The sequence below is a fragment of the Methylobacterium iners genome (assembly GCF_022179305.1).
GTDB lineage: Bacteria > Pseudomonadota > Alphaproteobacteria > Rhizobiales > Beijerinckiaceae > Methylobacterium > Methylobacterium iners.
The window spans coordinates 1-114,372 of the sequence record NZ_BPQP01000009.1 but is presented as its reverse complement, the minus strand read 5'-3'; the positions used below and the strand labels follow the sequence as shown (position 1 = coordinate 114,372).

100 protein-coding genes and 2 pseudogenes (1 of these 102 only partly in view) are annotated in these 114,372 nt (G+C 69.9%); 40 read left to right on the top strand and 62 right to left on the bottom strand.

Going from position 1 to position 114,372, the window contains the following annotated elements:
* Both MFF55_RS03795 and MFF55_RS03790 read left to right on the top strand, forming a co-directional pair.
* Window positions 1-449, top strand: the 3' portion of a protein-coding gene (locus tag MFF55_RS03795) for a tripartite tricarboxylate transporter TctB family protein (protein WP_238242749.1). The gene continues 73 nt to the left of window position 1, outside the view; 449 of the gene's 522 nt are visible here — the last part of the coding sequence; its start codon lies off the left edge, out of view; the stop codon is at window positions 447-449.
* A gap of 131 nt (window positions 450-580) precedes the next feature.
* The gene (locus MFF55_RS03790; protein WP_238242748.1) at window positions 581-2,095 is read left to right on the top strand and encodes a tripartite tricarboxylate transporter permease; all 1,515 of its coding nucleotides are present in this window, start codon (window positions 581-583) and stop codon (window positions 2,093-2,095) included.
* A 355-nt stretch (window positions 2,096-2,450) separates the two neighbouring features.
* On the opposite strand, the gene ilvA is transcribed toward MFF55_RS03790, so the two are convergent.
* The 4 genes from ilvA to MFF55_RS03770 all read right to left on the bottom strand — a co-directional run bounded on the left by ilvA (window position 2,451) and on the right by MFF55_RS03770 (window position 6,628).
* On the bottom strand, window positions 2,451-3,992 hold the full coding sequence (ilvA, locus tag MFF55_RS03785; protein WP_238242760.1) for a threonine ammonia-lyase, biosynthetic: 1,542 nt from the start codon (window positions 3,990-3,992) through the stop codon (window positions 2,451-2,453).
* 160 nt (window positions 3,993-4,152) lie between these two features.
* Complete coding sequence (locus MFF55_RS03780; RefSeq protein ID WP_238242747.1) at window positions 4,153-4,506, bottom strand: diacylglycerol kinase; 354 nt, start codon at window positions 4,504-4,506, stop codon at window positions 4,153-4,155.
* Complete coding sequence (locus MFF55_RS03775; protein WP_238242746.1) at window positions 4,503-5,570, bottom strand: AbrB family transcriptional regulator; 1,068 nt, start codon at window positions 5,568-5,570, stop codon at window positions 4,503-4,505. The genes MFF55_RS03780 and MFF55_RS03775 overlap by 4 nt, the downstream gene beginning before the upstream one ends.
* An 83-nt stretch (window positions 5,571-5,653) precedes the next feature.
* Window positions 5,654-6,628 (bottom strand): LysR substrate-binding domain-containing protein, encoded by a 975-nt coding sequence (locus tag MFF55_RS03770; protein WP_238242745.1) that lies wholly within the window; start codon window positions 6,626-6,628, stop codon window positions 5,654-5,656.
* 135 nt (window positions 6,629-6,763) lie between these two features.
* Here MFF55_RS03770 and MFF55_RS03765 point away from each other — a divergent pair, with 135 nt between their 5' ends.
* On the top strand, window positions 6,764-8,353 hold the full coding sequence (locus tag MFF55_RS03765) for a catalase (protein ID WP_238242744.1): 1,590 nt from the start codon (window positions 6,764-6,766) through the stop codon (window positions 8,351-8,353).
* Window positions 8,354-8,500: 147 nt separating this feature from the next.
* Here MFF55_RS03765 and MFF55_RS03760 read toward each other — a convergent pair whose 3' ends face one another.
* The 11 genes from MFF55_RS03760 to MFF55_RS03710 all read right to left on the bottom strand — a co-directional run bounded on the left by MFF55_RS03760 (window position 8,501) and on the right by MFF55_RS03710 (window position 19,570).
* Window positions 8,501-9,694, bottom strand: a complete 1,194-nt coding sequence (locus MFF55_RS03760; RefSeq protein WP_238242743.1) for an MFS transporter — start codon at window positions 9,692-9,694, stop codon at window positions 8,501-8,503.
* Window positions 9,695-9,734: 40 nt separating this feature from the next.
* Window positions 9,735-11,372 (bottom strand): apolipoprotein N-acyltransferase, encoded by a 1,638-nt coding sequence (gene lnt, locus MFF55_RS03755; RefSeq protein ID WP_238242759.1) that lies wholly within the window; start codon window positions 11,370-11,372, stop codon window positions 9,735-9,737.
* 53 nt (window positions 11,373-11,425) lie between these two features.
* A complete protein-coding gene (locus MFF55_RS03750; RefSeq protein WP_238242742.1) occupies window positions 11,426-12,553 on the bottom strand; it encodes a hemolysin family protein in 1,128 nt (375 codons plus the stop codon).
* Between the two features lie 45 nt (window positions 12,554-12,598).
* Window positions 12,599-13,111: an rRNA maturation RNase YbeY gene (gene ybeY, locus MFF55_RS03745; protein ID WP_238242741.1), complete on the bottom strand. Its 513-nt coding sequence runs from the start codon at window positions 13,109-13,111 to the stop codon at window positions 12,599-12,601.
* Window position 13,112: 1 nt separating this feature from the next.
* A complete protein-coding gene (locus MFF55_RS03740) occupies window positions 13,113-14,102 on the bottom strand; it encodes an alpha/beta hydrolase (RefSeq protein ID WP_238242740.1) in 990 nt (329 codons plus the stop codon).
* Window positions 14,103-14,109: 7 nt separating this feature from the next.
* Window positions 14,110-15,219, bottom strand: coding sequence for a PhoH family protein (locus MFF55_RS03735; RefSeq protein WP_373874711.1), 1,110 nt, complete (start codon window positions 15,217-15,219; stop codon window positions 14,110-14,112).
* Between the two features lie 117 nt (window positions 15,220-15,336).
* Window positions 15,337-16,677 carry a tRNA (N6-isopentenyl adenosine(37)-C2)-methylthiotransferase MiaB gene (gene miaB / locus MFF55_RS03730; protein WP_238242739.1) on the bottom strand — a complete coding sequence of 447 codons (1,341 nt, stop codon included), beginning with the start codon at window positions 16,675-16,677 and terminating at the stop codon, window positions 15,337-15,339.
* Between the two features lie 77 nt (window positions 16,678-16,754).
* On the bottom strand, window positions 16,755-17,624 hold the full coding sequence (locus tag MFF55_RS03725; RefSeq protein ID WP_238242738.1) for a lysophospholipid acyltransferase family protein: 870 nt from the start codon (window positions 17,622-17,624) through the stop codon (window positions 16,755-16,757).
* Between the two features lie 31 nt (window positions 17,625-17,655).
* Window positions 17,656-18,177 carry a GNAT family N-acetyltransferase gene (locus MFF55_RS03720; protein WP_238242737.1) on the bottom strand — a complete coding sequence of 174 codons (522 nt, stop codon included), beginning with the start codon at window positions 18,175-18,177 and terminating at the stop codon, window positions 17,656-17,658.
* Complete coding sequence (tsaB, locus tag MFF55_RS03715; RefSeq protein WP_238242757.1) at window positions 18,174-18,854, bottom strand: tRNA (adenosine(37)-N6)-threonylcarbamoyltransferase complex dimerization subunit type 1 TsaB; 681 nt, start codon at window positions 18,852-18,854, stop codon at window positions 18,174-18,176. The genes MFF55_RS03720 and tsaB overlap by 4 nt, the downstream gene beginning before the upstream one ends.
* 149 nt (window positions 18,855-19,003) lie before the next feature.
* Window positions 19,004-19,570 carry a NifU family protein gene (locus MFF55_RS03710; RefSeq protein WP_238242736.1) on the bottom strand — a complete coding sequence of 189 codons (567 nt, stop codon included), beginning with the start codon at window positions 19,568-19,570 and terminating at the stop codon, window positions 19,004-19,006.
* A gap of 277 nt (window positions 19,571-19,847) precedes the next feature.
* Between MFF55_RS03710 and rplS the strand changes: the two genes are divergently transcribed.
* Window positions 19,848-20,306: a 50S ribosomal protein L19 gene (gene rplS, locus MFF55_RS03705; protein ID WP_238242735.1), complete on the top strand. Its 459-nt coding sequence runs from the start codon at window positions 19,848-19,850 to the stop codon at window positions 20,304-20,306.
* A 65-nt stretch (window positions 20,307-20,371) separates the two neighbouring features.
* On the opposite strand, the gene MFF55_RS03700 is transcribed toward rplS, so the two are convergent.
* From MFF55_RS03700 to MFF55_RS03685, 4 genes are all read right to left on the bottom strand, one after another.
* On the bottom strand, window positions 20,372-20,569 hold the full coding sequence (locus tag MFF55_RS03700; RefSeq protein ID WP_238242734.1) for a hypothetical protein: 198 nt from the start codon (window positions 20,567-20,569) through the stop codon (window positions 20,372-20,374).
* Window positions 20,570-20,678: 109 nt separating this feature from the next.
* Entirely contained in the window at window positions 20,679-21,041 is a 363-nt protein-coding gene (locus MFF55_RS03695) for a DUF6481 family protein (RefSeq protein ID WP_283206695.1), read from the bottom strand.
* A gap of 124 nt (window positions 21,042-21,165) precedes the next feature.
* Complete coding sequence (locus tag MFF55_RS03690; protein WP_238242732.1) at window positions 21,166-21,375, bottom strand: cold-shock protein; 210 nt, start codon at window positions 21,373-21,375, stop codon at window positions 21,166-21,168.
* Between the two features lie 202 nt (window positions 21,376-21,577).
* Window positions 21,578-24,214, bottom strand: a complete 2,637-nt coding sequence (locus MFF55_RS03685; protein ID WP_238242731.1) for a bifunctional acetate--CoA ligase family protein/GNAT family N-acetyltransferase — start codon at window positions 24,212-24,214, stop codon at window positions 21,578-21,580.
* A 180-nt stretch (window positions 24,215-24,394) separates the two neighbouring features.
* On the opposite strand from MFF55_RS03685, the gene MFF55_RS03680 reads away from it, so the two are divergent.
* The 3 genes from MFF55_RS03680 (at window position 24,395) to MFF55_RS03670 (ending at window position 27,108) form a co-directional block, all read left to right on the top strand.
* On the top strand, window positions 24,395-25,060 hold the full coding sequence (locus MFF55_RS03680; RefSeq protein WP_238242730.1) for a class II aldolase/adducin family protein: 666 nt from the start codon (window positions 24,395-24,397) through the stop codon (window positions 25,058-25,060).
* 523 nt (window positions 25,061-25,583) lie between these two features.
* Entirely contained in the window at window positions 25,584-26,075 is a 492-nt protein-coding gene (locus MFF55_RS03675) for a Ros/MucR family transcriptional regulator (protein ID WP_238242729.1), read from the top strand.
* Between the two features lie 247 nt (window positions 26,076-26,322).
* Entirely contained in the window at window positions 26,323-27,108 is a 786-nt protein-coding gene (locus MFF55_RS03670) for a restriction endonuclease (RefSeq protein ID WP_238242728.1), read from the top strand.
* Window positions 27,109-27,118: 10 nt separating this feature from the next.
* Here MFF55_RS03670 and MFF55_RS03665 read toward each other — a convergent pair whose 3' ends face one another.
* From MFF55_RS03665 to MFF55_RS03645, 5 genes are all read right to left on the bottom strand, one after another.
* Window positions 27,119-28,615, bottom strand: a complete 1,497-nt coding sequence (locus MFF55_RS03665) for an efflux transporter outer membrane subunit (protein WP_238242727.1) — start codon at window positions 28,613-28,615, stop codon at window positions 27,119-27,121.
* Between the two features lie 2 nt (window positions 28,616-28,617).
* Window positions 28,618-31,908, bottom strand: coding sequence for an efflux RND transporter permease subunit (locus MFF55_RS03660; RefSeq protein WP_238242726.1), 3,291 nt, complete (start codon window positions 31,906-31,908; stop codon window positions 28,618-28,620).
* Window positions 31,909-32,116: 208 nt separating this feature from the next.
* On the bottom strand, window positions 32,117-35,233 hold the full coding sequence (locus tag MFF55_RS03655; RefSeq protein ID WP_238242725.1) for an MdtB/MuxB family multidrug efflux RND transporter permease subunit: 3,117 nt from the start codon (window positions 35,231-35,233) through the stop codon (window positions 32,117-32,119).
* A gap of 79 nt (window positions 35,234-35,312) precedes the next feature.
* Window positions 35,313-36,731 carry an MdtA/MuxA family multidrug efflux RND transporter periplasmic adaptor subunit gene (locus MFF55_RS03650; RefSeq protein WP_238242724.1) on the bottom strand — a complete coding sequence of 473 codons (1,419 nt, stop codon included), beginning with the start codon at window positions 36,729-36,731 and terminating at the stop codon, window positions 35,313-35,315.
* Between the two features lie 315 nt (window positions 36,732-37,046).
* A complete protein-coding gene (locus tag MFF55_RS03645) occupies window positions 37,047-37,187 on the bottom strand; it encodes a hypothetical protein (protein WP_238242723.1) in 141 nt (46 codons plus the stop codon).
* A gap of 360 nt (window positions 37,188-37,547) precedes the next feature.
* Between MFF55_RS03645 and MFF55_RS03640 the strand changes: the two genes are divergently transcribed.
* From MFF55_RS03640 to MFF55_RS03625, 4 genes are all read left to right on the top strand, one after another.
* Window positions 37,548-38,702 (top strand): aminotransferase, encoded by a 1,155-nt coding sequence (locus tag MFF55_RS03640; protein WP_238242722.1) that lies wholly within the window; start codon window positions 37,548-37,550, stop codon window positions 38,700-38,702.
* Window positions 38,703-38,795: 93 nt separating this feature from the next.
* A complete protein-coding gene (locus tag MFF55_RS03635; RefSeq protein ID WP_238242721.1) occupies window positions 38,796-39,230 on the top strand; it encodes a DUF4112 domain-containing protein in 435 nt (144 codons plus the stop codon).
* A gap of 31 nt (window positions 39,231-39,261) precedes the next feature.
* Window positions 39,262-40,422, top strand: a complete 1,161-nt coding sequence (locus MFF55_RS03630) for an ABC transporter permease (RefSeq protein ID WP_373874710.1) — start codon at window positions 39,262-39,264, stop codon at window positions 40,420-40,422.
* A 353-nt stretch (window positions 40,423-40,775) separates the two neighbouring features.
* Entirely contained in the window at window positions 40,776-42,752 is a 1,977-nt protein-coding gene (locus tag MFF55_RS03625) for an acyl CoA:acetate/3-ketoacid CoA transferase (RefSeq protein WP_238242720.1), read from the top strand.
* Between the two features lie 313 nt (window positions 42,753-43,065).
* Here the strand turns inward: MFF55_RS03625 and MFF55_RS03620 are convergent, their stop codons facing one another.
* The 4 genes from MFF55_RS03620 to MFF55_RS03605 all read right to left on the bottom strand — a co-directional run bounded on the left by MFF55_RS03620 (window position 43,066) and on the right by MFF55_RS03605 (window position 47,733).
* A complete protein-coding gene (locus MFF55_RS03620; protein WP_238242719.1) occupies window positions 43,066-43,263 on the bottom strand; it encodes a hypothetical protein in 198 nt (65 codons plus the stop codon).
* Window positions 43,264-43,415: 152 nt separating this feature from the next.
* Complete coding sequence (locus MFF55_RS03615; protein WP_238242718.1) at window positions 43,416-45,212, bottom strand: NADPH-dependent assimilatory sulfite reductase hemoprotein subunit; 1,797 nt, start codon at window positions 45,210-45,212, stop codon at window positions 43,416-43,418.
* A 137-nt stretch (window positions 45,213-45,349) separates the two neighbouring features.
* A complete protein-coding gene (locus MFF55_RS03610) occupies window positions 45,350-47,116 on the bottom strand; it encodes a diflavin oxidoreductase (RefSeq protein WP_238242717.1) in 1,767 nt (588 codons plus the stop codon).
* Window positions 47,117-47,226: 110 nt separating this feature from the next.
* Window positions 47,227-47,733, bottom strand: a complete 507-nt coding sequence (locus MFF55_RS03605; protein ID WP_238242716.1) for an Lrp/AsnC family transcriptional regulator — start codon at window positions 47,731-47,733, stop codon at window positions 47,227-47,229.
* Window positions 47,734-47,948: 215 nt separating this feature from the next.
* Between MFF55_RS03605 and MFF55_RS03600 the strand changes: the two genes are divergently transcribed.
* The 8 genes from MFF55_RS03600 to MFF55_RS03565 all read left to right on the top strand — a co-directional run bounded on the left by MFF55_RS03600 (window position 47,949) and on the right by MFF55_RS03565 (window position 55,262).
* Entirely contained in the window at window positions 47,949-48,755 is an 807-nt protein-coding gene (locus MFF55_RS03600) for a phosphoadenylyl-sulfate reductase (protein WP_238242715.1), read from the top strand.
* Window positions 48,752-49,681 carry a sulfate adenylyltransferase subunit CysD gene (gene cysD / locus MFF55_RS03595; protein ID WP_238242714.1) on the top strand — a complete coding sequence of 310 codons (930 nt, stop codon included), beginning with the start codon at window positions 48,752-48,754 and terminating at the stop codon, window positions 49,679-49,681. Before MFF55_RS03600 ends, cysD begins: the two co-directional genes overlap by 4 nt.
* Window positions 49,681-51,075, top strand: a complete 1,395-nt coding sequence (gene cysN, locus MFF55_RS03590; protein WP_238242713.1) for a sulfate adenylyltransferase subunit CysN — start codon at window positions 49,681-49,683, stop codon at window positions 51,073-51,075. Before cysD ends, cysN begins: the two co-directional genes overlap by 1 nt.
* A gap of 174 nt (window positions 51,076-51,249) precedes the next feature.
* On the top strand, window positions 51,250-51,705 hold the full coding sequence (fabZ, locus tag MFF55_RS03585) for a 3-hydroxyacyl-ACP dehydratase FabZ (protein ID WP_373874712.1): 456 nt from the start codon (window positions 51,250-51,252) through the stop codon (window positions 51,703-51,705).
* Window positions 51,702-52,514, top strand: coding sequence for an acyl-ACP--UDP-N-acetylglucosamine O-acyltransferase (gene lpxA, locus MFF55_RS03580; protein WP_238242711.1), 813 nt, complete (start codon window positions 51,702-51,704; stop codon window positions 52,512-52,514). The genes fabZ and lpxA overlap by 4 nt, the downstream gene beginning before the upstream one ends.
* A gap of 187 nt (window positions 52,515-52,701) precedes the next feature.
* Window positions 52,702-53,550, top strand: a complete 849-nt coding sequence (locus MFF55_RS03575) for an LpxI family protein (protein ID WP_238242710.1) — start codon at window positions 52,702-52,704, stop codon at window positions 53,548-53,550.
* On the top strand, window positions 53,547-54,731 hold the full coding sequence (gene lpxB, locus MFF55_RS03570) for a lipid-A-disaccharide synthase (protein WP_283206694.1): 1,185 nt from the start codon (window positions 53,547-53,549) through the stop codon (window positions 54,729-54,731). Before MFF55_RS03575 ends, lpxB begins: the two co-directional genes overlap by 4 nt.
* Before the next feature lie 78 nt (window positions 54,732-54,809).
* Window positions 54,810-55,262, top strand: coding sequence for a hypothetical protein (locus tag MFF55_RS03565; protein WP_238242709.1), 453 nt, complete (start codon window positions 54,810-54,812; stop codon window positions 55,260-55,262).
* Window positions 55,263-55,304: 42 nt separating this feature from the next.
* Here the strand turns inward: MFF55_RS03565 and gltA are convergent, their stop codons facing one another.
* Together gltA and gltX are read right to left on the bottom strand one after the other, a co-directional pair.
* A complete protein-coding gene (gltA, locus tag MFF55_RS03560; RefSeq protein WP_238242708.1) occupies window positions 55,305-56,594 on the bottom strand; it encodes a citrate synthase in 1,290 nt (429 codons plus the stop codon).
* A gap of 267 nt (window positions 56,595-56,861) precedes the next feature.
* Window positions 56,862-58,289: a glutamate--tRNA ligase gene (gene gltX / locus MFF55_RS03555; RefSeq protein ID WP_238242707.1), complete on the bottom strand. Its 1,428-nt coding sequence runs from the start codon at window positions 58,287-58,289 to the stop codon at window positions 56,862-56,864.
* Between the two features lie 135 nt (window positions 58,290-58,424).
* On the opposite strand from gltX, the gene MFF55_RS03550 reads away from it, so the two are divergent.
* The gene (locus MFF55_RS03550; RefSeq protein WP_238242706.1) at window positions 58,425-60,686 is read left to right on the top strand and encodes a ComEC/Rec2 family competence protein; all 2,262 of its coding nucleotides are present in this window, start codon (window positions 58,425-58,427) and stop codon (window positions 60,684-60,686) included.
* Here MFF55_RS03550 and lexA read toward each other — a convergent pair.
* The 8 genes from lexA to egtB all read right to left on the bottom strand — a co-directional run bounded on the left by lexA (window position 60,680) and on the right by egtB (window position 68,157).
* Window positions 60,680-61,414, bottom strand: a complete 735-nt coding sequence (lexA, locus tag MFF55_RS03545) for a transcriptional repressor LexA (RefSeq protein ID WP_238242705.1) — start codon at window positions 61,412-61,414, stop codon at window positions 60,680-60,682. The genes MFF55_RS03550 and lexA overlap by 7 nt on opposite strands.
* Before the next feature lie 121 nt (window positions 61,415-61,535).
* A complete protein-coding gene (locus MFF55_RS03540; protein WP_238242704.1) occupies window positions 61,536-62,765 on the bottom strand; it encodes a molybdopterin molybdotransferase MoeA in 1,230 nt (409 codons plus the stop codon).
* Window positions 62,762-63,250, bottom strand: coding sequence for a cyclic pyranopterin monophosphate synthase MoaC (gene moaC, locus MFF55_RS03535; protein WP_238242703.1), 489 nt, complete (start codon window positions 63,248-63,250; stop codon window positions 62,762-62,764). Before moaC ends, MFF55_RS03540 begins: the two co-directional genes overlap by 4 nt.
* Window positions 63,251-63,252: 2 nt before the next feature.
* The gene (trpC, locus tag MFF55_RS03530; RefSeq protein WP_238242702.1) at window positions 63,253-64,080 is read right to left on the bottom strand and encodes an indole-3-glycerol phosphate synthase TrpC; all 828 of its coding nucleotides are present in this window, start codon (window positions 64,078-64,080) and stop codon (window positions 63,253-63,255) included.
* Window positions 64,081-64,092: 12 nt separating this feature from the next.
* Complete coding sequence (gene trpD / locus MFF55_RS03525) at window positions 64,093-65,121, bottom strand: anthranilate phosphoribosyltransferase (protein WP_238242701.1); 1,029 nt, start codon at window positions 65,119-65,121, stop codon at window positions 64,093-64,095.
* Window positions 65,122-65,155: 34 nt separating this feature from the next.
* Window positions 65,156-65,773, bottom strand: a complete 618-nt coding sequence (locus MFF55_RS03520) for an anthranilate synthase component II (protein WP_238242700.1) — start codon at window positions 65,771-65,773, stop codon at window positions 65,156-65,158.
* Window positions 65,774-65,885: 112 nt separating this feature from the next.
* A complete protein-coding gene (egtD, locus tag MFF55_RS03515) occupies window positions 65,886-66,860 on the bottom strand; it encodes an L-histidine N(alpha)-methyltransferase (protein WP_238242699.1) in 975 nt (324 codons plus the stop codon).
* A 25-nt stretch (window positions 66,861-66,885) separates the two neighbouring features.
* The gene (egtB, locus tag MFF55_RS03510; protein WP_238242698.1) at window positions 66,886-68,157 is read right to left on the bottom strand and encodes an ergothioneine biosynthesis protein EgtB; all 1,272 of its coding nucleotides are present in this window, start codon (window positions 68,155-68,157) and stop codon (window positions 66,886-66,888) included.
* Between the two features lie 179 nt (window positions 68,158-68,336).
* On the opposite strand from egtB, the gene murI reads away from it, so the two are divergent.
* Window positions 68,337-69,218 carry a glutamate racemase gene (gene murI / locus MFF55_RS03505; RefSeq protein WP_238242697.1) on the top strand — a complete coding sequence of 294 codons (882 nt, stop codon included), beginning with the start codon at window positions 68,337-68,339 and terminating at the stop codon, window positions 69,216-69,218.
* A gap of 167 nt (window positions 69,219-69,385) precedes the next feature.
* Complete coding sequence (gene rpsD, locus MFF55_RS03500; RefSeq protein WP_238242696.1) at window positions 69,386-70,003, top strand: 30S ribosomal protein S4; 618 nt, start codon at window positions 69,386-69,388, stop codon at window positions 70,001-70,003.
* Between the two features lie 69 nt (window positions 70,004-70,072).
* On the opposite strand, the gene MFF55_RS03495 is transcribed toward rpsD, so the two are convergent.
* The gene (locus MFF55_RS03495) at window positions 70,073-71,236 is read right to left on the bottom strand and encodes a complex I NDUFA9 subunit family protein (protein WP_238242695.1); all 1,164 of its coding nucleotides are present in this window, start codon (window positions 71,234-71,236) and stop codon (window positions 70,073-70,075) included.
* A gap of 283 nt (window positions 71,237-71,519) precedes the next feature.
* Between MFF55_RS03495 and MFF55_RS03490 the strand changes: the two genes are divergently transcribed.
* Window positions 71,520-71,729, top strand: a complete 210-nt coding sequence (locus MFF55_RS03490) for a hypothetical protein (RefSeq protein ID WP_238242694.1) — start codon at window positions 71,520-71,522, stop codon at window positions 71,727-71,729.
* A gap of 57 nt (window positions 71,730-71,786) precedes the next feature.
* Here the strand turns inward: MFF55_RS03490 and MFF55_RS03485 are convergent, their stop codons facing one another.
* Window positions 71,787-72,107: a hypothetical protein gene (locus MFF55_RS03485; protein ID WP_238242693.1), complete on the bottom strand. Its 321-nt coding sequence runs from the start codon at window positions 72,105-72,107 to the stop codon at window positions 71,787-71,789.
* 175 nt (window positions 72,108-72,282) lie between these two features.
* Between MFF55_RS03485 and MFF55_RS03480 the strand changes: the two genes are divergently transcribed.
* Window positions 72,283-73,641 carry a glutamate--tRNA ligase gene (locus tag MFF55_RS03480; protein ID WP_238242692.1) on the top strand — a complete coding sequence of 453 codons (1,359 nt, stop codon included), beginning with the start codon at window positions 72,283-72,285 and terminating at the stop codon, window positions 73,639-73,641.
* On the opposite strand, the gene MFF55_RS03475 is transcribed toward MFF55_RS03480, so the two are convergent.
* The 11 genes and pseudogenes from MFF55_RS03475 to MFF55_RS03435 all read right to left on the bottom strand — a co-directional run bounded on the left by MFF55_RS03475 (window position 73,642) and on the right by MFF55_RS03435 (window position 83,393).
* Window positions 73,642-74,916 carry a hemolysin family protein gene (locus tag MFF55_RS03475; protein WP_238242691.1) on the bottom strand — a complete coding sequence of 425 codons (1,275 nt, stop codon included), beginning with the start codon at window positions 74,914-74,916 and terminating at the stop codon, window positions 73,642-73,644.
* A gap of 110 nt (window positions 74,917-75,026) precedes the next feature.
* Complete coding sequence (locus MFF55_RS03470) at window positions 75,027-76,238, bottom strand: MFS transporter (RefSeq protein ID WP_283206696.1); 1,212 nt, start codon at window positions 76,236-76,238, stop codon at window positions 75,027-75,029.
* A 56-nt stretch (window positions 76,239-76,294) separates the two neighbouring features.
* Window positions 76,295-76,930 (bottom strand): pyroglutamyl-peptidase I family protein, encoded by a 636-nt coding sequence (locus MFF55_RS03465; protein WP_238242689.1) that lies wholly within the window; start codon window positions 76,928-76,930, stop codon window positions 76,295-76,297.
* A gap of 70 nt (window positions 76,931-77,000) precedes the next feature.
* On the bottom strand, window positions 77,001-77,990 hold the full coding sequence (gene meaB / locus MFF55_RS03460; protein ID WP_238242688.1) for a methylmalonyl Co-A mutase-associated GTPase MeaB: 990 nt from the start codon (window positions 77,988-77,990) through the stop codon (window positions 77,001-77,003).
* Between the two features lie 80 nt (window positions 77,991-78,070).
* Window positions 78,071-78,586, bottom strand: a complete 516-nt coding sequence (locus MFF55_RS26730) for an EAL domain-containing protein (RefSeq protein WP_283206693.1) — start codon at window positions 78,584-78,586, stop codon at window positions 78,071-78,073.
* Complete coding sequence (locus MFF55_RS26725) at window positions 78,568-79,362, bottom strand: putative bifunctional diguanylate cyclase/phosphodiesterase (protein WP_283206692.1); 795 nt, start codon at window positions 79,360-79,362, stop codon at window positions 78,568-78,570. Before MFF55_RS26725 ends, MFF55_RS26730 begins: the two co-directional genes overlap by 19 nt.
* A gap of 45 nt (window positions 79,363-79,407) precedes the next feature.
* Window positions 79,408-79,677, bottom strand: a pseudogene (locus MFF55_RS27075) (GAF domain-containing protein); the annotation flags it as partial.
* A gap of 293 nt (window positions 79,678-79,970) precedes the next feature.
* Window positions 79,971-80,867, bottom strand: a pseudogene (locus tag MFF55_RS27070) (GAF domain-containing protein); the annotation flags it as partial.
* Entirely contained in the window at window positions 80,864-81,460 is a 597-nt protein-coding gene (locus MFF55_RS03445; RefSeq protein ID WP_238242686.1) for a biliverdin-producing heme oxygenase, read from the bottom strand. The gene MFF55_RS03445 and the pseudogene MFF55_RS27070, both read right to left, overlap by 4 nt.
* 350 nt (window positions 81,461-81,810) lie before the next feature.
* A complete protein-coding gene (locus tag MFF55_RS03440; RefSeq protein ID WP_238242685.1) occupies window positions 81,811-82,674 on the bottom strand; it encodes an EAL domain-containing protein in 864 nt (287 codons plus the stop codon).
* 533 nt (window positions 82,675-83,207) lie between these two features.
* A complete protein-coding gene (locus MFF55_RS03435; RefSeq protein ID WP_238242684.1) occupies window positions 83,208-83,393 on the bottom strand; it encodes a hypothetical protein in 186 nt (61 codons plus the stop codon).
* A 145-nt stretch (window positions 83,394-83,538) separates the two neighbouring features.
* Here MFF55_RS03435 and MFF55_RS03430 point away from each other — a divergent pair, with 145 nt between their 5' ends.
* The 5 genes from MFF55_RS03430 to MFF55_RS03410 all read left to right on the top strand — a co-directional run bounded on the left by MFF55_RS03430 (window position 83,539) and on the right by MFF55_RS03410 (window position 88,834).
* A complete protein-coding gene (locus MFF55_RS03430; RefSeq protein ID WP_238242683.1) occupies window positions 83,539-84,675 on the top strand; it encodes a TRAP transporter substrate-binding protein in 1,137 nt (378 codons plus the stop codon).
* 126 nt (window positions 84,676-84,801) lie between these two features.
* Window positions 84,802-85,470: a TRAP transporter small permease subunit gene (locus MFF55_RS03425; RefSeq protein ID WP_238242682.1), complete on the top strand. Its 669-nt coding sequence runs from the start codon at window positions 84,802-84,804 to the stop codon at window positions 85,468-85,470.
* Window positions 85,467-87,209 carry a TRAP transporter large permease gene (locus MFF55_RS03420; RefSeq protein WP_238242681.1) on the top strand — a complete coding sequence of 581 codons (1,743 nt, stop codon included), beginning with the start codon at window positions 85,467-85,469 and terminating at the stop codon, window positions 87,207-87,209. The genes MFF55_RS03425 and MFF55_RS03420 overlap by 4 nt, the downstream gene beginning before the upstream one ends.
* 161 nt (window positions 87,210-87,370) lie before the next feature.
* Window positions 87,371-88,408, top strand: a complete 1,038-nt coding sequence (locus MFF55_RS03415; protein ID WP_238242680.1) for an alpha/beta hydrolase — start codon at window positions 87,371-87,373, stop codon at window positions 88,406-88,408.
* 69 nt (window positions 88,409-88,477) lie between these two features.
* Complete coding sequence (locus MFF55_RS03410) at window positions 88,478-88,834, top strand: hypothetical protein (RefSeq protein WP_238242679.1); 357 nt, start codon at window positions 88,478-88,480, stop codon at window positions 88,832-88,834.
* Window positions 88,835-88,915: 81 nt separating this feature from the next.
* Here the strand turns inward: MFF55_RS03410 and MFF55_RS03405 are convergent, their stop codons facing one another.
* Complete coding sequence (locus tag MFF55_RS03405; protein WP_238242754.1) at window positions 88,916-90,673, bottom strand: SUMF1/EgtB/PvdO family nonheme iron enzyme; 1,758 nt, start codon at window positions 90,671-90,673, stop codon at window positions 88,916-88,918.
* Window positions 90,674-90,778: 105 nt separating this feature from the next.
* The gene (locus MFF55_RS03400) at window positions 90,779-92,197 is read right to left on the bottom strand and encodes a L,D-transpeptidase family protein (RefSeq protein WP_238242678.1); all 1,419 of its coding nucleotides are present in this window, start codon (window positions 92,195-92,197) and stop codon (window positions 90,779-90,781) included.
* Window positions 92,198-92,329: 132 nt separating this feature from the next.
* On the opposite strand from MFF55_RS03400, the gene MFF55_RS03395 reads away from it, so the two are divergent.
* The 4 genes from MFF55_RS03395 to MFF55_RS03380 all read left to right on the top strand — a co-directional run bounded on the left by MFF55_RS03395 (window position 92,330) and on the right by MFF55_RS03380 (window position 97,661).
* Entirely contained in the window at window positions 92,330-93,166 is an 837-nt protein-coding gene (locus MFF55_RS03395) for an SDR family NAD(P)-dependent oxidoreductase (protein WP_238242677.1), read from the top strand.
* 847 nt (window positions 93,167-94,013) lie between these two features.
* Window positions 94,014-94,868 (top strand): cobalamin B12-binding domain-containing protein, encoded by an 855-nt coding sequence (locus MFF55_RS03390; protein WP_238242676.1) that lies wholly within the window; start codon window positions 94,014-94,016, stop codon window positions 94,866-94,868.
* A 495-nt stretch (window positions 94,869-95,363) separates the two neighbouring features.
* Window positions 95,364-96,842: a glucose-6-phosphate dehydrogenase gene (gene zwf / locus MFF55_RS03385; RefSeq protein WP_238242675.1), complete on the top strand. Its 1,479-nt coding sequence runs from the start codon at window positions 95,364-95,366 to the stop codon at window positions 96,840-96,842.
* A gap of 144 nt (window positions 96,843-96,986) precedes the next feature.
* Window positions 96,987-97,661 (top strand): GntR family transcriptional regulator, encoded by a 675-nt coding sequence (locus MFF55_RS03380; RefSeq protein ID WP_238242674.1) that lies wholly within the window; start codon window positions 96,987-96,989, stop codon window positions 97,659-97,661.
* A 7-nt stretch (window positions 97,662-97,668) separates the two neighbouring features.
* On the opposite strand, the gene MFF55_RS03375 is transcribed toward MFF55_RS03380, so the two are convergent.
* On the bottom strand, window positions 97,669-98,466 hold the full coding sequence (locus MFF55_RS03375) for an enoyl-CoA hydratase/isomerase family protein (protein ID WP_238242673.1): 798 nt from the start codon (window positions 98,464-98,466) through the stop codon (window positions 97,669-97,671).
* Window positions 98,467-98,603: 137 nt separating this feature from the next.
* On the bottom strand, window positions 98,604-99,530 hold the full coding sequence (ppk2, locus tag MFF55_RS03370) for a polyphosphate kinase 2 (protein ID WP_238242672.1): 927 nt from the start codon (window positions 99,528-99,530) through the stop codon (window positions 98,604-98,606).
* A 159-nt stretch (window positions 99,531-99,689) separates the two neighbouring features.
* On the opposite strand from ppk2, the gene MFF55_RS03365 reads away from it, so the two are divergent.
* The 3 genes from MFF55_RS03365 (at window position 99,690) to MFF55_RS03355 (ending at window position 103,749) form a co-directional block, all read left to right on the top strand.
* On the top strand, window positions 99,690-100,715 hold the full coding sequence (locus MFF55_RS03365; RefSeq protein WP_238242671.1) for a CorA family divalent cation transporter: 1,026 nt from the start codon (window positions 99,690-99,692) through the stop codon (window positions 100,713-100,715).
* An 89-nt stretch (window positions 100,716-100,804) separates the two neighbouring features.
* The gene (locus MFF55_RS03360) at window positions 100,805-103,144 is read left to right on the top strand and encodes an Orn/Lys/Arg family decarboxylase (protein WP_238242670.1); all 2,340 of its coding nucleotides are present in this window, start codon (window positions 100,805-100,807) and stop codon (window positions 103,142-103,144) included.
* Window positions 103,144-103,749: a GNAT family N-acetyltransferase gene (locus tag MFF55_RS03355; RefSeq protein ID WP_238242669.1), complete on the top strand. Its 606-nt coding sequence runs from the start codon at window positions 103,144-103,146 to the stop codon at window positions 103,747-103,749. Before MFF55_RS03360 ends, MFF55_RS03355 begins: the two co-directional genes overlap by 1 nt.
* Before the next feature lie 74 nt (window positions 103,750-103,823).
* On the opposite strand, the gene MFF55_RS03350 is transcribed toward MFF55_RS03355, so the two are convergent.
* From MFF55_RS03350 to MFF55_RS03340, 3 genes are all read right to left on the bottom strand, one after another.
* Window positions 103,824-104,639: a metallophosphoesterase family protein gene (locus MFF55_RS03350; RefSeq protein ID WP_238242668.1), complete on the bottom strand. Its 816-nt coding sequence runs from the start codon at window positions 104,637-104,639 to the stop codon at window positions 103,824-103,826.
* Window positions 104,636-105,547 carry a diacylglycerol/lipid kinase family protein gene (locus MFF55_RS03345; protein WP_238242667.1) on the bottom strand — a complete coding sequence of 304 codons (912 nt, stop codon included), beginning with the start codon at window positions 105,545-105,547 and terminating at the stop codon, window positions 104,636-104,638. Before MFF55_RS03345 ends, MFF55_RS03350 begins: the two co-directional genes overlap by 4 nt.
* A gap of 67 nt (window positions 105,548-105,614) precedes the next feature.
* Window positions 105,615-105,830 carry a hypothetical protein gene (locus tag MFF55_RS03340; protein WP_238242666.1) on the bottom strand — a complete coding sequence of 72 codons (216 nt, stop codon included), beginning with the start codon at window positions 105,828-105,830 and terminating at the stop codon, window positions 105,615-105,617.
* On the opposite strand from MFF55_RS03340, the gene MFF55_RS03335 reads away from it, so the two are divergent.
* Entirely contained in the window at window positions 105,829-106,686 is an 858-nt protein-coding gene (locus tag MFF55_RS03335) for a class I SAM-dependent methyltransferase (protein WP_238242665.1), read from the top strand. The genes MFF55_RS03340 and MFF55_RS03335 overlap by 2 nt on opposite strands.
* 7 nt (window positions 106,687-106,693) lie before the next feature.
* Here MFF55_RS03335 and MFF55_RS03330 read toward each other — a convergent pair whose 3' ends face one another.
* Entirely contained in the window at window positions 106,694-107,221 is a 528-nt protein-coding gene (locus tag MFF55_RS03330) for a ComEA family DNA-binding protein (protein WP_238242664.1), read from the bottom strand.
* Window positions 107,222-107,361: 140 nt separating this feature from the next.
* Between MFF55_RS03330 and MFF55_RS03325 the strand changes: the two genes are divergently transcribed.
* Window positions 107,362-109,227, top strand: coding sequence for an ABC transporter ATP-binding protein (locus MFF55_RS03325; RefSeq protein ID WP_238242753.1), 1,866 nt, complete (start codon window positions 107,362-107,364; stop codon window positions 109,225-109,227).
* Window positions 109,228-109,296: 69 nt separating this feature from the next.
* Entirely contained in the window at window positions 109,297-109,659 is a 363-nt protein-coding gene (locus MFF55_RS03320; protein WP_238242663.1) for a YMGG-like glycine zipper-containing protein, read from the top strand.
* 13 nt (window positions 109,660-109,672) lie between these two features.
* On the opposite strand, the gene MFF55_RS03315 is transcribed toward MFF55_RS03320, so the two are convergent.
* Genes MFF55_RS03315 through MFF55_RS03305 form a run of 3 tightly spaced genes read right to left on the bottom strand, consistent with a single transcriptional unit; the run spans window position 109,673 to window position 112,547 of the window.
* Window positions 109,673-110,446: an ABC transporter ATP-binding protein gene (locus tag MFF55_RS03315; protein ID WP_238242662.1), complete on the bottom strand. Its 774-nt coding sequence runs from the start codon at window positions 110,444-110,446 to the stop codon at window positions 109,673-109,675.
* Entirely contained in the window at window positions 110,443-111,501 is a 1,059-nt protein-coding gene (locus MFF55_RS03310; protein WP_238242661.1) for a FecCD family ABC transporter permease, read from the bottom strand. Before MFF55_RS03310 ends, MFF55_RS03315 begins: the two co-directional genes overlap by 4 nt.
* Entirely contained in the window at window positions 111,498-112,547 is a 1,050-nt protein-coding gene (locus MFF55_RS03305; RefSeq protein WP_238242660.1) for an iron ABC transporter substrate-binding protein, read from the bottom strand. Before MFF55_RS03305 ends, MFF55_RS03310 begins: the two co-directional genes overlap by 4 nt.
* 311 nt (window positions 112,548-112,858) lie before the next feature.
* Between MFF55_RS03305 and MFF55_RS03300 the strand changes: the two genes are divergently transcribed.
* Window positions 112,859-114,046 carry a patatin-like phospholipase family protein gene (locus MFF55_RS03300; RefSeq protein WP_238242659.1) on the top strand — a complete coding sequence of 396 codons (1,188 nt, stop codon included), beginning with the start codon at window positions 112,859-112,861 and terminating at the stop codon, window positions 114,044-114,046.
* Window positions 114,047-114,372: the final 326 nt, after the last annotated feature.

The window sequence follows — 114,372 nt, the reverse complement described above, 5'->3', positions numbered from 1 at the left end:
TCGTCGCCGGCCTCTTCATGGCGCTCGCGACCCTGATCATGGTCGACAACTGGCGGCTCGGGGCGAGCTGGCAGGAGGACGGGCCGGGCGCCGGCTATTTCCCATTCAGGATCGGCGTCATCATGTTCGCGGTCAGCGCGGCCACCTTCGCGATTCATCTGCGCAGGCTGAACGCGGCCGACCCGACCTTCGTGGATCGCACGCAGCTTCGCCAAGTCCTGCAGGTGCTCGTTCCGACAATCGTGTTCGTGATCTCGATCGGCTTCCTCGGGATCTACCTGGCATCCGGGCTCTTCATTCTGTTCTTCATGCGCTGGCTCGGCAAGTATCCCTTCTACAAGATCTTGCCGATCGCGGTGCTGACGCCGCTGTTCCTCTTCATGATGTTCGAGATCTGGTTCCTCGTGCCGCTACCGAAGGGTCCGATCGAAGCGGCGCTGGGCTATTGAGAGAATCACCGGGCGACGTTCTCGCTCGGTGGGGAATGACGGCACGGTACGCATGAGCGTCCTTCGTCGATGATCGCGGATGGTGCCGGAAACGCTCGGCACGCCGCACGAGAATGGTTGGAGCCCCTGCCTTGGACGCGCTTCTCTCTCTGATCCACGGCTTCGGAATTCTCGCCGATCCGATGAACATCCTCTACATGTTCGTCGGGATCTTCCTCGGCGTCCTGATCGGCGTGCTGCCCGGATTGGGCGGCGCGAACGGCGTCGCGATCCTCCTGCCCCTGACCTTCAGCATGTCGCCGGTGTCGGGCATCATCATGCTGTCGTCGATCTACTGGGGCGCGCTGTTCGGCGGGGCGATCACCTCGATCCTGTTCAACATCCCGGGCGAGCCGTGGTCGGTGGCCACGACCTTCGACGGCTATCCGATGGCCCAGCAGGGCCGGGCGGGCGAGGCGCTCGCCACCGCCTTCACGGGCTCGTTCCTCGGCGCCTTCGTCGCCACGCTGCTCCTCACCTTCCTGGCGCCGTTGATCGCGCGCTTCGCGCTGCAGTTCGGGCCGGCCGAGTTCTTCGCAGTCTACCTGCTGACCTTCTGCAGCTTCGTGGGGATGGGCAAGGAATCGCCGCTCAAGGTCATCGCCGCCATGATGCTGGGCTTCGCGCTGGCCGCGGTCGGGATCGACACCGTGACGGGGCAGCTGCGCATGACCTTCGGCTCGACCGAGCTCCTGCGCGGGTTCGACTTCCTCGTCGCCGTGATCGGGCTGTTCGGCGTCGGCGAGATCCTGCTCACCATGGAGGAGGGGCTGGCCTTCAAGGGCAAGACCGCCAAGATCAACTCGCGGGTCGTGCTCCAGGTCTGGAAGGAACTTCCGAAGTACTGGGCAACGGCGATCCGCTCGTCGATCGTCGGATGCTGGATGGGCATCACGCCAGGCGGCGCGACGCCGGCCTCCTTCATGAGCTACGGGCTCGCCAAGCGCTTCTCCCGCACGGGGTCGAAATTCGGCACTGGCGAGGCGGAGGGTGTGCTGGCCCCCGAGACGGCGGCGCACGCCGCCGGCACCAGCGCGCTCCTGCCGATGCTGACGCTGGGGATCCCGGGCTCCCCGACGGCGGCCGTGCTGCTGGGCGGCCTCCTGATCTGGGGCCTGCAGCCGGGCCCGCTCCTGTTCGTGGAGCAGAAGGATTTCGTCTGGGGCCTGATCGCCAGCATCTATCTCAGCAACGTCGCCGGGCTCATCGTCGTGCTGACGACGGTGCCCTTCTTCGCCGCGATCCTGCGGGTGCCCTTCAGCATCATCGCGCCGATCATCCTCGTGATCTGTGCGGTCGGCGCCTACACGGTGCACAACGCGCTGCTCGACATCGCCGTCATGCTGGTCTTCGGCGTGATCGGCTACCTGTTCAAGAAGCTCGACTATCCCCTGGCGCCGCTGGTGCTCGCCCTCGTGCTCGGCGACATGGCCGAGAGCGCCTTCCGCCAGGCGATGCTGCTCTCGCAGGGCAGCGTGTCGATCTTCTGGGCCAATCCCCTGGTCGGCTCGATCGTGACGCTGGCCCTGACCATGCTGTTCTGGCCGCTCATCTCGGCCGGTCTCGCCAGGCTCCGGCCACGGGCTCCCGCGCCGCTGTCTCCGTGACGGCGGTGCCTGATCGCCGCCGCGCTCTCCTCCCCCTTGCGGAGAGGAGTTGGAGGTGGGTGGGTGACCCTGGACTCAGGCAGTCGGAACCACCCCCGCCTGTGCCCCCTCCACGAGGGCGGGGCGATGGCAGATGGGGTTCTTCAACCCCCCTTTGTCATTCCGGGGCGCCGCAGGCGAGCCCGGAACCCAGAACCGCAGGTCGCGATCCAGCCTGCTTCGTCGGCGGCTCTGGGTTCCGGGCTCTGCTGCACAGCCCCGGAATGACAACGAGGAGAGTTATAGAGGCCGCCGGCCAACGAGCCATCTCATCTGCGATCGCCCTTCCAGAGGGGGACGCGCTAGGCCGGGCTGATCAAACCGCCAGACGCTCAGTCTCCGCCCCATCGTGCGCGAGGAACAGCTGGTAGGCCGGGTTGTCGGTCTCGTCGACGAAAGGATAGCCCAACGCGTCCATCGCCGCGTCGAAGCGCGCGCGTTCGTTCTGGGGCACGCCGATCCCGGCGAGCACCCGGCCGTAATCGGCCCCGTGATTGCGGTAGTGGAACAGGGTGATGTCGAACCCGTCGCCGAGCCCGTCGAGGAAGCGCATGAGAGCGCCTGGCCGCTCCGGGAACTGGAAGCGGTAGATGCGCTCGTCCGACAGTCCCGCGGTGCGCCCGCCCACCATGTAGCGGATATGGACCTTGGCCATCTCGTTGTCGCTCATGTCGAGGACGCGGTAGCCCTGGTCGCGAAGGGAGGCGATCAGGTCGCGCTTCTCGGCCGCGCCGCCGGAAAGGTTCACGCCCACGAAGATCTGCGCGTCGGCCTCGCGGGCGTAGCGGTAGTTGAACTCGGTGATGGCGCGGGGTCCCAGCGTCCGGATGAAGGCGCGGTAGGCACCCGGCCGCTCGGGGATGGTGACGCCGAGCAGGACCTCGCGGCCCTCGCCAACCTCGGCGCGCTCGGCGATGTGGCGCAGGCGGTCGAAGTTGAGGTTGGCCCCCGAGGAGATCGCCACGAGGGTGCCCGACCCGGGCTGGCGCTCCGCGTAGAGCTTGGCGCCGGCGAGCGCCAGGGCGCCGGAGGGCTCCGAGATGGCGCGGGTGTCGTCGAAGACGTCCTTCACGGCCGCGCACATGGCGTCGGTGTCAACGGTGATTACCCCGTCGAGATGCTCGCGGCAGAGCCGGAACGTCTCGGCGCCCGCTTGGCGCACGGCGACGCCGTCGGCGAAGAGGCCGACCGTGGGGAGGATGACCCGCTCGTCGGCGGCGAGTGCGGCGGCCATGCAGGCGGCGTCGTCCGGCTCGACGCCGATCACCTTGGTCTCGGGGCGCAGATACTTCACGAAGGTGGCGACCCCGGCGGCGAGGCCGCCGCCGCCGACGGGCACGAAGATCGCCTCGATCGGCCCGGAATGCTGGGTCAGGATCTCCATGCCGATCGTGCCCTGGCCGGCGATCACGTCGGGGTCGTCGAAGGGATGCAGGAAGGTCAATACCTGCGCCGCCTCGAGCTCGCGGGCGTGGCCCAGCGCCTCGTCGAAGGTGTCACCGTGCAGCACGACCTCGGCGCCGCGCGCCCGGCAGGCATCGACCTTGATGGCCGGCGTGGTGCGCGGCATCACGATGACGGCGCGCACGCCGAGCTTGGCCGCGGCGAGCGCCACGCCCTGGGCGTGATTGCCGGCGGAAGCGCAGACGACGCCGCGCGCCAGCACCTCGGGGGGCAGCCCCGACATCTTGTTGTAGGCTCCGCGCAGCTTGAACGAGAACACGGGCTGCAGATCCTCGCGCTTGAGCAGCACCGGGCGGTCGAGGCGCGCCGACATGCGCGGCATCGGGTCGAGCGGGCTCTCGATGGCGACGTCGTAGACGCGGGAGGTGAGAATCTTGCGGATGTAGTCGGTCACGAAAATCACGGGTTCGAGCGAGGGACGGCTCGTGGGGCGCGCGCCCACCGTTAAACCGTCCGTGGTCGGGATGCGAATGTGCCCCTTTAGCACGCCGCGGCCCGCGCCGCGCGAAGCCCAGCCCTGCAACGCGCCGCGGCGCTCGGGCCCGCGGCATCGGTCACCCCCAGCCCAGGCGCTCGATGAGAGCCGCGAGCCAGACGAGGGCGGCCAGCGCCTGGGCCAGGAAGGCGCCCGCCGAGGCCATGTCCTTGACGGTGCCGACCGCCGGGTGCCGGGCCGGATGGAGATGGTCGCACAGCTTCTCGATCGCCGTGTTCAGGAACTCGGCCGAGAGCATCAGGAGCAGGCTTCCCGCGAGCGCGACCCGCACCCAGAGGCCCGATCCGATGATCATCGCCAGCGGCACGCCGAGAAGCAGCAGGACGAGCTCCTGGCGCACCGCGCGCTCGGTGCGGGCGCCGTAGCGCAGGCCGCGCCAGGAATTGAGGAAGGCGAGACGCAGCGCGTTCATGGTTCGAGGGTCCCGGATCGCGGCGCGGCTCGGGCGATCCATTTCGCCAGCAGCGGACCGGTGAGGAGGACGGTGAAGAGCCGCAGGGTCTGGACCGCGAGGACGAAGGACACGTCCGCCTTCGCCCCGACCGCGATGATCGCCACCGAATCGAGCCCGCCCGGGCTCGTGGCGAGGAAGGCCGTGAGGAAATCGATGGGGAGGAGTCGGGTGAGCCCGAAGGCGAAGCCGCCGCAGAGCGCGACGACGAGGAGGGTGGCGGCGAGGATTCCGGGCAGGGCGTGGACCATCTCCCGCAGCGTCTCCCTGGTGAAGCGCAGGCCCACATACCAGCCGATCAGCGCGTAGGCCGCATCGAGCAGGGGCGCCGGCAGCGCCATCGTGGCGTAACCGGTGGCGTGGAGGAGGGCGCCGAGCAGCATCGGTCCGACGAGCGCGCCGGCCGGCAGCCGCAGGGCCAGGGCCAGGCCCGCGCCGACGGCCGCAATCCCTAGGGTCGCGGCGACCGTGAGCGCGCCCGGCGCCTTGGGGACCACGCTCTTCGCGCCGGTCTCGCCGCCGAGATCGGCGAGCAGCCGCGCCATCGCCGAGGCGCAGAGCACCACCACGACGACGCGCACATATTGCATGAAGGCGACGAGGCGCGGATCGGAGCCGTATTCCTCCGCCATCGCGACCATCGCCGCGGCGCCACCGGGGGAGGAGCCCCAGGCGGCGGTGGTGCCGGGCAGGACCTGCAGCCGCGTCAGGCCCCAGCCGACGGCGGCGCCCGCCGCCACGGTCACGAGAACGACGGCGAGGATCAGGAAGCCGTCGCCGAGCAGGGTGCCGACGATCTCGGGGTTCACCGAATGAGCCACGAGGCAGCCGATGATCGCCTGTGCCCCGAGGAAGCCGGGCTTGGGCACCTTGAGCCTGGCGCCGGACACGCCGAAGCCGATGGCGGCCAGCATCGGGCCGAGCAGGAGAGCGGCCGGAAATCTCGCCAGGGTCAGGCCGTAGGCGAGCACCGCCGACACGGCAAGGAGCGCCGCCCAGGAGCCGAGGGAACGGATGTCGGTCAAGGAAGGCCGAGGCTCTCGGGGGACGTTGGTGGGACGGGTGCGGGCTCACGTGCCGGAGCAGCGGAGGCGATTTCCAGGTTCCGCTATACCGGATTGCCCACACCGTCACGGCGTGGCGCTCTGGGGCGCAGGCCGGCATCGTCGGCGCAGGCCATGGTGTTGGACGGCGCGTGGGCCCGGAAGAAGGCCGCGAGGTGGGCGAGACCGGGCGCGCGCGGGTCGCTGGAGCGCCAGGCGAGCGCGATGGTGCGGCCGGGCCCGTCGACGTCGAAGCTCCGCGTCACGGTGAGGCCGCTCGGGTCCGGCCCGCTCGGCACGGCCAGCGCCGGCAGCAGGGTATAGCCCGCGCCCGCGGCGACCATGGAGCGCAGCGTCTCGAGGCTTGTCGCGTGTCGGCCGGCGGCGTTGCCGGCGCCGCAGGCCGCCACGGTCTGGTCGCGCAGGCAATTGCCCTCGTCGAGGAGGAGCAGGTCCGGTCCGGCGACGTCGGTCGCGCGCAGGGCTCCGCCGCGAGCGAGCGCGTGGTCGGCCGGGCAGGCGAGGAGAAAGGGCTCGATGAAGAGCGGCGAGACGGTCAGCCCGGAGACGGGCACCGGCAGGGAGACCAGGGCGGCATCGATCCGGCCATCGCGCAAGCCCTCGAGGATCTCGGCGGTGCGCGCCTCGCTGAGTGCCAGGGCCAGGAGCGGAAATTCCTGCCGCAGGCTGCGCAGCACCAGGGGGAAGAAGTAGGGTCCCAGCGTCTGAATCGCCGCGAGGACGAGGCGGCCGGTGAGCGGTGCGCCGCGGCCCTCGCTCGCCAGCACGAGCAGGCGCTGCGCCTCGGCCAGGACGGCGCGAGCCTGCCGGACGATGCCCTGGCCGGCCGGGGTCAGCATCACCCTGCGGTTGCCGCGCTCGAACAGGACGAGGCCGAGCGCCGCCTCGAGCTTGCGCACCTGCACGCTCAGCGTCGGCTGGCTGACATTGCAGCGTTCCGCCGCCCGCCCGAAATGGTGTTCGTCCGCGATGGCGACGACATATTCGAGATCGCGCAGGGAGAGGCCCGACAGGTTCATAGACTGTGTCTATCAGAGTCTTTGCAACGATGCATTTGTCTTAGGGCTTCGCTGCGGCGATAAGGTCTGACCGGAATCGTTCCAGGGTCCGCCCCGCTTCCCCGGGCGCGAGCCGCAACGAGGAGACCATCACGCATGAGCGATCAACGTCCGATCCTGACCACCCGCCAGGGCCACCCGGTCCGCGACAACCAGAGCACCCGCACGGTGGGCGAGCGCGGGCCCGCGACGCTCGAGAACTATCAGTTCATCGAGAAGATCACCCACTTCGACCGCGAGCGCATCCCCGAGCGCGTGGTCCATGCCCGGGGTGCGGGCGCCCACGGCTACTTCGAGGCCTACGGAAAGATCGGCGACGAGCCCGCCTCCAAGTATACCCGCGCCCGCGTCCTCACCGAGGCCGGCGTGCGGACCCCGACCTTCGTGCGCTTCTCCACCGTGGCCGGCGCCAAGGAGAGCCCCGAGACCGAGCGCGACCCGCGCGGCTTCGCGGTCAAGTTCAAGACCGTCGACGGCAACTGGGATCTGGTGGGCAACAACCTCAAGGTCTTCTTCATCCGCGACGCGATCAAGTTCCCCGACATGATCCACGCCTTCAAGCCCGATCCGGTGACGAACCGGCAGGAGCCCTGGCGCTTCTTCGACTTCGTGGCGCAGCACCCCGAGTCGATCCACATGGTCACGCACCTGAAGTCGCCCTGGGGCATCCCCGCGAACTACCGCGAGATGGAGGGCTCGGGCGTCAACACCTACAAGCTTGTCAACGACAAGGGCGAGGCGGTGCTCTGCAAGTTCCACTTCGAGCCCAAGCTCGGCGTGCGCAACCTGACCTCGGCGCAGGCCTCCGAGATCCAGGCCAAGGATGTCGGGCACGCCACGCGCGACCTCTACGACAACATCACGGCGGGCAACTTCCCCGAGTGGGAATTCTGCGTCCAGATCATGCCGGACGGCCCGAACGACCACCTCTCGTTCGATCCGCTGGACGACACCAAGCTCTGGCCGGTCGAGGACTTCCCGCTCCTGCCGGTGGGCCGCCTCGTGCTCGACCGGGTGCCGGACAACTTCTTCGCGGAAGTCGAGCAGTCGGCCTTCGGCACGGGCGTGCTCGTCGACGGCATCGACTTCTCGGACGACAAGATGCTCCAGGGCCGGACGCTGTCCTACTCGGACACCCAGCGCTACCGCGTCGGCGCCAACTACCTGCAGCTGCCGATCAACGCGCCGCAGCCCGGCGTGAAGGTCTATTCGAACCAGCGCGACGGCCAGATGACCTATTCGGTCGACGGCACCGGGCCGAACCGGCACATCAACTACGAGCCGAGCACCCTGGCCCAGGGCCTTCGCGAGGCGGACAAGCCGGCCCACGAGTACCACCAGCCGGTGGAGGGCAAGCTCGGCCGCTACCAGACCTCGCGCACCGAGGACGACTACACCCAGGCCGGCGTTCGCTACCGCTCGTTCCAGGATTGGGAGCGCGACGAGCTCATCAGCAACCTCGTCGGCGACATGAAGCAGTGCCCGGAGCCCATCCAGCTTCGGATGGTCTGGCACTTCTGGCACGCGGACGAGGATTACGGTCGTCGGGTCGCCGAGGGCGCGGGCATCGACCTGCAGAAGGCGCTCGCCCTGCCGCCGCTTCCCGGCCGCGCCGCCCCGGGCAAGCGCCTGCACGCCGAAACCTACACCGACGGCACCCAGGCGCATCGGGTCGCCGCCGAGTAGGGCGGCATCAAGGACGGAAGGCTTCAGCCCCGCACGGTCACTTGGCCGTGCGGGGCTTTTCCATGATCCAAGGCCCCCGGACGGCGAGATCGGCCGCGCATCGTCGATCGCTTGAGGCGCAAGCCGTAACGCTCGCGCTTGTCAGGGCTACGACCTTTGCGACGAGGGCTCGCCCACGTAGCCCGCCCGCCCGGCACCGAGCCCGCAGACGAGGCTGCCGAGTGCGATCCCGGTGAACAGCAGGGTCGGCCAGAACCAGCCGCCGCTGAGATCGTGGGCGAGGCCGAAGCCCAATGGCCCGAGCGAGGCGAGGCTGTAGCCCACGCCCTGCGCCAGGGTGGAGAGGCCGGCGGCGGCCGCAGCGTCGGGTGCGCGCAGCACGATGATCGTCAGCCCGAGACCGAACAGGCCGCCCACGCTGAGACCGAGCAGGATGCCGATCGGCATCACCGCCCAGACCGGCCCGAGGACGAGGGCAGCGAAGCTCGCGATGCAGAGCAGAATCAGGCCAACGACGAGGCCGCGTTGGTCGCGCAGCCGCGCCGCCAGTGCCGGCACGAGGAGCGCGCTCGGCATCTGTCCGATGCTGAGGATCGAGGCGACGAGGCCGGCCTCCAATGCGCTCAGACCCCGGTCCTGCAGCACGGCCGGCAGCCAGCCGAAGATGACGTAGGCCAGCGAGGATTGCAGGCCCATGAAGCCCGTCACCTGCCAGGCGAGAGGGTCGCGCCATAGCGGTCGTCGCGCGGGGCCGGCGCTGAGGCCGGACGGCGCGGCCCGTACGAAGGGGAGCCAGGCCAGGGCCGCCGCGAGCGCCGGCAGGCTCCAGGCCGCGAGCGCCAGGGGCCAGCCGCCACCGGCCTCGGCGAGCGGCACCGTGAGTCCGGCCCCGGCCGCCGCGCCGAGGCAGAGCACCATCGTGTAGAGGCCGGTCATGATCCCGGCCCGGCCGGCGAAGTCGCGCTTGACGAGGCCGGGCAGAAGCACGCCGGCAAGGCCGATCCCCACCCCCGCGAGGCAGACGCCGAGGTAGAGCAGCGCGAGGCCGCCGAGCCCGCGCAGGCCGTTGCCCAGGGCGACGACGAGGATCGCCAGGAGCACGCCCGCATCCGCGCCGATGCGGCGCACGACCATCGGCCCCAGAGCGCAGGCCAAGCCGAGGCAGAGCACGGGCAGGGTGGTGAGGAGTGCCGCGCCGGACGCGCTCAGGCCCGTAGCGGCCCGAATCTCGATGAGGAGCGGCCCGACGCTGGTCAGCGCCGGGCGCAGGTTGAACGCGACCAGCATCATCCCGAGCCCGACGAGCGCGGGATGGATGGGTCGGCCCTCTCGCCGGCTCAAGCGGACACTTCTCGTGGAGCCGCGGGACGCGCGCCGCCCCTCACGCCCGGCGCCGCCTGGCCGCCAGGGCGAAGGTCAGGGCGGTGGCCAGCATCAGGGCGAAGGGGATGTCGCCGAGCCGGGCGTACAGCGTGCGCCCGGGCAGGCGCTCCGGCAGGGCGGTATCAAGGATGCCCTCGACGCCGAGCGGCAGGCTCGCCGTGACCCGGCCGTGGGGGTCGACGACGCCGGAGATGCCGGTATTGGCATCGCGCACGAGGGGCAGGCCCTCCTCGACGGCGCGCAGCCGGGCCTGGGCGAAGTGCTGGCGCGGCCCCGGCGTGTCGCCGAACCAAGCGTCGTTCGTCAGGTTCAGGATCAGTCCCGGCACGGGCGGTGGCGCGCCCGCGGCGGCAGCCGGCACGATCTCGGAGGGGAAGATCGCCTCGTAGCAGATGGTGGCTGCGACCGGCGGCAGGCCGGGTACCTTCAGGATCTGCTGGCCGGCGCGGCTGCCCGCGGTGAACCCGCCAGGGATCGACACGAACTGACGCAGGCCGAGTGCCCGCAGGATCGCGTCGAGCGGGCCCGGCAGATACTCGCCGAAGGGGACGAGGTGGACCTTGTCGTAGATGTCCCCCAGCGTCGGCCCGGAAGCGATGGTCAGGATCGAGTTGAAGTAGCGTGGGCGCTCCCCCGGCAGCGGCTCCTCGGCCCGGGCCGCCCCGGTGATGAGCTGCTTGCCCGGCGGCAGGGCGTTGGCGATCTTCGCCAGCGCCTTCGGGTCGCGCTGGATCAGGAAGGGAAACGCGGATTCCGGCCAGATCACGTGGGTGACGTCGGCGAGCCCGGTACGGTCGGGCGAGGCAGCGCGGTCGCTGAGCTCGATGTAGCGGTCGAGAATGTCCTCGCGGTTCTCGGGACGGAACTTGGCATCCTGCTCGAGGTTCGGCTGGACCAGCCGCAGGCGCACGCCGGCCACCACCGGGTCCGGGCCGGCGGGCAGGCGGGCGGCGCCGAAGCCGGCGAGCAGCGCCAGCGCGAGGGCGGCGGCAAGCGTCGGGGCGAAGCGCCCGCGCGCGGTGCCGGCCGTGGCGAGGGTGGCGGGGGCGGCCGCGACCAGGATCGCGACGAGGGTGAGCCCGTAGAGGCCGAACAGGGCGGCGCCCTGCATCAGCCAGAGGTTCTGGCCCAGTGCCATGCCCAGCGTGTTCCAGGGAAAGCCCGTGAAGAGGTGCCCACGCAGCCATTCGCTGCCTGCGAGCCCGAGGGCGAGGGCCGCGATCCGGCCCGCGCCCTGGGACCAGACGAGGCGGGCCAGGGCGAAGCCCGCGCCGTAGAACAGGCCGAGCACAGCCGGCAAGCCGATCACGCCGAGCGGCAGGGCCCAGGCGAACTCCTCGGCCTCGACGAGGAAAGCGGCGCCGAGCCACCACAGGCCGGCGGTGAGATAGCCGAAGCCCCAGGCCCAGCCGATCACGACCGAGGCCGTCAGCGTGCGCCGAAGGCGGCCGGCGCTCGCTCCGTCGAGGAGCCAGACGGCGACGCAGAGCGATACGACGAGGGCCGGAAACAGCCCGAAGGGCGGCATCGCCAGCGCCCCGAGCGCCCCGGCCAGAAGGGCGATCGCCAGCCGGCCGATTCCCGACGACAGCATGATCCACTGCGCGATGCCCGCGAGGGGGCCGCTCGCGGGCATCGAGGGCCGCGCGTCGACGCGCAATCCGGGCTCCGCGGCCCGAGCCTGATGGGTCACGGGCCGGGCGCGTCGCTGACGGCGGGCAGAGCCTTGGGAGGCGGCAGGGCGAGGGGCACCACGGCCGTGATCCGGGCCTGGCCGCGCTGCAGGCGCAGGCGCTTGACCCGGCGCGGATCGGCGTCGAGCACCTCGAATTCAAGGTCGCCCGGGCCGGTGATCAATTCACCGCGCGAGGGCACCCGGCCGGCCAGCGTCACGATGAGACCGCCGATCGTGTCGATCTCCTCGGCCATCTCGCCGACGGCCGCGACGAGATCGACCCCACTCGCCTCCGAGACTTCGGCGAGCCCGGCGCGAGCGTCGGCCACGAAGACCTCGGCCTCGCCCTCGACGCGCTGAACGAGGCGACCCTCCGCGACGTCGTGCTCGTCCTCGATGTCGCCGACCACCATCTCGATGAGGTCTTCGATCGAGATCAGGCCGTCGGTGCCGCCATACTCGTCGATGACGAGGGCCATGTGCGTGCGGGTCGCCTGCATCCGCACGAGCAGGTCGATGGCCGGCATCGAGGGCGGCACGAACAGGACCGGCCGCAGGATGCGGGTGGAGGCCAGGGTCACGGACAGGTCGACATTGCCGAGGTTGAGCGCGCGCAGCGCCCGGGTGCCTCGCCGCGGGCGGGTGACCGCCGGGGTCGCCACATCCTCGGTCAGCGGCGTGGTGGCCGTGCCGTTCGCCGCCCGACGGGTGACGGCCTCGGCACGCGCGGCGATGTGATCGACGAAGTCGCGGATGTGGACCATGCCGCGGGGATCGTCGAGAGTCTCGCCGTAGACCGGCAGCCGCGAATGGCCGGCCGTGCGGAAGAGCTTGAGCAGGTCGCCAAGACCGGTGTCGATCGAGACGGCGACGATATCGGCCCGGGGGATCATCACGTCGTCGACGCGCACCTTGTGCAGGCCGAGCACGTTCTTGAGCATGGCCCGCTCAAGGGGCGAAAATCCGTTTTCGGCCGAGGCCGGCTCGGCCAAGGCACCCTCGATGTCGTCGCGCAGCGAATCACGCGGGCGCAGATGCAGGGCGTGCAGCAGGCGGTCGTACCAGGGCTCGCGGGCCTGGGGCTCGCCGTCGGCGCCGTTGAACGCGGCCTGGGCCGCGCCGCGACTTCGATCGTTCGTCATGTCTCTCTGATCTGAAATTCAGGGCAGGATCGCCCGCTAAAGCCCTTAGTCGGCATCGCAATAAGGATCGGGAATGCCGAGGCTGCGAAGGGCGGCCGTCTCGAGGGCTTCCATGGCCTCGGCCTCCGATTCGCCGGTCTCGTGGTCCTGGCCGAGAAGGTGGAGAATGCCATGGACGAGGAGATGGGCAAGATGGTGGTGGAGCGGCTTCGACTGCTCCTCACTCTCGCGCAGCATCGTGCCATACGCAAGAACCACGTCGCCCAGCGGCTGCGCGGCGCCCGCATGGAGGGGTTGCAGCGGAGCGGGGAAGGACAGGACGTTGGTAGGCTTGTCCTTGCCTCGCCAAGTCCGGTTGAGGTCCTGCACGGTGGCGTCGTCGGTGAGCAGGATGCTGACCTCGACGGGGTGCGCCGGAACCTCCGGCGCGACCGCCAGGGCGGCCTCGACCGCGCGGACGACGAAGCGTTCGAGATCCGGCGCGGCGCCCGCCCAGCGCTCGTCCTCGACGGCGATATCGATCTCGTGGTCAGGGGTCTGTGGCTGCGGCACGGTCACCTCAACGCGCTCGTGGCGCCGTGACGAAGGTCGCAATCCTCTCGACGATCCCGATCGCCAGCGGCAACCGAGGATCGCGGTAGGTCGCGATATTGGCCGCCCGGTCGGGCGAGACGACCGTCTTCAGGACGTAGTTCGCGTCGGGAACGAGGAAGAGCTCGGAACGCAGCGCTGCTTGATGCAGGCCCCGGGCGTCCGCAGCGGAGACCTGAAGGTCTCGCTCGCCCTGCACGATCAGCGTCGGACCCTGCCATGCCGCGAGGAGTTTGGACGGGTCCAGGACGAACGCGTCGATCAGGAAGCCCTGCACCGCCGGCCTGAACAGAGATGCCAGCGCCGGGTGCAACGCGCCGTCATCGACGCGCCGCCCGCCTTCGAGCGACGCGATCGTGCCGAATGCCTGCGCCAGAAGCGGTGCATTGGCCGGATTGGCGGTGAGCTGGTCGCGGAGAACCTGGCCCAGGGGCCGTCCCGGGGTCGCAACGAGGATCAGGCCACAGATCCCCTCAGCCTTCTGGGCCGTGGAAAGTGCGACCAAACCACCCTCGCTGTGCCCGACGAGCCAGACGCAGGCAGCCCCTGTCTTCGCGCGCAGGAGGTCAGCCCAGTGCTGCACGTCGCCGGCATAATCCGAGACGGTCACGGCATCCGGATCGGCGACGGCCGCCGCACTCCCGATCATGCCGCGCTTGTCGATGCGCAAGGTCGCGACGCCCTTCGCCGCAAGCCCCTCCGCCAGGAGGCGATAGGTGGAGGCCGCAACGCCCAGCGGATTGTTGCCGTCCCGGTCGGTCGGACCCGACCCCGGAATGATCAGGACGGCGGCGGAGGCGACACCCGGCCTCGTCAGGGTGCCTCGCAAGGCGGCCAGGGGCCCCGGCACCTCCACAGCCTCTTCGGTCGCGGCGACCGGAAGGGCGGCGCAGACCGTCATGGTGAAACCGAACGCGATTGCTGCGCCGGCACGGGCAGGTCGTCCGACGAGAGGCATTTGGCCTTCACGCCAGCGGCCGCCGCCGCGGGTTCGGATTGCGGTCGGTGTCCGCCCCGCCGTGGGCGGCAGCCTCGTAGGCGGTGACGATGCGGCGGACGAGGTCGTGGCGGACCACGTCGACATCGCGGAAGGTGACGCGGCCGATGCCCTCGACGCCGTCGAGGATGCTGACCGCCTCGACGAGGCCCGATTTCTGGCCCGGCGGCAGGTCGACCTGGCTCGGGTCGCCGGTGATGATCATGCGCGAGTTCTCGCCCAATCGCGTCAGGAACATCTTCATCTGCATGGAGGTGGTGTTCTGCGCCTCGTCGAGCAGAACCACGGCGTTGGTCAGCGTGCGCCCGCGCATGAAGGCGAGCGGCGCGATCTCGATGATGCCGGTCTGCAGGCCGCGGTCGACGTGGCGCGCCTCCATGAAGTCGTAGAGGGCATCGTAGATGGGGCGGAGATAGGGATCGACCTTCTCGCGCATGTCGCCGGGCAGAAAGCCGAGACGCTCGCCGGCTTCGACCGCCGGGCGCGACAGGATCAGCCGCTCGGCGTGTCCCTGCTCCAGCAGGGACACGGCGTGGCCGACCGCGAGCCAGGTCTTGCCGGTGCCGGCCGGCCCCTCGGCGAAGACGAGTTCGTGGGCGCGCAGAGCCTTGATATAGGCGTCCTGCGCCGCGTTGCGGGCGCGCACCGCGCCTTTTCGGCGCGTGGCGATCTGGTCGAAGACGGGGCGGTCGGGCTCGGCGGCGATCTCGGCCGAGGGAAACAGGGTGCCCTGCTGCGTCGTCTCCTTGATCGCTCCATCGACGTCGCCGAGCGTCAGCGCGGTGCCGCCGGCAGCGACGCGGGCATAGAGCCGCTCGAAGACGCGGCGGGCCTTCTCGGCCGCGTCGGGCGCGCCCTTGATCACGAGGTGGTTGCCGAGCGCCGTCGCCGTGACCTCGAGACGCCGCTCGATATGGGCGACGTTCTGGTCGTACTGACCGAAGACGAGGCTTGCGAGCCGGTTGTCGTCGAAGGTGAGCGCCACCTCCACGGTCTCGATGATCTCGCCGGCGCGCGAGGCCGGCCCGCGGCCCCGCAGAGGGCCGCCGCGTCCGCTCAGGCCGTCAGGTGCTGCCACGCCGTGTTCCTCGAGTTCTGTCCGAGCGATCGCTGCCCCGCCGGCGACGGCCCTCCTCTCCCGGAGGGGGATGACCCGTGCCAGGCTTCGGAGACATCAGGCTCTTGGAAGGGGACCTCACGCGGCCACCGCGTCGGCGTGCGTTCTCTCGCCGAACAAGCTGTTGGCGCTGGTCGCGGCGACCCGGACCCGCTGCAGCGTCCCGATCGTCGTCGCGGGAGCGTCGAATTGGACGGCGAGCAGGTGGGGCGTCTTGCCGGCCACCTGGCCCGGATGGCGGCCCGGCTTCTCCACCAGCACCTCCACCTCACGTCCCACCATCGCCGCGGCGAAGGCGTGGCGCTGCCCGTCAAGGAGGGCCTGCAGCGCCGCGAGGCGCTCGGCCTTCACGGCCTCGGGCACCGCGTCTGCCCGCTCGGCCGCCGGCGTGCCGGGGCGCGGGCTATACTTGAACGAGTAGGCACTCGCGAAGCCGACATCCGCGACGAGCCGCATCGTCTCGGCGAAGTCCGCGTCGGTCTCGCCGGGGAAGCCGACGATGAAATCCGAAGAGAGGGCGATGTCCGGCCGGACCGCGCGGACCCGCTCGACTAGCCGGCGATAGGTGTCGGCGTCGTGCTTGCGGTTCATGGCCTTGAGCACCCGGTCCGAGCCCGACTGCACCGGCAGGTGCAGGTAGGGCATCAGGCCCGGAATCTCGCCGTGGGCCCGGATCAGGTCCTCGCCCATGTCGTTGGGATGGCTCGTGGTGTAGCGCAGCCGCAGGAGCCCGGGCAGCCGCGACACCGCCCGCATCAGGCCGGCGAGGGTCACGGGCACCCCGTCCGGGCCCGCACCGTGATAGGCGTTGACGTTCTGGCCGATGAGCGTGACCTCGCGGGCGCCGCCGGCGACGAGGCGCTCGGCTTCCGCGAGGATCGCCGCGACCGGGCGCGAGACCTCGGCGCCGCGGGTATAGGGCACCACGCAGAAGGCGCAGAACTTGTCGCAGCCCTCCTGGACGGTGAGGAAGGCCGAGACACCGCCGGTGCGCCGCGCCGGCAGGGCGTCGAACTTGTCCTCGACCGGGAACTCGGTGTCGACGACGCGGGTCTGCCGCGAGCGCGCCAGCAGCTCCGGCAGGCGGTGATAGCTCTGCGGGCCGACCACCACGTCGACGGCGGGCGTGCGGGCCAGGATCTCGGCGCCCTCGGCCTGAGCGACGCAGCCGGCCACCACGATCCGCGTGTCCTGCCCGGCCTGCCCGCGCTCGCCCTTGAGGACTCGCAGGCGCCCGAGCTCGGAATAGACCTTGTCGGCCGCCTTCTCGCGGATGTGGCAGGTGTTCAGAACGACGACATCCGCCTCCTCGACCCGGTCGGTCGCCGCGTAACCCTCCTCGCCGAGCAGATCCGCCATCCGGGCGGAATCGTAGGCGTTCATCTGGCAGCCGTAGGATTTGACGAAGGCTTTCTTCAACGTGCGGGGTCCTGTAGGGCGATCAGGCGCCCGCATCTAACACAGTTTGCAAGGGGCGTCGCGGCGACGACCTGTCCTCAAATGGCTGGGAGGCCAGAGCCTGCGAAGCCGGGTGCCTGGGCAGGGGCCTGGCTCTGTGCGGGGTCCATCGCCCGGCCGGCGAGGACACCCCGCATTGCGGCGCGTACGGAAGCCTCGGCCACGGCCGTCGCGCGCTTGCGGTCGGTCCCGGCGTCGAAGGTGATCGGCGCGCCCCAGACCACGTGCACGTCGATCGGGCCGCCCTTGAGGAAGAGGGCGAGATGAGGGGCGAGCTCCATGTCGCCGTACCAGGCGATCTCGGGCCGCTCGGAGCGGACCACCGGCAGACCATTGCGGCGCGGATAGGTGATCGCCAGCGGCTGCAGGCGGATGCGGCCGAGGCCGCCCGCTCCGGGGTCGATGGCGGTGCGCGCCGCGCCCACGAGGGAGGAGCGGAAGGGCAGCAGCCGGTTGCCGTCGCCCGTGGTGCCCTCCGCGAACAGCACGATGAGGTCGCCCGCCGCAAGGCGGTCGGCCACTGTCGCGTTCACGTCGGCCGTGGCGGCGCGGCGGGCCCGGTCGATGAAGACCGTGCGCTGGAGTCGCGCCAGCATCCCGATGACGGGCCAGCCCGCGATCTCGGACTTCGCCACGAAGGAGAGGGGCCGGAGCGAGCCGAGCACCAGGATGTCGAGCCAGGAGATGTGATTGGAGAGGACCAGGGCCGGCTCGCCGGCGCCTGGCGGGCTGCCGCTCTCCGTCACCCTCACCGAGAACAGGCGCAGGAAGGTCCGGTGGAACAGGGTCGGGCACCAAGCCGCGAGGCGACCGCGCCCGAAGCGCAGGCTCAGGACGTGCGGTCCGACCATGATGGCGAAGGTCAGGGCGCAGAGGAGAAGGCGGAATGCGGTGCCGAGGCGGGTCATCGTGCGCGAGAAGGGCTTCCGTTGGCGCCCCTCACGGCAGGATCGCCTGCATCGTCAGCGCCGTGGTACGGCCGCCATCGGCGGTCGTGTAGTAGCCGACGCGCTCGCCGATCCGGCGGAAGCCGTGGCGGGCGTAGAGCTTCAGGGCCGGAGCGTTGCCCTCGTCCACCTCAAGGTGGACCTTGCTCACGCGGGCATTGCCGAGATGCTGCAGGTGTTCGCGCAGAAGCTTGTGGCTGAGCCCGGAGCCCCGCATCGAGGGCGCCAGCACGATCGTCAGGATCTCCGCCTCGTCGGCGACCCTGCGCGACAGCACGAAGCCCTGGATCGTGCCGGCCCGCCATAGGGCGTGTGCCTCGGTGGAGCGCTCGCAGAGCATGCGCTCGAACTCGTGCGCGTCCCAGGGGCGCGCGAAGGCGGTCGCATGCAGGCGAGCGAGGGCGGAAGCCTGACCTGAATCGCGCAAGGGGGCGACGTAGGCCTCGCCGCCCCAGGCATCCCACCAGGCGAGCCACCATTCGACGGGCCAGAACGGGGAGGCGGGACGGTTCATCGACGGGCGAGCCTCGCATGGTCCTGGGGCGCGGCGTCAGGCCCCCGCAGGTAGAGCGGCCGCGGCAGCGCTTGTTCCGGGTCGGCGAGCATCCCGAGCGAGGCGATCCAGGCGATCTCCGGCGGCGCTGTGCCGGCGATCTCCGCCTCGACACCCCCCTTCCGCAGGGTCGCGGCCAGGGCCGGGGCGCCCGACCCGACCAGGGTGAGGCGGTTGCGGCCAAGGCGCTCGGCCGCCTCGTCCAGTCCGACCAGGCTCGGGGGCACCACGATCCCGTCGGTGAGGCTCATCGCCTGGAGATAGACGGCGCCGTGGCGCGCATCGATCGCGGCGGCGATCAGGCCCTCGCCGTTGAGGGCCAGCAGGGGCGCGAGCAGCGCTGACAGGGTGGTGACGCCAACGACGGGGATGCCGGTGGCGAGCCCGATGGCGCGGGCCGCCGAGAGCCCGACGCGCAGGCCCGTATAGCTGCCCGGACCGACGGTGACGGCGACGCGATCCAGGCTCTCGAACCCGCCCTCGCTGCGGGCGACGACCCGCTCGATCAGCGGAAGCAGGGCCTCGGCATGGCCACGGCTCAGCGTCAGCGACTCGTCGGCGATGAGGTCGTCGGAAAGGTCCGTCGCGATGCAGGCGGAGCAGGCGTCGAGCGCCGTATCGATCGCTAGGATACGCAAACTCACTCCCGGTCCGATCGGCACGGCGGCTTCCGCCGTGCCCTCAATCCCGCTGGGAGCCGGATGCTAAGTCAAAAACCCTGTCCCGTCAGCGCGACACATCCCTCCCGCACGCGATGGCGGGAGGGTGTTGCGCACTTGCTGCGGAATCAGACCGCCTGGACCTCCCGCACCTCGGGCAGGAAGTGGCGGAACAGGTTCTGCACGCCGTTGCGGAGCGTCGCGGTGGATGAGGGGCAGCCCGAGCAGGCGCCCTTCATTTCGAGGTAGACGACGCCCTCCTTGTAGCCGCGGAAGGTGATGTCGCCGCCGTCGCTCGCGACGGCCGGGCGGACGCGGGTCTCGAGGAGGTCCTTGATCGTCACGACCGTGTCGTGATCGGCCGCGTCGTAGAACTCCTCGCCGTCGTCGTCGCCCGTGGCGGTGCCCTCGCTCAGCACCGGGGCGCCGGACTGGAAGTGCTCCATGATCGCGCCGAGCAAGGCGGGTTTCACCTGCGGCCACTCGTTCTCGCCCTCCGCCTTCGTGACCGAGATGAAGTCGTGGCCGAAATAGACGCCCGAGACGCCCGGCACGTCGAACAGGCGCTGGGCCAGCGGCGACCGGGCCGCGGCGGCGGCGTCGCGGGCCTCGAAGGTGCCCTCGGGCAGCACGACGCGGCCGGGCAGGAACTTCAGGGTGGCGGGGTTTGGAGTGGCTTCGGTCTGGATGAACATGGCGACGTGAGATCCTCGTCCGCTGCGCCGGTTCAAGGCCGGCCGGGAACGGCGCCGGATTTGCCCGGCGCCACCTTCCATGTGGACCGCGCCGCCGCTTTTCTCAACCGCCAGCGCACGCCGTGAGACGGTCATCCGGCGCCAAAATCATGCCTCGCGCAATCGACAAGCGGCACAGGCTCCTGTATGGCCGGCGCCAACTCACAACAGGATGCCGAAATCCTGACGCCTGATGCCGCCTTGATGGGGGTGCGGGCGCGACACGGCGGAGTATGACATGAACATCATCCAGCAGCTTGAGCAGGAGCAGATGGCCCAGCTCGGCAAGACCATTCCCGATTTCCAGCCCGGCGACACGGTGACCGTGAACGTCAAGGTGAAGGAAGGCGAGCGTACCCGCGTCCAGGCCTACGAGGGCGTCTGCATCGCGCGCTCCGGCGGCGGCCTCAACGAGAGCTTCACCGTCCGCAAGATCTCCTACGGCGAGGGCGTCGAGCGCGTGTTCCCGGTCCATGGGCCGCTGATCGACTCGATCGTCGTGGTCCGCCGCGGCAAGGTCCGCCGCGCCAAGCTCTATTACCTGCGCGATCGCCGCGGCAAGTCGGCCCGCATCGTCGAGCGCGCCGACCGTCCGGCCGAGAAGACCGCCAAGGCCGATGCCGCCAAGGCGGTCAAGGACGCCCGCAAGGCGGAGAAGGCCGACAAGGCCGCCGCGAAGGCGGCCGCCGCGGAGTGATCTCTCGGCCATGACGCAGAACGAAAAAGGCCGGGCGCGATGCCCGGCCTTTTTCGTGATGGGGTTCAGGAGGCGAGGGTGATCTCGCCCTCGCGCACGGCGCGCTCGCCGGTGCCGGACTTGATCCGGTAGAACGGCTCGCCGGTCTGGTCCTCGGGCACGAGGCGGATGATCTCGAACACGTCGCCGGCATCGGTCTTGGCGTCGGCGTAGCCGATCCGCGCGCGGCGCACGCGCTGGCCGATCTTGAACTTGTGGGACATCGGTTTTCTCCTTCGGTTGATCGCGTGTCGAAGGCGTCCGGCCGATCACTCCGGTTCGATCCACGAGAACGACGATCCCCTCCTCGCGGGGAGGGCGAGCCATCGTTGCCTACTTCCGCGCCTTGGCCTTGCGGGCCGCGTAGCGGGCATCGCGCTGGGCCTTCTGCTCCAGCCGGGCGGCCGTGGCGCGCTCGATCTTCTCGGCCGCCTCGCGGACGGCTTCCGCGGCGAGGCGCTCGCGCTCGGCATCGGCCTCGGCCGCGCGTCGGGCTTCGGCCTCGAGCCGGGCGGCCTCGCGAGCGGCGACGCGGATCTCGCGCTCGCGGACGATGGCCTCGCGCTCGGCCTTGCGGGCCAGCACGGCCGGGTCATCGGCCGCCGGCCGCTCACGGAAGCGGGTCGTCCTCTCCTGGCGGGCCTGTGCCTGCGCCTTGAGACGGTCGGCCATGGAATTTTCGTTGAATTGGCTCACGCAGCATCCTGGATGGCGTGCCGGCGGATCGGGGCGGCCCCAAGCACCGGCCTGGAAACATAAGGAAAGCCGCTCCCCTGTCGGAGAGCGGCTCTTGAGACGTCAGGCCCGTGAGGGCCGGGGCTCAGACGGCCTGAAGGTTTCCGGCGGACTGCTTTCCGCTGCGCTTGTCGGTCTCCATCTCGTAGGAGACCTTCTGGCCCTCAGCGAGGCCACGCATGCCGGCGCGCTCGACAGCCGAGATGTGCACGAAAACGTCGTTTCCGCCGCCATCCGGCTGGATGAATCCGAAACCCTTCTGCTCGTTGAACCACTTAACAGTACCGACAGCCATCTTGTATCCTTCGCCCTCGCGGGCATAGCTCGGAGGGTCCGCGCGGGATCTGCGCGGCCTTCATCCGTTTCACCGATAGGAGAGAGAGTATCGGAACGCACGCCCGTCACGGGCGGCAAGGCCGAAAATCTGGCGCAGATCGATAATCCAGAAGTAGGATATTGAGACGCGATTTGCAACACACGATTTTGTTGAAGCACTACTATGAGAAATTCTGGTCCGAGTCCGGTAATAGGGCCAAGCCGACTTTCATCACCGCAGCATCCTCCGCATCCACCTGCGCCTCGAAGCCGAGCCGGCGGCACACGGCCAGCATGCTCCGGTTCTCTCTCAGCACCGTGCCTTCGATCCGGGAAAGGCCGTCGGCGCGGGCCCAGTCGATCATCAGCCGCATCAGCGCGAAGCCGAGGCCCGAGCCCTTGACGTCGGTACGCACCAGAATCGCGTATTCCCCGCTCTCGTGGTTGGCATCGGCGTGCAGGCGGACCGCACCGAGCATGGCACCGGTCTCGACGTCGATCGCCACGAAGGCGATGGCGCGGGCGTAGTCGAGCTGCGTCAGCCGCGCGAGGAAGGCGTGGTTGAAATCGCGCACGGGAGCGAAGAAGCGCAGGCGCAGATCCTCGGCGCTGACCCGGCCGAAGAAGTCGCGAAAGAGGTCCTCGTCCTCGGGCCGCACCGGTCGCACCCGGATTGAGCGCCCCTTGAGGGTCATCGCCCGCTCCCACTCGGCCGGGTAGGGCCGGATCGCGAAGCGCGGGTGATAGGCGCCGCGCGGGCGCGCGCCGGGCGCGAGCGCCGGGCCGACCATGACCCGGGCATCGAGGGCGAGCACGCCCCCCGCGTCGGCGAGCAGCGGGTTGATGTCGAGCTCGCGCACTTCGGGCAGGTCGGCGGCGAGCTGGGAGAGCTTCACGAGGAGGAGGGCCAGGGCGTGACGGTCCACGGCCGGCACGTCGCGATAGGCCGCCAGCCGCCGCGACACCCGGGTGCGGTCGATGAGCTCGTCGGCGAGCCGCAGGTCGAGGGGCGGCAGGCCGAGCGCCCGGTCGTCGATGACCTCCACGGCCGTGCCGCCCCGGCCGAAGACGACGACGGGGCCGAAGGTCGGGTCCTCCGCCAAGCCGGCGATGAGCTCACGGCGGGTGCCGCGGCGGATCATGGGCTGGACCGCGAAGCCGGTGATGCGGGCATCGGGCCGCAGCTCACGAGCGCGGGCGAGGATGTCGGCAGCGGCGGCGTGCACGTCGGCCTCGCTCGTCAGGTCGAGGCGCACGCCGCCGACGTCGGATTTGTGGACGATGTCCGGGGAGACGACCTTCAGGGCCACGGTGCCGCCGGCCGCGATGATCGGCCAGGCGGCGCCTGCGGCCGCGTCGGCATCCGGAGCCAGCGCGAGCGGCTGGCTCGGGATGCGGTAGGCGGCGAGCAGGCCCGCCACCGCGCCGGGATCGAGCCAAGTCTCGCCGGCGGCCATCGCCCGGGAGACGATGGCACGTGCCGCCTCGACGTCCGGCGAAAAATCGCGCGGCAGGCTGTCGGGCGTGCGCATCAGGTCGTCCTGCGCCTCCCGGTGGCGGACGAGGTGCAGGAAGCCCTGAATCGCGTCGGCATCGGTGGGAAAGCGCGGGATGCCGGCGGCGGCGAGCGCCTTCAGCGCCGCCTCGTCCTCGCCGATCGAGACGGCGAACACGGGCTTCCTGCGCCCGCCTGCGGCGCGGGCCTCGCCGATCGTCGCGGCGATGGCCGCCGCGACGCCGGCACTGTCCGAGCGCGCAGTGGGCACGTGGATCGCGAGGACCGCGTCGTTGCGGGTATCGGCGAGCAGGGGCGCCAGGGCGGCGGCATAGCGGGGCGCATCCGCCTCGACGCCGATGTCGAGGGGATTGCCCTCCGGGGTCTCGGCGAGGGTGCCGCCGCCGTCGGCGAGCTGGTCGGCAGCGAGCGCGCCGACGCCGTGCCCGTTGGCGAGGATGGCGAGCCGCTTGCCGGGGAAGGGCCGCTGGCGGCCGAGGGTCTCCACCGCCGAGAACATCGCGTCGAGATTCTCGACGGCGAGGAGGCCGGCTCGGCGGAAGGCCGCCTCGTAGACCGCGTCGGGACGGGCCAGCGCGCCCGTATGGGTGAGGACGCGGCGGGCCTGCGCCGCATGGCGGCCGGTGCGCAGGACGACGACCGGCTTGGCGCGGGCCGCCGCCCGGGCCGCCGACATGAACTTGCGCGCGTCCGGCACCACGTTCAGCGAGAGCAGGATCGCCCGGGTCTGCCAGTCGCTCGCGAAATGATCGAGGCAATCGGCCACGTCGATGTCGCAGGCGCGCCCGAGGGAGAGCACGGCGGAGAACCCGACCGCGCGCCGCGCCGCCCACTCGACGATGCCCGCCGCGACGGTGCCCGATTGCGAGATCAGCGCGAGGTCGCCCGGGACCGGCGCATGCGCGAACAGGCTCGCGTCGAGGTGGGCGCTCGGCACCGCGAGGCCGAAGCTGCCGGGGCCGAGCAGGCGGAGGCCGTGCGGCCGGGCCGCCGCCCGGGCAGCCTCGCAGAGGGCGTCGTCGATTCCCGCCGTCAGGATGACCGCGGCGGCCGCGCCGCGTGCACCCGCGCCCTCGACGACGCGCGGCACCGCCTCGGGCGGCGTGGCGATCACGACGAGATTTGGAACTTCCGGTCCGTCGAACAGGGCATCGGTGGACGTGGTGCCGCTTTGCCAGATCCGACCCTCGAATCCGCCCCGGTCGAGATTGGCGGCAATGGCCGCTCCGAGCCTGTCGTCCGCGCCCGTGACGATCGCGACCGCCCGCGGGTGGAGCAGCGCCTCGAAACGATAGGTGCTCATGGAGGCCTTCGATCGATGCGAGGCGCAGCCCGGCCCGCGCCGCCGCAGGCGTAAGCTGGGGCCGGTGATCGAGGTTCCAAGTCCCCGATTACAAGTCAAGGGTGGCGATTGCCGGCTCGATGTTCCGGTTTTCCGCCGGCGCCGGCATGGTCTACCGATGACGACGAGGAGGAGCCCGCCATGCCGAGCCGCGAACCGGACGATCCCCGCACCGCCATCGTCGCGGCGATGCGCGAGCTGATCTCGCTCGGCCTGAGCCAGGGGACCTCGGGCAACGTCTCCATCCGCCACGGCGACGGGTTCCTGGTGACGCCCTCAGGAATTCCGGCCGACGCCCTGCATCCGCAAGACATCGTGCCCATGTCGATGGACGGGACGCACGACCATCCCCTCGCGCCCTCGTCGGAGTGGCGCTTCCATCGGGACATCCTCGCCCGGCGTCCCGAAATCGGCGCCGTGGTTCACGCCCACCCGACCTATTGCACCGCCTTCGCCATCTGCGGCCGCGAGATTCCGGCGGTCCATTACATGATCGCGATGGCCGGCGGCCCGACCATCCGCTGCGCGCCCTACGCAGCGTTCGGCACCGAGGCCCTGTCGCGGGCCGCGCTCGCAGCGCTCGAGGACAGAACCTGCTGCCTGCTGGCCAACCACGGGATGATCGCGACGGGCCCCGACCTGCCCAAAGCGCTTTGGCTGGCGCTCGAGGTCGAGACCCTCTGCCGGCAATACGCGATCGCGCTTCAGGTCGGCGCGCCGGTGGTCCTACCCGATGACGAGATCGGGCGCATGATCGAGCGCTTCAAATCCTACGGACCTCGCAAAAAGCCGCGTGAAGGTTCCTGATCCAGCGCCGCGGCCAAGCACTATCCTGCGCAATCAGTCCTGGCGACGGCCTGCGGACGCAACAATCCGTCTTCTCGCGCCCATGCTCGGGGACAGCCCGCCGCAAATTCCGCTAGCAGTTCTGGGGTGAAGCTTGGCCCAGACGGCAGCGCTCGGGATTCAACCTGAAGTTTTGCGTCGAGAATTTCGACCTCTACTTTTGAATCCTTCAAACATTCAGGACGCTTGCTTCTGGCTCGGCGCAAACTCCTGCCTCGGCGACTGGCCCGTTACGGATTTCGTGTTCGATCGCGACTGCATATCGGTCCGGACGAAAATACGTAGTGTGCTGCCGTCTGAAATCCGGCAGGTGATTGTTTGGGCAAATTAGGCAACGGGAGCGGATCTCCCGCGACCTCTTGCGCTTTCATTTCCAACACAATAGTTGAGGTGAAGTTACGTTTGTTTCGGGCAAGCGATGCGCGTGAGTTGAACGGGGGCGCGTGGCACGGAACCCATAGTTTTCTGCGACTGGAGGTTGAGGATGACGGCTGAGCTCGATATTTCGGGGGACAACATCGAACTTGCCGCGGAGATCGTGTCCGCTTTCGTGAGCAACAACTCTCTGCCCGTGACTGAACTTCCGGCCCTCATCGCCTCGGTCCACGCGACGCTGGGGCGGCTGTCCGGTGCAAAGGCGGAGGAGAAGGCCGAGCCGCCGACGCCTGCCGTCTCGGTCAAGCGGTCGGTCACGCCGGACTACATCGTCTGCCTGGAAGACGGGAAGAAGTTCAAATCGCTGAAGCGCCACCTGCGGACGCGTTACGACATGACCCCGGACCAGTATCGGGCCAAGTGGAACCTCGCGACCGACTATCCGATGGTTGCACCGAACTACGCGGCGGCGCGCTCCGAGCTTGCCAAGAACATGGGTCTCGGCCAGCAGCGGCGCAAAGCGCGTGCCAAGACCGCATCAGCCGAGACGAAGGCTGCGCCCGCCCCCCGTCGGAAGCAGCAGGCTGCGGCCGAGGGCTGACCCGACCGTCTCGCTCCGCCGAAGCGGGGCGAGCGGCGCCCGTTCACGGCGTGCCCACAGGAATATCCACAGGGAATTCGAGGCGGCAGCGGCGGCCAGCCGCAGTGGTTCTCCCCGTCTCGAACGTGGAGCGGCACCTTCGGCGCCCGGATCATTAGAGTTCGGGCAAGGCCTGGATGCGAGTCTCTCACCCACGTCTTAGGCCCGGCCGAACGCTGCCGGACCTTGCGCTGGGATGGGAACCTGCATGTCCGGTCGGTCGAGCCTCGTCGCGCGCTTGTTCTGGACCATCGTGGCGGGCGGTGCCGCCGCCCTGTGGTTCGGGCAGCCGGCCCTGATCGCGACCGGCGCCGTCCTCGCGCTTATCCTGCTTCACCGCATCGACCGCCCGCGCCGCTTCCGCCGCCTGGTCCGCCGGCTGGCGCAGCGTCACGCCCGGACGCTCGCCCTGCGGCGGCGGCAGGAATGCTTCGTCGACGCCTACGGCAACCTGATCAGCGACGGCTGGCTGCGCGAGCGCGCCTATTTCGCCGAGCGCACGATCCTGCCGCACTTGGCCGAGCGCGGCCATGCCGAGGATGCGGAGCGCCGCTGGGAGGAGATCCTCTCGCTCGTCGAGCGGGTCGCCGCTTCCGTTCGCCTGCCCGACGAGACCGAGACGCCCGAGGACGGCGTCGCCTACGAGCGCTACTGCGCCGAACGGCTCCGCGCGGCCGGATGGGACGCCCACGCCACCCAGGCCAGCGGCGACCAGGGGGCCGACGTCGTCGCCGAATTTGGCGGCATCCGCCTCGTCGTCCAGTGCAAGCGCTACGGCAAGCCAGTGGGCAATGCCGCGGTCCAGGAGGTCGCGGCCGCCGCGCGCTACTGGTCCGGCGACATGGCGGCGGTGGTCTCGAATGCCGGCTTCACGCCGGCGGCGCGCAAGCTCTCCGCCGCGACGGGCGTGCTGCTCCTGCACCACGACGACCTCGCCGCGCTCCGCCCCGTCCGCGCCTCCGTGCGGGGAAGGCGGGAGACCGCCTCCTCGTGATCCCAGGCCCTCATTCGTCCGTGCGGACGGCCTGGCCCACGTCGATCGGCAGGCGGGACAACTTCAGATCATCGCCGGTGGGCAGGCTGCGCACGTCCCAGCCGCCGCCGATCGCGCGGATCAGCGCCACTGCGTTGGTGAAGCGGTTGAGCCGAACCTGGAGCGCCGCGACCTCGTTGTTGAGGGCGAGCGCCTGGGCGGTGATCACGGTCGTGAAGTTCTGGGTACCGGCGCGGTACTCGTTGAGCGTGATCTCGACGGCGCGGCGGGCGGAGGCCACGGCCTCGTCCTGCGCCACCTGCTGGCGGGCGAGGATGCGCACGCCGGCCAGGCCGTTCTCGACCTCGGCGAAGGCGGTGAGCACCGTCTGGCGATAGTTCGCGACGCTGGCGTCGTAGGCGGCGCGGGTGATGTCGAGCGCCGCGCTGCGGGCGCCGCCGTCGAACAGGACCTGGTTGCCGGCCGCCGTCACCGACCAGACCTGGTTCACCGCCGAGAGCAGGCCGTTGCGGGTGAGCCCCGAGATGCCGCCCGAGGCCGAGAGGGTCACGGTCGGGTAGAAGGCGGCGACGGCGACGCCGATCTGCTCGCTCTGGGCCTGCACGTTGCGCTCGGCGTTAGCGACGTCCGGCCGCCGCTCCAGGAGGTCGGAGGGGATCCCGACCGGCACGGCGGGCGGGCGGACGGGCAGGGGCGAGACCGGCAGGGAGAGCTCCGAGGGCGGCCGCCCGATCAGCGTCGCGATGGCGTGCTCGAAGGTCGCCCGCTGCAGCCCCGTCGCGATGGCCGAGGCCTGGGTCGTCTGGAGCTGCGTCTGCGCCGTGATGACGTCGGAGCGGGCGGCGACGCCGGCATTGTACTGGTTCTCCGTGATGGCCAGGCTCTTCTTGTAGGCCTCCGCCGTCTCGTTCAGCAGCTTCTGCAGCGCGTCCTGGTAGCGGAGCTGCAGGTAGTTCGTAGCAAGCTCGGCCTGGATCGCGAGGCGGACGGACGCGAGGTCGGCCGCGCTCGCCTGGGCGGTGGCGACCTCGCTCTCGATGTCCCGGCGGATGCGCCCGAACAGGTCGAGCTCCCAATTCGCCTGGCCCTGGATCGAGACGCTGGTGCGCTCGTTGCCCGCCGTCCGGGACCGGGTGATGCTGGGCGCCCCGATCACCGTCGGATAGAGCGCAGCCTGCGCCTGGGCGACGAAGGCCCTGGCCTGCCGATAGGCGGCGACGGAGGCCCGGAGGTTCTGGTTGTCCACGTCGACGAGGCGGATCAGGCGGTCGAGGGTCGGGTCCTTGAAGACCCGCCACCAATCGCCCCGCTCGGCGCCGTCGTTCGGCCTCGCCGGGCGCCAGCCCTTGCGGCTCGCGACGTAGGCCGCGCTGTCTTCGCGCATGCCCCCCTGCTTGAAGGCCAGGGGCGTCTCGACGGAGGGCCGCGAGTAGTCGGGCCCCACCATGCAGGCGCTGCCCGTGCCGGCGAGCGCGAGCGCGAGGCCCGCGCGGATTCCCTGGGCCATCCTCATTCGGCGGCCGGAAGCGGCGCCGTCCCGCCCGGCGCGGGCTTGCGGTCCCGGCGGCGCAGGCGGTCGAGATAGAGGTAGACGACGGGCGTGGTGTAGAGGGTCAGGATCTGGCTCACGATGAGGCCGCCGACGATGGCGATGCCGAGCGGCTGGCGCAGTTCGGAGCCCTCGCCGCCGGCGAGGATGAGCGGCGCCGCGCCGAGCAGCGCGGCGAGCGTTGTCATCATGATCGGCCGGAAGCGCAAGAGACAGGCCTCGAAGATCGCGTCCACCGGTTTCGCGCCGCGGGTGCGCTCCGCGTCGAGGGCGAAGTCGATCATCATGATCGCGTTCTTCTTGACGATGCCGATGAGCAGGAACACCGCGATGAGCGCGATCACCGTGAACTCGGTGCCCGAGACGAGGAGCGCCAGCAGCGCCCCGATCCCGGCCGAGGGCAGGGTGGAGAGAATCGTGATCGGATGCACGAAGCTCTCGTAGAGCACGCCGAGGATCGCGTAGATCGCGAGGATCGCGGCCAGGATCAGCAGCGGCTGGCGCGAGGCCGAGGCCTGGAAGGTCTTTGCCGTGCCGGCGAACTCGCCGTGGATCGTCGCGGGCATCCGGATCTCGGACATGGCCTGCTCGATCGCCACGGTCGCGTCGCTCAGGCTCTTGCCGGGCGCCAGGTTGAAGGAGACGGTGGTCGCCACGAACAGACCCTGGTGGCTGATCTGGACGGGCGCGTTGCCGGTCTCCAACCGCGCGAAGGCGGAGAGCGGGATCATGGTCTCGCGGCTGCTCGACACCGGCGCGCTCGACGAGGCGCCGCCCTTGCCGCCGGCGATGGCGTTGGCGGCGGCGTTGCGGGCCGCGTCGGTGGCGACGAGGGAGGGATCGGCCTCGGTCCCCGGGTCCGACGGCCCGGCGACGGTCCCGGCGACCGCGTTGGTCGTGGCCGAGCCGCGCGCCCGCCCGCCCGAGGTCGAGACGTAGATCATCTTCAGCGTCTCAGGGCTCTGGAGGTAGCGCGGCGCGATCTCCATCACGACGTGGTACTGGTTGAGCGGGTTGTAGATGGTCGAGACTTGGCGCTGGCCGAAGGCGTCGTAGAGGGTGTTGTCGATCTTGTCCGGGGTCAGGCCGTAGCGGAAGGCGGTGGGCCGGTCGATCACGAGGCGGCTTTCCAGGCCGCCCTCCTGCTGGTCGGAGGTCACGTCCGTGAAGATCGGGTTGCGCTGGAGCGCCTGGACCAGCTTCGGCGCCGCCTCGTAGAGCTCGTCCGGCGTGTCGCCCTGCAGGGTGTACTGGTACGTCGCGAAGCTCTGGCGCCCGCCCATGCGCAGGTCCTGGCGCGGGAACAGGTAGAGCCGGGCGCCCGGCACCTGCGAGAGCTTGGGCCTGAGCCGCGCCATCACCTCGGAGATCGGCGCGCGCTCGCCGAGCGGCTTGAGACCCACGAAGACGTTGGCCGAGTTGGTGCCGCGCCCGCCCGTGAAGCCGACGACGCTGACGACGGCGGGATCGGCCTGGACGATGGCGCTCGCCTGTTCCAGCTTCTGCTTCATCGCCTGGAAGGAGATGCGCTGGTCGGCCTGGATGCCGCCCATCATCTGGCCCGTGTCCTGCTCGGGGAAGAAGCCCTTGGGCACGATGACGTAGAGGTAGACGTTGAGCCCGATCGTCGCAAAGAGCGTCAGCAGCACCAGGCGGCGATGGCGCAGCGCCATCCGCAGGGTCCGCTCGTAGGCGCTCAAAGTGGCGTCGAAGGCGCCTTCCAGGGCGCGGATGAGGAGGTTTGGGCGCTGCCCCGGCACGCGCGCATGGCCCTCCGGCTTCAGGAAGAGCGCGCACATCATCGGCGTGGTGGTGAGCGACAGGACGAGCGAGATCAGGATCGAGAGCGACAGGGTGACGGCGAATTCCTCGAACAGCCGCCCGATCAGCCCGCCCATCAGGAGGATGGGGAGGAACACGGCGATGAGCGACAGGCTCATCGAGATCACCGTGAAGCCCACTTCTCGCGCGCCGATCAGGGCCGCCTCGACCCGGGGCTTGCCCATGTCGACGTGGCGCTGGATGTTCTCCAGGACGACGATGGCGTCGTCGACGACGAATCCCGTCGCGATGATCAGCGCCATCAGGGACAGGATGTTGAGGCTGTAGCCGAGCAGGTACATCGCCGAGAAGGTGCCGATGATCGAGATCGGCACCGCGATGGAGGGGATCAGCGTCGCGCGGCCCGAGCGCAGAAAGGCGAACACCACCAGCACCACGAGGGCGACCGCGATGATCAGCGTGTGCTCGGTCTCGGCGAGCGAGGCGCGGATCGTCAGGCTGCGGTCGCCGGTGATGGTGAGGTCGATGTCGCCTGGCAGCGCCGCCTGGACCTGGGGGAGGGCGGCCCGCAGGGCGTCGATGGTCTCGACGACGTTCGACCCGGGCTGCTTGTAGATGAACAGCGCGACCCCGGGCTTTCCGTTGATGAGCGCGAGGTTGCGGATGTTCTCGACGGAATCGACGACCTCGCCAACGTCGGAGAGCCGCACGCCGGCGCCGTTGCGGTAGGCCACGACGATGTCGCGGTAATCGGCCGCCACCCTGCCCTGGTCGTTGGCGTAGAGCTGGTAGCGCTGCGTCGGCGTCTCGATCGCGCCCTTCGGCGAGTTGGCATTCGCGGAAGCGAGCGCCGCGCGGATGCCTTCCAGCCCGATGCCGTAATTGAACAGGGCGGTCGGATCGAGCTGGACTCGGACGGCGGGCAGCGAGGAGCCGCTGACCTCGACGTTCCCGACGCCGGGCAGCTGGGACATCTTCTGCTGCACGATGGTGACGGCGGAATCGTAGAGCTGGCCCGGCGTCAGCGTGTTCGAGGTCAGGCCGAGGATCAGGACCGGGGAATCGGCCGGGTTGAACTTGCGGTAGGTCGGGTTCTGCCGGAGCGCCGTCGGCAGGTCGGCGCGGGCGGCGTTGATCGCGGCCTGGACCTCGCGGGCGGCCCCGTCGATGTCGCGGTTCAGGTCGAACATGAGGACGATGCGGACGCTGCCGGTCGAGCTCGTCGAGGTCATCTCGGTGACGTCGGCGATGATGCCGAGCCGCCGCTCCAGCGGCGCGGCGACGGTGGTCGCCATGGTCTCGGGCGAAGCGCCAGGCATCGCGGCCTGGACCAGGATGACGGGGAAGTCGACCTGGGGCAGCGGCGCGACGGCGAGCTTCGTGAAGGCGAAGATGCCCGCGAGGAGGATGCCGATCGTCAGCAATGTGGTGGCGATCGGGCGCCGGATGAACGGGGCGGAGACGTTCATGCGACGACCCCCATCCCGGAGCCCGGGCGCTTGGGCACGATCGCTGAAGCCTCGGAACGTCGGGAGGCCGGCCGCGGGTCCCCTCTCCTATGGGGAGAGGGACAGGGTGAGGGGCGTGCCCCATCCGGAGAGTTCGCTCCCCTCACCCCAACCCTCTCCCCCTGGGAGAGGGAGCCCGTCGCGGATCCCGCGATGAGGCGAGGCCCGCTCATGGGAGCGCCCCGCCGGCCGCGACGCCGCGGCGGCCGCTGATCCGCCGCTCGAGCCGGTCGAAGGCGAGGTAGATCACGGGCGTCGTGAACAGGGTGAGCACCTGGCTGACGATGAGGCCACCGGCGATGACGATGCCGAGCGGCTGGCGGAGTTCCGAGCCGACGCCGGTGCCGATGATCAGCGGTACCGCCGCGAACAGGGCGGCGAGCGTCGTCATCAGGATCGGGCGGAAGCGCAGGAGACAGGCCTCGAAGATGGCGTCGCGCGGGCTCATGCCGTCTTCGCGCTCGGCCTGGAGCGCGAAGTCGATCATCATGATCGCGTTCTTCTTCACGATGCCTATCAGCAGCACGATGCCGATGACGCCGATCACGTCGAGGGGCATTCCGAACAGCATGAGGCCGAGCAGGGCGCCGATGCCGGCCGAGGGCAGGGTCGAGAGGATCGTGATCGGGTGGATGAAGCTCTCGTAGAGCACGCCGAGGACGATATAGACGGTGACGATCGCCGCGAGCACCAGGAAGAGCTGGTTCGACAGGGCCGACTGGAAGGCGAAGACGGAGCCCTGCGGCACGATGCGGAAGCTCGAGGGCAGGCCGATCTCGGCGCGCACCGCCTCGATCTGCGCGACGGCGTCACCGAGCGCCGCGCCCGGGGCGAGATTGAATGATACGGTGGTCGCCGGGAACTGCCCGAGATGGCTCACGAGCAGCGGCGCGCGCCGCTCGCTGACGCGGGCGATGGCCGAGAGCGGCACCTGGCCCGAGGCCGCGGTGGACGAGGGGAGATAGATGCTCTCCAGGCTGGCGATCGACTTGTGGAGCTCCGGGTCGGCCTCGAGGATGACCCGGTACTGGCTCGATTGCGTGAAGATCGTCGAGATGATGCGCTGCCCGAAGGCGTCGTAGAGGGCGTTGTCGACGGTGGCCGGCGTGATGCCGTAGCGCCCCGCCGTCGGACGGTCGATCGTGACGTAGGCGGCCAGCCCGCTGCCCTGGAGGTCGCTCGCCACGTCCGAGAGCAGGGGCGAGCGCTGCAGCGCCTGGACGAAGCGCGGGACCCAGGTCTCGAACTCGTTGAGGTTCGGGTTCTCCAGGATGACCTGGTACTGCGTCGCGCTGACCGCGGTGTCGATGGTCAGGTCCTGAACCGGCTGCATGTAGAGCCGGATGCCGGGCACCCCCGCGACGGCTTCCTTGAGGCGGCGGATGATGGCCGGCGCCGTCTCGGTGCGATCGGCCCGCGGCGTCAGGTTGATGAGGAGGCGGCCGGAATTCAGCGTCACGTTCTGGCCGTCGACGCCGATGAACGAGGACAGGCTCGCGACGTCGGGGTCCTTGAGCAGGATCGCGGCGATCTGCTGCTGGCGCTCGGCCATCGCGGCGTAGGACACGGTCTGGTCGGCCTGGGTCACGCCCTGGATCACGCCGGTGTCCTGGACGGGGAAGAACCCCTTCGGGATCACCGCGAACAGGTAGATCGTGAGCGCCAACGTGCCGATGCTGACGACGAGCGTCAGGCCCTGATAGGCGAGGACGACGCGCAGGGCGCGGCCGTAGGCGGCGATGGTGCCCTCGGTGGCGCGGCGGCCCAGGCGCGCGAGGACGTTCTCGCGCTTCTTGGCGCGGGGCGCCTCGTGCTTGAGGAGGCGCGCGCACATCATCGGCACGAGGGTCAGCGAGACCACGCCCGAGATGACGATGGTGGCGGCCAACGTGATCGCGAATTCGTGGAACAGCCGCCCGACCACGTCGCCCATGAAGAGGAGCGGGATCAGCACCGCGAGCAGCGAGACGGTGAGCGAGATGATCGTGAAGCCGATCTCGCGCGAGCCCTTCAGCGCCGCCTCGAAGGGCGGGTCGCCCTCCTCGACGTGGCGGGCGATGTTCTCGATCACGACGATGGCGTCGTCCACGACGAAGCCGGTCGCGATGGTCAGCGCCATCAGGGAGAGGTTGTTCAGCGAGAACCCGTAGAGATCCATGATCGCGAGCGCGCCCACCAGGGAGAGCGGCACCGACAGGCTCGGGATCAGGGTCGCGGAGACGCTGCGCAGGAAGAGGAAGATCACCAGCACCACGAGGCCGATGGCGAGCGCCAGCTCGACCTGGACGTCGTGCACGGAGGCGCGGATCGTCGTGGTGCGGTCGGTGAGCGGCGTGACGGTGACGGCGGCCGGCAAGGTCGCCTGAAGCTGGGGCAGCAGCGCCTTGATCTTGTCGACGGTCGCGATGACGTTGGCGCCCGGCTGGCGCTGGATGTTGAGGATGACCGCGGGCGTCTCGTCCGCCCAGGCGCCGAGCTTCGTGTTCTCGGGGCCGTCGACCACGTCGGCGACGTCCGAGAGCTTCACCGGTGCGCCGTTCTTGTAGGCGATGATCGCGTCGTCGTAGGCCTTGGGGTCGCGGATCTGGTCGTTGGCGTTGATGGCGTAGCTCTGCGTCGGCCCGTCGATGGTGCCCTTGGGCGTGTTGACGTTGAGGTTGGCGATGGTCGTGCGCAGGTCGTCGATGTTGAGCCCATAGGCCGCGAGCGCCTTGGAATTGAAGCGCACCCGCAGCGCCGGGCGCTGGCCGCCGCCCATGCTGACGAGGCCGACGCCCGAGACCTGGGAGATCTTCTGGGCGAGCCGCGTCTCGGCGAGGTCGCGCACCTGCGTCAGCGGCAGGGTCTTGGAGGTGAGGGCCAGCGTCAGGACGGGGGCGTCGGCCGGGTTGACCTTGGCGTAGATCGGCGGCGCCGGCAGGTCGGCCGGCAGCAGGTTGCCCGCCGCGTTGATCGCCGCCTGGACCTGCTGCTCGGCGATGTCGAGGGCGAGGTCGAGGTTGAACTGCAGGGTGATGACGGAGGCGCCGGCCGAGCTCTGCGACGACATCTGGTTGAGGTTGGCGAGCTGGCCGAACTGGCGCTCCAGCGGCGCGGTCACGGCCGAGGTCATCACCTCCGGGCTGGCGCCGGGATAGAAGGTCTGCACCTGGATCGTCGGGTAATCGACGGAGGGCAGGGCCGAGACCGGCAGGTTCAGGTAGGAGACCATGCCGACGAGCAGGATCGCCACCATCATCAGCGTGGTCGCCACCGGCCGCAGGATGAAGAGCGCGGAGGGGTTCACGGGGTCGGGCCCTCCTCCCTCTGCGGGGGAGGGTGCCCGGCGGATGGGCTTTGGCTGAAGCTCAGATGATAGGATCTAGTCACGGGTTGGCCGGTCGCTGGCGGCGGCGCTCACGCTTCGGCGGCTCCTCGGCGGGGGTCTCCGGCTTCTGCGCCGCAGGCTCGGGGCTTGCCGCTGGGGTGACGGCGCCGGTCGCGCCCGCGTCGGCGGCCTGGGGCTTCGACGCCGCGGATTGAGCGTCGGCCGGCTTTGCCTCGGCCGGTTTCGGGTCCGCGATCACGCGCACGGGCGCGCCCTCGCGCAGGCGGTCGGTTCCGTCCACCACCACCCGGTCGCCGGGCGCCAGGCCCGAGAGCACGACGGTGCGCGGGCCGTCGGATTCGCCGAGCTTGATCGGGCGGACGACGACCTTGTCCCCCCCCTCCATGAGATAGACGTAAGGCCCCGGCGTGCCCCGCAGGATCGCGGCGGTGGGCACGATGGGCGCGTTGCGCACCGTGTCGACGGTGAGCTTGGCGTTGACGAACTGGTTGGGGAACAGCGTCTCGTCGTCGTTCTCGAAGACGGCGCGCAGCTTCACGGTGCCGGTCGTGGTGTCGATCTGGTTGTCGACGGTCTGCAGCTGCCCGACCGCGAGCTCGTTGGTGTCGCCCCGGTCGTAGGCCCTCACCTGCAGCTTGGCGCCTTCGCGCACGCGCTTCATCACGCGGGCGACGTCGTCCTCGGGCAGGGTGAAGATCACCGAGATCGGGCGGAGCTGCGTGACGACGACGATGTTCGTCGAGGCGGCGGTGACGTAGTTGCCCTGGTCGATCTGGCGCAGGCCGACCCGGCCCTCCACCGGCGAGGTGATCCGGGTGTAGGTGATATTGAGCTTCTGCTGGTCGACGAGGGCCTGGTCGGCGGCGACCGTGCCCTCGTTCTGCTTCACCAGGGCGGCCTGCGTGTCGACGTTCTGCTTCGAGATCGAGTCCTGCTGCGACAGGCGCTGGAAGCGGGCGAGGTCGAGCTTCGAGTTCTGCAGGAGCGCCTGGTCGCGCATGAGCTGGCCCTGGTACTGGGCGAGCTGCGCCTCGTAGGGCCGCGGGTCGATCTGGGCGAGGAAGTCGCCCTGCTTGACCATCTGCCCCTCGCGGTAGCCGATCTCGGTGAGGTAGCCGCTGATCTGCGAGCGCACGGTGACGGTGGCGAGCGGCGTCACGGTGCCGAGGCCGGACAGGACGATGGGAACGTCGCCCGTCGTCACCGTCGCGATCCCGACGGCCTGGGCCGGATCGCCGCCGCGACCGCCGCGGCCCTTGCCCCGCGCCGGCGCGGCCTCGCCAGCCGTCTCGGCCTTCGGGACATAGTAGGTGCGATAGGCATACCAGCCGGCGCCGGCGATCACCGCGAGCAGGATGAGCCAGAGCAGACCACGGCCCCGACGCGGCGCGACCACCGGAGCTTCGACGGGAAACTCTCGCGCGGTCTCCGTCCGGATGGGTGAGCTCTCGTTCATTCCCTGAAATCCGACCGCCTCAGGCCCGCGGCCCCGGGAGCGTCCGGGCGACGGCCGAGACGCCCGCCGCCCAACGCGGAGCATAGGCCGATCGATGCGCGTTCGCTTGAATCATTCCACGTTGTCCCGGGGAAACGGACTTCGCCCACCGTCCAATCGCTCTGAGATGGGGGCTGGACGCCTCGCGCGACACTCTCCTCCGATGTCGCAGGACGACAGGCCGATCCGGACCCACTCTGAGGTCTGCGGACCCTGCCGACGCAATGCGTCGCCAGTGCGGCACCCAGGTTTCTCCTCGGTTGCTGCCGGTCCCGCTCAGGAGCGTTCGAGGGATCGATAGAACCGGATGACGTCGCGGAACGCCTCGTCGACCGGCTCCACCGGAAGTCCAAGCCGGAGCGCCACGCCGAGGAGGGCGACCGCGGCGGCAAGGAGGGCGCAAAGGCGGGTCGACACGATCTGGTATCCGGGCGCGGCGTGAGCTGCCGGGTAGCGCCGGGGCTCGGTCGGGGCAAGGCGCGCAAACCAAAAGGCCGCCCCTTTTGGGACGGCCTTGAGAACGACCGGAGCGGTACGCCGCAGGAACAGAACGAGGGGGCGGAGTCCCGTTCGAGCGCTCGCCGCTCCAGCCGTGCTTTTAGGGATAAGTCACGCATGATGATTGTCAACAATCGTCAGGCGTCGGCGCCGATTCGCCGTCGCGGGGGCGTGCGCTCCCGCACATTTCATGCGGGCCGCCCCACGTGTTACGCGTGACCGGTGACGCATGGCCGGCGCCGCCTCGGCCGTCGGTACGGACCCGCCGCAAGCCCCTGCATGAACCCGATCTTCTCCACCCTGCCGACGACCGTGTTCGAGGCGATGTCGAGCCTCGCCCGTGAGTTCGGGGCGATCAATCTCGGGCAGGGCTTCCCGGACGATCCGGGGCCGGAGGACGTGCGGATTCGCGCAGCCGAGGCGTTGCGGGACGGCTTCAATCAGTATCCCTCGATGATGGGCCTGCCGGTGCTGCGCCGGGCGATCGCCGACCATTACGCCCGCCATCAGGGCCTCGACCTCGAGGCGGAGAGCGAGGTCATGGTCACCTCCGGCGCGACGGAGGCGCTGGCCGCCGCGCTGCTCGGTCTGATCGCGCCGGGCGACGAGGTGATCGTCCTGGAGCCCGCCTACGACGCCTACCTGCCGCTGATCCGGCAGGCCGGCGGCATCCCCCGCATCGTGAGGCTGACGCCGCCGGATTTCGGCCTCGACGAGGCGGCGCTCCGGGCAGCCTTCTCGGAAAGGACGCGGGCGATCGTCCTCAACAACCCGCTCAACCCGACGGCCACGATCTTTCCCGACACCGACCTTGCCCTGCTCGCCCGGCTCTGCGTGGAGCACGAGGTCATCGCCATCTGCGACGAGGTCTGGGAGCATCTCGTCTTCGACGGGCGCAGGCATACTCCGCTGATGGGCCTGCCCGGCATGCGCGGGCGCACGGTCAAGATCGGTTCGGCCGGCAAGATCTTCAGCCTCACGGGCTGGAAGGTCGGCTTCGTGATGGCGAGCCCGCCCCTGCTGCGGGTCGTCGCCAAGGCGCACCAATTCCTCGCCTTCACGACACCGCCGAATCTCCAGGAGGGCGTGGCCTACGGCCTGGGCAAGGCGGACGCCTATTTCGTCGGGATGCGCCGGGCCTATGCCCGTTCGCGCGACCGCCTCGCCGCTGGCTTGCGCGATCTCGGAATTGCGGTCCTGCCGTCGCAGGCGACCTATTTCCTCAACATCGACGTCGCGCCGCTGGGCTTTGCCGACGACGCGGCCTTCTGCGAGGCCCTGGTCCGTGAGCACGGCGTCGCCGCGATCCCCGTCAGCGCCTTCTACTCGCAGGACCCGGTGCGAAACGTCGTGCGGCTGTGCTTTGCCAAGAGCAACGCCACGCTCGACGCGGCGCTCGATCGGCTCGCCGGACTGGCCCGGAAGGCGGCCTGATGCGCGCCGGACCGGGAGTCGCGCTTGCGGGGCGCGGGAGCGGGGGCCACATCCTGCTCCATGAGCACGACGCGAGACCCTCGGAGCCCCGCGATGGCCTTCACGCAGACCGGCACCGCACAGCCCTTTCCCCTCACCGACAACAGCCGCGAGGCGAGCCTGCTGCGCCTGGAGCAGCTCGCCCACCTCATGGACAGCGCCTTCGTCATCCCCGGGCTCAACCGGCGCATCGGGCTCGACTCGGTGATGGGCCTGGTGCCGGTGATCGGCGACGTCGCCGGCATGCTGCTCTCGTCCTACATCGTCTACGAGGCGCGCCGTCTCGGCGTGCCGAAATGGCTGCTGGCGCGGATGGCGCTGAACGTCGCCTTCGACGGCGTCGTCGGTTCGGTGCCGCTGGCGGGCGACATCTTCGACGCGGCCTTCAAGGCCAACCGCCGCAACGTCCGCCTGCTGCGCCGCCACCTGGAGCGGCACGGCGGGGTTCGGCCGAACGAGATCGAGGGCACCGCCGTGCGCCTCGACTGAGGCTCACGACGGACGCCGGGGGAGGGCGCCCTTGAACGAGATCGCCCGCCCCATCGCCGCCGAATCCACGGCGGTCGGATCGCCTCCGGTCACGGCGGGTCGCGGATTGTCGCCGCTGAACCGGCGGCGCCTCGCGAATTTCCGGCGCAACCGCCTCGGCTTCTGGTCCTTCGTGATCTTCGCCGCGCTGTTCGTCCTCAGCCTGTTCGCCGAGTTCATCGCCAACGACCGCCCGATCTTCGTCTCCTACAAGGGCGAGTGGCTGTTCCCCGTCCTCGTCGACTACCCGGACGAGAAGTTCGGCGGCTTCTACGCGCGGCCCGACTACCGCTCGGCCGAGACCCGCAAGGAGATCGCCGATCACGGCTTCGCGGTCTGGCCCCCGATCCCGTACTCCTACGACACCATCATCAACGGGCTGCCGACGCCTTCGCCCTCGCCGCCGACCTGGCTCCTCACGGAGGAGCAGTGCCGGCCCGTCGCGGAGCGCACCGGCGGCAAGGGCTGCGCCGACGTCGAGTGGAACTGGCTCGGCACCGACAACACGGCCCGCGACGTGCTGGCCCGCATCATCTACGGCTTCCGCATCTCGGTATTGTTCGGGCTGATCCTGGCGCTGGTCTCCTCGGTGATCGGAGTCATCGCCGGCGCGGTCCAGGGCTATTTCGGCGGCTGGGTCGACCTCGCGCTGCAGCGCTTCATCGAGGTCTGGAGCGCGATCCCGACGCTCTACCTGATCATCATCATCTCGGCCTTCATCGCGCCGGGCTTCTTCGTGCTGCTCGGCATCCTGCTCCTGTTCTCCTGGGTGGCCCTCGTCGGGGTGGTCCGCGCCGAGTTCCTGCGCGCCCGCAACTTCGAGTACGTCCGCGCCGCCCGGGCGCTCGGCCTCTCGAACGTGCGCATCATGAGCCGGCACCTCCTGCCGAACGCCATGGTGGCGACGCTGACCTTCCTGCCCTTCATCCTGAACGGCTCGATCTCGACCCTGACCTCGCTGGATTTCCTCGGCTTCGGCCTGCCGCCCGGCTCGGCCTCCCTGGGCGAGCTGCTGGCGCAAGGCAAGGACAACATCCAGGCGCCCTGGCTCGGGCTCACCGGCTTCCTGGTCGTCGCCGTGATGCTGAGCCTGCTCATCTTCGCCGGCGAGGCGGTGCGCGACGCCTTCGACCCGCGCAAGACCTTCACCTGACGCCCTTGCCGCGGGTCGGGACGTCGCCCGAGCGTGAAGACCCGGCTCAACTGAATGCAAAATTATGATTGCGGCGGCACCGGCCCAGGACAGTAATTTTCTTTCCGAAGGCAATAAGTTTTCTTCAAATTCAGCAACGTCCCGCGCCTTCATCACCAAAGCAGCTTCGAATAATCCTGCCGCATCGCAAGAACGTCGTCGCTGCGGCGCAATAAGTCGCACCTTGCCCTTGCGACGCTTGTGCTTGGACTTTACGCTCCGCCCGATTGCGAGAAGAGGACTTCCTCCGCGGCGACCTCGGCAGGGCCTGCCGACGCGCGCCGATCGCGGAAGCCGGGTCGGGGAACGCCTTCGTGAAGAAGAACAAGGTCATCAGCGCCGACGAGGCGATCGCGCTCATCCGGCAGAACGACGTCGTCACCACGACGGGGTTCGTGCAGAGCTGCATCCCCGAGGCCCTGCACGCGGCATTGGAGAAGCGCTTCGTCGAGACCGGATCGCCGCGCGGGCTCACCCTGATCATGACGGCGGGGGCGGGCGACAGCAAAGGGCTCGGCACCGGGCGGCTGCATCACGACGGGCTGCTCACGCGCGTCATCGCCGCCAATTTCGGCCGGATGCCGAAGGTCGCCAAGGCGGCGCAGGAGAACAAGATCCGCGGCTACAACCTCCCGCAGGGCGTGATCTCGCAGCTCTACCGGGCCTGCGCCGCGGGCCAGCCCGGCCTGTTCTCGAAGGTGGGGCTGCAGACCTACGTCGATCCCCGCTACGGCGGCGCCAAGGTCAACACGCTGACGACCGACGACATCGTCAAGCTCGTCGAGGTCGATGGCGAGGAATGGCTGTTCTACACGGCCACCAAGATCGACGTCGCCTTCATCCGCGGCACCTCGGCCGACCCCTCGGGCAACATCTCCTTCGAGAAGGAGGCACTGACGCTGGATTGCCTCGCCCAGGCGATGGCGGCGCGCAACAACGGCGGCATCGTGATCGCGCAGGTGGAGCGTATCGTCGATGACGGCTTCCTCCTGCCCAAGGACGTGCGGGTGCCCGGCATCCTCGTCGATTGCGTGGTGGTGGCCGAGCCGGAGATGCACCGCATGAATTACGGCGTGCAGCACGACGCGGCGCTCGCCGGGCAGATCCGCGTGCCGGTGGCCGGCATGAGGAAGATGAAGCTCGACGCCCGCAAGGTCATCGCGCGGCGCGCGGCCTTCGAGCTGCCGCCGAACGGGGTCGTCAATCTCGGCGTCGGCGCGCCCGAGGGCATCGCGGCGGTGGCGAACGAGGAGAAGATCACCCCCTACATCACCCTGACGACGGAGGCCGGCGCGGTCGGCGGCGTGCTCGCCTCGGGCTCGAGCTTCGGCTCGGCGACGAACGCCGATTGCGTCATCGACCAGAACCAGATGTTCGACTTCTACGACGGCGGCGGCCTCGACATGACCTGCCTCGGCATGGCCGAGTGCGACGCGCTCGGCAACGTCAACACCAGCATGTTCGGCGGGCGCCTCAACGGCTGTGGGGGCTTCATCAACATCAGCCAGAACGCGCGTAGCGTCGTCTTCGCCGGCACCTTCACGGTCGGCGGCCTCGAGGTCGAGGTCGACGACGGCAAGGTCCGGATCGTCCAGGAAGGCAAGTCGCAGAAGTTCGTAAGCCAAGTGGAGCAGAACACCTTCAGCGGACCCTACGCCCAGAGCCGATCGCAGCCGGTCCTCTACGTGACCGAGCGCTGCGTCTTCCAGCTCACCGGAGACGGGCTCGAGCTCATCGAGGTGGCGCCGGGCATCGACATCGAGCGGGACATCCTGCCCCACATGGCCTTCAAGCCGATCATCCGGAACCCGGTCCCGATGGACGCCCGCATCTTCCGGGACGAGCCGATGGAGTTGGTCGCCGACCTGCTCAACCTCAACCTGAGCGACCGCGTCAGCTACGATGCCGAGCGCAACATCCTCTTCATCAACCTCGAAGGCTGGTACTGCCGGGTCAAAAGCGACCTCGACGACCTGCGCATGGCCATCGTCGACGTCTGCCGGAAGGCCGGGCAGCGGGTCCATTCCGTGGTCAACCACGACGGCTTCCGCATCAACGAGAACCTCTACGACGATTATGCCGGCATGGTGCAGTACCTGCTCGCCAACTACTACGTCTCGACGACGCGCTACGCGACGAGCGCCTTCCTGCGCCTGAAGATGGAGGAGGCGCTCAGTCGCCGCGGTCTTGCCCCTCACGTCTTCGAGCGCAAGGAGGACGCGCAAGCCTTCCTCGAAGGCACGGACCGGAAGGTGCGGCGGATCTCGCCGGCGGTGGCCTCCGCTGCCTGACGGGATTTCTGATCGATCGCTTCGATGGCCTCACGGCCGCCTTTTCTCGGACGGGTGGAGCGTCGGCGGAGTCCGGTCCGGGAGCCTGCGCAGGGCACCGCGAGGCGTCGGAATTCAGCGCCGTCGATCAGGGGCCGCTGACGCGGCCTGTCTACTCGCCGGATCCCGGATCACCTTCCGCTGACGCTCCACGCGTCGGGGACAGGACCGCGAGACCCAAGCGATCGGGCAGAAACCTGATGGGGAGCGCAAGAAGAAGGTCGAAGTCCGAAGACTCCGACCTCCTGGCAGAACAGATGCCGTATTGGATGGCTCAGGAACCGAACTGCGAGCCGAGCTGCTCCAGGTATTCGGCGAGGTCGACGCCGCCGACCTGCTTGCCGTAATCGAAGCGCATGCCCTGGCGGATGTTGACGCTGCTGCTCTTGGTCGTGAGCTTGAACGGCTTCACGCAGATCCAGGCGCCGTCGCGACGATGCTCGAAGTAGTTCAGAATCTCATGCTTGGCCATGGCAGCCTCTCAGGCGGGTCGATTCCATAACGGTCGACGCCGTGATTGGTTCACCAATGGGCCAGCGGGATTGAAAATCGATTAAGGTAAAGAAGATCTCACGGTGCAGCGCATCGCGCTGCACCGCAATAGGACAGGGCGGGCGCGCTGCTTCAGGCTGCGCTCCTCAGCGCACCGGTCTTCGCGTGGAAATCCGGCCCGTTGAAGGTCCGCGCCACGTAGCCGGCCCGCACGAGGAAATCGCCGAAGCGCTCGCCCTTGGTCCGCTCCTTCGCGTAGGCGGCGAAGAGCGGGTCGAGAACCGTCTTGATCTCGGACGCCTTCACGTCCTCGGCGTAGAGCTTGCCGAGCCGCGAGCCGTCGAACGCCGCGCCGAGATAAAGGTGGTAGCGCTCGGGGCCGCGGCCGACGAGGCCGATCTCCGCGATGAAGGGCCTGGCGCAACCATTCGGGCAGCCGGTCATGCGGATCGTGATCTCGTCCTCGGACAGGCCGTGCGCGGCGAGGCTGGTCTCGAGTTCCGTCAGGAGATCGGGCAGGTAGCGCTCGCTCTCGGCGAGCGCGAGGCCGCAGGTCGGCAGGGCCACGCAGGCGATGGAGTTCCGCCGCAGGGCACTGGCCCCCTTCAGGAGCCCGCACTCGGCCACGATCGCCTCGATCTCAGGCCGCTTGCCCTCGGGCACATTGGCGACGATCACGTTCTGGTTGCCCGTGAGCCGGAAATCGCCCTCGTGCACCTGCGCGATGCGGCGCAGGCCCGTGAGGATCTTCGGCCCGGCGCCCTCGTGGTCCTTGATGCGGCCCGACGCGACGTAGAGCGTCAGGTGGTGGCGGCCGTCGTCGCCCTTGGTCCAGCCGTAGCGGTCGCCGTTGTTCTCGAACTTGAAGGGCTTGGGATCGGGGAGGGCCCGGCCGACGCGCTTCTCGACCTCGGCCCGGAAGGCAGCGAGCCCATAGCGCTCGATCGTGTACTTGAGGCGGGCGTTCTTGCGGACCTTGCGGTTGCCCCAGTCCCGCTGGACCGTCATCACGGCCTCGGCGACCTTGAGCGCGTCGTCGGGCTCGCAGAACAGCATCACGTCCGCCGTGCGGGGGAAGGTGTCGGTCTCGCCGTGGGTCATGCCCATGCCGCCGCCCACGGTGACGTTCCAGCCCGTGACCCGACCCTTCTTGTCGAGGATCGCGATGAAGCCGAGGTCGTGGGCGAAGATGTCGACCTCGTTGGAGGGCGGCACCGCGATCACGGTCTTGAACTTTCGGGGCAGGTAGGTCTTGCCATAGACCGGCTCGACCGCGTCCTCCTCGGCACCGACGACGCGCTCGCCGTCGAGCCAGATCTCCCGCCAAGCATTGGTCTTGGGCAGGAGCGAATCCGAGATGTCCTTGGCGAGCTGGTAGGCCGCCTTGTGAGCGCCGGCCTGGGCCGGGTTCGTCGCGGCCATGACGTTGCGGTTGACGTCGCCGCAGGCGGCGATGGTGTCCAGCAGCGCCGCGTCGATGGCAGCCATCGTCCGCTTCAGGTTCGACTTGATGACGCCGTGGTACTGGAAGGTCTGGCGCGTCGTCGCCCGGAGCGTTCCGTTGGCATAGGTCGTGGCGATGTAGTCCAGCGCCAGCCACTGCTTGGGGGTGACGACGCCGCCGGCGATGCGCAGGCGAATCATGAAGCTGTAGGCCTTGTCGAGCTTCTTCCTGGTGCGCTCGGGCCTGAGATCCCGGTCGTCCTGCAGGTACATCCCGTGGAACTTCACGAGCTGCCCGTCATCCTCCGAGATCGCGCCGGTGGCGTGCTTCAGGAGGCCGTCGGCGAGCGTCCCGCGCAGGTAGCCGCTCGCGATCTTGATGTGCTCGTTCGCCGCGAGCCCTGCCGCACGCGCGGCTTCCGCCTCGTCGATGGGACGCTCGGTGGGCGGGGTCTCGTAGATCCGGGGCGGGGTCTGATCGTCCATGGCGGCATCCGGTCAGGGGGCTCTCCTCCCCCTTGCGGGGAGGAGTTGGAGGTCGGGGTGGCTAGGCGACGCTGCGTCCAGGCCGGCGGAACCACCCCCACCCTCGATCCCTCCCCGCACGGGGGAGGGAAGGCGCTCTAATAAACGTCCTGCTGATAGCGGTGGGCGCGCTCCAGCGCCGCAACGGCCGCCTCGGCGCCGTCGGCACCGAGGCTCTTCACCTCGGCATAGGCCCGTACCACGGCGTTGCGCACGTCCTTGGCCATGTTCTTGGCGTCGCCGCAGACGTAGAAGCTGGCACCCCCGTCGAGCCATTCGACGAGCTCCCGGCGGTGCTCGTAGATCCGGTCCTGCACGTAGATCTTCTCCGGCTGGTCGCGGGAGAAGGCCACGTCGATCCGCGTCAGCGAGCGATCCTCCAGGGCTTCCTGCCATTCGAGCTGGTAGAGGAAGTCGTGGGTGAAGTGCCGGTCGCCGAAGAACAGCCAGGCGCGGCCCGTGGCCTCGGTCGCCCGGCGCTCCTGAACGAAGGCGCGGAACGGCGCGATGCCGGTGCCAGGCCCGACCATGATGATGTCGCTGCCCGGGTCCGAGGGCAGGCGGAAGTGACGGTTCGGCTTCAGCTTCACCCGCACGGTCGCGCCGTTGCGGATGCGGTCGGCGATGTGGGTGGAGGCGACGCCGGTGCGGGCGCGCCCGTGGGTCTCGTAGCGCACCGCCGCGACGACGAGGTGGACCTCGTCGCCGACCTCCTTTCGCGATGAGGCGATGGAATAGGCGCGCGGGGGCAGGGGACGGGTGATCGCCGTCAGCTGCTCGGCGTTCAGCGCCGACGGGTAGGCCTCGATCAGGTCGACGAGTTGCCGGCCCTCGATCCAGGCGCGGACCTCGCCGCTCTCGACGAGGGCTTTAGCCTCCGCGTTGCCGGTCGCCTTGGCGAATCGCTCGACCGTGGTCGCCGAGAGCGTGGTGATGTCGCGCTCGGTCAGGAGCAACCGGCGCAGGATCTCGTCGCCGGTGAGGCCCGCGGCCCTCAAGATTTCTTCGACGAGGAGGGGATCGTTCTCGGGAAAGACCTCCAGGGAATCGCCCGGCTCGTAGGCCGGCGCGCCGTCCTCGAAGGCGAGCGCGAGGTGGATGGTCTCCTTGTCCGAGCGCGAGGAGTTCAGGTTCACGTGATCGACGACTTCGGCCAGGACCGGCTCGCGGCTGGGCTCCACCTCGTCGTCCTCGGCCGTGGCGCGGGCGGCGAAATCCACGGCGACGACGTTGTCGGCGCTCGGCGGCGTAAGCGCCTGCAGCGCGCCCTTAATCCAGTCGGCGGCGGGCTTGTCGAAGTCGAGGTCGAGATCGGCCCGATCATAGGCGCGGCGGCCGCCCAGCGCCTCGAGGCGCACATCGATCGCCTTCCCGATCGCGCAGAACTCGGCGTAGGAGGTGTCGCCGAGGGCGAGCACGCTGAAATCCACACCGTCGAGGCGTGGGGCGGCCTCGCCCATCAGCGCGTCGTAGGCGCGGACCGCTCGCGCCGGCGGTTCGCCCTCGCCCCAGGTGGCGGCGATGACGACGACGCGCTTCTCGGCGGGAAGCGCGGCGACGTCGAGGTCGGCGAAATCCACGATCCTGGGCTTGAACCCGCCCTTGCGGGCGAGCTTCGCCATGTCGCCGGCGAGCTTCTCGCAATTGCCCGACTCGCTCGCGTAGAGGATCGTCAGCGGCTCGGCGGCCTTCGGCGGCGCGGCCGGCACGGCGGCCGGTTGGCCCCCAGCGGCGTCGAGGCCCGCGAGGAAGCCCGCGAGCCATGCCCGCTGCACCGGCGTCGCCGTGCCGAGGACCGCATCGAGGCTCGCCCGTTCGCTGTCGCCAAAGGGAGCCGTGCGGGGAAGGATCGCGTGTCGTGCCATGCGGGAAGCCATGTCGTCCTGCGAAGGCCTCCTGTCAACGGGGTTGTCCGTTTTACAGAACGAGCTCGCGGTAGAAGGGGTCGCCCGCTATTGCGGTGCGAAAGAGATGATTATTCTCCGGCCACCACGGACAGCGTCGGCGTGAACCGGCCCGTGGTGGGCAGGCTCGGCAGCGGCAGGGCGGTGGTCGACTTCACCTTCTCCATGGCGAAGCGCGAGGTGACGTTCTTGAGGGGCAGGGTTGCGATCAAGCGCTTGTAGAAGGTGTCGTAGGCCTGCATGTCGGCCACGACGACCCGCAGCATGTAATCGACGTCGCCGGCCATGCGGTAGAATTCGAGCACTTCGGGCATCGCCGAGACGGTGGAGGCGAAGCGCTCCAGCCACTCGCGCGAATGGTCCGCCGTCTCGATCGAGACGAAGACGGTGAGGCCGAGCCCGAGCTTCACCGGATCGAGCACGGCGACGCGGCGGTCAATGACGCCCTCGGCTTCCAGGCGCTGGATCCGCTTCCAGCACGGCGTCTGCGACAAGCCCACGCGCTCGCCGATCGTAGCGATCGAGAGCGTCGCATCGTTCTGGAGCAGCGCCAGGATCTTCAGGTCGATCGAATCCAAGGGAACCTCGTCTTCTTCCGTATGGGCTGGGGCCGGCACGGGCTGCTGACGCGAGAAGGATCTTCCCGCCCGGCAACTGATCGCTGGCACGGCGGGTTGCACCCGCGATTGACCGAAGCGCTGTTATGAAGCGGGCCTATGGCCGCTATGCCTTGACAGCGTTCGTTATAGCGAACATCTCACCTCTTCGACAAGCGGGGTTTCCCACAGGTCCGATGACGGCTTCACTCGAACGCACGGCCAGCGAACTCTCGGACGCCCTGCGCGCCCTCGATCTCCCCGCGCGCGTCGACCTGATCCCGGCGACGATTCCGGGCCGCCTCGTCTTTACCACCAGCTTCGGCATTGAGGATCAGGCCCTGACCCATGCCCTGGCGATGGCCAAGTCGCGGGTCGAGATCGTCACCCTCGATACCGGCCGGCTGTTCGCGGAGACTTACGACGTCTGGGCCGAGACCGAAGCGGTCTACGGCATCCGGATCGGCGCCTACGCGCCCGAGCGGGCCGCCCAGGAGCGCTTCGTGCGCGAGCGCGGCATCAACGGCTTCCGGCATGCGGTGGAGGCGCGGCAGGAATGCTGCGGCTTCCGCAAGGTCGAGCCGCTCGGCCGGGCCCTCAGAGGCGCCGCCGCCTGGCTCACGGGCCTGCGAGCCGGCCAGTCGCAGAACCGCGCCGACACGCCGCTGGCCGAGGCCGATCCCGCACGCGGCCTGATCAAGATCAATCCGCTCGCCGATTGGAGCCGCGAAGACGTCGCCGCCTTCGTTCGGGACAATTTCATTCCCTATAACGTGCTCCACGATCGCGGCTTCCCCTCGATCGGCTGCGCGCCCTGCACCCGTGCGGTGCGCGTCGGCGAGCCCGAGCGCGCGGGCCGCTGGTGGTGGGAGCAGGAATCCAAGAAGGAGTGCGGCTTGCACGTTCACGCCCCGCAGAGCGCCGATACGGAGATCGGGCCCGGCCGGGAGGCCGCCGCCTTCGAGACCGTTTCCCGCGACAGAACCCCGGAGATGGCCCGATGAGCGCCGCCCTCGTCCAGCAGCGCACCCAGCGCCTCACCCATCTCCAGCGGCTCGAGGCCGAGAGCATCCACATCATGCGGGAGACGGTCGCAGAGACCGAGAACCCGGTGATGCTCTACTCCATCGGCAAGGATTCCTCCGTCCTGCTGCACCTGGCGCTGAAGGCCTTCGCGCCGGGGCGGCTGCCGTTCCCGCTCATGCACATCGATACGACCTGGAAGTTCCGCGAGATGATCGCCTTCCGGGACGCACGGGTGAAGGAGCTCGGCCTCGACCTCCTCGTCCACACGAACCAGGACGGCCTCGCCCGCGGCATCGGTCCAGTCAGCCACGGCTCGGAAGTCCATACCGACGTGATGAAGACGCAGGCCCTGCGGCAGGCGCTCGACAAGCACAAGTTCGACGCGGCCTTCGGCGGGGCCCGGCGCGACGAGGAGGCCTCGCGCGCCAAGGAGCGCATCGTTTCCCTGCGCACCGCCCAGCACCGCTGGGACCCGAAGCGCCAGCGGGCCGAGCCCTGGCACCTCTACAACATGAAGAAGAAACGCGGCGAGAGCTTGCGCGTCTTCCCGCTGTCCAATTGGACCGAGCTCGACGTCTGGCTCTACATCGAGCAGGAGCGGATCCCCATCGTGCCCCTCTACTTCGCGGCCGAGCGCCCCGTGGTGGAGCGCGACGGCCAGCTCATCCTCGTCGACGACGAGCGCCTGCCGCTCGAGCCCGGCGAGACGCCCCAGCTGCGGCAGGTCCGCTTCCGCACGCTCGGCTGCTACCCGCTGACCGGTGCCGTGGAGAGCCCGGCCACGACGCTGCCGGAGATCATCGGCGAGACGCTCGCCGCCCGCACCTCGGAGCGGCAGGGCCGCGTCATCGACAAGGACGGCGCGGGCGCCATGGAGCGCAAGAAGCAGGAGGGCTATTTCTGATGACCATCCATCAGTCCCCGGAGGCCTTCGGCTTCGAGAGCTTCCTTGCCGCGCATCAGGGCAAGGAGGTGCTGCGCTTCATCGCCTGCGGCTCCGTCGACGACGGCAAGTCGACCCTGATCGGGCGCCTGCTGCACGACACCAAGCAGATCTTCGACGACCAGATCACCGCGCTCCAGCGCGATTCCCGCAGGCACGGTACGCAGGGAGCGGACATCGACCTCGCTCTCCTCGTCGACGGGCTCCAGGCCGAGCGCGAGCAGGGCATCACCATCGACGTCGCCTACCGCTTCTTCTCGACGGACAAGCGCTCCTTCATCGTCGCCGACACGCCCGGCCACGAGCAGTACACACGCAACATGGCGACCGGCGCCTCGACGGCGGACGTGGCCATCCTCCTCGTCGATGCGCGCCACGGCCTGAGCCGGCAGACACGGCGCCACGCGCTGCTCGTCTCGCTCCTCGGCATCAAGCGTGTCGCGCTCGCCGTGAACAAGATGGACCTGATCGGCTGGTCGCAGGACCGTTTCGAGGCGATCACCCGGGCCTTCGACGACTTCGCCGCGCCGCTGGGCTTCAGCGAGGTCCGGGCCATCCCGCTCTCCGCGAAGAACGGCGACAACGTCGTTCTGCCCGGCGCCGCCGCGCCGTGGTACGCGGGCGTGCCGCTGCTGCAATACCTCGAGGAGGTGCCGGTCCATGTCGAGGCGCAGGCCGCGCCCTTCCGCATGGCGGTCCAGTGGGTGAATCGCCCGAACTCGGATTTCCGCGGCTTCTCGGGGTTGATCGCCAGCGGCCGCATCGCGCCGGGCGACGCCGTCGTGGTGTCACCGTCCGGCCGGACCTCGACCGTGGCGCGGATCTTCACCGCCGACGGCGACCTGCCCCGGGCCGCCGAGGGCCAATCCGTGACCCTGGTGCTCGCCGACGAGATCGACGCTTCGCGCGGCTCCGTGATCGCGGCGGCCGCTTCACCGCCGCAGAGCGCCGACAGCCTGGAGGTCCGCCTGTTCTGGGCGGCCGAGACGCCACTGAACCCGGGCGCGGCGCTCCTCGCGAAGATCGGCACCGTCACCGTGAACGCGGTCGCCTCGTCGATCCGCACCCGGATCGACCCCGAGACGGGGCGGGCCGAGCCGGCGGATCGCCTCTCCGCCAACGACATCGGCGACGTGACCTTGAGCCTCGACCGGTCCGTCGCCTTCGACGCCTACGCCTCGAATCGCGACACGGGCAGCCTTATCCTGATCGACCGCGAGACCACCGACACCGCAGCGCTCGGCCTGATCCGGACGCCTGCGAAGCAAACGTCGGCGGGCGAGGCCCGGTCGGAGAGCACCTCCGAGCCCCGCGGCTTCCTGGCAAAGCTCAAGGGCCTGTTCGGCGGCCGCTGAGGCGTGCCTTCCGGCGACGCAACCCGGGCGATACCTGGCTCAGGGGCGGATGCAGGCCTTGCATCCGCCCCTTTTTCTGTCGAAGAGGGCGGCTCCACCGTCATGACGGACGAGACTGGGCGGGCGTCGGGGAACGCCGGCGCGCGTAGCGGAGTGCTTTGATCGATGAACGAGATGCCGCGTGAGCTCGGCTCGGCCGACATCCAGACAATCCTGGAGCTCCTGCCTCACCGCTACCCGTTCCTCTTGATCGACCGGATCATCGAGATCGACCGCGACGAATCCTGTATCGGCATCAAGAACGTCACGATCAACGAGCCCCAGTTCACCGGGCACTTCCCGGGTCTGCCGGTCTTCCCCGGCGTGCTCCTGATCGAGGGCATGGCCCAGACGGCGGGCGCGATCTGCTGTCGGCACATCATGAGCGAGACCGTGCGCACCAAGCAGGTCTTCTTCACGACGATCGACAAGTGCAAGTTCCGCAAGCCGGTCGTGCCGGGCGACACGATCCGCTACCACATGACCAAGGTGAACCAGCGGAAGACCATGTGGTGGTTCAAGGGCGAAGCGCGGGTCGGGGACACGGTGGTGGCCCAGGCCGAGATCGGCGCCATGCTGGTGACGGAGTGAGCGGCCCCGCCGCGATCCACCCGAGCGCGGTCGTCGAGGACGGCGCCGCGATCGGGGAGGGCGTCCGGATCGGTCCCTTCTGCCATGTCGGGCCCGAGGTCAGCCTGGGCGAGGGCTGCGAGCTCGTGAGCCACGTCGTCGTGGCGGGCCGGACCCGCATCGGGCCGCGTACGAAGCTCTATCCCTTCGCCTCAATCGGCCACCCGCCGCAGGACTTGAAGTACCGCGGCGAGGCCTCGACGCTGACGATCGGCGCCGATTGCCTGATCCGCGAGGGCGTCACCATGAGTCCGGGCACGGCCGGGGGCGGCCTGGAGACGGTGGTGGGCGACCGCTGCGCCTTCCTTGCCAATTCCCATGTCGGCCACGATTGCCATGTCGGCGACGGCGTCGTGTTCTCGAACAACGTCATGCTCGCCGGGCACTGCCATGTCGGCGACTATGCCATCATCGGCGGCGGCGCCGCTGTGATCCAGTTCGCGCGCGTCGGCGCCCACGCCTTCGTCGGCGGCCTGTCGGGGCTGGAGAACGATTGCATCCCCTACGGCATGGCGCTCGGCAACCGCGCCTACCTGTCGGGCCTCAACATCATCGGGCTGCAGCGCCGCGGCTTCGCGCGCGACGACATTCACGCGCTTCGCCGGGCCTACCGCCTGCTCTTCGCGCCCGAAGGCACGCTGATGGAGCGGTTGGAGGACGTCGCGCTGGAATTCGACGGGCATTCGGCGGTCGGCGAGATCATCGCGTTCATCCGCGCCGGCGGCAAGCGCTCGATCTGCACGCCCCGCGGCACGCCGGCAGCGGGATGAGCCGGAACGAGAGGCGCGCATCTCCCTCCTCCTTCCGCGGGGGAGGGTGCCTGCGGAGCAGGCGGAGGAGGGAAGCATCGCCCCTTCCGGATACGTCGCGCTCCCCTCAGCCGACCCTCGCCGACGCAGGGGCAACCCTCTCCCGCACAGGGGGAAGGGAAGCGGCGTTCGGTCTCGTCCGGCTCCGATGAGCGCGTCCCTACCCCTCGTCCTCGTGGCCGGCGCCGGCCGTCTTCCCGAGCTCGTCGCGACCTCGCTGGAGCAGGCGGGCCGTCGTTTCCGCGTGCTCGCGATCCGCGGCTTCGCGGAACGGTCGATGCGGGCGCGGGCCGAGGCCAGCGTCGACCTCCTCGACATCGCAGGAATCCTCAAGGTCCTGAAGCTCTGGGGCCCGGCCGAGATCGTTCCGGCCGGCGGCGTCTCGCGCCCGAGCCCCGCCGCGATCTTCAACGCCGCTGCGGCCCTGCGCAACCGTGAGGCGCTGCGGGCCATCGCCAGCGGCGGCGACGACCGCCTCCTGCGCGGGGCCCTGGCGCTGCTGGAGGAGAACGGTCATCGCGTCCTGGGCGTCCACACGGTCGCGCCGGACCTCCTGAGCCCGGAGGGCCAGCTCGGGCGGCACGCGCCCGACCCGGCCTCGCTGGCCTCGATCGCCACCGGGCGCGCTCTGCTCGGCGCGCTCTCGCCCTTCGACGTCGGCCAGGCGACCGTCGTCTGCGCCCAGCGCGCCATCACCGTCGAGGGACCGGAGGGCACCGACCGGATGCTCGCTCGCGCCCGTGCGCTCGGGCGCCGTCCGCTCGGCTTCGGCCACGCCCAGCCCGGCACGGTCCTCGTCAAGCTCGCCAAGGAGGGCCAGGACCTGCGCGTCGACCTTCCGGCGGTGGGCCCGCGCACGGTGGTGAAGGCCGCCGCCGCCGGCTGCGCCGGGCTCGCGATCCAGGCCGGGCTGACGCTCATCATCGACCGCCCGGCGACCGTCGCGGCCGCCGATCGTCTCGGCCTGTTCGTCGTCGGCCTGAAGGTCGATCCGTGAACGCCGGAACCGCGAAGAAAATCTGGCTGGTGGCGGGCGAGGATTCCGGCGACCAGCTCGGCGCCAAGCTGATGCGGGCGCTCATCGCCCTGTCCGACCGACCGATCGCCTTCGGCGGCGTCGGCGGCGAGGCGATGATTGCGCAGGGGTTTCCCTCGCTGTTCCCGATCGACGACGTGGCGGTGATGGGCTACCTGCCCGTGCTCGCGCGCCTCCGCACCCTGATGCGCCGCATCCGCCAGACGGTGGAGGGCGTCGTCGCCGCGCAGCCCGACATCCTCGTCATCATCGACAGCCCCGGCTTCACCCACGCCGTCGCCTCGCGGGTGCGCAAGGCGATGCCGGACCTGCCCATCGTCGACTACGTCTCGCCGAGCGTCTGGGCCTGGCGGCCGTGGCGGGCAGCCGGCATGCGGCCCTTCATCGACCACGTGCTCGCGCTCCTGCCCTTCGAGCCCGAGGCGCATCGCCGCCTCAACGGGCCTGCCTGCACCTATGTCGGTCACCCCTTGATCGAGCGCCTCGCGGAGCTGCGGCCGGGCCCGGGGGAGGCTGCGGCCCGGGAGAGCCGGCCGCCGACGCTCCTGGTCCTGCCGGGCTCGCGCCGCTCGGAGATCGAGCGGCTGATGCCGGTGTTCGGGGCGACGCTGAAGCTGCTGACCGAGCGCCTCGGCCCGGTCGACGCGGTGCTGCCGGCGGTCTCGCGCCATCGTGCGCTGATCGAGCGCCTGACGATCCCCTGGGAGGCACCCGTTCGCCTGGTACACGGCGAGCCGGGCAAGTACGCGAGCTTCCGGCGGGCGCGAGCGGCGCTCGCGGCCTCGGGCACCGTCACCCTCGAGCTGGCGCTCGCCGGGGTGCCGATGGTGGTGGCCTACAAGGTCTCGCGCCTGGAGGAGGTGGTGGCGCGCCGCCTCATCCAAGTGCCGACGATCGTGCTGCCGAACCTCATCCTCGGCCAGAACGCCATGCCGGAATTCATCCAGGCCGAATGCACGGCCCCGCGGCTTGCCGACGCGCTCGCGCCACTCCTCTCAGGCGGACCGCAGCGCGACGCGCAGGTGCAGGCCCTGGAGCGCATCGACGACCTGATGCGGCTTCCCTGCGGCGACGATCCGAGCCGGAGCGCCGCCCGGATCGTGCTGGGGACGACCCGACGCGGCGTCGCCGCGATCGCCTGACGACGGCGCGACGGCCGGCCCTGGTCACGCGGCCCATTGCGGCTATCCTGAGGGGATCGACCTTCCGGGAGGATGATCATGGTGACGATCACGCCATACGCGACGGAGTCCGGCCCGCCGAGGCGCGAGGCCGCGGCGCGGGATGAACAGGCCGTCTCGGCGCGAGCGAAGCGGGCAATGCTCCTGCTCGGGCTGATCGCGGCCTTCGCCATCGCCGGCAGCATCGACGGCGCCGCGGCGGCCAGGGCCGATCCCGACCTCGTGCGGCTCATGCGCTTCATGGCGCTCCTGAAGGGCGCCTTCCTGCTCCTCGCCGCGGTTGCGAGCTTCTGGCGACTGGCGCGCCCCGCAGCGGCGTGGCGAAGCCTCGTCTACGTCGCCGGCCCGTCCCTCATGGCAGCGGGGACCGTGGCGCTCTGGCGCATGCAGGATGCCGGCCTCGCGGCGGGCGTGCTGCATGCGGGCCTGTTCGCGCTCCTCGCGGCCGCCCTGACGGACAGGGACTTCGTCCCCGCGCTGCGGCGGCGATAGGCGCACCCGTTCCGCAGGCGCGCCCTCGCGTCTCCCGTCGCCTCAGCCCCGCTGGTCGATGGGGACGTATTCCCGCTTGTCCGGACCGATATAGAGCTGGCGCGGCCGCCCGATCTTCTGGGAGGGGTCCTCGATCATCTCGGCCCATTGCGCGATCCAGCCCACCGTGCGCGCCAGCGCGAACAGCACCGTGAACATCGAGGTCGGGAAGCCCAGCGCCTTCAGGGTGATGCCCGAGTAGAAGTCGATGTTCGGGTAGAGTTTCTTCTCGATGAAGTACTCGTCCTTCAGCGCGATCTGCTCGAGCTGCACGGCCACTTCGAGCAGCGGATCGTCCTTGATGCCGAGCTGACCGAGGACCTCGTGGGTCGTGCGCTGCATGATGCGGGCGCGCGGGTCGTAGTTCTTGTAGACCCGATGGCCGAAGCCCATCAGGCGGAACGGATCGTTCTTGTCCTTGGCCTTGGCGACGTATTTCGCGACGTTGTCGGGCGTGCCGATCTCCTCCAGCATCTTGAGCGCCGCCTCGTTGGCGCCGCCATGGGCCGGTCCCCACAGGCAGGCGATGCCGGCGGCGATGCAGGCGAAGGGATTGGCGCCGGACGAGCCGGCGAGCCGCACCGTCGAGGTCGAGGCGTTCTGCTCGTGATCGGCGTGCAGGATGAAGATCCGGTCCAGCGCCCGGGCGAAGATCGGGTTGACGACGTATTCCTCGCACGGCACCGCGAAGCACATCCGCAGGAAGTTCGACGTGTAGTCGAGGTCGTTCTTCGGATAGACGAAGGGCTGACCGATCGAATACTTGTAGGCCATCGCCGCGAGCGTCGGCATCTTGGCGATCATGCGCAGGGACGCGATCATCCGCTGCTTGTCGTCCGAGATGTCGGTCGAGTCGTGATAGAAGGCCGAGAGCGCGCCGACGCAGGCGACCATGATCGCCATGGGATGCGCGTCGCGGCGGAAGCCCTGGAAGAAGCGGTTCATCTGGTCGTGCACCATGGTGTGGCGCGTGACCCGGTAGTCGAAATCGGCCTTCTGGGCCGGCGTCGGCAGCTCGCCGAAGAGCATCAGGTAGCAGGTCTCGAGAAAGTCGCCCTGCTCGGCGATCTGCTCGATCGGGTAGCCGCGATAGAGCAGCACCCCGGCATCGCCGTCGATATAGGTGATCTTCGATTCGCAGGAGGCGGTCGAGGTGAAGCCGGGGTCGAAGGTGAAGACTCCGGTCTTGGCGTGCAGCTTGCCGATATCGATGACGTCCGGCCCGATCGTTCCGGTCTTGACCGGCAAGTCGACGTGGTTGTCGCCCACGGTGATGGTGCTGGAGGCGCTCATGGGAACGTGGACCCTTTCCTGGCGACGGGCGGACTTTTGCGAGGAACAGACCTTGGCAGGCGGACCTTGAAGGGAAGCGCGCCGATCCGGGCATCGACGGATCGACCACCCGGCACCGTTGCGCGGCCGCAGCGATTGCTGCAGTTGCTCACACGCCTACCGAGTTAGCGGATCGACCGGGCGCCATCAACCGACGCCGTCCGATCCCTCGCCGCCGCAAGCGAGATCCGGGCCGGCCGAGTGCCCTCGCAGCGCCGTCGGAGGTCGTCAGGCGGCGACCAGCTGGTCGCGAAGGCGCCCGAGGCACTCGTCGCGGCCGAGCACCGCCATGACGTCGAAGAGAGGCGGCGAGGTCGCGCGGCCCGTCAGTGCGGCCCGTAGGGGCTGCGCGATCTGGCCGAGCTTCAGGCCGGCGGCCTCAGCGAATTGCCGCACCGCACCCTCGGTCGCGGTCGCGTCCCAGTCCGGCAGGGATTCGAGCGCCAGCAGCACCCCGGCAAGCCGCTCCCGGGCCTCCGGCGAGAGCAGGCCGGCGGCCTTGTCGTCGAGGGCGAGCGGGCGGGCGGCCGTGAGGTAATAGGCGCTGTCCAGGAGCTCGACGAGGGTCTTGGCCCGTTCCTTGAGACCCGGCATCGCTTCCGTCAGCTTGGCGCGCAGCTCCGGAGGAAGCGTCGCGGGCAGGCCCCGCGCGGGCCCGAGCGCCGGCAGGATGGCCTCGATCGCGTCGACCAAGGCCGCGTCCGCGGAGCCGCGAATGTAGAGCCCGTTCAGGTTCTCGAGCTTGGCGAAGTCGAACCGCGCCGGCGAGCGCCCGATCGCCCTCAGATCGAAGGCGGCGATCATCTCCTCGGTGGAGAAGACCTCCTGATCGCCGTGGCTCCAGCCGAGCCGCACGAGGTAGTTGCGCAGCGCCGCCGGCAGGTAGCCGAGGTCGCGATAGGCATCGACCCCGAGGGCCCCATGACGCTTCGAGAGCTTGGCGCCGTCCGCCCCGTGGATCAGCGGAATATGGGCCATGGCCGGCACAGCCCAGCCGAGGGCCCCGTAGATCTGAGCCTGGCGGGCAGCGTTGGTGAGGTGGTCGTCGCCGCGGATGACCTGGGTGACGCCCATGTCGTGGTCGTCGACGACGACGGCGAGCATGTAGGTCGGGTTGCCGTCCGAGCGCAGGAGGACGAGGTCGTCGAGGTCGCGGTTCTGCCACGTCACGCGGCCCTGCACGCCGTCCTCGACGATCGTCTCCCCGTCGGAGGGCGCGCGAAGCCGTATCACCGGCTTGACCCCGGCGGGCGCCTCGGAGGGATCGCGGTCGCGCCAGCGCCCATCGTAGCGCATCGGCCGGCCCTCCGCCCGCGCGCTCTCGCGCATGGCGGCGAGCTCCTCGGGGCTCGCATAGCAGCGATAAGCGTCGTCCGACGCCAGCAGGCTCTCGGCGACCTCACGGTGACGCTCGGCGCGGGCGAACTGGTAGACGACCTCGCCGTCCCAATCGAGGCCGAGCCAGGAGAGTCCGTCGAGAATCGCGTCGATCGCCCCCTGCGTCGAGCGCTCGCGGTCGGTATCCTCGATGCGCAGCAGCATCCGGCCGCCGAAGCGGCGGGCGTAGAGCCAATTGAACAAGGCTGTGCGGGCCCCACCGATATGGAGGTAGCCGGTGGGGGAGGGCGCGAAACGCGTGACGACGGCTGACGACATCAATCGGGGCTTGGGCGTGCGAGGAAGCGGGGAGGGAGGGGCGAAGAGCGGATCGACCGGCCCAGATGCGGGCGTGTAGCATGCGAAGGCGGTTGCGTTAAGGAATCACACGGCGGGCCGCGGGGCGATCGAGCGATGGCGCAGGGCCGGGCAGGGGCGGCGGGATGGGGCTTGGCGGCCCTCGCCCCCGGCCGTCCCGGTGCTCCCTCCCTCTGGCTCGGCGCCGCCCGGGGCTGGTTCGCGGCTGGCCTGACGCGGGAGGCCGAGCAACGGCGCCTGTTTCCCTGGATCGCCGTGGCCTTCGGCGCCGGCATCCTCATCTATTTCACGGCGGCAGACGGAGAACCGGCGCTCGCCGCGCCCCTCCTCGTCGTCGTCGGGCTCGCGGCGCTGGCGCCCTTCCTCGGCGCGAGGCCCTTCAGCCTCGCCCTGGTCCTCGCGCTGGCGGCCGCCTTCCTCGGCTTCGCGGCGGCAGCGACCCGGGTCGCCCGGGTTGCGAGCCCGGTCCTGTCCCGGACCACCATCGCGCCGCTCACCGGCCTGATCGAGGCCCTCGACGAGCGGGAGGAGGGCGCCCGGCTCATCCTGTGCGTCGAGAGCTTCGGCACGCTCACGCCCGAGCTGCGGCCCCGCCGCGTCCGGGTCTCGTACAAGACGGCCCAGGCGCTCAAGCCCGGCGACTTCATCGCCGCCACCGCCCGCCTGCTGCCGCCGCCCGAGGCAGCGCGTCCCGGCGGCTACGACTTCGCCCGCGACGCCTTCTTCCGCGGGATCGGCGCCGTCGGCTCCCTCGTCGGCAAGGTCGAGGTCCGCCCTCCGCCCGAGCCGCCCTCGGCGGCGCTGCGCCTCGCGGCGGCCGTCGACAACGCCCGCAACGCGCTCACCCGGCGCATCACTGACGCCAATGGCGGGCAAGCCGGCGCGGTGGCGGCCGCCCTGGTCACCGGCAAGCGTGGCCTCATCAACGCCGAGACCAACGACGTGCTCCGCGCGGCCGGCATCTACCACGTCATCTCGATCTCCGGATTGCACATGGTGCTGGCCGCCGGCGTCGTGTTCTGGCTGGTGCGGGCGCTCCTCGCCCTGGTACCGCGTCTGGCCCTCGCCTGGCCGATCAAGAAGATCGCCGCCGGCTTCGCCATGGTCGGTGTCAGCGCCTATTGCATCTTCTCCGGCTGGGATCTCGCGGCCCAGCGCGCGCTGATCATGACGCTCGTCATGCTCGGCGCCATCCTGGTCGACCGACCGGCGCTCAGCATGCGCAACCTGGCACTGGCCGCGCTGATCGCGCTCGCCCGCGAGCCGGAGGCGCTCCTGGGACCGAGCTTCCAGATGTCCTTCGGCGCGGTCGCGGGTCTGATCGCCTGCGCGCGGCTTCTCCAGGGCGATCTCCTGCGCCGGGATACCGATGGATGGCTCGGGCGGGCGGTGTCCCTGGCAGCCGCGGCGGTGATCGGGACGCTGGCGACGACGCTCGTGGCGCAGATCGCGACCGCACCCTTCGCCACCTACCACTTCCAGACGATCCAGCCCTTCGGCATCGTCGGCAACGCGCTCACCCTGCCGCTGGTCTCCATCGCGGTGATGCCCTGCGCCGTCCTCGGCATCCTCGCCTATCCCTTCGCCCTGGACCAGCCGGTCTGGTGGGCGATGGGGCTCGCCGTGCGCGGCATGCTGGCGATCTCCAGCTGGATCGCCGGGTTCGCGCAGGCGACGATCGTCGTGCCCGCCTTCGGCGCGGGCGCGCTGGGGCTGCTCTCGGCCGCGCTGATCATCCTGACGGTGCCGGTGTCGCGGCTGCGCTGGCTCGGGCTTCTTCCTGCCACCCTCGGGCTCGCCTTCGCGGCCACGCCCGAACGTCACGACATCTATGTCGACCGAGAGGGCGCCGGGGCCGTCGTCCGGGGCCGGGACGGCCGGCTCGCGGCGCTCGGGCGGCCGCCCTCCTTCGTTCTGGAGCAATGGCTGAAGGCCGACGGCGATCCACGCAAGCCTGCAGAAGTCCTCGCGGCCACGAGCGCGCGCTGCGATCGGATCGGCTGCGCCATCGAGGCCGTCGGCGGCGGACAGGTCGCGCTGACAAGGGACAAGCGCGCCTTCGCCGAGGATTGCGCCCGCGCAAGCATCCTGATCGCGCGCAGCATCGCGCCTCCAGGCTGCGCGGCGCCCCTTCTACTGGACCGCACATTCCTGGCCGCGCACGGTGCGGCAGCGATCCGCTTCGGACCAGGGGGCCCCGTCGTCGCGACGGCGCGTAAGCCCGGCTCGAACCCGCCCTGGCGCGCCGCAACAGCCTCGACGGGTCCGCCGCGAGTCGGCATCACCGTTCCGCCGGCCGCCGAGACCGAACCGGAGGAAGGGACGCCGACCCAGGCGCTGCCGGAGCGACTTCAGTAGCGGCGGACGAGGCTCACGAGGCGGCCCTGGATGCGAACGCGATCCGGACCCAGCACGCGGGTCTCATAGGCGGGGTTGGCCGGCTCCAGCGCGATCGAGGAGCCGCGCCGGCGCAGGCGCTTCAGGGTCGCCTCCTCGTCGTCGATCAGGGCGACGATGATGTCCCCGGTATTGGCGGTGTCCTGCTTGCGGATCACCACGAGGTCGCCGTCGAGGATGCCGGCATCGACCATCGAGTCGCCGCGCACCTCAAGGGCGTAATGCTCGCCGCCGGCCAGGAAATCCGGCGACATGGTGATCGAGTGGCTCTGGCTCTGGATCGCCGAGATCGGGGTACCGGCTGCGATCCGACCCATCACCGGGATGATCATGCTGCGGCCGTTCTCGTCGGTCGCCTGGGTCGTCGGCGGCTTGGCGGGCGGAGCCTTGGCGCGGCCGCCCTCGACCACGCTCGGGGTGAAGCGGCGAACCTCGCCGGACGCCGCCGGTCGTGCGGCGTTCCCGCCGCCTAGGCTCTCGGGCATGCGAATCACCTCGATCGCCCGGGCGCGGTTGGGCAGGCGCCGCAGGAAGCCGCGCTCCTCAAGGGCCGTGATAAGGCGGTGGATGCCGGACTTCGACTTGAGGTCGAGGGCGTCCTTCATCTCGTCGAACGAGGGCGGTACGCCGCTCTCGCGCATCCGCTGCTGGATGAACTGAAGCAGATCGAGCTGTTTACGCGTCAGCATCCGAGGGACTCACTCTCCAGGGCGATCGACTGCGACGCAGGACCGCGGAAACAAACCACGAACACGTTAGACGTTCCGTAAGTGTTCTGCAAGGGTTCCACCACGCGTTGCGTGCGAAACCTTAGAGGATGCGGCGATCGAGGCGGATGATGCGGCAGCGATCGCCCGCCCGGGCCGGTGGGGCGTGCGGTGCCCGGACGAGGAGGGCTTCGGCCTGGCCGAGCACGGAGAGCATAGAGGAATCCTGGCGCACCTCCGGGTGCGCGACCGGGAGCCCGTCCGCCGAGGTCTCGATGCGGGCACGCATATAGTCCTCGCGGCCGTCATTGGCCGGTAGGCCGCGCCCCAGGATCGCGGGCTCGCCGCGCGTTTGACCCGCTCCAGGGTCGCCGAGCAGGGCGCGGATCGCCGGCACGACGAAGAGGAGGCCGCAGACGATGGCCGAGACAGGGTTCCCGGGCAGGCCGATCACCAGCATGTCACCGAGACGGCCGTGCATGAGCGGCTTGCCGGGCCGCAGCGCGACGCGCCAGAAGCCGAGTTCGAGGCCTCGCCCGTTCAGGGCGGATTGCACGAGGTCGTGGTCGCCGACCGACGCCCCGCCCAGCGTCACCAGAAGGTCGGCTCCCGCCTCGCGGGCCCGCTCGGTCGCGGCGCCGAGGGCTTCCAGGCTGTCGCCGGCGATGCCGAGGTCGATCGGCGCTCCGCCCGCCTCGCGCGCCAGCGCAGCCAGCGCGAGGCCGTTCGAGGCGACGATCTGATCCCAGGCCGCGGGCTCGCCCGGCGCTACGAGCTCGTCGCCCGTCGCGAGGATCGCGACGCGGGGCCGGCGGCGCAGGCTGACGGCGGCGTGCCCCCCCGCGGCAGCGAGCGCGAGGCGACGCGGGTCGAGGGTCTCGCCGGCGCGGAGCAGGGTCTCGCCCTCGCGAAAATCGAGGCCGCTCGCGCGGATATGGCGGCCGGCCGCCACGGCCTCCTTCGCGATGACGGCGTCGCCGTCGCGCTCCGCGTTCTCCTGGATGAGGATGGTGTCCGCGCCCTCGGGCACCGGCGCGCCGGTGAGGATGCGCACGGCCTCGCCGGTGGCGACGGAACCGGAGAAGCCACGACCGGCCGCGCTCGTACCCACGAGGCGCAACCGGGCCGGTGTCGCGGCGATGTCGGCGCTGCGGACCGCGTAGCCATCCATCGCGGAGGCCGGGAAGGGCGGCTGGGTGCGAAGGGCCGCGAGGTCCGCCGCGAGGGTGCGGCCGGCGGCTTGGGCGATCGGCACCGTCTCGTCCTCGGTCGGCCGCGCCACGCTCGCCAGGATCCGGTCCAGGGCTTCCCCAACCGGGATCAGCCCGCTCACGGCGCGGCACCTTCCGCCAAGTAGGCTCCGGAACGGCCTCCGTCCTTGGCGAGCAGGCGGATGCCCTCGATGCGCATGGCCCGGTCGGCGGCCTTCACCATGTCGTAGATCGTCAGGCAGGCGACCGAGACGGCGGTGAGCGCCTCCATCTCGACGCCGGTCGGACCCTGCACCCGGACCTCGGCCCGCACCCGCAGGCCCGGCAAGGCATCGTCCGGCTCGCACTCGACCCGGACCTTCGACAGGAGGAGCGGGTGGCAGAGCGGGATCAGCTCGTGGGTGCGCTTGGCCGCCATGATCCCGGCGAGCCGGGCCGTGCCGATGACGTCGCCCTTCTTGGCATCGCCCTCGCGGATGAGCCGCAGGGTCTCGGGCAGCATCACCACGCAGCCTTCCGCCGTCGCGGTGCGGGTGGTGGCGGGCTTGTCGGTGACGTCGACCATGTTGGCCGCGCCCGCCGCGTCGAGGTGGGTGAGGGTCGCCACGATCAGGCCCCCTCGCCGAACAGGAGTCGGCGTGTCGCCGCGGTCACGTCGGCCTGCCGCATCAGGCTCTCGCCGACGAGGATGGTGTCGAGGCCATGCCGCCTCAGGCGAGCCACGTCGGCATGGCTCGAGATCCCGCTTTCCGCCACCGCGATGCGGTCCGCCGGGATGCCCGGCGCCAGGCGGATCGCCGTCTCGAAGGAGACCTCGAAGGTCTTGAGGTCGCGGTTGTTGATGCCCACGAGCCGCGTGCCGAGGCCGAGCGCCCGATCGAGTTCGGCCGCGTCGTGGACCTCGACGAGCACGTCCATCCCGAGGTCGTGCGCGGTCTCGACGAGGGAAGCGGCCTCGGCATCGTCGAGGCAGGCCATGATCACGAGGATGCAATCGGCGCCCCAGGCCCGCGCCTCGTAGACCTGATAGGGCTCGAACAGGAAGTCCTTGCGCAGGACGGGAAGCGCGCAGGCCTCGCGCGCCTGGGTCAGGTATTCCGGCCGGCCCTGGAACGAGGGCGTGTCGGTGAGGACAGAGAGGCAGGAGGCGCCGCCGGCCTCGTAGGCGGCGGCGAGCACGGCCGGGTCGAAATCCTCGCGGATCAGCCCCTTCGAGGGCGAGGCCTTCTTCACCTCGGCGATCAGCGCCGGACGTCCCTCCGCGACATGCGCCGCAATGGCCTGGGCGAAGCCCCGGACCGGACCGGCCTCGGCGACGCGCCTCTCCAGCTTGGCCAGCGGCAGCCGCAGTTTCGCCTCGGCGATCTCGCGGCGCTTGTAGGCCTCGATCCGCGCGAGAACGTCGGTGCGGCGGGCCTCTGTCTCGGTGTCGGCCATCGGCTCGGACCCTCAGGCGTTGGAGTTCGACAGGTTCGAGACTTCGACGAGCCGCGCCAGCGTCGCCCGCGCCGTGCCCGCGTCGATCGCCGCGCCGGCCCGGCCGACGCCCTCGGCGAGGGTACCCGCGGCGCCCGCGACGACGAGAGCGGCGCCCGCGTTCAGGACCGCGATGTCGCGATAGGCGCCCGCCTCGCCCGCGAGGACGCGGCCAAGCGCCGCCGCGTTGTGCGCGGGGTCGCCGCCGCGCAGGTCGTCGAGGGTCCGGAGCGGCAGGCCGACCTCGCGCGGGTCGATCGTGAACCGGGAGAGACGGCCGTCGTCGAGCGCCACCACGGCGGTCGGTCCCGTCACCGTGATCTCGTCGAGCCCATCGGAGCCGTGCACCGTCCAGACCCGGCGGCTGCCGAGCTCGGCCAGCACCCGGGTGAGCGGCTCGGCCCAATCGGCGGAGGAGACCCCGAAGAGCTGTCGCTCGACGCCCGCCGGGTTCGCGAGGGGTCCGAGCAGGTTGAAGATGGTGCGCGTCGGCAGCTCGGCCCGGACCGGCGCCATGTGGCGCATCGCGCCGTGATGGGTCTGCGCGAACATGAAGCAGAGGCCGGCCTGCGCGAGGCAGAGGGCGAGGCCCTCAGGGTCGAGGCCGATCTTCACGCCGAGGGCGGAGAGCACGTCGGCCGCGCCGGAGCGCGAGGTGGCGGCGCGGTTGCCGTGCTTGGCCACGGGCACGCCGCAGGCGGCGACGAGGATCGCGGCGAGCGTCGAGACGTTGTAGCTGCCCGAATGGTCGCCGCCGGTACCGACCACGTCGATGGCGCCGGGGACCGGCGCGACGGGCAGCATGCGGGCGCGCATGGCCTGCACCGCGCCGACGATCTCGTCCGGCGCCTCGCCGCGGACCTTGAGCGCGATGAGGAAGGCCCCGGCCTGGACCGGCGTGACCTCGCCCGAGAGCAGGTCGTCGAAGGCGCGGCGGGCCTCCTCACGGTCGAGGGCGCTGCCCGCGGCGACCTTCGCGAGGAGGGGCTTGAAGGAATCCATTGTCCCGACGCGGCTATCGACGTTTGCGCGCCCGTCAATGCACGCCGGGGCGGCCCTTGTCACGCTCCGCCTTCCAGGCGGCGGCGATGTCGAGGAAGTTGCGCAGCATCCTCGAGCCGTGCTCGGAGAGGATGCTCTCCGGGTGGAACTGCACGCCGTGGACGGGCCGCGTGGCGTGCTCCAGCGCCATGATCAGCCCGTCGGCCTCGGCCGTCACGCGCAGGTCGTCGGGGCATCCGGCTCGCTCGACGACCAGGGAGTGATAGCGCGTCGCGGCGAAGGGAGCGTTGAACCCGCGGAAGATCCCGGACGCCCGATGCGTGATCGTCGAGACCTTGCCATGCATGGGCGCCGGCGCCCGCACCACCTCGCCGCCGAAGGCCTGCCCGATCGCCTGGAGACCGAGGCAGACGCCGAAGATCGGGATCTCGTCGGAGAGGTCGCGCACCACGTCGAGGCAGATGCCGGCCTCGTTGGGCGTACAGGGGCCCGGCGAGAGCACGATCGCGTCGGGCCGCCGAACCGCGCGGATCTCCTCGATCGTGACCTGATCGTTGCGCACGACCTCGATCGCGCCGCAGAGTGGGCCGATCAGGTGGACGAGGTTCCAGGTGAAGGAATCGTAGTTGTCGATGACGAGGACGTTGGACATGGGCCGTGCGCTCGGCGTCCTCTCCGACGGAGGACGCTTCAGATTCGGTTTGGGTTCGGAACGCCCCGGCGGTCAAGGGGGCCCATGGTCATCGGGTGCGCAGGGCGCGGCCTCAGGCCCGCCTCAGCGCGTGAACCGAGAACAAGCCGTCATCATCCGTCCAGACGGCGCCCGCAGACCATCCAGCTTCGGCCGCAAGGGCCCGAAACCTATCGATCGTGTACTTGTAGCTGTTCTCGGTGTGGATGGTCTCGCCCTTCGCGAAGGCGAAGTCGCGGCCGGCGACATTCACCTGCTGCGCCTGTCGGCTGACCAAGTGCATCTCGATGCGCGAAGCCGACGGGTTGAAGAAGGCTCGATGCGCGAAGGCCGCAGGGTCGAGGTCGCCACCGAGTTCCCGCCCGATGCGGGCGAGGAGGTTGAGGTTGAAGGCCGCGGTGACGCCGGCCGCGTCGTTGTAGGCGTCCTCGAGCACGCCCTTGTCCTTCACGAGGTCGACGCCGACGATCAGCGTCGCGTCGTGGCCGAGCACCCCGCCGAACTGCGCGAGGAGGTGGGCCGCCTGGGCCGGCTCGAAATTCCCGATGGTCGAGCCCGGGAAGAAGCCCGCGAAGGCCTGGCCCGGAAGGTCGGCCGGCAGGGTGAAGGCGCGCGTGAAATCCGCGGCGACAGGCGCGATGACGAGGCCGGGAAAATCCGCCGCCAGGACCTCGGCCTCGCTGCGCAGGAAGCTCTCGGAGACGTCGACGGGCACGTAGGCCGCGAGGTCCGGCCGGCGCGCGAGCAGGCGGCGAACCTTCGCCGTCGAGCCGCTGCCGAACTCGACGAGGTTGGCACGCGCCGGCAGCGCCGCGGCGATCTCCGCGCCTTGGGCGTCGAGGATGCCGAGCTCGGTGCGCGTCGGGTAGTATTCGGGCTGGCGCGTGATCGCCTCGAACAGGTCGGAGCCGGCGGCGTCGTAGAAGTACTTGGCCGGCATGAATTTCTGCGGCGCCGAGAATCCGGCGAGGACGTCGTCGAGGAAGCGATGGGCGTCCGGAACCTGCGCGACGGGCGTCGCGTCCGTGAAGACGGGGTTGATGGTCACGAAAGGCTCCGGAGAAGGGGCGGGTTCAGCCGCGGTAATTCGCGAGGCGCAGGCCGGTGAACTGCCAGCGCTGGTGGGGGTAGAAAAAGTTGCGGTAGCCGGTCCGGGCATGGCCCTCCGGCGTGGCCACCGAGGAGCCACGCAGCACGAACTGGTTCGACATGAACTTGCCGTTGTACTCGCCGAGCGCGCCCTCCACCGGGCGGTAGCCCGGATAGGCGGTGTAGGCGCTGCGGGTCCATTGCCAGACATGGCCGAAGGCATCGGCGAGGCCGCCGTCGCGCGCGGCGACCTCCCATTCGAACTCGGTCGGCAGATCGCGCCTGGCCCAGCGGGCGAAGGCGTCGGCTTCGTAGTAGCTGATATGGTGGACGGGCAAGGCTGGATCGATGGGCCTGATCCCGGCGAGCGTCATGCTGGCCCAGCCGTCGCCATCCAGGCGCCAATAGCCCGGCGCCTCCCAGCCTTCGGCCTGGGCCGCGAGCCAGCCATCGGAGAGCCAGAGTTCGGGGCGGCTATACCCGCCATCGGCCATGAAGGCGAGCCATTGCGCGTTCGTGACCAGCGCCCGGTCGACCGCGCAGGGCAGGATCAGGACGTCGTGCCGGGGCGACTCATTGTCGAAGGAGAAGCCGGAACCGGCATGGCCGACCTGCGTGACGCCGCCGGGCAGGTCGATGGTCCCCGAGGCGGGCGTCGCCGCGGGAAAGCGCCAATCGGAATCGTAGGCGGGCCCGAGCGGGTTCTGCGCGAAGGCGTGCAGGATGTCGGTGATCAGCAGTTCCTGGTGCTGCTGCTCGTGATACAGCCCGATCTCGAGGATCGGCAGCACGGCGTCGAGCACGGCGGCTGAGGCTTCTTTCAGGAGCGCGTCCACCGCCCGGTCGACATGGGCGCGGTAGGCCGCGACCTCCTCCGCATTCGGCCGGGTGATCAGGCCGCGCATGATGCGAGGCTGACGAGGGCCGGCGGCGACGTAGTAGGAATTGAACAGGTAGTGCAGGCGCTCGTCGTGGATCGTGTAGCCGGGCAGGTACTGGCGCAGCAGGAACTGCTCGAAGAACCAGGTCGTGTGCGCGCGGTGCCACTTGGTCGGGCTCGCATCGGCCATCGACTGGATCTGCTGATCCTCGGGCGAGAGCGGCGCCGCCCGGCGCTCGGTCTCGTCGCGGACGTGGTGGAAGGCCGCGATCCAGGCGGCGCGGTCCACGGGACGCGCGCCGAGAGGCGGCGGTGGGAAAGCCGGCTGCTCGGCCGAGAGATCGATTGGGTCGCGGAAAGCCGCCGTCGCCGCCATAACGTTCTCTCTCCCGACGCAGTGGGAGAGCAGATATGCACGGATGCCGGTTCGGCAACGCTTGATCATAGATCAAGTTTGCCGCGGGGCATCCCTCGCCTTTATGCGGCCCCGGTGAGGTGATGTTAACCGCGCCGCGCCGACACTCGACCCTCATCGGGTATCCGGCGAGACATCTCATGCGGATCGATCTCATGGCGGGGGCGACCACGGCGGCCGTGGCGACGGGGCACGAGCCCGAGCCGACCATCCTCGTCTTCGATTCCGGCCTGGGCGGCCTGAGCGTCTTCGAGCAGGTGCGCAGGGCGCGCCCCGACGCGGCCTACATCTACGCCGCCGACGACGCGGCCTTCCCCTATGGCGGGCTCGACGAGGCGGCCCTCGTCGCCCGGGTGACCGCCGTCATGGAACGGCTGATCGGCCTCCATGCGCCGGACCTCGTGGTCATCGCCTGCAACACCGCCTCGACCCTCGTGCTGCCGGTCCTGCGCCAGCTCTTCGCGACGCCCTTCGTCGGCGTCGTGCCCCCGATCAAGCCCGCGGCCGAGGCCACGCGCTCCGGGATGGTCACGCTGCTCGCCACACCCGGCACGGTGGCGCGCGCCTATACCCACGACCTCATCGCCACCTATGCCGGCGCCTGCGAGGTCACGCTGGTCGGCTCGCCCCGGCTCGCGATCTTCGCGGAAGCCGAGCTTGCCGGAGCGCCGGTCGACGACGCGGTGCTGGCCCAGGAGGTCGCGGCCTGCTTCGTGACGGGGGAGGGTGGGCGGCGCACCGACGTGGTCTGCCTCGCCTGCACCCATTACCCGCTGCTGCTGCCGCGTCTCGAGGCGCTGGCGCCCTGGCCGGTGACCTGGATCGACCCGGCGCCCGCGATCGCCCGGCGGGTGACGCAGCTCCTCGGGCCGGCCCCGCGGGAGGCCGACCTCATGAGCACGCCGGTGCTCGCGACCTTCACGGGCGGCGCGGGCTTGAGCCCGCCGCTCCGCCACTCCCTTGCGCGGCGCGGCATCCGCGAGGTGACGGTCGAGGCCATGCCGCTGCGCCGCGCGGATTGACCGGACGCCCCTTCTCCCCTATGGACGCGCTGCTGACGGGGCTCCGATGAGGGGCCCCGATGCATTTTCATACGCACCCGCGAGCGGCTCAAGCCGCTCTGTCGTCCCGTTTCATCCGGGAAGAGGAGGGCGCGTTCCTCAAATCTCACTCGTTGAGAGGAACTGCGATGTCGAAACGCGTACAGGCGAAGCACAAGCTCGATCGCCGCATGGGCCAGAACATCTGGGGCCGCCCGAAGAGCCCCGTCAACCGCCGCGAATACGGCCCCGGCCAGCACGGACAGCGTCGCAAGGGCAAGATGTCCGACTTCGGCACGCAGCTGCGCGCCAAGCAGAAGCTCAAGGGCTACTACGCCAACATCACCGAGAAGCAGTTCCGCCGCTACTACGCCGAGGCGATCCGCCTGCGCGGCGATTCCGGCGAGAACCTGGTCGGGCTGCTGGAGCGCCGCCTCGACGCCGTGGTCTACCGCGCGAAGTTCGTGCCGACCCCGTTCGCGGCGCGCCAGTTCGTCAATCACGGCCACGTCAAGGTCAACGGCAAGCGCGTCAACATCGCGAGCTTCCTCGTGAAGCCCGGCGACGTGATCGAGGTCAAGGATTCGTCCAAGCAGCTCGAGATCGTGGTGGTTGCCGCCCAGCTCGCCGAGCGCGACGTGCCGGACTACATCGAGGTGGACCACCAGAAGATGACCGCGCGCGTCACCCGCGTGCCCGGCCTCGGCGAGGTGCCCTACCCGGTGCAGATGGAGCCGAACCTCGTGATCGAGTTCTACTCGCGCTGAGGTCCGACAGGATCCGAGATGACGAAAGGGCCGCTCGAAGGAGCGGCCCTTTCTCGTTTCCGGGGGCAATCAGGCCCGGCTGCCCCAGCGGGTGCCCATCCGGCTCGGGCCCGCGGCATCCGGACCGATCGCCGGGCCGCTCGCCCGGGCGGGGCGGTGCTGGGAGCCCGGGTCGAGAGGCGCGGCCGCGAGCGTGTCGGGCACCTCCGCCTGCGCCTCGGTGCCCCGGCCCGTGCTGAACTGGCCCGCTTTGCGGAAGCGCCAGAGATAGCCCGGCACCACCGCCTCGACCGCCGTCGGCACGATGCCGAGCGCCTCGATGGTGCGCCCTTCCGCCTTCGCCGCCTCCGAGACCACGTTGTCGGTCTGCAGCAGGGTGATCTGGTCGCGGGTGAGCTTCAGCTCGTCGGGCAGAAGGCCGAGGGTCAGCGTGTCGACGAATTCGAGCGCCCGCGCCTGCAGCCGCGCCGCCGGGAGCGGCAGGGACACGACGAGGCGGCGGCGCATCGTCACCGACAGCATGTAGCGCACGAGGCCCTCCAGCGTCTGAACCTCCGGGCCGCCGAGTTCGTAGATCCTGCCGCCCGCCACCCGTCCCTCCACGGCCCGAGCCACCGCCTCGGCAACGTCGCCGACGAAGACCGGCTGGAAGCGCGTCCCGGCGCCGGCGAGCGGCAGAACCGGCAAGGCGCGGGCGAGCGCCGCGAAGCGGTTGAAGAAGCTGTCGCCGGGGCCGAACACGATCGACGGGCGGAAGATGACGGCGTCGGGCTGCGCGGCCAGGACCTGCGCTTCGCCCAGCGCCTTCGAGCGCGCGTAGAGCGAGGCAGAGCGGTCGTCGGCACCGAGCGCCGAGACGTGGACGAGAGCGGCACCCCTCGCGGCAGCCGCCCGCGCGATCTCGCCCGCGCCCTCGGTCTGGAGCTGGGTGAAGCGCTGCCGCCCGCTCTCCTGCAGGATGCCGACGAGGTTGATCACCGCGTCCGCGCCCTCGACCGCCCGGGCAATCGAATCCGGGTAGCGGAGGTTCGCCTGCACGGCGACGATCTGGCCGACCTTGCCCAGGGGCTGCAGGAACAGCGCGAGGTCGGGGCGGCGCACCGCGACCCGTATGCGGTAGCCGCGCTTGGCCAGCGCCCGCACGACGTGCCGGCCGAGGAAGCCGGAGCCGCCGAAGACCGTCACGAGCTGTTCGGCAGGGCGGGTCAGGGGCAGGGAATCGATGCCGGTCATCGCTCTCAAGGTCTCGAACCATCCGGCGCATCGCGCCGCAGCCCGGTCGGGCTGCGGTCCGCACCGGTCCGCACAAAGCTGCCCGGCCTGCATATCGGCGGGCTGCCTCACCGGCCGCTATCTAGATCACTTTAGGGCGGCGCGGGAGACGCGCCGTCGCGCAAATCGGCGCGGCGCCAGGACGTCCGCCGCATCGGCTTGCGCATTCCGACGCAATGCGTAGGACGTCGCCTCATGCGAGAATGCGGCCGTCGACGCGATGACGGCCAAGATTGGAGAGATCATGAAGCACCTCGTTCTCACCGCCGCCGCCCTGATGATCATGGGCGGCGCGCCCGCCATGGCGATGAGCTGCTGCGGGAGGACCAAGTCCGGCGCGAGCATGTGCGCGAAGCCCGGCATGGCGATGAACAAGTCGGGGATGGGCAAGAGCGCCAAGGCCAAGGGCTGCTGCTGCGGCGGCATGGCGATGAACATGAGCAAGCGGGGCTGAACGGTCTCGGGGACGGGCTGCCCTCCCCGAGAGTGGAGGTCGGGTCGCCTTCGCCAATCAGCCGCCCCCGGCGCTGCCGGACTCGCCGCCCCCGCCGGTCTGCGGAACGGCCCGCTCCGGCTGCTGGGAATTGCCGCCGCCGGCCGAGTTGTTGTTGATGCTCGGCGCACCGGTGCCGCCGGGCGCGAGGGTCCCGGTCGCCCCCGGCCCGGAATTCGCGGTCGCCGGGCTGCCGCCCTGGACGACCGCACCGGACGGCGTACCGGGCGTCGTGATCTGCGCTGGGCCGGGCTGACGCGGAGCGGTGGGATCGTTGCTCTGGGCGAGGGCCGGAATCGCCAGGGCTAGAACGGCGCCGGCTAAGATCATTCGCTTCATCGGTGTCTCCTCTTCGCGAGCAGACGACGCGCTATCCGAGCGGACGCCGTCCGGTCGCAGCGACAACGCGGTTGCGGTTGCGCGTATCCCTCGCGTCGAAGATGTCGAGCCCTGAAACTCGCCGGAGCGTCCGAACCTGGCGCGAGGCGAGACAAAATGCGGTAGAGGCTGGGCCATGACCCAGCTCGACACCGCGCCGCTCGTGCGCTTCGCGCCCTCGCCGACGGGCTACCTGCATCTCGGCAACGCGCGGCCGGCCCTCCTCAACGCCCTGTTCGCGCGCCGCTACGGCGGCCGCTTCCTGCTGCGCCTCGACGACACCGACCGCGAGCGCTCCACGGAGGCCTTCGCGGAAGCCATCGCGGAGGACCTCGCCTGGCTTGGCATCGTGCCCGACCTGCGGGCGCGGCAATCCGAGCGGGCGGCGATCCACGACGCGGCAGCGGAACGGCTCAAGGCGCTCGGCCGGCTCTACCCGGCCTACGAGACGCAGGAGGAGCTGGAGCGCCGCCGCCGACGCCAGCTCGGACGCGGGCTGCCCCCGATCTACGACCGGGCGGCCCTCGAGCTGACGGAGGCGCAGCGCGCGGCGCTCGAGGCCGAGGGGCGCACGCCCCATTGGCGCTTCAAGCTCGAGCCGCGCACCGTGACTTGGCAGGACCTCGTGCGCGGCGAGGCCCATGTCGATTGCGCCTCGCTCTCCGACCCGGTCCTGATCCGGGCCGACGGCAGCTACCTCTACACGCTGCCCTCCGTGGTGGACGATGCCGAGATGGGCATCACCCACGTCATCCGCGGCGAGGACCACGTCACCAACACGGGCGTCCAGATCCAGATCTTCGAGGCGCTGGGCGCCGCGACGCCGGTCTTCGGCCACCACAACCTGCTCACGACGGCGGAGGGCGAAGGGCTCTCGAAGCGCCTCGGGCACCTCTCCCTGCGCGGTTTGCGCGAGGCGGGCTACGAACCGGCCTCGGTCCGCGCGCTCGCGGTGCTGACCGGGTCGGCCGAGGCGGTACGGCCGGTCGCCTCCCTCGACGAGCTCGCCGGCCTCGTCGACCTCGCCCATATCTCGCGGGCGCCGGCCAAGTTCGACCCGGGGGAGCTCGACGGGCTGAACGCCCGGCTCGTCCACGCCATGCCTTTCGCCGAGGCCAGGGACCGCCTGCTGGCCATGGGCGTATCGGGAAGCCAAGCGGAGCCGTTCTGGGTGGCGGTCCAGGCCAATCTGGGCAAGGTGAGCGAAGCCGCCGATTGGTGGCGGGTCGTCGCCGGTCCGGTCACGCCCGCCATCGCCGACCCCGACTTCATCGCCGCCGCCGCCGGGCTCCTGCCCTCTGAACCCTGGGACGGCGAGACCTGGAAAGCCTGGACGACTGCGGTGAAGGCCGGCACCGGCGCGAAGGGCAAGGGCCTGTTCATGCCCCTGCGCCTGGCGCTGACCGGCCTCGAACATGGGCCGGACCTGTCTGACCTCCTGCCGCTGATCGGACGGGACCGGGCGGCGCGGCGGCTCGCGGGCGAGACCGCCTGATCAGGCGGCGAGGCGCGAGACCAAGATCTTGTCGATCCGGCGTCCGTCGAGGTCCACGACCTCGAAGCGCCAACCGGCGATCTCGCAGGTCTCGCCGGTCTCAGGGAGCCGCTGCAGGCGGGCGATGACGAGGCCGGCGGCGGTTTCGTAGTCGCGGCTCGATTCCAGCTTGATCCCGAGCTGGTCGGCCATCTCATCCACCGGCATCCAGCCCGCGATGAGCCAGGACCCGTCCTGGCGTTGCACCGCCTCCGGCTCCTGTGCCTCGGAGTGGAAGGCGCCGGCGATGGCGTCGAGAATGTCGGCCGGCGTCACGAGCCCGTCGAAATGGCCGTACTCGTCGTGGACCAGCGCCATCGGCACCTCCGCCGCCTGCAGCGCGCTGAGCGCGTCGAGGGCGTCCAGGGTGTCGGGCAGGACGGGTGCGGGCCGGATATAGGCGCGCAGATCCACCTTCTCGTTCTCCATCAAGGGCCTGACGAGTTCGCGGAGCTGCACGACGCCCAGCATGTTGTCCGGGTTGCCCTCGCCGACGGGCAAGCGGGCATGCGGGCTCGCCATCAGCATCGCCCGGATCTCGGTCTCGTCCCGATCGAGGTCGATCCAGTGCACGTCGGTGCGCGGCGTCATCACGCCCCGGACCGCCCGATCGCCGAGGCGCAGCACGCCGGCGATCATCTTGCGCTCGTCGGTCTCGATGACGCCCGCGGTCTCGGCCTCGGCGACGATGGTGCGGATCTCTTCCTCGGTCACGGCGCTCGCGCTGCTCGCCTCCTGGCCGAGCAGGCGGAACACCGCCCGGGTCGAGGCATCGAGCAGCCACACCGCCGGCATCGCGACCCGCGCGATCAGGCGCATCGCCGGCGCGACCCGGCAGGCGATGCCCTCGGGGTCGCGCAGGGCCACGTGCTTGGGCACGAGTTCCCCGACAATGACGGAGAGGTAGGTGATCGCCGCGATGACCAGGCCGTAGCCGAGCCCGTCGGCCAAGCCCTTTGAGAGGCCGAGATCGAGCAAGATCGCGGTAAGGCGGTCTCCCAGCGCCGCGCCCGAGACCGCGCCGGAGAGGATGCCGACGAGGGTGATCCCGATCTGCACGGCGGAGAGGAAGCGCCCCGGCTCCTCGGCGAGCGCCAGGGCCGCGTGGGCGCCGGGACGACGCGCCTCGACCATCGTCCGGAGTCGGGACTTGCGGGAGGACACCACCGCCAGCTCGGAGAGCGCGAAGGCTCCGTTCAGGCCGATCAGGGCGAAGGCGACGGCGAGCTCGAACACGTAAGGTTACGTAGAGCCGGAACCGCCCTGGGGCGGCGCGCCGGGCTTCCTCTTGCCTGTGACGGGTCGGGCCTAGATGGGCCGGGGCGCTCCCAGGGTCAACGCCCGTGTCAGGAGGTTGTCCCGAGAGGCGGCAGCCGCGAGAGGCGCAGCGCGACGGCGAGCGCCAGCCCGTAGAGCCCGGCGAAGAAGGCGGCCACGCCGCCCCAGCCGGCCTGGGCGAAGAACCAGCCGCCGGCGGTGCCGAGCACCGAGGAGCCGAGATAATACAGGCAGAGATAGATCGAGGAGGCCTGGGCCCGGTCGCGGGTCGCCCGTCGCCCGACCCAGGAACTCGCCACCGAGTGGGCGCCGAAGAAGCTCATCGTCACGATCGTGATGCCGCCGATGATCATGACGAGATGATCCGACATCGTCATGGCAATGCCGATGAGCCCGAAGCTGATCGCCAGCCAGAGCACCCTGCGGCGGCCGAGGCGGCTCGCGATCTCGCCGGTCGCCGCCGAGCTGAAGGTCCCGGTGAGATAGATCACGAAGATCGCGCCGATCGCCGTCTGGCTCAGCGAGAAGGGCGGTTCGAGCAGGCGGAAGCCGATGTAGTTGTAGACGCAGACGAAGCCTCCCATCAGCAGGAAGGGCTCGGCGAACAGCCAGGGCAGGCCGGGATCGCGGAAATGCTGGCCGAAGCTGCCGGGGATCTGACGCCAGCGCAAGCGGCTCGGGCTGAAGTGCCGGGAGGGCGGCAGCAGCCAGGCGAAGCCGAGGGCGGCGAGCAGCGCGAGGCCGCCGATGGTGCCTAGGCCCCAGCGCCAGGAGGCGTAATCCGCGATGGAGCCGGCCACCAGCCGCCCGATCATGCCGCCGAGCGCGTTGCCGCCGATGAGAAGGCCCATCGAGAGCCCGATGGCGCGGGCATCCATCTCCTCGCTGAGATAGGCCATGGCGACGGCGGGCAGTCCGCTGGCGGCGAGCCCCGTCAGCGTGCGCAGCGCCAGGAAGCCGTACCAGCCCGGAACCAGCACTGCGACCAGGGTGAGGAGCGCCGAGGCGAAGAGCGAGGCGACCATGACGGGCCGCCGCCCCCAGACCTCGGAGAGCGGGCTCACGACGAGGAGCGCGACCGCCAGCAGGGCGCAGGGCAGGGACAGGGCGAGGCTGCTCTCGGCGGGCGAGACGCCGAACTCCGCGGCGAAGACCGGCATGAGGGGCTGCACGGCGTAGAGCACGGCGAAGGTCGAGAAGCCGGCGACCCCCAGCGCCACCGAGGTGCGGCGGAACAGCGGCGTGCCCGCCGCGATCAGCGGGGTGCCCCCTTGGTCGATGCTCTCCGGAACGGTCGCCTCCTCGGTGCCTGGCCGCGCCAGGATAGCCCGGCGCCTCAGCGGCGTCGCGTGTCGCGGCGCATCAGGAGGACGGCCGCCGCGGCGACGGCCTCGGCGAGCCCGTCGAGCGCGGAGCGCCGCCGGCGCAGGTTCCGCCGTCCCGGCCGGTTCGGGTCCGGGGCCGGGGCCGGCGGAATGTGGAGGAACACGACCGGGATGTCCTCGCGCAGGGCCCGGAAATAGGCGGCGTTGCAGAGATAGCGGCCGGCATCCTGCGAGCGCACGGCCCCAAGCCCGGAGCGCCGCAATCCGGCAAGCACTCGCCCCGCCTCGCGACAGCGCCGCTCGGGCGGCCCTCCCGCCTCCAGCGCGAGGTGGCGGGCGACGCGGCCGGACGCGTCCGGGAACAGGCGGCTCGCCCGGTTCAGCGCCCGGACCTCCACCCGCACCCGCCGCGCACGCTTGGCGACGCCGATCATCAGAACCGCGGCGGGCCCTGCCCGCAGCGCCGATTCGAGCTGTGCCGGAATGGCGTCGTAGGCGGTCCGGAGCACGAGGAGCCGCGGGGCCGCGCCGAGGCTCAGGCGAAGCCGGGGCAGGGCTGCGACCCGTCGGGCGAGCCGCTCGCTTGGATTGACCGGCACGCCCGGGAACGGCCCGAAGCCGGTGACCAGGAGGGCGGGCCTGGTCATCGTTATTGCCCTCCCAAACGCATCGTCACGGTTCGCCGGAGCCGCGACGGACTCCCAACGCATCCCAACCTCACAGCCCGATCAGCGTCGCGATGGCCTCGGCACCGGCGGCGGGCGAGCTGGCGCCGCCGGCGACCGCCGCCTCGGCCTGCGCCGTCTGCTGCCGCACCTCGGCCGAGCCGACGAGGCGCTGATGCAGGCGCTCGTGGACCAGCGCCCACATCCACTTCACGTCCTGGGCGCGGCGCTTCCCCGCGATCTCGCCGGTCGCGGTGAGCTTGGCGCGGTGATCGACGATCTTTTCCCAGAGCGCATCGAGCCCCTTGTTGTGGAGCCCCGAGATGGTGACCACGGGCGGCGTCCAGGTGGAGGACGGCGCGCTGAGAATATGGAGCGCGGCCCGGTACTCGCCCGCCGCGGCTTGCGCCCGGCGCTCGCCCTCGCCGTCGTCGGCCTTGTTGACCGCGATCATGTCGGCGAGCTCGAGGATGCCCTTCTTGATGCCCTGCAACTCGTCGCCGGCACCCGGCAGCATCAGGACGAGGAAGAAGTCGGTGAGGTCGGCCACCGCCGTCTCCGACTGGCCGACGCCGACGGTCTCGACGAGAATGACGTCGAAGCCGGCCGCCTCGCAGAGCAGCATGGTCTCGCGGGTCTTGGCCGCGACGCCGCCCAGCGTGCCCGAGGAGGGGGAAGGGCGGATGAAGGCGTTCGGGTCGAGCGCGAGCCGGGCCATCCGGGTCTTGTCGCCGAGGATCGAGCCGCCGGTCCGCGTCGAGCTCGGATCGACGGCGAGCACCGCCACCTTGTGGCCTGCCTCCGTCAGGTTGGCCCCGAGCGCGTCGATCGTCGTGGACTTGCCCACCCCCGGCACGCCGGTGATCCCGACCCGGATCGCGGTGCCGGTCCGCGGCAGCACCGCGTCGATGAGGTCGCGCGCGGCGGCGCGGTGATCGGGCCGCTTCGACTCGGCCAGCGTGATCGCGCGGGCGAGCGCCGCCCGGTCGCCGGCAAGCAGCCGTTCGCGAATGCGGTCGATGTCGAGAGAAGGGGGCGCCATGCCCCTTCATGCCGGGCGGATCGGCGGTCGTCGAGGGGCTTGAGGCGGGATGAACCGCGCGAGGCGAGCGCCGACCGATCTCAGCCCGAGGCCGCCCCGGCCACCATCCTGCGGGCGTCCTCGGTCGAGACCGGCCTGGAAAACAGGTAGCCCTGCGCCGTGTCGCACCGGGCATCCCTGACGATGACCCGCTGTTCCTCCGTCTCGATCCCCTCGGCGACGACCGCGAGATCCAAGGTGTGCGCCAGGGAGACGAGCGTGACGAAGAAGCGGTCGGCTTTCGGATCATGCCCCAGCGGCCTGACGAAGCTGCGGTCGATCTTGAGGTAGTCGATCGGGAGATGGCGCAGGTAGGACAAGGAGGAGTATCCCGTCCCGAAATCGTCGATGGCGATACGGCAGCCGATGGCTCGGACCAGTTGCAGCTGTTCGACCGAGCGCTCCTTCATGAGAGCGCCCTCCGTCACCTCGATGGTGATCCTGTCCGCGGGAAGATCGGCCGCCCTCAAGGCCTGGCGCAGATCCTCGACGAATTCGGACGAGGTCAGCTGCCGGGGGGAGACGTTGATCGACATGTTCAGGAGGAGTCCGTCCAACGGGCTCGCTCGGCGATCGCCGTTCGCATGACCCAGCGGCCGAGCTCGACGATCAACCCGGATTCTTCCGCCAGGGGAATGAAGTCCGCCGGCGAGACCCAGCCGCGTTCCGGATGCCGCCAGCGGACCAGCGCCTCGAAGCCGCGCAGCGATCCGTCGGAAAGATCGACGATCGGCTGGTAGTTGAGCAGGAACTCCTCGCGGTGGAGGGCCAGGAACAGGTCCTGCTCGATGCGGAGCGACTTGAGGGCCGCCTCATGCAAGCCGCTCTCGAAGACGGCCGCCTGGCCTCCGCCCTGGCGCTTCGACGCGTACATGGCGGCATCGGCCTCGCGCAGGAGGTTGTCGCCATCCGCTTCCGAGAACGCGATGCCGACGCTGCGGCTCGCGTAGTGGGGCCGTCCCAGGACGTCGAAGGGCGCCTCGAACGACCGAAGGACGGCCGCGGCGATGTCCTGGGGCGTGCGGGAGACGTCGCCGGTGACGAGCACGACGAACTCGTCACCGCCCAGGCGCGCGACCAGGCTCTCCGCGGGTGATGCCGTCCGTATCCGTTGCGCGACCTGCACCAGCAGCTCATCGCCGGCGGCATGGCCCAGGGAATCGTTGACGGTCTTGAACCGGTCCAGATCGATGAACAGCAGGGCTGCGGGGGATCGTTCCGATGTCGACGACCATGCCTTCAAGGCGCCCTCAAGCTGACGGCGGTTCGCCAAGCCGGTCAGCGGATCCGTCGTGGAAAGCCGGATCAGGTCGGTTTCGGCGTGATGCAGCATGCCCGCGGTGATGACCCGTCGGAGATCCTGAGCCGTGCGCCTGTCGCCCTCGGTCCAGGGCGCCGCCTGGCCTCGCAGGAGTTCGCGCCAGGCGGCAAACGACTTGCGCGGCAAGATCCGCCCGCTCTGGCTGTCGATGTCGACGGCCTTGCGCGGGTCTCCGCCCCACAGGACGGTTTGCGGAAGCTCGGGCCTGAACCAGACGATCGCGTCGCCGACATTGTTGAGGATCGGCAGGACGAGGGCGCCGCTGGCGATGTCGCTCGCCCCGGCGTGCTGAGGAAATCGTGCGCCGACGGCATCGATGGCGAGCACCTATGGTTCGCAACGGCGATGAGGTCGTCGAGGAGCACCTGGGCCTGGCTCGCATCGGGCGTCACGCCGAACAGATGCAGCTTCCCGTTCAGCCGCAGGGCGACACCCGTGGCGGAGACGACGTCCCTCAGCGTGACGCTCATCGGCGCCAACCCTTCGAGAACCGACGCACTCTGTTCGATCGCCTGCTTGAACGAAGCCATCAGGTGCCCGCGCCTGATGACCTGCGCGAGCTCCTCGGCCTCGCCGACCCGGCCGATGAGGAGCATGACGAGCTGGCCGATCAGGTCGCACGACGAGCGCAGATCTGACGGCACGGGATGGGCCGTGAGGTGATGGCAGACGATCATCCCCCAGAGCTTGTCGTCTTGGATGAGCGAGATCGCGAGCGTCGCGCCGACGCCCATGTTGTGAAGGTATTCGAGATGGGTCGGCGAGACGCTGCGCAGTCCGCAATACGACATGTCCAGCGGCGGCGCGGTCGCGTCGGCCGTGCCCAGCATGGCGACGGGCTCGTAGCCGACGTCGACGATGACCCGAATGCGGTTCTTGAGGTAGAGCTGCCGCGCCTGAGACGGGATGTCCGAGGCGGGATAGCGCAGGTGCAGGAACGAGGCGAGATCGGCCCGCTTGTTCTCGGCGATCACCTCGCCGTGGCCGTCCGGGTCGAACCGATAGACCATGACGCGGTCGTAGCCCGTCAAGGCGCGCAGCGTCTCGGCCGTCTGCTCGCACAGCGACGCGACGGATTTCGCCTGCCGGAGCTGCGCCAGGATCGCCTGCACGCGCGAGACGACATGCTCGTGATCCGCGGCGGAGGATGGCGCCTCCAGTTCGAGGAAGATGTGACCGTCATGGCTGTGAGCCGAGACGCTGCGCCGTGGCTCGCGTGCGATGGCGAGGTCCAGGGTCATGATGTTGGTGGAGGCGTAACGCTCGCTCGTGAGGGCCTTCTGCACCTGCGACAGGGCTTGCGGCCCGAGGAGCTCCGCCAGGGGTGCGTCGAGCGCGGAACGCGAGGGCATCCCCGTCGAGCGTGCGAAGTTCGCGCTCACATGCGTCACGCGCTGGGTGAGCGCGTCGGCAACGATCAGCACGCCATGGGGCTGGATCGAGCCGGGTTGATGGATCGGCTCCCGGTGGCAGGCGCTGAGATCGGGCGCGTCGTTGGATAGCGGGACCAGGCTCACGCGGCGACCTTGCGAACGTTCTGTGAGAAGGTGTCGAGGAAGGTTTTGAAGGTCTGTCTGGCTCCTTCGACGACGGCGTTCTGCTGGTCGGGATGCGCCGATCCGTACGCATCGATGGCGAGAAGCACGTCACGCCACAGCGGATGCGAACCGGTTGAAGGCCCGGAATAGAACTGGGTTGCGTCCGCGATCTCCGATCCGAGCCGCGCCACGAGGTCGGCCCGGATCACGCGACCGCCCAGGGCCGAGCCCTCGAGGACGTAGAGCGCCCCGATCCATTCCGGCTCGGATTGCGGGAGGCGCAAGGCCGGGATGCTGCTCAAGGGAAGCTCGTCGCCGAGCACCCGAAGATCGCGCTCTAGCAGCGGCACGCGCTCCTGCAGGGAGCAGGCGATCGGAAACGTGCTCCATGCCGATCTGGCCGGGGAAGCCTTTTCCAGCGGAGCCCAGATGGCGAGGAGACCCCGCAGGCAGCGTCGGTAATCGTCGAGGGTCCTGATGCTGTCGGGCCAGCCCGTCCGGTGCTCGACCGCAAGATGCTCGGCCCTCGTCTCGGACCTCAGGCGCGCCGACAAGCCGTCCGGCTTTCGCACCGACGATGTCGAGACCGGCGGGGCCGGGCTCGCGGCCGCGACGTCCGTGACCGAACCAGGACCGTGCTGCCGCGGGGAAGCCTCGAAGCGGCCCGCTTCACACTCAGGGACAGGTTTTTCCTGGAGCATCTGCTTCACTGCGGCGGCCGGCGTGGCTGCCACTGAACGACTTTGCTTTTAAAAATCTCTGAATTTTCATTCGTTTGCCCCGTCTGGGGCCAGGGCTCAACCGGCTTGGCGTCTTCCGACCCGCGGTCCCCGGGAGGACCCGACCGGCACCGGAACCCGCCGACGGCGGCGCACGCCGCGGATGGGATACTCCCGGCCTCCGGGTACCATCGACCGCGTTATCAGCCGAAGGCAACGCGATGATCGTCCGCCGGTCTCGTTGGGACGCCGGTCCTTACGAACGCATCGGCCGGAAGCTTGAGACGGCGCTCGCCTGCCGACAGGGGCATCAGGCCCCGCAACAACGGCACGGGAGGCAAGCTGCCGATCGAGGGTTTGGCGAACAGGTAGCCCTGGAACAGGTTGATGCCCGCCGCCCGCAACGTCTGCAGCTCCGCCTCCGTCTCGATGCCCTCCGCAATGACGGCAACACCAAGTTCGCGGGCCATCGTGGTGATACAAGCGATGATGGTCTGCTTGGCCGCGGAACTCGAGATGTCCCTGATCAGATCCATGTCGATCTTGATGAAGTCGGGCTGGAAGTGGGCCAGAAGGTTGAGGCCGGCGTAGCCCGCACCGAAATCGTCGATCGCGGTGGCGAAGCCCTGCTTGCGGTACTCCTCGATGATGCGCTGGACATGAGGGATGTCCGTCATGCGCTCGTTCTCGGTGAACTCGAACATGATCTGGCGGTGCTCGAACCCGATGCGATGGGCAGCCTCCAACGTGGCCCGGATGCAGGCGGCAGGCTCGTAGACCGCATTCGGCATGAAGTTGATCGACAGGCGCGTCGTGGCGCCGGGCGGGAACAGGCCGCCGGCCAGCTCGATGGCCCTGACCCGGCACGCCTGATCGAACTTGTAGCGGCTATCTTCCGTCACCTGCGCGAGGATCTGGCCGGCGCCCTCGCCGTTCAGCCCGCGCACCAGAGCCTCGTAACCCCAGACGGTGCCGCTGGAGACGTCAACGATGGGATGGAACGCCATCGTGAAGGAGAACGCCAGCGCCTCCGCCCCTTTGCATCCCCGACACCCCATTCGGTCCATCACAACATCCTCGGTTTCAGGCTGAGGTCACCACAGCAATCTCATTTTTCGGTAAACACGGGACGCCGTTGGAAAACCGCACAAGATAACATATAATAAGAATAGATGACGGGCTCATTCACGGCTCGGGAATTTCATTAATAATTGAAAACTGGAATTATCTCCATAATATAAAATCAGTAATACTCCGTAATTATTAAACATATTTCATGTTAATGATGCTAGAAAATAGATCCATTACGGTATCGAATCGGTTTTTCTTGTAAATATAAAGAGTTTAATGTTAAATTATCTTCATCTCTGACTTATGCGCGATACGATTTTTCATCTGAGGAAACAGTGGAGTAATTTACATCAAAGTCTGCATTAAATATCTCACCAATCAATTCGGGTGCACTATATTCGGAAATAGCCAGTCACTTAGCCGCTTCCAAGATTTCCGCTCCTTCACCCCAGCCAGAATCCTGCGTGACAGGGGAGGGCGATAGGCGAAGGGCTGCCGGCCCGCGAGCGACGATGCGAGACATTCCGCATCAGCCACCCGACACCTCCTCGGCCCGGACGCCCTGGTGCCCGGCTTCGAGGACCGAGCCCTGCCGAGGAGCCCCCCCCGCGCCAGACCGCTCGCTCGGCGGCATGGCGGCGTCCGCCGTCGCGGCGACCGGACCGTCACCCAGAGCCACAAGGTCGAAGCCGGCAAGGGCGCGGCGGGCAGCCAATCCGAACGCTCGTCCACTGTATGGGGACAGGTGATGGATATCGTATAAATCCGCCGTCGAAGATGAGGACAAGCTGCGATCTTTAGGCTTATAAGTCTGCCGACGAAGCCGGGCACCAAGGCCGGCGCGTCAAGGGAGGAATACGATGAGTTCACGTGAGACAACGGGCCGCCGCGCCACGCGCCGCCGCTTCCTGGGTGGTGCCGCGACGGCAGCGGCCGTCGCGGCAGCGCCGACTGTCGTCAAGGCGCAGGGCCCGATCAGCATGCGCTGGCAGAGTACCTGGCCCGCCAAGGACATCTTCCACGAATTCGCCCTCGACTACGCCAAGAAGGTCAACGACATGACCGGCGGCGACCTCAAGATCGAGGTGCTGCCCGCCGGTGCGGTCGTGCCCGCCTTCGGCCTCCTCGACGCCGTCTCGAAGGGCACCCTCGACGGCGGCCACGGCGTGATGGTCTACCATTACGGCAAGCAGCCCGCCCTGGCTCTGTGGGGCTCCGGACCGGGCTGGGCCATGGACGCCAACATGCTGATGGCCTGGCACAAATACGGCGGCGGCAAGGAGCTTCTCGACAAGCTCTATTCCTCGATCGGCGCCAACGTCGTCTCGTTGCCCTACGGCCCGATGCCGACGCAGCCGCTCGGCTGGTTCAAGAAGCCGATCGCGAAGGCGGACGACCTCAACGGGCTCAAGTTCCGCACCGTCGGAATCTCGATCGACGTTCTGACGGGCCTCGGTGCTGCCGTGAACGCGCTCCCGGCCGGCGAGATCATCTCGTCGATGGATCGCGGTCTCCTCGACGCGGCCGAGTTCAACAACGCCGCCTCCGACCTCGCCCTCGGCTTCCCGGACGTCTCGAAGGTCTGCATGCTGCAGAGCTATCACCAGAACGCGGAATCCTTCGAGATCCTGTTCAACAAGACGAAGTACGACGCGCTTCCCGAGCGTCTGCGGGCGATCATCTCCAACGCGACGGAGGCCGCCTCTCAGGACATGCAGTGGAAGGCGATCGACCGCTACTCGAAGGCCTACCAGGAGATGCAATCGAAGGGCGTGAAGTTCTACAAGACGCCGGACCCGATCCTCAAGAAGCAGCTCGAGGTCTACGACGACGTCGTGAAGAAGAAGGCCGCCGACAACCCGCTGTTCAAGGAAATCATCGCCTCGCAGATCGCTTTCGCCGAGCGCACCGCCCGGTGGGAGCAGGACACGATCGTCAACCGCCGCATGGCCTTCGACCATTATTTCGGTCAGAACGCCGCGGCCAAGAAGATCTGACCTGAGACGATCGAGGGCAACGATCCCGGTCCGTCAGGACCGGGCGTGGCTCCATCACATCGGAAACGTTACGAATGCGCCGTCCGGCTCGGCCCGGGCGGCGCTTGACCCGCGCGAAGGTCCCGCATGAGCGTGCAACGCTTCCTCCATACGATCGACGCCCTGAGCACCTGGGTCGGCAAGGCCGCGGCCTGGCTGATCATCGGGCTGATGGCGCTCATCTGCGTCGAAGTGTTCAAGCGCTACCTGCTGAACGCGCCCACCGCCTGGATCTACGACGCCAGCAACATGTTCTACGGCACGCTGTTCATGCTGGCTGGCGCCTACGCGCTGGCGAACAACGCCCATGTGCGCGGCGATTTCCTCTACGGCTCGATGCGCCCGCGGACGCAGGCGAGTTTCGACCTCGTCCTGTACATCGTGTTCTTCGTGCCAGGCATCCTGGCCCTGATCTATGCCGGATACGATTACGCGGCCCTGTCGTGGCGCATCTCCGAGCATTCGACCACCACGGCCGACGGCCCGCCGATCTACCACTTCAAGACGGTCATCCCGGTCGCCGGCGCCCTCATCATGCTCCAGGGCCTCGCCGAGATCGTGCGCTGCATCGTCTGCCTGCGCACCGGCGAATGGCCGAGCCGCCTGCGCGACGTCAGCGAGATCGACGTCGTCGAGGAGCAGCTCGCCCAGAGCGAGCACGTCGACGCCGACACGCGCGAGGCCGCGATCGCCCGCGCCCATTCCATCGAAGAGACCGCGCGCCAACGCGGCATGACAGGGGACCTCCACACATGACCGATCCCGGCCTCGGCCTCCTGATGCTCGGGCTGATCGTCGTCGCGATCATGATGGGCTTCCCCACCGCCTTCACGCTGATGGGGCTCGGCATCTTCTTCGGCTTCTACGCCTTCTACAATCCGGCCGAGGCGCTGATCGACAACAAGATCTTCGACCTCATGGTCCAGCGCACCTACGGCGCGATGACCAACGACGTGCTCATCTCCATCCCGCTCTTCGTGCTGATGGGCTACGTGATGGAACGCGGCGCGCTCGTGGACAAGATGTTCTACGCCGTGCAGCTCGCGTTCCGGCGCGTGCCCGCCTCCCTCGCCGTGGCGACGCTCATCGTCTCCACCTTCTGGGGCATCGCGAGCGGGCTCGTGGGCGCCGTCGTCGTGCTCATGGGCGTCATCGCCATGAACCCGATGCTCAAGGCCGGCTACGACACCCGGCTCGCCGCGGGCGTCATCACGGCCGGCGGCACGCTCGGCATCCTGATCCCGCCCTCGGTGATGATCATCGTCTACGCGGCGGTGGCAGGACAGTCGGTGGTCAAGCTCTACGCCGCCGCGATCTTCCCGGGCTTCTTCCTGGCCTTGCTCTATCTCGTCTACATCATCGGCTGGGCGACGCTTCAGCCGAAGGTCGCGCCGAAGCTCTCGGCGGAGGAGACCAAGATCCCGGTGGAGGATTGGATGGTTCGCCTCCAGGCCGCCGCGTCGAACAACATGCTGGTCGGCCTCGTCCGCGCCAGCTTCGCGCCGGGCGGGCTCGGCCCCGCGGCCGGCCTGATCTCGCGCGCCAAGGCGTTCAAGAACCTCGCCACCGCCCTAGTGCCGTTCCTGATGACCTCGGCCATTCTCGGCGCGGTCTGGTGGTACGTCACGATCTACCAGACGGCCAAGCGAGACGACTCGGCGCCCGAGGGGCTGGAGCAGCTCGGCGGCGGCGGCGCGCCGGTCGAGGCGGTCTCAGCCTCGGCCAGCGGCCCGGCCGAGGCCTTCTACTGGAGCTTCGCCGTGACGGCCGCGCTCAGCCTCGTCGTGCTCGCGCGCTACTATGGCCGCATGAACGCCGAGCGCTTCGAGGTGCTCAAGCTGCTGTCGTCCTCCGTCATGCCGCTCGGCATTCTCAGCTTCCTGGTGCTGGCGGTCATCCTGTTCGGCATCACCACCGCGACGGAATCGGCCGCCGTCGGCGCGGCCGGTGCCTTCCTGCTCGCGCTCCAGGCCAGGACCCTGAACTGGAAGCGGACGAAGGAGGCGGTGTTCCTCACCGCCAAGACGACCGCGATGATCTGCTGGCTCTTCATCGGCTCGGCCCTGTTCTCGGCGGTCTTCGCGCTGCTCGGCGGCCAGGCGCTCGTCGAGCAATGGGTGCTGTCCCTCGGGCTGACGCCGCTGCAGTTCATGATCCTGTCCCAGGCGATCATCTTCATCCTCGGCTGGCCGCTCGAATGGACGGAGATCATCATCATCTTCGTGCCGATCTTCATGCCGCTGCTCTCGCATTTCGGCATCGATCCGATCCTCTGGGGCGTGCTCGTCTTCGTGAACCTGCAGGCGGCGTTCCTCTCGCCCCCGGTCGCGATGTCGGCCTTCTACTTGAAGGGCGTCTCGCCGCCGCACGTGACGATCAACCAGATCTTCGCGGGCATGATGCCCTACATGCTGATCGTGATCCTGTGCATGATCTTCATGTACATCTGGCCCGGCATGGTGCTGTGGCTGCCAACCTACCTCTACGGAGCCTGAGGCAAGTACGGAGCCTGCGGCAAGGCGGCCGCGGGCCTCGGCCCCTCACCGTCTCTCGCCCCCAAGCTTCCCCACCGCCTGCCCCGCCCCGGCCACGATCCTGCGTGACAGGGGAGGGCGACGGGCGGAGGGCCGCCGGCTCGGGAGCGAAGATGCGAGACATGCGGCGTCAGCCACCCACCCGACGCTTCCTCGTCCGATCAGGCGCGATCCTCGGATTGGCCGCCCTCGTGCCCGGTCTCGGGGCCTGCGTCGCCGACGGGCTCATCACCGGCACGGCGGACGGTCCGGAGCGGCAATCGGCGCTGGATGTCAGCCCCGTGCTGCTGGTCGCGACGACGCGCAGGCCCGTCGGCAGCCCGCCCAAGGCGCCCTGGTTCAACTCGGAGCGCGGCCGGGGTCTCAGCTTCGCCGAGGTCCGGGTCTCGGCGCCGGACCGCTCGCTGATCGGCAAGGTGTCGTCCGCCGTCGGGGGAGACTGGGCGGTCACGGCCGTGCCGCAGGTCGAGACCGGCAAGGGCGCGGCCGGCGCCTTCGCGCAGGCCGCCTTCGGGCGCGACGTGCTCATCTACGTCCACGGCTATCGCGAGAGCTTCGAATCCGCCGCCGTCAGCGCCGCCAAGCTCTCGGACGGCATCCGCTTCAACGGGGCCTCCGCCCTGTTCACCTGGCCGTCGGCCGCCGCGACCTTCGATTACGGCTACGACCGCGAGAGCGCCCTGTGGTCGCGCGACGCCTTCGAGGACCTGCTCAAGGCGCTGGCGAACTCGCCGAGCGGCGGGCGCATCAACATCGTCGCCCATTCCATGGGCACGCTCCTGACCCTGGAGACGCTTCGCATGCTGCGGGCCGAGGCCGGCGAGGCGGCGATGGCGCGCATCGGCGCGGTGGTCTTGGCCGCTCCCGACATCGACATCGATCTGTTCACCAACAGCATCGAGCGCCTGGGGCCGGACGTGAGCAAGATCACCGTGATCTCCTCGACGAAGGACCGGGCGCTGGAACTCTCGAGCACGATCGCCGGCGGCGTGGTTCGGGCGGGTGCGGCCGACCGCGAGCGGCTCGAGGCCTTGGGCGTGCGGGTCGCCGACGCCTCCGATTACGGCGGCGGGCTGATCAACCACGACCTCTTCCTGACGAACCCCGACGTTCAGGGCGTGGTCAAGCGCGCCGTCGCCCGGGCCGGCGGCGGAGCTTGAAGCTTGCGGGTTGGCGCGCGCCGCGTTCGCCCGTACACGGGCCTCGGGACCGCTCAGGGATTCGCGCCGATGTTCACTCTCGAGATCGACGGCGTCGCCGTCGCCGTCATCAACGGCACCGAGGCGGTCGCCCGGGACCTCTTCACCTGCGACGGGTTCAAGGAGGACATCCAGGTGATGAAGAGCGAGGGCCGCCCGCTCTGGAACGGCACCTCCGAGCTCAAGGTCCGCCCTGCGACCGAGGAGGAGACGGAGATCTTCGAGGACGCGCTCGCCGAGGACGACGCGGACGAGGACGAGCCCTTCAAGGTCGACGCGACCCACGCCAAGAGCGCCGAGGAGCCGGACGAGGACGACGAGGAGGATGAGGCCGACATCGTCTTCCTGCTCGACATCGACGAGGACGGCGACACGCTGGATTCCTGAGGGCCATCGCGAGAGGCGCCCGGCCTCAGGCCCGGAAGGCGCTTCAGCCGCTCAGGCGGTGTGGGAGGGCGTCGCCGGCTTCTAAAGTCCACGGGCGACGCGAAATCCGATCGTGCCGGGCGCCGCGGGGTCGCGGCTGGCCGCGCGGAGGCGCTGCGGCAGGTCGAACCAGGAGCCACCGCGCAGCACGCGCCGCTCGCAGGGCAAGCCGAGCCGGGCGCTGGCGGAGGCGTCGTCATGGCTCGGGCGCAAGCAATCCTCGACCTGTTCCGAGACGTTGCCGGGGACCTGGGGGCGCCCCCACGGGTTCGGCGGGTAGCCGTCGACGGGCGGGGACTTGGGGCGGGCGAGCTCGACCTTGCCGGCGCTCGCATAGGCAGCGGCACCGTCGTTGTCCGGGGCGAGCGAGATCGCGCCGCCCCAACCGAACGACACGGTCGCGCCGGCGCGGCCGACATAGTCCCGCTCTGCCTCGGTGAGCAGCCGGTAGGGCTGGCCCGTGGTCCGGGCGAGCCAGGCGACATAGGCCTTGGCGTCGTCGTCGGAGACGTCGACCACGGGAAGGCGGCGACTCAGCCAGCCTTCGGCGCGAGGCTGGCAGCCGCCGCCGGCGACGCAGGCGGACCACTCGCCCTGCGAGACGGCGAAGCGGCCGACCGCGAAGGGCTGGGCGAACGTCACCGCCCGGCGCGACGCTTCCGCGGGGCTCGCGCCCTCGTCAGCCGCCGGGCCCATCAAGTAGCGGCCCGCCGGCACCGTCACCATCTCGGGGCACTCGGCGCAATCCTTGAACGGCGCCGACCGCGCCGGAGCGCCCGCCTCCGCCCCGCGTGGGGGCTCCGCCCGGGCGACCCAGCCGGCCTGGGGCAGGCTCGTGGCGACGGCCGCGGCCTGCAACGGTGCCTCGGGGCGTGGCGCCGGGGCTGCCTGCGCGGCGGCCTCGTTGCGGCTCGCAGGCACCGGGAGAGCCGCGAGTTTCCCGTCCGGACGGATCGCCTCCGGAGCGGCCGTCGCCTGCGCCGCTCCCGCCGGCACCTCCATCGACGCGACAGGTGGCGGCGCGCTTGAGGCTGGCATCAGGTAAAAGTCGCCGGAGAGCTCGTGGTAGAAGGAGGGGCGCTGGCGGTGCTGCACCGTGGCGGCGAGCGTCTCGACTTCGCTGCGCACGCGCTTGGCGAGGTCCGTGATCTCGAGCCCGGGCTGGCGCAGGAGCGGGATCAGGGTGCGGGTATAGACCGAGTTGGCATCGGTGTCGGCCGCCGAGAGGACGTCGAGGGCCTCCTGGCCCGTCCCGGCCGACATCATGAGCAGGGTGCCGTTCGGCGGCTCCTCGCGCTTGAGGCCGCGGCTGCCGCCGACCGCCCGGGTGCCGCCCGCGAAGGGATTGTTGCGGCAGGCGTCGATGATAAAGATCGAGACCTGCGGCTGCTGCTCCTTGAGCGCGTCGAGAAGTTCCCCGACCCGCAGCGCGCTGCCCCGGAGCGCGGCCTCGCCGTCCGAGGCCCGGGCGACGTCGCGCGGCAGGAGGTAGTTAGTCCCGTTGATCTCGAAGCCGTGCCCGGCGAAGTAGAAGGCCGCCGTGTCGCCGGGCTTGATCGCATCGAGGAAGCGCTGCCAGACCCGAAGGAAGCCGTGGCGGTTCGCGCCGTCGGCGCTGAAGACCTCGAAGCCGATCTGCCGCAAGGTCGCCGCGACCGCGCGCGAATCGTTGACCGCCTTCCGGAGCTGCTGGTCCGGGCCGAGATTGTCGTAGGCGTTGACGCCGGCGACGAAAGCGACCTGGCGGGCCTGCGCCGGCGCGCCGGCAGCGAGCCACAAGACCGCGAGAGCGGCGATCACGTGCAAAGGCCCTGATTTCCGACCCATCGCGCGACGAACCCGACCGTCCTGAGAGTCGCCAAGCTTAAGCACGCTTGACGGCCCGTCGTCCATCGAAGGGCGGAATCAGGGTTTCTGCGACGGGGGGGCCGCGAGGGCCGGCTTGGCGGGTGTCGGCTTGGCCGGAAGATGCGAGGCCTTCGGGGCAGGAGCCTCGGCCTTCGGCGCCGCCACGGTGCCCGTGGTCGCGACCTCGGCGGCAGGATTGTCCAACCCGTAGATGTCATCGCGAAAATGCGCGCGGCCGTCCGGCGTGGCGTAGCCGGTGAGGTAGACGAAGGCGACCGGCACGGGCTTGGCGAGCTTGATGTCCCGGCGCTCGCCCGTGGCGATCCCGGTCTCGATCTCGATTGGGCCCCAGACCGAGCCCGGCGCGTTCGGGCCGGGCGTCCCTTCGAGCAGCCAGCCCACGAATTCCTTCACGTTCGCCACGCGCACGCAGCCCGAGGAATGGAAGCGGACGTCGCGGGTGAAGAGTCCTTTCGACGGCGTGTCGTGCATGTAGATCGCGTGGCGGTTCGGCATATCGATCCGGACCTGGCCCAGGGAATTGTCGAAACCGGGGTCCTGCCGCAGGGTGTAGTTGACCGCCCGCTCCGTCGACCAATCGATGCTGGTGGGCTGCACCTCCTCGCCCTTCGCGTCGAGCATGCGGATATGCATCTTGGCGAGGTAGCCTGGGTCTTTCCGCATGTGCGGGATGATGTCCTTCTTGATGAGGGACACCGGCACGGTCCAGGTCGGGTTGAAGTTGATGTTGGTGATCCTGGTCTCGATCATCGGCGTCGCCCGCTCGGGCTTGCCGACGACCGCGACGTAGCGGCGGGCGACCGTGCCGCGCTCCACCGCCTCGACCGTGGCGGAGGGGATGTTCGAGACGACGTAGCGCTCGCCGAAGGCGAAGTTCGAGCCCAGCAGCCGCGCGGCCGAGGCCGCGAGTTGGCGCTGGCGGGTGGCGGCCGGCACGTTGAGAGCCGCGATGGTCTGGCGCCCCACGAGGCCGGTCTCCGGCAGGCCGTGCCGCGCCTGGAACTGTTTGACGGCGGCGACGAGGGTCGCGTCGAGGACGTCGGACACCGGCGCGTCGGCGGCGAGGTCCCCGGTCAGGATCAGGTGCCTGCGCAGGTCGGCGACCGCGGCGTGCTTGGCGCCGGGCTTGATCACGAGGTCGGGAGCCAGCGTCCCCCAGCCGCCCGCGTCGGCGATGCCCTTGTAGCGCTCGGCCATGCGCAGGGTGTCGAGGAAGGTCGAGGGCCCGAGCGACGGGACCGGGTCGGCCGAGACGCGCGCCACCACCAACGGCGGCAGCTCGCGGGATTTTTTCGGAGGTTCCACCGCGGCCTGCCCCTCGGCCGGGGCGGTCGCATCGGGAGCAGGTTTGGCCGGCGCGTCCTCGGCCCTCGCACCCGTCAGGCACAGGAGGAGGGCGAGCGCGGAGGAGCCGGCGCGCAGGCCTGCCGGGGAAAACGGACGACGCAGCGGCATCGCTTCGAGCCTCGTTGGCGGATCGGCCGGCAGGATGCGCGGGGATGGTTACCAAACGCTGTCCATCGCCGCGCTGACCATGCCGGGCCAGCGCCCTAGCTCTCACGGCACGGACAGCACGAGGAGGACGTCATGCACCCAGCGATCCAGGCCGGCCGCACGGCCGTCGTGACGGGGGCAGCGAGCGGAATCGGGCGCGCCGCGGCCGAGCGCTTGGCGAGGGAGGGCATGGCCGTCTGGCTGGCGGACCTGCCCGGCGAAGGGCTGGAGGCCGCGACGGCGGCGGTGAATGCGGCCGGCCCCGCGCCGGCGCGTGCCTTTGCGCTCGACGTGGGACGGCGCGCCGACCTCGAGGCCCTGTGCGCGGCGGCCTCCGCCGAGAGGCCGCCCGCCCTCGTCATGCTGAACGCCGGCATCGAGGCCGGCGGCCGCCTGTTCTCGGACGCGGAGACCTGGGCGCGCATCCTCGACACCAATCTCTGGGGCGTGATCAACGGCCTCCAGGCCTTCGCGCCCGGCATGATCGCCGGGCGAGAGCCCGGCGCCATCGTCGTCACGGGCTCGAAGCAGGGCATCACCACGCCGCCGGGCAACACGCCCTACAACGTCTCGAAGGCGGGCGTGAAGGTCGTCACCGAGGCGCTCGCCCACGAGCTGAGAAGCCTCGAGGGCTGCCGCACGAGCGCGCACCTGCTCATCCCCGGCTTCGTCTATACCGGACTCACCAAGGCCCGCGGCGTCACGGAGAAGCCGGACGGCGCCTGGACGCCGGAGGAGACCGTGGCCTTCCTGCTGGACGGGCTGGCCGCCGGCGACTTCTACATCCTCTGCCCCGACAACGAGACCACCCGCGGGCAGGACGAGCGCCGCATCGCCTGGGCCGCCGGCGACATTATCGAGAACCGGCCCGCCCTGTCCCGCTGGCACCCGGATTACGCGGAGGCGTTCAAGCGATCGATGGCGACGTAGGTGCGTCTGCGCCGCGTCTGCGGCGTCGGCATGACGAGCACGGCGCTTCCGACCGACCACTTCGTAGCGGCTCGTGCAGGCCGCCGCGAGGTTGCGTCACATTATCCGATGTCCAAGGATGGCGTGCTGAGATCCGGCGCGTCGACGATCAGTTGAATTCCCGAGGAACCCGTTTTCGTGTGGGTTGGTCCGCCTCCGCCTTCAGCTTCTTCTCGAAGTCGCTCACGGCCGCCCTGGCCGCTTGAAGGGCCACAGTCCTCTTCGCCGCCTCCAATGCTTGACGCCGCGACATCTGTCCTGTCTCGGCCCGCCTTTGTTCCTCCTCGACGAAATAGATGTAGCCGACGGGAAACCCGATAGCGTCCTCAATGACGAAGCAGTCCGCCCCTTCCCTGATCCCCCAGGGTTGCGCACGCTGAAGTGGGCTGCTCTCACTCAAAGCCGGAGCATTTCTTGGAGCCGTCAAGACGCACAGAGATCTCTTTCCTCAACACTTGCTCGATGCTGGGCGTCTGCGCCTTCGCCTGGCTCCCGGCTTACCACAGATGCGCCGGCTTGGCGTGATTAACTCGAACAACGGGCGGGCGGCACGGATATGGCCCCACACAGAAGCGCGCCCCTTGGAAAAACTCCGATCCCGGATCAGGCCGCGCCCCTCTCGCAGCAGGGGCCTGCATCGAGCCCCTCCAGCGAGGCGGGGTTTACATTTATCGCTCGGGACGCTCTCATAACCGCACGCCCTCTCGCGTCGCGGCCCTGCCGCGGCGTCGACGCATAACAAAAATGGGATCGTGGGGAGAGGGCTATGCACAACCATGCTCTGTCGGACGCCTTGTGGTCCGAAGGCTTGGCAAGCGAGAACCCGCAGGCCGCAGCGAGCCGCAGGTCCTACGCGAGCAAACGGGCGGCTCAGGAGGCCCGGGAGCGCCAACTCGCCCTCAGCGAGGTCATTCAGACCGACATCCTGCCTCGGCTCATGCTCCTGCATCCGGCCTTCGCGCTGGAGGCGGAAAAGCCGTGCCCGAAGGCGGACGTCGCCCTCGTCGCGGAATTCACCAACGTGGTGCTCGCGCAGGACGCGCCCACGTTGTTCACCTACTTCACGGATCTGTTGTCGAAGGGATACTCCGCCGACGCCCTCTTCCTGGACCTGCTCGCGCCCGCCGCGGCGCTGCTTGGACGCCTCTGGGACGAGGACTTGTGCGATTTCATCGAGGTGACCACGGGCGTCGCGCGGCTCCAGGCGCTCTTGTCGATGTTCCATGCGGGCGGGGGCGTACCGCTGTCGGGGGACAACCGTCGCATTCTGTTGATGGGTGCCCCTGGCGAGCAGCACACGTTCGGGGTGGCCGTCGTCGAGCAGTTCCTGCGTTCGGCGGGCTGGCAGGTGGCGAGCGGCCTTGCCTCGGATCCCCGGCAGATCGCCGATCTCGTCGAGCGGGAGTGGTTCGGCGTGGTCGGGCTGACGCTGAGTTGCTCGTCGCGGATCGCATCCCTCTCCGAGGCGATCACATCCGTCCGCCATGCCTCGCGCAACAGGGCGATCGGCGTGATGGTCGGCGGACCGGTGTTCCTGGAGAACCCCGATCTTGTGCGACAGGTCGGAGCGGATGCCTCCGCGATCGATGCGCCAACGGCCGTTCTGCTCGCTCAGATGCTCGTTGACCTGAATACGGGAAAAGGCCGCCCTGCCACGCCCTAACGGCGCGAGGCGAGCAGACAGGCTTACGGAACGCCAGCCTCGTCGGGCGAGGCCTCATCCATGAGGCGCCGTTCGGCCGATGCGCCTTTGCGAATGGCGATGTCGTCGCCTCTGCTCTCGACCGGGAAAAGCAGGGCCAGACCCGTCGCGACGCCAGCAAGCACGGGATCGATCTCGGATCGGATCGCTGGCGGAAAGGTTTTCACGATAAGCATTTAGGACGGCACCGACCAGCAGCAGGCGCGCAAAGCGTCCACGTTCCCATGGTCAAGCTTGGTCCATCGCTTTTGTTCCGACCTGTGCGCCCTCAATCGCTCGAGGGCGCCGCAATCCACTGAGCATGCCCTTCGCCACCGCGCCTGCCACGCATCGACGGCTCACTTGAGGCCGGTCAGCCGGCCGCTGGCGAAGCTTTTGCAATCGCCCTAAGTCGGCCGCAGGCCGCCGGGGCCGGATCACCGGTCCGTCGTCCGTTCAGAGAACCGGGAGCCCCCCTTGGCCACGATCATCCCCGTCGCCTCATTCGATTGCGTCGTCTTCGGCGCGACCGGAGACCTGACGACCCGCAAGCTGCTTCCCGCTCTCTATCACCGCTTCAGGGACGGCCAGATCCCGGGGACCAGCCGGATCATCGGCGCCTCGCGCTCCGAGCTCAGCGTCGAGGCGTTCCGCGAGCGGGCCAGGGATTCCGTCAGGCGCTTCGTGGCGGCCTCCGACATCGACGAGGGCAAGCTCGCCGCCTTCCTGGAGCATCTCGACTACGTCGCCGTCGACGGAGCCGGCGAGGAGGGCTGGGAGGACTTGGCGGCCAAGCTCGCCGAGCGGCCCGATCAGGTCCGGCCCTACTACCTCGCGACCTCACCCGACCTCTACGGCGCGATCTGCCGGAACCTCTCGGCCCACGGGCTGATCGGCGAGAAGTCGCGCGTCGTGCTGGAGAAGCCGATCGGCAAGGATCTGAAATCGGCCCGCGCCATCAACGATGCGGTGGGCGAGGTCTTCCCCGAGGAGCAGATCTTCCGGATCGATCACTACCTCGGCAAGGAGACCGTACAGAACCTCCTGGCGCTGCGCTTCGCCAACACGATCTTCGAGCGTCTCTGGACGGCTGACGTCATCGACCACGTCCAGATCACGGTGGGCGAGACCGTCGGCGTCGAGGGCCGGGCCGGCTACTACGACACCTCCGGCGCGCTGCGGGACATGGTCCAGAACCACATGCTCCAGCTGCTCTGCCTCATGGCGATGGAGAGCCCGCTCTCGCTCGACGCGAACTCCGTGCGCGACGAGAAGCTGAAGGTGCTGCGCGCCCTCAAACCCATCACACCGAACGACGTCCAGACCGTCACGGTGCGGGGCCAATACGCGGCAGGCGCCATCGACGGGAAGTCCGTCGCGAGCTACCGCACAGACCTCGGCGGCAGCACCGACAGCCGCACCGAGACCTTCGTGGCGCTCAAGCTCGAAGTGCAGTCCTGGCGCTGGGCCGGCGTGCCGTTCTACCTTCGCACCGGCAAGCGACTGCCCCAGAAGCTCTCCGAGATCGTGGTGCAGTTCCGGGCCTCGCCCTTCTCGATCTTCCCCGCCGAATCCTTCGGGCGCGAGCCGAACCGCCTCGTCATCCGGCTGCAGCCGGAGGAGGGCATGAAGCTCGAAGTGATGACGAAGGACCCGGGCCCGGGCGGCATGCGCCTGCGGCCGACAAACCTCGACATCTCCTTCGAGGAGACCTTCAAGCAGCGCTACCCGGACGCCTACGAGCGCCTCTTGATGGACGTGGTGCGCGGCAACGCCACCCTGTTCATGCGCCGCGACGAGGTCGAGGTCGCCTGGGCCTGGGCCGATTCGCTGCTGAAGGCCTGGGCCGACCGCCCCGAGGCGCCGAGGGCCTACCCATCGGGCAGTTGGGGGCCGACGGCGGCGATCGCGTTGATCGAGCGTGATGGCCGCACCTGGCACGAGGAGCTGCGCTGAGGCGGGACAGCAGGGTCGCGCCGTGCTTTAGTGTGCAGAAAAATGCAATCTGCGTAGTCGGGACCCGGCTGCTCCCTCGACTCCCTTAGGGCCCGAAGCTTACACGTTTTCGTGTTCGGCCTCATACCAATAGCCAATTGACAGATGAACAAGATCGAACCTGGCCTCGGGATCAGCCGTCGCTACCTCCACGACGAGGTGGTGGACCGCATGCGCGATCTCATCCGGTCCGGCGAGCTCGAACCCCGCGCCCGCGTGAATGAGGGGGAGCTGACCGAGCGGTTCGGGATCTCGCGCACGCCCCTGCGCGAGGCCATCAAGATCCTGGCGACGGAGGGACTGCTGGAGCTGCTCCCGAACCGGGGCGCGCGGGTCGCCAGCCTCTCGCAGACCGAGATCGAGGAGATGATCGAGGTCATCGCCGGGCTGGAGGCCACCGCGGCCGAGCTCGCCTGCCGCCGCATCTCCGACGACGAGGTCGGCGCGATCGAGGCGGACCACGACGCCATGGTCGAGGCCTGGAAGCGGCGCGACACCTCCGCCTATTTCAGGCTCAACCGGGGCATCCACGAGGCGATCATGGAGGCCAGCGGAAACGCGACGCTGGAGAGCATCTACACGAGCCTGTCGGGCCGCATCCAGCGTTCCCGCTACGCCGTGCACCAGACTGAGGCGCAATGGGCCGAGGCCGTCGCCGAGCACGAGCGCATGATCGCCCTCCTGCACGCGCGCGACGGCGCGGCGCTGGCCACCCTGATGCGCACCCACATCCGCGCGAAGAAGATCGCGATCGCCGAGACCTTCGGCACGGGGGAGTGAGGGCGACTTACCGCCCCCGCCATTCCGGCGCGCGCTTGGCCAGGAAGGCCTCCATGCCCTCGCGGAAATCGGCGCTGGTGTAGCAGAGCCGGATCAGGTCGTCGCCGGGCCGCTCGCCCTCGGGCTCCGCTTCCTGCTGCAGGCGGCGCAGCCCCTCCTTGGTGGCCCGAAGCGTCAGCGGCGCGTGGCCGGCGACGAGGCGCGCGAGCTCGTCGGCGCGGGTGGAGAGGGCGGCCGCATCCTCCACCACCTCCCCGACGAGGCCGATCGCCAGCGCCTCCTCCGCGCCGACGAGGCGGGCCGTGAAGATCATGTCCTTGACCCGGGCCGGGCCGATGAGCGCGGAGAGCCGCTTCAGGTTCTCCAGTGACAGGCAGTTGCCGAGCGTGCGTGCGATCGGGAAGCCGAAGCGGGCGTCGCGCGTCGCGATGCGCAGGTCGCAGGCGGCGGCGATCGCCGCGCCTCCGCCCGTGCAAGCACCGGCCACCGCCGCGATGACCGGCACGCGCAGCCCCTCGATGGCGCCCAGCACCCGGTCCATGAAGCGCTCATAGGCCAGCGCGTCCTCGGCCGTCCGAAACTCCCGGAACTGGCCGATGTCGGTGCCGGCGGCGAAGGCCTTGTCGCCGGCGCCCGTGACGATCACGGCCTTGATCGCCCCATCGGCCTCGATCCGCCCGCAGGCGTCGATGAGACCCTGATACATCGCGAAGGTGAGCGCGTTGCGCGCCTGCGGCCGGTTGAGGACAATGCGGGCGATAGCCCCGCCCGTCTCGACCAGGAGTTCGTCGGTGGCTGCGCTCATGCTGGGGTTCCCGCGGAATTCGGCTTCGGCCGGTCAGCCTAAACGACGTGGCCTCCGGTTTCACGCCGGCGCGTCGCTCGAGACCGAGAGCGGTCGATCCGAGGCGGACCGCCCCGGCCGCGTCGCCCGTCTGAACCCTAGTAGAGCGCCGGCACGAACATGTCCGACGGCACCGGCTGGCGGGCGTAGTCGTCGTGGCGGACCCGCTCCGGCAGGTGCACGGGCGGATGCTCGACCTCGCCGTAGGGGATCTGCGTCAGGAGGTGGCTGATGCAGTTGAGCCGAGCCCGCTTCTTGTCGACGGCCTCGACCACCCACCAGGGCGCCTCCGGGATGTGGGTGCGCGCCAGCATCACCTCCTTGGCGCGGGTGTAATCCTCCCAGAGGCGCCGGGACTGCACGTCCATGGGGCTCAGCTTCCACTGCTTGAGCGGGTCGTGGATGCGCATGTTGAAGCGGAATTCCTGCTCCTCGTCGGTGATCGAGAACCAGTACTTGAGGACGATGATGCCGGAGCGGACGAGCATCCGCTCGAACTCCGGCGCGGAGCGATAGAACTCCTCGTATTCGGCCTCGGTGCAGAACCCCATCACGCGCTCGACGCCGGCACGGTTGTACCAGGAGCGGTCGAACAGCACGATCTCGCCGCCCGCCGGCAGGTGCGCCACGTAGCGCTGGAAGTACCATTGCGTGCGCTCGCGCTCGCTCGGCGCAGGCAGGGCCGCCACGCGGCAGACGCGAGGGTTGAGGCGCTGAGTGATGCGCTTGATGACCCCGCCCTTGCCGGCCGAGTCGCGTCCCTCGAACACCACGACGACGCGCAGCTTCCGGCTTTGGACCCAGTCCTGAAGCCGCACGAGCTCGTGCTGAAGGCGGAAGAGCTCGCGGAAGTAGAGCTTGCGGTCCATGCCGGCGACGCGCGGCCGGTGGGAGACCGCCTCGGCGACCTGCTCCATCCGCTCCTCTTCGAGCTCCAGCTCAAGCTCCTCGTCGAAATCGTCCGCCATCTCGCGGCGGATCGCCTCGATGTCGACCGCGCGTGCCGCACCCGCTCCGTTGCCCATGCCGACTCGTCTCCCGAAGATCGCGGCCGCGCTTAGATCACGGGGATATGACAGGGCTGAGAAGGCGAGGGCGGGCGGTCATCGTCATCAGATTGTCGCTGCCGATTGCGAACCAGGGCCAGCACGCTGGCGCTTTGCCGGCAACCTTCCGAGCCTGCCATGCCACGCCTGCTGACCGACGAGGCGGCCCTGCCGGGCCTGCTCTTCGCGATGTGCTTCGATCGCGAGGGCGGCGGGCGGCTCGTGGCGGCGGGCGCAGAGATCCCCGGGCTCGACGCCGAGGAAGGCTTCGTCTGGCTGCATGTCGACCTCATCGACGCACGGATCGAGGGACTGGTCGCCGGGGGCCGGCTCGGTCCGCCCCGCCTCGCGGCGGCGACCTTCGCCCGCGACGCGCACCAGCGGGTGGTGATCGAGGGCGTCCATGTCGGGCTCGTCATCGCCGACCGCGAGCGGGAATTCGGCGGTCACGTCGGCGAGGAGCCGAGCGGCCGCCTGCATTGCCTGCTCGGGCCCACCTACCTCGTCAGCGGCCGCCGGCATGCCACGGCCGGAGCGGAAGCCGCGCGGGACGCCGCGCTCGCGGGCGACCGCGTCCTCACGCCGGCGAGGCTTTTGGAAAAGTTCGTCGCCGGCGTGGTCGAGACGCTGGACGCCTCCGCCCGCCGCTTCTCCGACGCCCTCGACGCCATCGAAGATCGCGTCCTCGACGAAGCCCTCTCCTGCGATCCCGCGGCGCTCGCGCCCATCCGCCGCCAGGCGGTGCGGCTGCAGCGCCAGCTCGCGGGATTGCGCGCCGTGTTCCACCGCCTCGAGGATGAGACGGAGGACGAGGACGACGCGCTGCCGGAGGCCGTGGTCGCCATGGCGGGCCGGGTCGTGCAGCGGCTCGACTCGCTGCAGCGGGACATGGTGGCGCTCGCCGAGCGCAGCCGCCTCCTACAGGACGAGATCGCCGCGCGCAGCGCCGCCAAGACGAGCCGGCAACTTCACACGCTCTCGATCCTCACCGCCCTGTTCCTGCCGCCGACCCTGGTGACCGGCGTATTCGGCATGAACACCAAGGGGCTGTTCCTGGCCGAGTTCGAGAACGGCTCGACCATCGCCCTCTTCATCGGCGTGGCGGCGGCGGTTGCCGTGTTCACCGTGATCCGGGTGCTGGGGCTGATCCGGCGCAGCGATTGAACGGCCGGGCTCGGCGGCGCAAGGAGCGTCATCGAACCGTCATCTCCCGCCGCAACGTTGCGCGGCCCCGAACCGGAGCTTCCTTCCGCATGGACTTCTTCCGCCGCTTCACCGTCCTGATGTGCGCCCCGAACTTCGATCCGGACGACCTTGAGGGCGTGCGCGTCCAGCAGATCGTCAGTTCGGTCGAGGGCCTCGGCTTCGAGGTGGTGCGCGCCCGGCGGGTCGAGGACGCGGCGATTGCGGTGCAGACGGACTCGGCCATCGGCTGCATGGTGGTGGACTGGGGCAAGCGCGGCCTCGACGGCAAGGCCGCCGCGCTGATCAACCTGATGCGCAAGCGCGGGCTGGAGATGCCCATCGTCATCATGGTCCGGCGCAAGCGCCTCGAGGACATCCCGGTCGAGGTGCTCGACTTCATCGACGGCTACATCTTCCTCGCCGAGGAGACGCCGGACTACGTCGCGCGCGGCTTGGTGAGCCGGGTCAAGCAATATGCCGAGACCCTGAAGACGCCCTTCTTCGGGGCGCTCGTCGACTACGCCGAGGAGGGCAACCAGCTCTGGACCTGCCCGGGCCACAACGGCGGCATCTTCTACAACCGCTCGCCGATCGGGCGCATCTTCGTGGAGCATCTCGGCGAGGCCATTTTTCGCGATGACCTCGACAACTCGGTGCTCGATCTCGGCGACCTCCTCGTCCACGAGGGCCCGGCCCTCAAGGCGCAGAAGGAGGCCGCGGTCATCTTCGGGGCGGAGAAGACCTACTTCGTCCTCAACGGCACCTCGGCCTCGAACAAGATCGTGCTCTCGGCGCTGGTGGCGGAAGGCGACCTCGTCCTGTTCGACCGCAACAACCACAAGGCCGCCCACCACGGCGCGCTCTTTCTCGGCGGTGGCATCCCGATCTTCCTGGAGACCGACCGCAACGCCCACGGGCTCATCGGGCCGATCTACCACGAGGCCTTCGACGAGGCCGCGATCCGCGAGAAGATCCGGCGCAACCCGCTGGTGACCGACGCGGAGGCGTGGCGGCGCGAGCGGCCCTTCCGCGTCGCCGTCATCGAGCAATGCACCTACGACGGCACGATCTACAACGCGCAGGAGATCCTCGGGCGGATCGGGCACCTGTGCGACTACATCCTCTTCGACGAGGCCTGGGCGGGCTTCATGAAGTTCCACCCGCTCTTCGCCGGCCGCTTCGCGATGGGCTTGAAGGACCTCGACGAGACCTCGCCGGGCATCATCGCCACGCAATCGACCCACAAGCAGCTCGCGAGCTTCTCTCAGGCCTCGCAGATCCACACCAAGGACAGCCATATCCGCGGCCAGACCCGGCGAATCGAGCACCGGCGCTTCAACGAGACCTTCCTGGTCCACGCCTCGACCTCGCCGTTCTATCCGCTCTTCGCCTCGCTCGACGTCGGCGCGCAGATGATGAAGGGGCGCTCGGGCGTGGTGCTCTGGGACGACACGATCCGGCTCGGCATCGAGTGGCGCAAGAAGGTCCGCGCCATCCGCCGCGAGTTCGAGGAGAAGGAGGGCGATCCGCTCCGCCGCTGGTTCTTCGACCCCTTCGTGCCTGATACCGTGAAGGGGCCGGAGGGCAAGGTCCCCTGGGAGAGCCTGCCGACGGACGAACTCGCGAGCGACCCGAAATACTGGGAGCTCACGCCCGGCGCCGCCTGGCACGGCTTCCGTCACGTGGCGCCGAACTACGCCATGACGGACCCCAACAAGCTCACCGTCCTCACTCCCGGCTTCGACCGGCGCACGGGCGAGTACGCCGACCACGGCGTGCCCGCGCCCATCGTCGCGCAATACCTGCGCGAGAACCGGATCGTGCCGGAGAAGAACGATCTCAACTCGCTCCTCTTCCTGCTGACGCCGGGCGTGGAATCCTCGAAGGCCGGCACGCTGATCTCCGGTCTCGTCGCCTTCAAGCGGCTTCACGACGACAACGTGCCACTGGAGGAGGCCATCCCCGAATTCGTGCGGGCGCGGCCCCATCGCTACAAGGGCGTGCGCCTGCGCGACCTCTGCGCCGATTACCATTCCTTCCACCGCGAGCACGGCACCAGCGCGCTGCAGCGCAAGCAGTTCGAGCCGGGGCATCTCCCCGAGATGGTCATGACCCCGAAGGAGGCGGTGCAGCGGCTTACCCGCAACCGGGTCGATTACGTGCCGATCGCCGAGGCCGAGGGGCGGGTGGCGACGACCTTGCTTCTCGTCTACCCGCCGGGGATCGGGACGATCCTGCCGGGCGAGCGTCTCGACGAGAGGGCCAAGCCGATGCTCGACTATTTCAAGATGTTCGAGGCCGCGGCCAACGCCTTCCCCGGCTTCGAGGCCGAGATCCAGGGTGTCTACCGCGAGATCGATCCGGACGGGCGCATCCGCTTCCACACCTACGTGATGCGGGAGGGCTGATGGCGGAGAGTTCGGGTGCCTGCCCCGACCTCGTCATCCGTCCCTCGTCGGACGCCGACGTGCCGGCGATGGTGGCGATCTACGCCCATCACATCCGGCGGGGCGTCGACGACGTGGCCGCCGACGACGAGGGCGCGCTCCACCCCGACGACCTCAAGCGTCGCCGCAAGGCGATGCGCAAGAAGCGCCTGCCCCACCTCGTGGCCGACCGCGGCGGCGTGGTCGCCGGCTACGCCTACGCCGTGCCCTTCCGCAAGCGGCCTGCCTATCGCTACACCCTCAAGCACTCGATCTACGTCCACCACGAGCACCTGCATGCCGGCATCGGCCGGCGCCTGCTTCCGGCGCTCATCGAGGCCTGCGCCGCGGGCGGCTACCGCCAGATGATCGGCTACATCGACGCGAAGAACGAGGCGTCCTTGCGCCTCCACGAGGCCTGCGGCTTCACGCGCGTCGGCCTGCTGCCGGCGGTGGGCTACAAGTACGGCCGCTGGAGCGACAGCGTGATGGTGCAATGTGCGCTCGGGCCCGGCGATACGGAACCGCCGGCGACCTGGCGGTCGGTGGAGGCGGTGGTCGCCGCGCATGATTGGGCGGGGAAGTGAGCTCTCTCCTCCCCCTTGTGGGGAGGGAAGGGCGTCTCGTCCAACGGAGTCGATCTAAGCGGTTGGCATCGGCATCACGCGGCGTCCCGCCAGCCCCCGCCGTCCCAGAGCCGCACCGTCACCGTCGCCGCGCCGTTCTCCACGACGATCCGGTTATAGGCGTTGGGCTCGTTCCCGCGCAGGCGCGTCGAGGTGGCCGAGCCCGCCTGGACGGCGAGCATGCGCTGCTCGGTGGCGCGTGCGCTGCCCTGGTCGACCGTGCTCCGGTCCGCGCCCGGATCGGCGGCTTCCACGAAGCGCGAATAGTGCCGGTGGAGGTGGCCGGCCAGCGTCAGCCCGACGCCGCAGCGGCGGAAGGCGGCGAGCGCGAGGTCGGCGCGCCCGACGATGCGCGCCTCCTCGTCCCAGGGCGGCGGCATGAAGGGGTGGTGACCGACCACGATCTTGAAGAGGTGGTTCGGCAATGCCCGCAGGCGCAGCTCGGCCCGTGCGATCTGCCAGCGATGGATCTTGCCCTGCGACCAGTCGCGCTCCGGCGCCCAGCGCCGCACGGTATTGATGCAGACGATGCCGACCTCGTCGTCGGAGAAGACCGGCTCGGTGTCGGATGCGATGTAGCGCTTGTAGCGGTCGAAAGGGCGCAAGAAGCGCTGGACGAGGTGATAGGGTGAGATGTCGTGGTTGCCGGGCACCGCGATCCAGGGCGAGGCGAGACCGGCGAGGAAAGCCTGAGCCTCGGCGTACTCGACCTGTCGGGCACGCATGGTGAAGTCGCCCGACGCGATGATCAGGTCCGGCCTGTCGCGGTTCAACTCCTCCGTGAGCCCGGCGACGACGGCCGGGTCCGTGCGTCCGAAATGCAGGTCGGAGATATGGGCGATGCGTCTCATGGGCTCGCGGCTGTCGTCCGGGCGGGGCCGATCACCACGAGGGCGCCGGGGCGGATACGGTAGCGCAGGGGTGAGGCGATGAGGTGGACCTCGCCGTCGTTCATCACGCGCAGGGAACGACGCGGGGCGGCGATGGTCAGTTCCGTGAGGACGCGGCGCTCCACCTCGGGCAGGTGCCGCCAGGAGCCGAGGGCGAAGCCGAGACCAAGGCGCAGCACCCGCACGGCGGAGAGGGAGCGCAGGACGTAGAGGGTAAGCTCGCCCCCGTCCACGCGCGAGCGCGACAGCACGCGGCCGGGCGCCTCGTCGTAATCGTTGTTGACGATCGCCAGCGTCCGGACCCGCAGGCGCTCGGCGCGGCCGTTCACCAGCCCGGTGACGGTGAGGCGCGGGTAGCGGCCCATGTGGCGCAGGATGCCCAGGCCCATGCGCAGGTAGTCGAGGGCTCCCATCCGGCCGCGCCGGGCCTCCCGGTGCCGCGCCATCCGCGCCGGCAGGCCGAGCACGGAATTGATGAGGAAGACGCGGCCGTTCACCTCGCCGACATCGATTGCGCGGCGTTCCCCGTTCCGCAGGGCGGCGATCGCCGCGTCGAGGTCGAGCGGAAGCCCTAGATCCTTGGCCAGAAGGTTCATGGTTCCCAGTGGCAGGACGCCCAGGGGAAGGCCGCACCCGGCGAGCACCTGCGCCGCGCAGGCGATGGTGCCGTCGCCGCCGGCCACCACAACGGCCTCGATCCCGGGCAGGTCGGCGGCGGCACGCAGGCGCTCGGGTAGATCCAGACCCGCATCCGTCTCGGGCGCGAGGGCGATGCCCGCCGATTCCAGCAACCCGCGCAGGGTGTCGGCGGTCGTACCGGTCCCGGCGAAGGATCCGGCCGCGTCGTTGACGACGAGGGCGATGCGCATGTGACCTGCCGGCCGGGGATGGGCCGCCAGGATGCCAGAGCCGCCTGTCAGGCGTGTGTCGGCGGTGCTACTGCCGCGCGCGGTTCACCAGTGCCTGCAGCGCCTTCGCCACGGGCTCGGTCACGTTCTTGCGGTACTTGCGGTGAACGAGCTGGCCGTTGTGGTAGATGTCGTGCTCGACGTAGAGCCGTTCGCCGTCCCAGCGCACGACGTTGTCGGTCTCGGTGGTCTCCGTGACGCCGAGGTCCTCGCGCAGGGTCGCGCCTCCGGCTTGGGTCAACATGGCGGCTCCTCGTCCTCACCCCGGCAGCGGGTCCGGCGGGAGTGTAAAGACTGCAAAAGCGGGGCGCCAGACGGCCCGTGCTCCGGAATCGACCTGGCAGGGGGCGGGCATCAGCACCTTCAAGGATCATTTCTCGGCGGGCTCGGCGGGCTACGCGGCGCATCGGCCGACTTACCCGGAGGCCCTCGTCGCCTTCCTGGCCGAGATCGCGCCGGGCCGGGACCTCGCCCTCGACTGCGCCTGCGGCACGGGGCAGCTCTCAGTGCCGCTGGCGGGCCGTTTCGCGCGGGTCGTCGCGACGGATGCCAGCGCCGCGCAGATCGCCGAGGCCTCGGACCACCCTTCCGTCACCTATCGGACGGCGCCCGCCGAGGGTAGCGGCCTGCCCGATGCCTGCGCCGACCTCGTCACGGTCGCCCAGGCGGCGCATTGGCTCGACCTGCCGGCCTTCTACACGGAGGTGCGCCGCGTCGCGAAACCCCGCGGGATCGTCGCGCTGATCACCTACGGCGTCCTGCACGTCGAGGGCGAGGCCGAGGGCGTGGTGCAGGATTTCTACGGCAGGGTGCTCGGCCCCCACTGGCCGCCGGAGCGCCGCCACGTCGAGGAGGGCTATCGCGGACTGCCCTTTCCCTTCGCGGAGATCATGACGCCGCCGCTGGCGATCGAGGCGGCGCTGAGCCTGGACGAGCTCGTCGGCTATGTCGGCACTTGGTCCGCTCTGCGCGAGGCCCGGCGCGCCACCGGCTCCGATCCGCTTTCCGCCTTCCGCGAGGCGCTGGCCCGGGTCTGGGGCGAGCCGGCAACGCGCCGCGACATCCGCTGGCCGCTCTCCCTGCGCGTCGGCCGGGTCTGAGGGGCGCTCAGCGCACCGTGACCTGATCCTTGATCCGCTCGTAGGTGGCGCGGCTCAGCACGCGCTTGGAGAGGAGCTGATCGACCGAGGTGTAGGGCCGACGCTGGACGATGGCGCGGCCGATGGCACCGCCGCCCCGGAGGTTGTTCAGCTCGGCGAGCGTGGCGGTGTTGAGGTCGACGACCGGAAGCGCCTGGGCCCCGGGCATGACCGGAGCCGCGGCTGGGGGCTCGGCCGAGACGGTCGGCTCGGGCGCCGGCTCGGGGGCGGCCCGCTGCGGAGCGGGGCTCGGGAAAGCGGCCTGCGCCGGCGGTGCCGGCGAGGTCCGCGGCGCTTCGACCGGAGCGGGAGCAGGCTCGGGCGAAGGAGGCGGCCTCGGGGCCGGAGGGGACGCGGCCTCGACCCGGGGGGCCGGATCGGCGACGGGCGCGGGATGGCCCGGTGCAGGGACCCAGTAAGCCTGGACGAGGGCCGCCAGCGCGGCCGCAGCGATGAGAAGCACGCCAACCCGGAGGATCGCTGAACCGCTGAGCACCCACGCCGCTCCACGCCTGACAAGACGCTCAAGGTTAACATACGTCACAAAGGCGAGTCTCGGCGGCGCCGGACTGATGCGACATGGTTGCGCCGCCGGCAGGATCGACGGGCTGCGCCCGCATCGCCATGGTCATCCCGATGATCCTCGCGTCTCCCTTGCGGACCATGCGGCAGCGCCTCGTCGAGCGCCTCGGCGCGCTCCGGCACCTGCCCGCCCTGTTCCGCCTCGTCTACGCGGCGAGCCCGCGGCTGCTCGCGGCAAGCCTCGCCCTCCGCCTGGTGCGGGCGAGCCTGCCGGTGGCCGCCCTCTACGTCGCCAAGCTCATCCTCGATGCGATCGTGGCCGAACATGCCCGGCCACACCCGGCTGGGCTCGACCTCGCCGCCTGGCTCTCGGACCCGCAGCGGGCGCGGATCGTCGGCCTCGTCCTCCTCGAACTCGGCCTCGCCGTGCTCTCGGACGGGCTCGGGCGCCTCAGCAACCTCGTCGACGGGATCATCGCCGACCTCTACGCCAACGCGGCGACCCTGCGCCTGATGCGGCACGCGGCCGAGCTCGACCTCGAGCAGTTCGAGGACAGCGCCCAGCAGGACCGCCTGGAACGGGCGCGCCGGCAGGTCACCGGGCGCTCGAGCCTGCTCTCGGGCCTGTTCGGGCAGGGGCAGGATCTCGTCACGCTCGTCACCTTCGCGGTCGGGCTCATGGCCTACGCGCCTTGGCTCATCCTGCTGCTCGCCGCCGCGCTGGTCCCGGCCTTCCTCAACGAGCTGCACTTCAACCGGCAGGGCTATCGCCTGGCCTGGACGCGCACCCCGGAGCGGCGGCAGATCGACTACCTGCGCTACCTCGGCGCCAGCGTCGAGGCGGCCAAGGAGGTCAAGCTGTTCGGCCTGAACGGCTACATCGCCGAGCGCTACGGCGCGCTGGCGGAAAAGCTCGTGGCCGACAACCGGGCGCTGGCCATCCGGCGCGCCGCCTGGGGCGGCTTCTTCGCCGCGCTCGGCACGCTCGCCTATTACGCGGCCTACGCGACGATCGTCTGGCGCACCGTGGCGGGCCAGTTCTCCATCGGCGACCTCGCCTTCCTGGCTGGCTCCTTCCTGCGTCTGCGCGGATTGATGGAGGGCCTGCTGCTCGGCTTCTCGCAGATCGCCTCGCAGGCGCAGTATCTCGACGACCTGTTCTCCTTCTTCGCGGTGAAGCCCGCCATCCGCTCGCCGGCCCAGCCGCGGCCCTTCCCGGTGCCGGTCGCGGAGGGCATCGTCTTCGAGGATGTCGGCTTCCGCTACGCCGGCTCCGAGACCTGGGCGGTCCGGCATCTCAGCTTCCGGCTCGGCGCGGGCGAGGTCCTGGCGCTGGTGGGCGAGAACGGCGCGGGCAAGACCACGATCGTGAAGCTGCTCACCAGGCTCTACGACCCGACGGAAGGGCGCATCCTCCTCGATGGGCATCCGCTTCCCGCCTACGACCTCGACGCCCTGCGCGCCCGCATCGGCGTCATCTTCCAGGATTTCGTGCGCTTCGATTTCACCGCGGCCGAGAACGTCGCGGTCGGGCGGATCGAGGCGCGGGACGACGCGGAAAGGATCACGGCGGCCGCCGGGCGCAGCCTCGCCGACGGGGTGATCGGACGGCTGCCGCTCGGCTACGCGCAGCCGCTGGGCAAGCGCTTCGCCGACGGCGTCGACCTCTCGGGCGGCGAGTGGCAGAAGATCGCGCTCAGCCGCGCCTACATGCGCGAGGCCGAGATCCTCGTCCTCGACGAGCCGACCGCGGCGCTCGATGCGCGGGCCGAGTTCGAGGTCTTCCAGCGCTTCCGCGATCTCGCCCAGGGGCGCACGGCGCTGCTGATCTCGCACCGCTTCTCGACCGTCCGCATGGCCGACCGCATCCTCGTGCTGGAGGGCGGGCGGGTGATCGAATCCGGAACGCACGCCGCCCTCCAGGGGCAGGGTGGGCGCTACGCCGAGCTGTTCGAGCTGCAGGCGGCCGGGTACCGCTGAGGCGGCCCCGATTTGGTCACCTTGGCCGGCCAAAGCGCCGCTTCGATGACGAGAATTCGGGTATCCACGATGAAGAAACTCTGCCTTGGCCTTGTGCTGCTCGGCACCCTCGCGGCGCCGGCCCAGGCCGCGAGCAACACCACCGTGGGCGTCGGGGCCGGGGCCGTGACCGGCGCCCTCGTCGCTGGGCCGGTCGGCGCCGTGGTGGGCGCGGTCGTCGGCGGGGTCATGGGCGCGAATTCCGGCGCCGTCCGCTCCCGACGCGTGCGCCGCGTCCGCGCGGTCAGGTCCCGCCGCCAGGCCGCCATCGTGAGACCCGCCTCCGAAGCGCGGCCCGCCGGCCTGTCGCGCCTCGTCGCCGAGCCCGTCGCGACCGCTACGATCCCGCGGCCCGCCGCGTCGGGCGGCCGGGCCTGGCAGGACCCGCGCTGAGTCTCGACAACGATCAAGCCAGGACCGGCGCGCAGACCGAGCGCGCGTGGCCTGGCAGCGGCACCACAGCGACCTCGATCCCGTAGAGGAGCCGCAGGTTCTCGCGGGTCACCGTCGCGTCCGGAGACCCGAGCGCCACCAGTCGGCCGCCGTGCAGGAGCGCGACCCGGTCCGCGCAGAGGAAGGCGTGGTCGGGGTCGTGGGTGGAGAGGATGACGCCGATCCCGGCTTCCGAGAGCCGCCGCACCCGCTCCAGCACCCGGGCCTGGTTGCCGAAATCGAGGCTCGCGGTCGGCTCGTCCATCACCAGGAGGCGCGGCTCGCCCGCCAGCGCCCGGGCGATGAGCACGAGCTGACGCTCGCCGCCGCTGATCTCCGTGTAGATGCGCTCTCCGAGATGCCCGATCCCGAGCGTCGCGAGCGCAGAGTCCGCGATCTCACGGTCGCGGCGGCCGGGGCTGGCGAAGGGTTTGAGCCGGCTGGCGCGGCCCATCAGCACGATCTCGCGCACCGTGAAGGGGAAGAAGGCCGCATGCGCCTGGGGCACGTAGGCGATAGTCCGGGCGCGCTCGGCCCGCGACCAGCCCGCGAGGTCGGCGCCCGCGAAGGTGACGCGGCCGGCCTTGGCGGGAAGCAGGCCGAGCAGGGTCTTGAACAGGGTGGTCTTGCCCCCGCCGTTCGGCCCGAGCAGGCACAGGACCTCTCCGGGCTCCAGCGCCAAGCTGATCCCCGACCCGACGACACGGCTCCCGTAGCCGAAGGCGAGGTCCTCGACGGCGAGGCTCACGCGAAGCTCCGCTTGGCGGTCGCCAGCAGCCACAGGAAGAAGGGCGCGCCGATGAGCGCGGTGAGGATGCCGAGCGGCACCTCGACCGGCGCGATGGTGCGGGCGGCGAGGTCGACCGCGAGGAGGTAGCCGGCTCCGAGCACCAGCGAGGTCGGCAGCAGGCGCCCGAAATCCGGCCCAACGAGTATCCGGGCGACATGGGGGACGATGAGCCCGATCCAGCCGATCACCCCGGTGACCGAGACGGCCGCCGCGGTCACCAGCGTCGCCGAGGCGATGAAGAGCGGACGCAAGGCGCGAGTCTCGACTCCGAGGGCCCGGGCCTCCTCCTCGCCGAGGCTCATCAGGTTCATGCGCCAGCGCAGCAGGACGAGGGGCAGGAGCCCGAGGAGAATCGCGGGCAGGATCGCGGCCACGTCGCCCAGCGTCGAGGCGGCGAGGCTGCCGAGCAGCCAGTAGGTGATGGCGGGAAGCTGGTTGTAGGGGTCGGCCATTACCTTGAGGAGCGAGATCGCGGCACCCAGCACCGCTCCCACGGCGACGCCGGCGAGCACCAGCGTCAGGACCGGATCGTGTCGGCGCACCGCGAGACCCACGGCGTAGACCGCCCCGACGGCGGCGAGACCGCCCGCGAAGGCGAGGAGCTGGATCGCGATCACCGGCAGCGACAGGAAGATGCCGAGCACCGCGCCGAGGCTCGCACCCGCCGAGACCCCGAGGATGTCGGGAGAGACCAGGGGATTGCGGAACAGACCCTGATAGGTCGAGCCGGCCGCCGCCAGCGCTGCGCCGACGACGAGGGCCGCGACGACGCGGGGCAGGCGCACCTGCATGACGACCGTCTCGACCGTCGGATCGACGCCCGCCGCGAGGCCGAGCAGCTTGGCGGCGAGGACCGTGAAGACGTCGCCCACCGGCACGGCGTAGCGCCCGGTCGCGAGCGAGACGAGGGCGAGCAGGAGGAGGGCGAGGCCCGGCAGGACGGCCCGTGCCAAGCCCGCCGCCCGTCGACCCCGCGCGCCCGCGGCGGAGAGGGCAGGCCCGGCCGCGCTCATCGCGGAGGCGCCGTCGCGCCCTCGAGGAGCGCCGCGATCTGCGCCGGGTCGGGGTCGACGTGGTAGAAGCGCTTGTAGAAGTCGCGCAGAACCTCTGCGAGCGGCTGCGGGAACAGCTCGGGATAGAGCGTCGCGGCGAGCCAGCGCAGCCCGATCAGCCGGTTGATTCCGGGCGGGGCGTCGAACCAGCCGAAGGGCAGGCGCGGCGTCTGGTAGACGCGGCCCCCGCGCACGGCCCTCAGGCCGGTCCAGAGGGGATCGCTCGCGATCGTCGCCCGGAAGGTCGGGTCGAGGGTCAGGATCACGTCGGGGTCCCAGGCAAGCACCTGCTCGACCGAGACGTTGCTCAACCCCGCCCCGCCGGACGAAGCGGCGACGTTGCGCGCGCCCACGACCTCGATGAGCTCGGCATTGATCGAGCCGGCGAGCCCGGTCTCCAGGCCCCTGGGCCCGCGCGCGCAATAGACCCGCGGGCGCTTCTCGTCGGGCAGCGTCGCGACCTTGGCGGCCACCTCCGCCAGGGCCGAGTCGGCGTAGGCCGCGAGCTCGGCGGCCCGCGCCGACTCCCCCAGCAGCTCGCCCATCCGGCGGTAGGTCTCGGCACTGCGCGCGAAGCTGCCGTCGAGGAGCAGGTAGGGGATGCCGGTCTGGGCCTGCACCTTCTCGGCGAGCGAGGCGTAGGTCGGCGCGACGCTGCCGACGTCGACGATGAGATCGGGCTTCAAGGCGAGCACGCTCTCGACATTGGCGCTGTTGCCTCGGCCGGTGAGCCGGCCGGAGGCGGGCAGGTTCCAGGTCTCGGGGGCGAGAAACGGCTTCTCGCTGGCCCGCAGCGCGTTGATCCAGGAGACCATCTTGCCCGGCGCCAGGGTGTAGAGCAGCACCGAGGCCGGGGCGCCGGCGGCGAGCACGCGGGTGACCCGCTCCGGAACCTCGACGGTGCGACCGGCGGAATCGGTGAAGGGCCTGGCGCTCGCGGCGCTCGCGCAGACCAGGGCCGCGATGGCGGCGAGGGCGCGCAGGAGGGAGAGGGGGCGGGTCGTCATGCGGGGAGGGCGAGGGCTCCGTGCCGTATCGGCAGCGTGGAAGGTAGTGCGGACCGGAGCCGGTGCCTATCAACCTTCCTCACCCTTACCGAGGGGCTCTCCTCCCCCTTGTGGGGAGGAGTTGGAGGTGGGGGTGGCTGGGTGACCCTGTGTCCCGGCCAGCGGAACCACCCCCACCCCTACCCCTACCCCTCCCCACAAGGGGGAGGGGGTGGCGGCGCCCCGTCGCGAAATTGCCGCGCTTCTACCGGAACGCTAGAATAGCCAAGCTCGTTCTGATGGCGGGTGGGTTGGAAAGCGAGCGCTGGACCATGTCGAACGCGTACCGCCGCCTGTCCCGCGCGCTTGCGGCGCTGGTGCTGACCGCACAGCTCGCCGCCTGTTCCTCGCTGCCGCGCACGCCCTACACGGCCGAGCAGGCCGCCGCCGCGACGCTGCCCGGGCTCGATCCCGGCGTGCGGGCCTATGCGGATGCGGATGCCGGCACCTTCAGCGACATGGCCGGCCGGCCCGACCGGCGCAAGCAGCCCTTCGCCTATCTCGCCCTCTCGGGCGGCGGCGGCGACGGGGCCTACGGGGCGGGCATCCTCAACGGCTGGAGCGAATCCGGCACCCGGCCGGAATTCACCATGGTCTCCGGCGTCTCGACCGGTGCGCTGATCGCACCCTTCGCCTTCCTTGGCCCGGCCTACGACGCGACGCTCACCGAGATCTACACGAGCGGGATCGCCGGGACGCTGGTGCAATCGCCGAGCCTGACCAACGTGGTGTTCGGCTCCGGTCTGTTCGGGGACGGGCGCCTGCGCGACCTCGTCGGCCGCTTCGTCACGCCCGAGCTCCTCGCGGCGATCGCCGAGGCGCATGGCAAGGGCCGCCGGCTCCTCGTCGTGACGACGAACCTCGATTCCCAGCGCGCCGTGATCTGGAACATGGGCGCCATCGCCGCGAGCGGCGGGCCCAACGCCGTCGCCCTGTTCCGCGACGTGCTGACCGCCTCGGCCAGCATCCCGGCGGTGTTCCCGCCCCAGCTCATCGACGTCCAGGCGGGGCCTGCCGCCTTCCAGGAGATGCATGTCGACGGCTCGGTGGTGACGCCGGTATTCACCCTGCCGCAATCCTTCCTGGTGCGCGACGGCCGCCTGCGCACGGGTGGGAAAGCCGACATCTACGTCGTGATCAACGGGCGCCTGGAGCCGGAATTCGGGCTCGCCCAGAACAACACGCTCTCGATCGTTGAGCGTTCCTTCACCACCGCGAGCCGCGCCCGCAGCCAGGCGACGCTCGCCTCGACCTACGCCTTCACCCGCGCCAACGGGATCGGCTTTAACCTGACCTACATCGACGAGAGCGCGCCGAACACGAGGAATGCGCGGGGCTTCGACACCGGCTACATGCGCAACCTGTACCAGATCGGCTACGAGAAGGGCCGGACTCGCGGCTTCTGGGAGCGGAACGTGCCGACCGCGCCGCTGGTGAAGGCGATCGCCGCGGCGCGGTAAGCGGCTGTGGTCGTTGCCGACCGCAAGCGTCCGCCGTCTCGCCGTCCTTTGTCATTCCGGGGCGCCGCAGGCGAGCCCGGAACCCAGAACCTCGCCGAGTGCCAGGCATGGCTGTGCCGGCGGCTCTGGGTCCCTGTGTGTGGGGGATGTGTCAGGCTGGAAGCGGGCGGGAGACCGTTGGGTCCGTGGTGGCAACACCGTAGTCCGGCCAGGTCCCCGCCCGCCCCTGAAGACCCGCAACCTGAACAGTTGATCGAGGCCGCGCCAACGGACCTCGCAGCACAGGGAGAGGCCCCATGATCATAGCCCCTGGCTTCATCGGAATC

Coding starts and splice junctions, on each gene's coding strand:
- murI (WP_238242697.1), top strand. CDS start 68,337: ATGCGGATCGATCTCATGGCGGGGGCGACCACGGCGGCCGTGGCGACG.
- MFF55_RS03440 (WP_238242685.1), bottom strand. CDS start 82,674: ATGGACCGAATGGGGTGTCGGGGATGCAAAGGGGCGGAGGCGCTGGCG.
- MFF55_RS03575 (WP_238242710.1), top strand. CDS start 52,702: ATGAGCGCGTCCCTACCCCTCGTCCTCGTGGCCGGCGCCGGCCGTCTT.
- MFF55_RS03395 (WP_238242677.1), top strand. CDS start 92,330: ATGCACCCAGCGATCCAGGCCGGCCGCACGGCCGTCGTGACGGGGGCA.
- MFF55_RS03765 (WP_238242744.1), top strand. CDS start 6,764: ATGAGCGATCAACGTCCGATCCTGACCACCCGCCAGGGCCACCCGGTC.
- cysN (WP_238242713.1), top strand. CDS start 49,681: ATGACCATCCATCAGTCCCCGGAGGCCTTCGGCTTCGAGAGCTTCCTT.
- MFF55_RS03610 (WP_238242717.1), bottom strand. CDS start 47,116: ATGGCACGACACGCGATCCTTCCCCGCACGGCTCCCTTTGGCGACAGC.
- cysD (WP_238242714.1), top strand. CDS start 48,752: ATGAGCGCCGCCCTCGTCCAGCAGCGCACCCAGCGCCTCACCCATCTC.
- MFF55_RS03780 (WP_238242747.1), bottom strand. CDS start 4,506: ATGAACGCGCTGCGTCTCGCCTTCCTCAATTCCTGGCGCGGCCTGCGC.
- MFF55_RS03690 (WP_238242732.1), bottom strand. CDS start 21,375: ATGGCTGTCGGTACTGTTAAGTGGTTCAACGAGCAGAAGGGTTTCGGA.
- MFF55_RS03670 (WP_238242728.1), top strand. CDS start 26,323: ATGTCCGGTCGGTCGAGCCTCGTCGCGCGCTTGTTCTGGACCATCGTG.
- MFF55_RS03410 (WP_238242679.1), top strand. CDS start 88,478: ATGTTCACTCTCGAGATCGACGGCGTCGCCGTCGCCGTCATCAACGGC.
- egtB (WP_238242698.1), bottom strand. CDS start 68,157: ATGGCGGCGACGGCGGCTTTCCGCGACCCAATCGATCTCTCGGCCGAG.
- MFF55_RS03325 (WP_238242753.1), top strand. CDS start 107,362: ATGATCCTCGCGTCTCCCTTGCGGACCATGCGGCAGCGCCTCGTCGAG.
- MFF55_RS03300 (WP_238242659.1), top strand. CDS start 112,859: ATGTCGAACGCGTACCGCCGCCTGTCCCGCGCGCTTGCGGCGCTGGTG.
- trpC (WP_238242702.1), bottom strand. CDS start 64,080: ATGGCCGACACCGAGACAGAGGCCCGCCGCACCGACGTTCTCGCGCGG.
- fabZ (WP_373874712.1), top strand. CDS start 51,250: ATGCCGCGTGAGCTCGGCTCGGCCGACATCCAGACAATCCTGGAGCTC.
- MFF55_RS03320 (WP_238242663.1), top strand. CDS start 109,297: ATGAAGAAACTCTGCCTTGGCCTTGTGCTGCTCGGCACCCTCGCGGCG.
- MFF55_RS03360 (WP_238242670.1), top strand. CDS start 100,805: ATGGACTTCTTCCGCCGCTTCACCGTCCTGATGTGCGCCCCGAACTTC.
- MFF55_RS03310 (WP_238242661.1), bottom strand. CDS start 111,501: ATGAGCGCGGCCGGGCCTGCCCTCTCCGCCGCGGGCGCGCGGGGTCGA.
- MFF55_RS03565 (WP_238242709.1), top strand. CDS start 54,810: ATGGTGACGATCACGCCATACGCGACGGAGTCCGGCCCGCCGAGGCGC.
- lexA (WP_238242705.1), bottom strand. CDS start 61,414: ATGCTGACGCGTAAACAGCTCGATCTGCTTCAGTTCATCCAGCAGCGG.
- MFF55_RS03380 (WP_238242674.1), top strand. CDS start 96,987: ATGAACAAGATCGAACCTGGCCTCGGGATCAGCCGTCGCTACCTCCAC.
- MFF55_RS03490 (WP_238242694.1), top strand. CDS start 71,520: ATGAAGCACCTCGTTCTCACCGCCGCCGCCCTGATGATCATGGGCGGC.
- MFF55_RS03665 (WP_238242727.1), bottom strand. CDS start 28,615: ATGGCCCAGGGAATCCGCGCGGGCCTCGCGCTCGCGCTCGCCGGCACG.
- MFF55_RS03415 (WP_238242680.1), top strand. CDS start 87,371: ATGCGGCGTCAGCCACCCACCCGACGCTTCCTCGTCCGATCAGGCGCG.
- MFF55_RS03430 (WP_238242683.1), top strand. CDS start 83,539: ATGAGTTCACGTGAGACAACGGGCCGCCGCGCCACGCGCCGCCGCTTC.
- lnt (WP_238242759.1), bottom strand. CDS start 11,372: ATGCCCGCGAGCGGCCCCCTCGCGGGCATCGCGCAGTGGATCATGCTG.
- MFF55_RS03400 (WP_238242678.1), bottom strand. CDS start 92,197: ATGCCGCTGCGTCGTCCGTTTTCCCCGGCAGGCCTGCGCGCCGGCTCC.
- MFF55_RS03355 (WP_238242669.1), top strand. CDS start 103,144: ATGGCGGAGAGTTCGGGTGCCTGCCCCGACCTCGTCATCCGTCCCTCG.
- MFF55_RS03420 (WP_238242681.1), top strand. CDS start 85,467: ATGACCGATCCCGGCCTCGGCCTCCTGATGCTCGGGCTGATCGTCGTC.
- MFF55_RS03465 (WP_238242689.1), bottom strand. CDS start 76,930: ATGACCAGGCCCGCCCTCCTGGTCACCGGCTTCGGGCCGTTCCCGGGC.
- MFF55_RS03620 (WP_238242719.1), bottom strand. CDS start 43,263: ATGGCCAAGCATGAGATTCTGAACTACTTCGAGCATCGTCGCGACGGC.
- MFF55_RS03615 (WP_238242718.1), bottom strand. CDS start 45,212: ATGGACGATCAGACCCCGCCCCGGATCTACGAGACCCCGCCCACCGAG.
- rpsD (WP_238242696.1), top strand. CDS start 69,386: ATGTCGAAACGCGTACAGGCGAAGCACAAGCTCGATCGCCGCATGGGC.
- MFF55_RS03675 (WP_238242729.1), top strand. CDS start 25,584: ATGACGGCTGAGCTCGATATTTCGGGGGACAACATCGAACTTGCCGCG.
- MFF55_RS26725 (WP_283206692.1), bottom strand. CDS start 79,362: ATGCTGCATCACGCCGAAACCGACCTGATCCGGCTTTCCACGACGGAT.
- MFF55_RS03305 (WP_238242660.1), bottom strand. CDS start 112,547: ATGACGACCCGCCCCCTCTCCCTCCTGCGCGCCCTCGCCGCCATCGCG.
- MFF55_RS03700 (WP_238242734.1), bottom strand. CDS start 20,569: ATGTCCCACAAGTTCAAGATCGGCCAGCGCGTGCGCCGCGCGCGGATC.
- MFF55_RS03600 (WP_238242715.1), top strand. CDS start 47,949: ATGACGGCTTCACTCGAACGCACGGCCAGCGAACTCTCGGACGCCCTG.
- MFF55_RS03650 (WP_238242724.1), bottom strand. CDS start 36,731: ATGAACGAGAGCTCACCCATCCGGACGGAGACCGCGCGAGAGTTTCCC.
- gltA (WP_238242708.1), bottom strand. CDS start 56,594: ATGAGCGCCTCCAGCACCATCACCGTGGGCGACAACCACGTCGACTTG.
- MFF55_RS03740 (WP_238242740.1), bottom strand. CDS start 14,102: ATGCCTCTCGTCGGACGACCTGCCCGTGCCGGCGCAGCAATCGCGTTC.
- MFF55_RS03710 (WP_238242736.1), bottom strand. CDS start 19,570: ATGTTCATCCAGACCGAAGCCACTCCAAACCCCGCCACCCTGAAGTTC.
- MFF55_RS03750 (WP_238242742.1), bottom strand. CDS start 12,553: ATGACGAACGATCGAAGTCGCGGCGCGGCCCAGGCCGCGTTCAACGGC.
- MFF55_RS03770 (WP_238242745.1), bottom strand. CDS start 6,628: ATGAACCTGTCGGGCCTCTCCCTGCGCGATCTCGAATATGTCGTCGCC.
- MFF55_RS03680 (WP_238242730.1), top strand. CDS start 24,395: ATGCCGAGCCGCGAACCGGACGATCCCCGCACCGCCATCGTCGCGGCG.
- MFF55_RS03335 (WP_238242665.1), top strand. CDS start 105,829: ATGGCGGCTCCTCGTCCTCACCCCGGCAGCGGGTCCGGCGGGAGTGTA.
- MFF55_RS03640 (WP_238242722.1), top strand. CDS start 37,548: ATGAACCCGATCTTCTCCACCCTGCCGACGACCGTGTTCGAGGCGATG.
- MFF55_RS03495 (WP_238242695.1), bottom strand. CDS start 71,236: ATGACCGGCATCGATTCCCTGCCCCTGACCCGCCCTGCCGAACAGCTC.
- MFF55_RS03345 (WP_238242667.1), bottom strand. CDS start 105,547: ATGCGCATCGCCCTCGTCGTCAACGACGCGGCCGGATCCTTCGCCGGG.
- MFF55_RS03520 (WP_238242700.1), bottom strand. CDS start 65,773: ATGTCCAACGTCCTCGTCATCGACAACTACGATTCCTTCACCTGGAAC.
- MFF55_RS03685 (WP_238242731.1), bottom strand. CDS start 24,214: ATGAGCACCTATCGTTTCGAGGCGCTGCTCCACCCGCGGGCGGTCGCG.
- MFF55_RS03725 (WP_238242738.1), bottom strand. CDS start 17,624: ATGACCCGCCTCGGCACCGCATTCCGCCTTCTCCTCTGCGCCCTGACC.
- MFF55_RS03375 (WP_238242673.1), bottom strand. CDS start 98,466: ATGAGCGCAGCCACCGACGAACTCCTGGTCGAGACGGGCGGGGCTATC.
- gltX (WP_238242707.1), bottom strand. CDS start 58,289: ATGTCGTCAGCCGTCGTCACGCGTTTCGCGCCCTCCCCCACCGGCTAC.
- trpD (WP_238242701.1), bottom strand. CDS start 65,121: ATGGATTCCTTCAAGCCCCTCCTCGCGAAGGTCGCCGCGGGCAGCGCC.
- MFF55_RS03365 (WP_238242671.1), top strand. CDS start 99,690: ATGCCACGCCTGCTGACCGACGAGGCGGCCCTGCCGGGCCTGCTCTTC.
- MFF55_RS03480 (WP_238242692.1), top strand. CDS start 72,283: ATGACCCAGCTCGACACCGCGCCGCTCGTGCGCTTCGCGCCCTCGCCG.
- MFF55_RS03350 (WP_238242668.1), bottom strand. CDS start 104,639: ATGAGACGCATCGCCCATATCTCCGACCTGCATTTCGGACGCACGGAC.
- MFF55_RS03660 (WP_238242726.1), bottom strand. CDS start 31,908: ATGAACGTCTCCGCCCCGTTCATCCGGCGCCCGATCGCCACCACATTG.
- ppk2 (WP_238242672.1), bottom strand. CDS start 99,530: ATGGGCAACGGAGCGGGTGCGGCACGCGCGGTCGACATCGAGGCGATC.
- MFF55_RS03485 (WP_238242693.1), bottom strand. CDS start 72,107: ATGAAGCGAATGATCTTAGCCGGCGCCGTTCTAGCCCTGGCGATTCCG.
- MFF55_RS03635 (WP_238242721.1), top strand. CDS start 38,796: ATGGCCTTCACGCAGACCGGCACCGCACAGCCCTTTCCCCTCACCGAC.
- MFF55_RS03720 (WP_238242737.1), bottom strand. CDS start 18,177: ATGAACCGTCCCGCCTCCCCGTTCTGGCCCGTCGAATGGTGGCTCGCC.
- rplS (WP_238242735.1), top strand. CDS start 19,848: ATGAACATCATCCAGCAGCTTGAGCAGGAGCAGATGGCCCAGCTCGGC.
- MFF55_RS03550 (WP_238242706.1), top strand. CDS start 58,425: ATGGCGCAGGGCCGGGCAGGGGCGGCGGGATGGGGCTTGGCGGCCCTC.
- meaB (WP_238242688.1), bottom strand. CDS start 77,990: ATGGCGCCCCCTTCTCTCGACATCGACCGCATTCGCGAACGGCTGCTT.
- MFF55_RS03425 (WP_238242682.1), top strand. CDS start 84,802: ATGAGCGTGCAACGCTTCCTCCATACGATCGACGCCCTGAGCACCTGG.
- MFF55_RS03340 (WP_238242666.1), bottom strand. CDS start 105,830: ATGTTGACCCAAGCCGGAGGCGCGACCCTGCGCGAGGACCTCGGCGTC.